The 114,454-nt window shown below is 71.6% G+C and carries 94 protein-coding genes, 1 tRNA gene and 1 pseudogene (1 of these 96 cut by a window edge); 45 read left to right on the forward strand and 51 right to left on the reverse strand.

The genetic code is table 11. The annotated features are described in order from the left end of the window. Nucleotides 1-30 precede the first annotated feature (30 nt). Together G3I78_RS39100 and G3I78_RS39105 are read left to right on the forward strand one after the other, a co-directional pair. Nucleotides 31-1,293: pseudogene (locus G3I78_RS39100) on the forward strand (PQQ-binding-like beta-propeller repeat protein); the annotation flags it as partial. A 34-nt stretch (nucleotides 1,294-1,327) separates the two neighbouring features. Continuing rightward, nucleotides 1,328-1,819, forward strand: a complete 492-nt coding sequence (locus G3I78_RS39105) for a hypothetical protein (protein ID WP_164433773.1) — start codon at nucleotides 1,328-1,330, stop codon at nucleotides 1,817-1,819. A 3-nt stretch (nucleotides 1,820-1,822) separates the two neighbouring features. Here the strand turns inward: G3I78_RS39105 and G3I78_RS39110 are convergent, their stop codons facing one another. Genes G3I78_RS39110 through G3I78_RS39125 form a run of 4 tightly spaced genes read right to left on the reverse strand, consistent with a single transcriptional unit; the run spans nucleotide 1,823 to nucleotide 5,167 of the window. After that, on the reverse strand, nucleotides 1,823-2,791 hold the full coding sequence (locus G3I78_RS39110) for an alpha/beta hydrolase (protein ID WP_164433775.1): 969 nt from the start codon (nucleotides 2,789-2,791) through the stop codon (nucleotides 1,823-1,825). 36 nt (nucleotides 2,792-2,827) lie between these two features. Further along, on the reverse strand, nucleotides 2,828-3,613 hold the full coding sequence (locus tag G3I78_RS39115; RefSeq protein WP_164433777.1) for an enoyl-CoA hydratase/isomerase family protein: 786 nt from the start codon (nucleotides 3,611-3,613) through the stop codon (nucleotides 2,828-2,830). Next, complete coding sequence (locus G3I78_RS39120; RefSeq protein WP_164433779.1) at nucleotides 3,598-4,005, reverse strand: OB-fold domain-containing protein; 408 nt, start codon at nucleotides 4,003-4,005, stop codon at nucleotides 3,598-3,600. Before G3I78_RS39120 ends, G3I78_RS39115 begins: the two co-directional genes overlap by 16 nt. A 1-nt stretch (nucleotide 4,006) precedes the next feature. Then, on the reverse strand, nucleotides 4,007-5,167 hold the full coding sequence (locus tag G3I78_RS39125; RefSeq protein WP_164433781.1) for a lipid-transfer protein: 1,161 nt from the start codon (nucleotides 5,165-5,167) through the stop codon (nucleotides 4,007-4,009). A gap of 105 nt (nucleotides 5,168-5,272) precedes the next feature. On the opposite strand from G3I78_RS39125, the gene G3I78_RS39130 reads away from it, so the two are divergent. Next, nucleotides 5,273-6,835 (forward strand): FadD3 family acyl-CoA ligase, encoded by a 1,563-nt coding sequence (locus tag G3I78_RS39130; protein ID WP_164433783.1) that lies wholly within the window; start codon nucleotides 5,273-5,275, stop codon nucleotides 6,833-6,835. A gap of 171 nt (nucleotides 6,836-7,006) precedes the next feature. Beyond that, nucleotides 7,007-7,633 carry a DUF6461 domain-containing protein gene (locus G3I78_RS39135; protein ID WP_239158325.1) on the forward strand — a complete coding sequence of 209 codons (627 nt, stop codon included), beginning with the start codon at nucleotides 7,007-7,009 and terminating at the stop codon, nucleotides 7,631-7,633. Between the two features lie 63 nt (nucleotides 7,634-7,696). Here the strand turns inward: G3I78_RS39135 and G3I78_RS53030 are convergent, their stop codons facing one another. Together G3I78_RS53030 and G3I78_RS39145 are read right to left on the reverse strand one after the other, a co-directional pair. Next, nucleotides 7,697-12,220 (reverse strand): Tat pathway signal protein, encoded by a 4,524-nt coding sequence (locus tag G3I78_RS53030; RefSeq protein WP_164433787.1) that lies wholly within the window; start codon nucleotides 12,218-12,220, stop codon nucleotides 7,697-7,699. Between the two features lie 97 nt (nucleotides 12,221-12,317). Continuing rightward, entirely contained in the window at nucleotides 12,318-12,530 is a 213-nt protein-coding gene (locus G3I78_RS39145) for a hypothetical protein (RefSeq protein WP_164433789.1), read from the reverse strand. An 807-nt stretch (nucleotides 12,531-13,337) separates the two neighbouring features. On the opposite strand from G3I78_RS39145, the gene G3I78_RS39150 reads away from it, so the two are divergent. Further along, nucleotides 13,338-13,910 (forward strand): SMI1/KNR4 family protein, encoded by a 573-nt coding sequence (locus G3I78_RS39150; RefSeq protein ID WP_239158326.1) that lies wholly within the window; start codon nucleotides 13,338-13,340, stop codon nucleotides 13,908-13,910. Here the strand turns inward: G3I78_RS39150 and G3I78_RS39155 are convergent. Genes G3I78_RS39155 through G3I78_RS39165 form a run of 3 tightly spaced genes read right to left on the reverse strand, consistent with a single transcriptional unit; the run spans nucleotide 13,877 to nucleotide 15,968 of the window. Further along, nucleotides 13,877-14,887: an aldo/keto reductase gene (locus tag G3I78_RS39155; RefSeq protein WP_164433793.1), complete on the reverse strand. Its 1,011-nt coding sequence runs from the start codon at nucleotides 14,885-14,887 to the stop codon at nucleotides 13,877-13,879. The two genes, G3I78_RS39150 and G3I78_RS39155, sit on opposite strands and share 34 nt — an antisense overlap. Before the next feature lie 45 nt (nucleotides 14,888-14,932). Next, complete coding sequence (locus G3I78_RS39160) at nucleotides 14,933-15,136, reverse strand: DUF397 domain-containing protein (RefSeq protein WP_164433795.1); 204 nt, start codon at nucleotides 15,134-15,136, stop codon at nucleotides 14,933-14,935. After that, nucleotides 15,093-15,968, reverse strand: a complete 876-nt coding sequence (locus G3I78_RS39165; RefSeq protein ID WP_164433797.1) for a helix-turn-helix transcriptional regulator — start codon at nucleotides 15,966-15,968, stop codon at nucleotides 15,093-15,095. Before G3I78_RS39165 ends, G3I78_RS39160 begins: the two co-directional genes overlap by 44 nt. Before the next feature lie 119 nt (nucleotides 15,969-16,087). Here G3I78_RS39165 and G3I78_RS39170 point away from each other — a divergent pair, with 119 nt between their 5' ends. Beyond that, nucleotides 16,088-16,732 (forward strand): ATP-binding protein, encoded by a 645-nt coding sequence (locus G3I78_RS39170; protein ID WP_164433799.1) that lies wholly within the window; start codon nucleotides 16,088-16,090, stop codon nucleotides 16,730-16,732. Nucleotides 16,733-16,795: 63 nt separating this feature from the next. Here the strand turns inward: G3I78_RS39170 and G3I78_RS39175 are convergent, their stop codons facing one another. Next, entirely contained in the window at nucleotides 16,796-16,984 is a 189-nt protein-coding gene (locus G3I78_RS39175; RefSeq protein WP_164433801.1) for a hypothetical protein, read from the reverse strand. A 277-nt stretch (nucleotides 16,985-17,261) separates the two neighbouring features. Next, nucleotides 17,262-20,312, reverse strand: a complete 3,051-nt coding sequence (locus G3I78_RS39180) for an AfsR/SARP family transcriptional regulator (protein ID WP_164433803.1) — start codon at nucleotides 20,310-20,312, stop codon at nucleotides 17,262-17,264. A 640-nt stretch (nucleotides 20,313-20,952) separates the two neighbouring features. On the opposite strand from G3I78_RS39180, the gene G3I78_RS39185 reads away from it, so the two are divergent. From G3I78_RS39185 to G3I78_RS39195, 3 genes are all read left to right on the forward strand, one after another. Continuing rightward, the gene (locus G3I78_RS39185; protein WP_164433805.1) at nucleotides 20,953-22,191 is read left to right on the forward strand and encodes an amidohydrolase family protein; all 1,239 of its coding nucleotides are present in this window, start codon (nucleotides 20,953-20,955) and stop codon (nucleotides 22,189-22,191) included. Next, entirely contained in the window at nucleotides 22,188-23,108 is a 921-nt protein-coding gene (locus G3I78_RS39190; protein ID WP_164433807.1) for an LLM class F420-dependent oxidoreductase, read from the forward strand. The genes G3I78_RS39185 and G3I78_RS39190 overlap by 4 nt, the downstream gene beginning before the upstream one ends. Before the next feature lie 67 nt (nucleotides 23,109-23,175). After that, nucleotides 23,176-23,856, forward strand: coding sequence for a response regulator transcription factor (locus tag G3I78_RS39195; RefSeq protein ID WP_164433809.1), 681 nt, complete (start codon nucleotides 23,176-23,178; stop codon nucleotides 23,854-23,856). A gap of 7 nt (nucleotides 23,857-23,863) precedes the next feature. Here G3I78_RS39195 and G3I78_RS39200 read toward each other — a convergent pair whose 3' ends face one another. Beyond that, nucleotides 23,864-24,655, reverse strand: coding sequence for a hypothetical protein (locus G3I78_RS39200; protein WP_164433811.1), 792 nt, complete (start codon nucleotides 24,653-24,655; stop codon nucleotides 23,864-23,866). A 32-nt stretch (nucleotides 24,656-24,687) separates the two neighbouring features. Beyond that, complete coding sequence (locus G3I78_RS39205) at nucleotides 24,688-25,431, reverse strand: hypothetical protein (RefSeq protein WP_343243963.1); 744 nt, start codon at nucleotides 25,429-25,431, stop codon at nucleotides 24,688-24,690. 168 nt (nucleotides 25,432-25,599) lie between these two features. Between G3I78_RS39205 and G3I78_RS39210 the strand changes: the two genes are divergently transcribed. From G3I78_RS39210 to G3I78_RS39235, 6 genes are all read left to right on the forward strand, one after another. Continuing rightward, nucleotides 25,600-26,370, forward strand: a complete 771-nt coding sequence (locus G3I78_RS39210; protein ID WP_164433813.1) for an SDR family NAD(P)-dependent oxidoreductase — start codon at nucleotides 25,600-25,602, stop codon at nucleotides 26,368-26,370. Between the two features lie 102 nt (nucleotides 26,371-26,472). Then, nucleotides 26,473-27,591 carry an LLM class flavin-dependent oxidoreductase gene (locus tag G3I78_RS39215; protein WP_164433815.1) on the forward strand — a complete coding sequence of 373 codons (1,119 nt, stop codon included), beginning with the start codon at nucleotides 26,473-26,475 and terminating at the stop codon, nucleotides 27,589-27,591. A gap of 89 nt (nucleotides 27,592-27,680) precedes the next feature. Beyond that, nucleotides 27,681-29,411: a D-aminoacylase gene (locus G3I78_RS39220; RefSeq protein ID WP_164433817.1), complete on the forward strand. Its 1,731-nt coding sequence runs from the start codon at nucleotides 27,681-27,683 to the stop codon at nucleotides 29,409-29,411. Between the two features lie 56 nt (nucleotides 29,412-29,467). Next, nucleotides 29,468-30,901: an aldehyde dehydrogenase family protein gene (locus G3I78_RS39225; protein ID WP_203616132.1), complete on the forward strand. Its 1,434-nt coding sequence runs from the start codon at nucleotides 29,468-29,470 to the stop codon at nucleotides 30,899-30,901. A gap of 136 nt (nucleotides 30,902-31,037) precedes the next feature. Further along, complete coding sequence (locus tag G3I78_RS39230; RefSeq protein ID WP_164433821.1) at nucleotides 31,038-31,574, forward strand: DUF3455 domain-containing protein; 537 nt, start codon at nucleotides 31,038-31,040, stop codon at nucleotides 31,572-31,574. A gap of 96 nt (nucleotides 31,575-31,670) precedes the next feature. Then, nucleotides 31,671-32,450 (forward strand): alpha/beta fold hydrolase, encoded by a 780-nt coding sequence (locus G3I78_RS39235; RefSeq protein ID WP_164433823.1) that lies wholly within the window; start codon nucleotides 31,671-31,673, stop codon nucleotides 32,448-32,450. Here G3I78_RS39235 and G3I78_RS39240 read toward each other — a convergent pair. Then, a complete protein-coding gene (locus G3I78_RS39240) occupies nucleotides 32,440-32,832 on the reverse strand; it encodes a nitroreductase family deazaflavin-dependent oxidoreductase (RefSeq protein WP_164433825.1) in 393 nt (130 codons plus the stop codon). The two genes, G3I78_RS39235 and G3I78_RS39240, sit on opposite strands and share 11 nt — an antisense overlap. A 93-nt stretch (nucleotides 32,833-32,925) precedes the next feature. Between G3I78_RS39240 and G3I78_RS39245 the strand changes: the two genes are divergently transcribed. Beyond that, the gene (locus G3I78_RS39245; protein WP_203616117.1) at nucleotides 32,926-33,744 is read left to right on the forward strand and encodes an endonuclease/exonuclease/phosphatase family protein; all 819 of its coding nucleotides are present in this window, start codon (nucleotides 32,926-32,928) and stop codon (nucleotides 33,742-33,744) included. 102 nt (nucleotides 33,745-33,846) lie between these two features. On the opposite strand, the gene G3I78_RS39250 is transcribed toward G3I78_RS39245, so the two are convergent. Further along, a complete protein-coding gene (locus G3I78_RS39250) occupies nucleotides 33,847-34,185 on the reverse strand; it encodes a hypothetical protein (RefSeq protein ID WP_164433829.1) in 339 nt (112 codons plus the stop codon). Nucleotides 34,186-34,531: 346 nt separating this feature from the next. Between G3I78_RS39250 and murJ the strand changes: the two genes are divergently transcribed. After that, nucleotides 34,532-36,151: a murein biosynthesis integral membrane protein MurJ gene (gene murJ, locus G3I78_RS39255; protein ID WP_164433831.1), complete on the forward strand. Its 1,620-nt coding sequence runs from the start codon at nucleotides 34,532-34,534 to the stop codon at nucleotides 36,149-36,151. A 38-nt stretch (nucleotides 36,152-36,189) separates the two neighbouring features. Here the strand turns inward: murJ and G3I78_RS39260 are convergent, their stop codons facing one another. Continuing rightward, entirely contained in the window at nucleotides 36,190-37,323 is a 1,134-nt protein-coding gene (locus G3I78_RS39260; protein WP_164433834.1) for an NAD(P)/FAD-dependent oxidoreductase, read from the reverse strand. A 234-nt stretch (nucleotides 37,324-37,557) separates the two neighbouring features. Here G3I78_RS39260 and G3I78_RS39265 point away from each other — a divergent pair, with 234 nt between their 5' ends. From G3I78_RS39265 to G3I78_RS39275, 3 genes are all read left to right on the forward strand, one after another. Continuing rightward, nucleotides 37,558-38,379, forward strand: coding sequence for an LLM class F420-dependent oxidoreductase (locus tag G3I78_RS39265; RefSeq protein WP_164433836.1), 822 nt, complete (start codon nucleotides 37,558-37,560; stop codon nucleotides 38,377-38,379). Nucleotides 38,380-38,518: 139 nt separating this feature from the next. Then, the gene (locus tag G3I78_RS39270) at nucleotides 38,519-41,131 is read left to right on the forward strand and encodes a bifunctional FO biosynthesis protein CofGH (protein WP_164433838.1); all 2,613 of its coding nucleotides are present in this window, start codon (nucleotides 38,519-38,521) and stop codon (nucleotides 41,129-41,131) included. A gap of 80 nt (nucleotides 41,132-41,211) precedes the next feature. Next, a complete protein-coding gene (locus G3I78_RS39275) occupies nucleotides 41,212-41,772 on the forward strand; it encodes a hypothetical protein (protein WP_164433840.1) in 561 nt (186 codons plus the stop codon). A gap of 8 nt (nucleotides 41,773-41,780) precedes the next feature. Here G3I78_RS39275 and G3I78_RS39280 read toward each other — a convergent pair whose 3' ends face one another. Further along, entirely contained in the window at nucleotides 41,781-42,308 is a 528-nt protein-coding gene (locus G3I78_RS39280) for a DUF2165 domain-containing protein (protein ID WP_164433842.1), read from the reverse strand. Nucleotides 42,309-42,411: 103 nt separating this feature from the next. On the opposite strand from G3I78_RS39280, the gene G3I78_RS39285 reads away from it, so the two are divergent. Further along, complete coding sequence (locus G3I78_RS39285; RefSeq protein WP_164433844.1) at nucleotides 42,412-45,708, forward strand: tetratricopeptide repeat protein; 3,297 nt, start codon at nucleotides 42,412-42,414, stop codon at nucleotides 45,706-45,708. A 9-nt stretch (nucleotides 45,709-45,717) separates the two neighbouring features. On the opposite strand, the gene G3I78_RS39290 is transcribed toward G3I78_RS39285, so the two are convergent. Further along, nucleotides 45,718-46,194: a hypothetical protein gene (locus tag G3I78_RS39290; RefSeq protein WP_164433846.1), complete on the reverse strand. Its 477-nt coding sequence runs from the start codon at nucleotides 46,192-46,194 to the stop codon at nucleotides 45,718-45,720. Between the two features lie 140 nt (nucleotides 46,195-46,334). On the opposite strand from G3I78_RS39290, the gene G3I78_RS39295 reads away from it, so the two are divergent. Then, nucleotides 46,335-47,450, forward strand: a complete 1,116-nt coding sequence (locus G3I78_RS39295; protein WP_164433848.1) for an ADP-ribosylglycohydrolase family protein — start codon at nucleotides 46,335-46,337, stop codon at nucleotides 47,448-47,450. 63 nt (nucleotides 47,451-47,513) lie between these two features. Here the strand turns inward: G3I78_RS39295 and G3I78_RS39300 are convergent, their stop codons facing one another. After that, nucleotides 47,514-49,094, reverse strand: a complete 1,581-nt coding sequence (locus G3I78_RS39300) for a sodium:solute symporter family protein (protein WP_164433850.1) — start codon at nucleotides 49,092-49,094, stop codon at nucleotides 47,514-47,516. Nucleotides 49,095-49,220: 126 nt separating this feature from the next. Beyond that, nucleotides 49,221-50,009: an SDR family oxidoreductase gene (locus G3I78_RS39305; RefSeq protein WP_164433852.1), complete on the reverse strand. Its 789-nt coding sequence runs from the start codon at nucleotides 50,007-50,009 to the stop codon at nucleotides 49,221-49,223. Nucleotides 50,010-50,130: 121 nt separating this feature from the next. Here G3I78_RS39305 and G3I78_RS39310 point away from each other — a divergent pair, with 121 nt between their 5' ends. Further along, complete coding sequence (locus tag G3I78_RS39310) at nucleotides 50,131-50,994, forward strand: DUF1839 family protein (protein ID WP_164433966.1); 864 nt, start codon at nucleotides 50,131-50,133, stop codon at nucleotides 50,992-50,994. Here G3I78_RS39310 and G3I78_RS39315 read toward each other — a convergent pair whose 3' ends face one another. Next, complete coding sequence (locus G3I78_RS39315) at nucleotides 50,995-52,839, reverse strand: MFS transporter (protein WP_164433854.1); 1,845 nt, start codon at nucleotides 52,837-52,839, stop codon at nucleotides 50,995-50,997. Between the two features lie 152 nt (nucleotides 52,840-52,991). After that, nucleotides 52,992-55,124: a D-alanyl-D-alanine carboxypeptidase gene (locus G3I78_RS39320; RefSeq protein ID WP_164433856.1), complete on the reverse strand. Its 2,133-nt coding sequence runs from the start codon at nucleotides 55,122-55,124 to the stop codon at nucleotides 52,992-52,994. A 248-nt stretch (nucleotides 55,125-55,372) separates the two neighbouring features. On the opposite strand from G3I78_RS39320, the gene G3I78_RS39325 reads away from it, so the two are divergent. The 3 genes from G3I78_RS39325 (at nucleotide 55,373) to G3I78_RS39335 (ending at nucleotide 57,702) form a co-directional block, all read left to right on the forward strand. Beyond that, entirely contained in the window at nucleotides 55,373-56,128 is a 756-nt protein-coding gene (locus G3I78_RS39325) for a GPP34 family phosphoprotein (RefSeq protein WP_164433858.1), read from the forward strand. A gap of 313 nt (nucleotides 56,129-56,441) precedes the next feature. Next, nucleotides 56,442-57,311 carry a helix-turn-helix transcriptional regulator gene (locus tag G3I78_RS39330; RefSeq protein WP_164433860.1) on the forward strand — a complete coding sequence of 290 codons (870 nt, stop codon included), beginning with the start codon at nucleotides 56,442-56,444 and terminating at the stop codon, nucleotides 57,309-57,311. A gap of 199 nt (nucleotides 57,312-57,510) precedes the next feature. Further along, a complete protein-coding gene (locus tag G3I78_RS39335) occupies nucleotides 57,511-57,702 on the forward strand; it encodes a DUF397 domain-containing protein (protein ID WP_164433862.1) in 192 nt (63 codons plus the stop codon). A gap of 477 nt (nucleotides 57,703-58,179) precedes the next feature. On the opposite strand, the gene G3I78_RS39340 is transcribed toward G3I78_RS39335, so the two are convergent. Together G3I78_RS39340 and G3I78_RS39345 are read right to left on the reverse strand one after the other, a co-directional pair. Then, nucleotides 58,180-58,674 (reverse strand): glutathione peroxidase, encoded by a 495-nt coding sequence (locus G3I78_RS39340; protein ID WP_164433865.1) that lies wholly within the window; start codon nucleotides 58,672-58,674, stop codon nucleotides 58,180-58,182. A gap of 19 nt (nucleotides 58,675-58,693) precedes the next feature. Then, a complete protein-coding gene (locus G3I78_RS39345) occupies nucleotides 58,694-59,695 on the reverse strand; it encodes a winged helix-turn-helix domain-containing protein (protein WP_164433867.1) in 1,002 nt (333 codons plus the stop codon). Nucleotides 59,696-59,769: 74 nt separating this feature from the next. On the opposite strand from G3I78_RS39345, the gene G3I78_RS39350 reads away from it, so the two are divergent. Continuing rightward, nucleotides 59,770-60,993, forward strand: coding sequence for an MFS transporter (locus G3I78_RS39350; protein ID WP_164433869.1), 1,224 nt, complete (start codon nucleotides 59,770-59,772; stop codon nucleotides 60,991-60,993). Between the two features lie 84 nt (nucleotides 60,994-61,077). Here G3I78_RS39350 and G3I78_RS39355 read toward each other — a convergent pair whose 3' ends face one another. The 4 genes from G3I78_RS39355 to G3I78_RS39370 all read right to left on the reverse strand — a co-directional run bounded on the left by G3I78_RS39355 (nucleotide 61,078) and on the right by G3I78_RS39370 (nucleotide 64,717). Then, on the reverse strand, nucleotides 61,078-62,175 hold the full coding sequence (locus G3I78_RS39355) for a DUF2235 domain-containing protein (protein ID WP_164433871.1): 1,098 nt from the start codon (nucleotides 62,173-62,175) through the stop codon (nucleotides 61,078-61,080). Between the two features lie 74 nt (nucleotides 62,176-62,249). Continuing rightward, on the reverse strand, nucleotides 62,250-63,164 hold the full coding sequence (locus G3I78_RS39360) for an N-acetylmuramoyl-L-alanine amidase (RefSeq protein WP_164433873.1): 915 nt from the start codon (nucleotides 63,162-63,164) through the stop codon (nucleotides 62,250-62,252). Between the two features lie 171 nt (nucleotides 63,165-63,335). Next, nucleotides 63,336-64,010, reverse strand: coding sequence for a polysaccharide deacetylase family protein (locus G3I78_RS39365; protein WP_164433875.1), 675 nt, complete (start codon nucleotides 64,008-64,010; stop codon nucleotides 63,336-63,338). After that, a complete protein-coding gene (locus tag G3I78_RS39370) occupies nucleotides 64,010-64,717 on the reverse strand; it encodes a glycoside hydrolase family 11 protein (protein ID WP_164433884.1) in 708 nt (235 codons plus the stop codon). Before G3I78_RS39370 ends, G3I78_RS39365 begins: the two co-directional genes overlap by 1 nt. A 306-nt stretch (nucleotides 64,718-65,023) precedes the next feature. Between G3I78_RS39370 and G3I78_RS39375 the strand changes: the two genes are divergently transcribed. Further along, entirely contained in the window at nucleotides 65,024-66,265 is a 1,242-nt protein-coding gene (locus G3I78_RS39375) for a glycosyltransferase (RefSeq protein WP_164433886.1), read from the forward strand. 170 nt (nucleotides 66,266-66,435) lie between these two features. Further along, nucleotides 66,436-68,589, forward strand: a complete 2,154-nt coding sequence (helR, locus tag G3I78_RS39380; RefSeq protein WP_164433888.1) for an RNA polymerase recycling motor ATPase HelR — start codon at nucleotides 66,436-66,438, stop codon at nucleotides 68,587-68,589. A gap of 81 nt (nucleotides 68,590-68,670) precedes the next feature. On the opposite strand, the gene G3I78_RS39385 is transcribed toward helR, so the two are convergent. The 3 genes from G3I78_RS39385 to G3I78_RS39395 form a co-directional block, all read right to left on the reverse strand. Continuing rightward, the gene (locus G3I78_RS39385; protein WP_164433890.1) at nucleotides 68,671-69,237 is read right to left on the reverse strand and encodes a Uma2 family endonuclease; all 567 of its coding nucleotides are present in this window, start codon (nucleotides 69,235-69,237) and stop codon (nucleotides 68,671-68,673) included. A 312-nt stretch (nucleotides 69,238-69,549) separates the two neighbouring features. Continuing rightward, entirely contained in the window at nucleotides 69,550-70,503 is a 954-nt protein-coding gene (locus G3I78_RS39390; protein ID WP_164433892.1) for a hypothetical protein, read from the reverse strand. A 383-nt stretch (nucleotides 70,504-70,886) separates the two neighbouring features. After that, nucleotides 70,887-70,959 (reverse strand) — tRNA-Arg (locus tag G3I78_RS39395). Between the two features lie 119 nt (nucleotides 70,960-71,078). Between G3I78_RS39395 and G3I78_RS39400 the strand changes: the two genes are divergently transcribed. Continuing rightward, complete coding sequence (locus tag G3I78_RS39400; protein ID WP_239158327.1) at nucleotides 71,079-73,121, forward strand: regulator; 2,043 nt, start codon at nucleotides 71,079-71,081, stop codon at nucleotides 73,119-73,121. Between the two features lie 33 nt (nucleotides 73,122-73,154). Here the strand turns inward: G3I78_RS39400 and G3I78_RS39405 are convergent, their stop codons facing one another. From G3I78_RS39405 to G3I78_RS39435, 7 genes are all read right to left on the reverse strand, one after another. Further along, nucleotides 73,155-74,054, reverse strand: coding sequence for a YihY/virulence factor BrkB family protein (locus G3I78_RS39405; RefSeq protein ID WP_164433894.1), 900 nt, complete (start codon nucleotides 74,052-74,054; stop codon nucleotides 73,155-73,157). Further along, nucleotides 74,044-74,631, reverse strand: coding sequence for a hypothetical protein (locus G3I78_RS39410; protein ID WP_164433896.1), 588 nt, complete (start codon nucleotides 74,629-74,631; stop codon nucleotides 74,044-74,046). The genes G3I78_RS39405 and G3I78_RS39410 overlap by 11 nt, the downstream gene beginning before the upstream one ends. Beyond that, complete coding sequence (locus G3I78_RS39415) at nucleotides 74,628-75,587, reverse strand: DUF6286 domain-containing protein (protein ID WP_164433898.1); 960 nt, start codon at nucleotides 75,585-75,587, stop codon at nucleotides 74,628-74,630. The genes G3I78_RS39410 and G3I78_RS39415 overlap by 4 nt, the downstream gene beginning before the upstream one ends. Beyond that, the gene (locus tag G3I78_RS39420; RefSeq protein ID WP_164433769.1) at nucleotides 75,584-75,769 is read right to left on the reverse strand and encodes a hypothetical protein; all 186 of its coding nucleotides are present in this window, start codon (nucleotides 75,767-75,769) and stop codon (nucleotides 75,584-75,586) included. Before G3I78_RS39420 ends, G3I78_RS39415 begins: the two co-directional genes overlap by 4 nt. A gap of 55 nt (nucleotides 75,770-75,824) precedes the next feature. After that, complete coding sequence (locus tag G3I78_RS39425) at nucleotides 75,825-76,334, reverse strand: Asp23/Gls24 family envelope stress response protein (protein WP_164433900.1); 510 nt, start codon at nucleotides 76,332-76,334, stop codon at nucleotides 75,825-75,827. A 124-nt stretch (nucleotides 76,335-76,458) separates the two neighbouring features. Further along, nucleotides 76,459-77,112, reverse strand: a complete 654-nt coding sequence (locus G3I78_RS39430; RefSeq protein ID WP_164433902.1) for a fasciclin domain-containing protein — start codon at nucleotides 77,110-77,112, stop codon at nucleotides 76,459-76,461. Nucleotides 77,113-77,198: 86 nt separating this feature from the next. Further along, complete coding sequence (locus G3I78_RS39435) at nucleotides 77,199-78,797, reverse strand: molybdopterin-dependent oxidoreductase (RefSeq protein ID WP_164433904.1); 1,599 nt, start codon at nucleotides 78,795-78,797, stop codon at nucleotides 77,199-77,201. 192 nt (nucleotides 78,798-78,989) lie between these two features. On the opposite strand from G3I78_RS39435, the gene G3I78_RS39440 reads away from it, so the two are divergent. From G3I78_RS39440 to G3I78_RS39450, 3 genes are read left to right on the forward strand one after another with little or no spacing between them, the layout of a single operon-like run. Next, complete coding sequence (locus tag G3I78_RS39440) at nucleotides 78,990-79,574, forward strand: sigma-70 family RNA polymerase sigma factor (protein WP_164433906.1); 585 nt, start codon at nucleotides 78,990-78,992, stop codon at nucleotides 79,572-79,574. Continuing rightward, nucleotides 79,571-80,206, forward strand: a complete 636-nt coding sequence (locus G3I78_RS39445; protein WP_164433907.1) for an Asp23/Gls24 family envelope stress response protein — start codon at nucleotides 79,571-79,573, stop codon at nucleotides 80,204-80,206. The genes G3I78_RS39440 and G3I78_RS39445 overlap by 4 nt, the downstream gene beginning before the upstream one ends. Beyond that, on the forward strand, nucleotides 80,203-80,556 hold the full coding sequence (locus tag G3I78_RS39450; protein ID WP_164433909.1) for a hypothetical protein: 354 nt from the start codon (nucleotides 80,203-80,205) through the stop codon (nucleotides 80,554-80,556). Before G3I78_RS39445 ends, G3I78_RS39450 begins: the two co-directional genes overlap by 4 nt. Before the next feature lie 57 nt (nucleotides 80,557-80,613). Here the strand turns inward: G3I78_RS39450 and G3I78_RS52410 are convergent, their stop codons facing one another. From G3I78_RS52410 to G3I78_RS39485, 7 genes are all read right to left on the reverse strand, one after another. After that, entirely contained in the window at nucleotides 80,614-81,171 is a 558-nt protein-coding gene (locus tag G3I78_RS52410) for a helix-turn-helix domain-containing protein (RefSeq protein WP_239158328.1), read from the reverse strand. An 83-nt stretch (nucleotides 81,172-81,254) separates the two neighbouring features. Further along, complete coding sequence (locus G3I78_RS39460; protein WP_164433910.1) at nucleotides 81,255-82,007, reverse strand: anti-sigma factor; 753 nt, start codon at nucleotides 82,005-82,007, stop codon at nucleotides 81,255-81,257. Next, nucleotides 82,004-82,588: an ECF RNA polymerase sigma factor SigK gene (gene sigK / locus G3I78_RS39465; protein ID WP_164433911.1), complete on the reverse strand. Its 585-nt coding sequence runs from the start codon at nucleotides 82,586-82,588 to the stop codon at nucleotides 82,004-82,006. The genes G3I78_RS39460 and sigK overlap by 4 nt, the downstream gene beginning before the upstream one ends. A gap of 139 nt (nucleotides 82,589-82,727) precedes the next feature. Continuing rightward, a complete protein-coding gene (locus tag G3I78_RS39470) occupies nucleotides 82,728-84,737 on the reverse strand; it encodes a ricin-type beta-trefoil lectin domain protein (RefSeq protein ID WP_164433912.1) in 2,010 nt (669 codons plus the stop codon). Between the two features lie 241 nt (nucleotides 84,738-84,978). Next, entirely contained in the window at nucleotides 84,979-88,158 is a 3,180-nt protein-coding gene (locus tag G3I78_RS39475) for a family 78 glycoside hydrolase catalytic domain (RefSeq protein ID WP_164433914.1), read from the reverse strand. Nucleotides 88,159-88,293: 135 nt separating this feature from the next. Next, complete coding sequence (locus G3I78_RS39480; protein WP_164433915.1) at nucleotides 88,294-89,718, reverse strand: polysaccharide deacetylase family protein; 1,425 nt, start codon at nucleotides 89,716-89,718, stop codon at nucleotides 88,294-88,296. 118 nt (nucleotides 89,719-89,836) lie between these two features. Further along, nucleotides 89,837-93,544, reverse strand: coding sequence for a hypothetical protein (locus G3I78_RS39485; RefSeq protein WP_164433917.1), 3,708 nt, complete (start codon nucleotides 93,542-93,544; stop codon nucleotides 89,837-89,839). Nucleotides 93,545-93,738: 194 nt separating this feature from the next. On the opposite strand from G3I78_RS39485, the gene G3I78_RS39490 reads away from it, so the two are divergent. The 3 genes from G3I78_RS39490 (at nucleotide 93,739) to G3I78_RS39500 (ending at nucleotide 96,808) form a co-directional block, all read left to right on the forward strand. After that, nucleotides 93,739-94,947, forward strand: a complete 1,209-nt coding sequence (locus G3I78_RS39490) for a sensor histidine kinase (RefSeq protein WP_164433919.1) — start codon at nucleotides 93,739-93,741, stop codon at nucleotides 94,945-94,947. Between the two features lie 361 nt (nucleotides 94,948-95,308). Then, a complete protein-coding gene (locus G3I78_RS39495; protein ID WP_164433925.1) occupies nucleotides 95,309-95,989 on the forward strand; it encodes a response regulator transcription factor in 681 nt (226 codons plus the stop codon). A gap of 120 nt (nucleotides 95,990-96,109) precedes the next feature. Then, nucleotides 96,110-96,808, forward strand: a complete 699-nt coding sequence (locus G3I78_RS39500; RefSeq protein WP_164433928.1) for a class I SAM-dependent methyltransferase — start codon at nucleotides 96,110-96,112, stop codon at nucleotides 96,806-96,808. A 62-nt stretch (nucleotides 96,809-96,870) separates the two neighbouring features. Here G3I78_RS39500 and G3I78_RS39505 read toward each other — a convergent pair whose 3' ends face one another. Further along, nucleotides 96,871-98,457: a helix-turn-helix domain-containing protein gene (locus G3I78_RS39505; protein WP_164433930.1), complete on the reverse strand. Its 1,587-nt coding sequence runs from the start codon at nucleotides 98,455-98,457 to the stop codon at nucleotides 96,871-96,873. Between the two features lie 159 nt (nucleotides 98,458-98,616). Beyond that, entirely contained in the window at nucleotides 98,617-99,897 is a 1,281-nt protein-coding gene (locus G3I78_RS39510) for a M6 family metalloprotease domain-containing protein (RefSeq protein WP_164433932.1), read from the reverse strand. 252 nt (nucleotides 99,898-100,149) lie between these two features. On the opposite strand from G3I78_RS39510, the gene G3I78_RS39515 reads away from it, so the two are divergent. Both G3I78_RS39515 and G3I78_RS39520 read left to right on the forward strand, forming a co-directional pair. Continuing rightward, complete coding sequence (locus tag G3I78_RS39515; RefSeq protein WP_343243964.1) at nucleotides 100,150-100,794, forward strand: TetR/AcrR family transcriptional regulator; 645 nt, start codon at nucleotides 100,150-100,152, stop codon at nucleotides 100,792-100,794. A gap of 86 nt (nucleotides 100,795-100,880) precedes the next feature. Beyond that, complete coding sequence (locus tag G3I78_RS39520; protein ID WP_164433936.1) at nucleotides 100,881-102,422, forward strand: MFS transporter; 1,542 nt, start codon at nucleotides 100,881-100,883, stop codon at nucleotides 102,420-102,422. A 106-nt stretch (nucleotides 102,423-102,528) separates the two neighbouring features. Here the strand turns inward: G3I78_RS39520 and G3I78_RS39525 are convergent, their stop codons facing one another. Further along, nucleotides 102,529-103,038 carry a MarR family transcriptional regulator gene (locus G3I78_RS39525; RefSeq protein WP_164433939.1) on the reverse strand — a complete coding sequence of 170 codons (510 nt, stop codon included), beginning with the start codon at nucleotides 103,036-103,038 and terminating at the stop codon, nucleotides 102,529-102,531. 117 nt (nucleotides 103,039-103,155) lie between these two features. Between G3I78_RS39525 and G3I78_RS39530 the strand changes: the two genes are divergently transcribed. Then, nucleotides 103,156-103,947 (forward strand): class III extradiol ring-cleavage dioxygenase, encoded by a 792-nt coding sequence (locus G3I78_RS39530; protein WP_164433941.1) that lies wholly within the window; start codon nucleotides 103,156-103,158, stop codon nucleotides 103,945-103,947. A gap of 21 nt (nucleotides 103,948-103,968) precedes the next feature. On the opposite strand, the gene G3I78_RS39535 is transcribed toward G3I78_RS39530, so the two are convergent. Next, nucleotides 103,969-104,487, reverse strand: a complete 519-nt coding sequence (locus G3I78_RS39535; protein WP_164433943.1) for a GNAT family N-acetyltransferase — start codon at nucleotides 104,485-104,487, stop codon at nucleotides 103,969-103,971. Between the two features lie 192 nt (nucleotides 104,488-104,679). Between G3I78_RS39535 and G3I78_RS39540 the strand changes: the two genes are divergently transcribed. Then, entirely contained in the window at nucleotides 104,680-105,678 is a 999-nt protein-coding gene (locus G3I78_RS39540) for a sigma-70 family RNA polymerase sigma factor (protein WP_164433945.1), read from the forward strand. A gap of 407 nt (nucleotides 105,679-106,085) precedes the next feature. Continuing rightward, complete coding sequence (locus tag G3I78_RS39545) at nucleotides 106,086-106,634, forward strand: TetR family transcriptional regulator (protein ID WP_164433972.1); 549 nt, start codon at nucleotides 106,086-106,088, stop codon at nucleotides 106,632-106,634. Between the two features lie 404 nt (nucleotides 106,635-107,038). Here the strand turns inward: G3I78_RS39545 and G3I78_RS39550 are convergent, their stop codons facing one another. Further along, nucleotides 107,039-108,007 (reverse strand): YafY family protein, encoded by a 969-nt coding sequence (locus tag G3I78_RS39550; RefSeq protein WP_164433946.1) that lies wholly within the window; start codon nucleotides 108,005-108,007, stop codon nucleotides 107,039-107,041. A 62-nt stretch (nucleotides 108,008-108,069) separates the two neighbouring features. On the opposite strand from G3I78_RS39550, the gene G3I78_RS39555 reads away from it, so the two are divergent. Next, a complete protein-coding gene (locus G3I78_RS39555) occupies nucleotides 108,070-109,614 on the forward strand; it encodes an MFS transporter (RefSeq protein WP_164433948.1) in 1,545 nt (514 codons plus the stop codon). Nucleotides 109,615-109,665: 51 nt separating this feature from the next. Here G3I78_RS39555 and G3I78_RS39560 read toward each other — a convergent pair whose 3' ends face one another. Beyond that, the gene (locus G3I78_RS39560; protein ID WP_203616123.1) at nucleotides 109,666-110,538 is read right to left on the reverse strand and encodes a toll/interleukin-1 receptor domain-containing protein; all 873 of its coding nucleotides are present in this window, start codon (nucleotides 110,536-110,538) and stop codon (nucleotides 109,666-109,668) included. A gap of 193 nt (nucleotides 110,539-110,731) precedes the next feature. Between G3I78_RS39560 and G3I78_RS39565 the strand changes: the two genes are divergently transcribed. The 3 genes from G3I78_RS39565 to G3I78_RS39575 form a co-directional block, all read left to right on the forward strand. Next, nucleotides 110,732-111,493: a DeoR/GlpR family DNA-binding transcription regulator gene (locus G3I78_RS39565; protein ID WP_164433950.1), complete on the forward strand. Its 762-nt coding sequence runs from the start codon at nucleotides 110,732-110,734 to the stop codon at nucleotides 111,491-111,493. After that, nucleotides 111,490-112,437, forward strand: coding sequence for a 1-phosphofructokinase (gene pfkB / locus G3I78_RS39570; RefSeq protein WP_164433952.1), 948 nt, complete (start codon nucleotides 111,490-111,492; stop codon nucleotides 112,435-112,437). The genes G3I78_RS39565 and pfkB overlap by 4 nt, the downstream gene beginning before the upstream one ends. Before the next feature lie 163 nt (nucleotides 112,438-112,600). After that, nucleotides 112,601-114,454: the 5' portion of a fructose-specific PTS transporter subunit EIIC gene (locus G3I78_RS39575; protein WP_164433954.1), read on the forward strand. It continues 228 nt past the right edge of the window; only the first 1,854 of its 2,082 coding nucleotides appear in the window; it begins with the start codon at nucleotides 112,601-112,603; its stop codon lies beyond the right edge, outside the window.

The raw sequence follows: 114,454 nt of genomic DNA on the forward strand, positions 1-114,454 counted from the left end.
GCGGCGTAGGCCTCTCGGCCCACGTTGGTGGCCGTGAAGGCGCCGCCGCCGGAGGCCGGGCTGGTCGCCTCCTGGTCCCGGCCGCGCCCCGGCGTCAACGGCACGGAACCCGCCGTCGGCCCCGCCGTACCGGCGCCGCAGCCCGTGCCCGCGGAGACCGCGGCGGGCTGGCGCCCCTGGCGTTTCCGCATGTCGAACGATGTGTGGGGCACCCCGTCCGTCGCCGGTGACCTCGTCTACGTCACCTCCTTCGAGGTGCACGCCCTCGACGTCGGCACCGGCCGCCGCCGCTTCAAGACCCGGGACGTGGCCTGGTCGATGGCGGTCGCGGACGGCCGTATCCACGCCTCCGACGGCCCCACCCTCTTCGCCCTGGACGCCCGCGAGGGCGCCGACCAGTGGCGGCTGAACACCGACGCCTGGGTGTACTCCCTCAAGGCCGAGCGGGGCACGGTCGTCACCGGCACCCGCGGCGGCGGCGTCCAGGGCTGGGAGGCCGCCAACGGCCAGAAGCTCTGGGAGATCGCCGGCTGCCAGACCGACTTCGAGTCCCCGGAGGCGGGCCCCGCGCTCCACGAGGGCACGGTGTACGTCTGGCAGGAGGGCCGGCTGCGGGCCCTGGACGCCCGTACCGGCGACGAGCGCTGGGCGTTCCCCATCGGCGACGCGGCCTCCTGCGGCGGGGTGCCGGTCCGGGTGGCCCAGGCCAACGACGGGTTCGTGTACCTCTCGGCCGGCACCCGGGTCATGGCCCTCGACGTGGCGACCGGGCGGGTGCGCTGGCACTTCGAGGCGCCCGCGGTCTTCCTGTGCCCGCCCACCTTCGTGCCGGGCGCCGCGGTCACGGGCGGCGGGGTCTACCTCGCCGACTACCTCGGCACGGTGTACGCCCTCGACGCGGCGGACGGCCGCGACCGCTGGCGGATCGCGACCGAGGCCCGTGCCTCGGTGGAGCCGGTCCTGGTCGCCGGGGGCCATGTGCACGTGGGCAGCGGCAAGGGCCTCTACACCCTGGACGCCGTCACCGGCACGCCCAAGTGGCGCTTCCAGGCCGGCGGCGACATTGTGGGGGCGCCCGCGGTGGCCGAGGGCCGGATCCACTTCGGCTCGACCGACCACCTCCTCTACACCCTGAAGGCCGACGACGGCCGCCTGCGCTGGAAGCTGGCCACCGGCGGGGAGATCACGGGTTCGCCGGTGGTGCGCGACGGAGTGGTGTACGCGTGCAGCAAGGACCGGTGCGTGTACGCGCTGGACGCGGAGAAGGGGACGGGGACGGCCCGGACCAACTGAGGGCGCTGTCAGCGGCCCCCGTTAGAGTGATCACATGCATTCACGGGGGCGTGTTCTCAGGCTTACGACGGTCATGGCGGTGGTGCTGCTCGCGCTGACCGGGTTCTCCACCGGCCACAAGAGCAGCGGGCGGCACAAGAGCAGTCACCGCGACGGTGACAGCGGCGGGGGGTGCAGCAGCTCCCGCCAGGACCACGACAGCTACAGCACCAGCGGGGGAAGCGGCGGCGGCAGTTCGTCCAGCCGGACCAAGGTGCTGAAGGACGGTTCGGTGCGGCTCGTGAGCTGTGCCACGAAGAGCGACCCGTACTCGACGGCCGAGGTCACCAACCCGAACAGCCGCCAGGGCACCTTCAAGGTCTCCTTCTCCTTCGACGACAAGGACGGGCACCTGCTCTCGGTCGAGTACCCGGAGGTCACGGTGGACGCGAAGGGCACGGAGACCGTCCGTGTGATGGCGAGCGCCGCCCTCCTCAAGCACCTCGACCACTGCCAGGTCGAACCGGAAGCCGACCGGGTGAACTGACCGTCAGTCCCGCAGCCCCGTCAGGAACTCCAGCAGCGCCGCGTTCACCTCGTCCGGCCGCTCCTGCTGGGTCCAGTGGCCGCAGCCCGGGAGCACCAGGGGCTCGCGGACCAGGTTCGGCATCAGCTGCGGAAGCTTCTCGATCAGCTCCGGGGTGCCGGGGAACGCCGGGACGAGGTCCCGGTCGCCGTACACATAGAGGGCTGGCGGGGTGACCCTGGCGCCGTGCCACGGGGCCGTCAGGTGCCAGTTGCGGTCCAGGTTGCGGTACCAGTTGAGGGCGCCGGTGAAGCCGTCGGTGTAGCTCGCGGCGAGTTCGTCGAGGTCCTGCTCGGTGAGCCAGGCGGGGAGTTCGACGGGGTCGGGCATGTCCGCGAGCCAGCCGCGGTCCGGGTCGCTCACCAGGGCCTGCTCGTAGCGGCCGGCGCCGGGGGCGTCGCCCGAGGCGCCGTAGAGCAGCCTGCGCAGGGCCGCGCGCGGGTCCTTGCCGAACTCGGCGTCGGCCACCCCCGGCCGGTTGAAGTAGTTCCAGTAGAAGCGGCCCTCGAACCGCTCCTGCATGGTCACGAGCGGCGGCCGCTCGCCCCGGAACGGCGGCGGCACGCTCAGCCCCGCCACCCCGCGCACCACGTCGGGCCGGAACAGCGCGGTGTGCCAGGCCACCGGCGCCCCCCAGTCGTGCCCGACGACGTACGCCGACTCCTCGCCCAGCGCGTGGATCAGCCCGACCACGTCACCGACCAGGTCGAGGATGCTGTACGCCGACACGTCCCGCGGATGGTCGCTCGTGCCGTATCCGCGCTGGTCGGGCGCGACCGCCCGGAACCCGGCCGCGGCCAGCGGGCCGAACTGGTGGCGCCAGGAGTGCCAGGACTCGGGGAAGCCGTGCAGGAGCACGACGAGCGGTCCCTCGCCCTCCTCCGCGATGTGCAGCCGTATGCCGTTCACGTCGATCGTGCGATGTTCAACCATGAGGTGAGCATACGCCTGTATGGGGCACCGAGATTGCTAACGCAATCGGAACCCGGGCTGTCGCGAACGGAACAGTCCGGCCTGCCGTTCCAGGGGCAGGTTCCCGAGCGAGACGAGGTGCGGCGCCTGCGCGAAGCCCTGCCGTACGGCGGACTCCTTGGCGGCCCAGAGTGCGCGGACCGTGCCCTGCACCCCCTCCGCCGGGTACCCGGCGATGACCTCCGCGGCGGCGGTCGCGGCAGCCAACACCCCACCCGGCTCGGTGAGTTCGGTGACCAGTCCGATGGTGTGGGCGCGCTCCGCGGAGAGCCGTTCCGCCGTCCCCATCAGCGCCGTCCGGGCGGCCTCCCCGTGCGGCATGACCTGCGCCATGAGCACCGACTCGTAGGCGCTGACCATGCCGTACGTGGTGTGCGGGTCGAAGAAGGTGGCGGCCGGGTCGGCGATCAGGAAGTCGCTCTCGCCGAGGAGGTAGAAGGCGCCCCCGCAGGCCATCCCGTTCACGGCGGCGACGACCGGCTTCCAGAGGTCGTTGGACTTCGGCCCCACGTGCAGGAGCGGATCGTCCGCCATGTACGGGGAGTCGGGCTGCGGCACCTCCGCGTCCCGGTCGAGGCCGGTGCAGAAGGCCCGCTCCCCGGCACCGGTCAGCACGACGGCCCGTACGGTGTCGTCGAACCGCAACTCCCGCCACGCATCGACGAGTTCGTCCCGCATCCCGAGATCGATGGCGTTGAGCCGGTCCGGCCGGTCGAGGGTGACGACCGCGACGCCGGTCTCCTTGTCGGCGGCGACCCGCAGGCCGGTCACGACAGCACCCACTGCGGAAGTCCGTCCGAGAACACCACGTGCACCCGGGCGCCGATCCGGATCCGGTGCGGGTCGAGGGAGCCGATCGGCGCCCCGGCCACGCTGACCAGGTTCCCGACCAGCCGGATCCGCGGGGCCTCCTCCAGCTCCACCACGATCACGTTGTACGGCGCCTGCGCCGCGTAGTCCGGCAGGAGCGGCGGGTGCGGGACGACGTAGGACCAGATCCGGCCGCGCCCGGAGACGGGGCGCCACTCGGTCCCGAACGACCGGCAGTGCGGGCAGCAGGGGCGGGGCGGGAAACGGAGTTCGCCGCAGTCGGCGCAGGCCTGGACGCGGAGTTCGCCCCGGCCCGCGTACTCCCAGAAGGGGGCGCCCGTGGCGTCCTTCACCGGTTCGAGCATGTCAGCTCCCGTCGGTCCTGTTGGTCAGCAGCAGAGCGGAGGTGGGGACGCCCTCGCCGGCGGTGACGAGGCAGGTGGCGGCGTCCGGCACCTGGGCGGTACTGGTGCCGCGCAGCTGCCGTACGCCCTCGTCGATGAGGTTGAAGCCGTGCACGTACGCCTCGGACAGCCCGCCGCCCCCGGTGTTGATCGGCAGCCGGCCGCCGATCTCCAGGGCCCCGCCCTCGGTGAAGGCGCCGCCCTCGCCGCGCCCGCAGAAGCCGTAGCCCTCCAGGGAGAGCGGCACGAGGGCGGTGAACGCGTCGTAGATCTGGGCGACATCGACGTCCTGCGGGGTGAAGTCGGCGTGCTTCCACAGGTGTCGGGCCGCGGTCCAGGCGGGTCCGGTGAGCGGGTCGTCGTTCCAGTAGTTGACCATGCCGTGGTGCTGGGCGGGCAGGCCCTGGGCGGCGGAGTGGACGTAGACCGGGGTGTTCGGGCAGTCCCGGGCGCGCTCCCTGCTGACCAGGACGCAGGCCAACGCCCCGTCGGTCTCCAGGCAGTTGTCGAAGAGGCAGAGGGGCTCGCTGATCCAGCGGGAGGTCATGTACATCTCGCGGGTCAGGGGGCGGTCGTACATGATCGCGGCGGGGTTCTGGTTGGCGCGGTTGCGGCAGGCGAGGGCGACGTTGAAGAGGTGGTCGCGGGTGGCGCCGTACTCGTGCATGTAGCGGCGGGTGAGCATGGCGATCTCGTCGGCGGGCCGGAGCAGGCCGAAGGGTCTCGTCCACTGGGCGGGGGTGGGGAGTTGGACGGTGGTGTTGGTCCAGGGGCGGGGCCCGGACCCGCGCTTGCGCGAGCGCCAGGCGACCCCGACGCTCGCCTGGCCGCTCGCTATCGCCGCCGCGAGATGGGCGACCGTGGCACACGAACCGCCGCCGCCGTAGCCGACCTTGCTGAAGAAGGTGAGGTCACCGAAGCCGACGGACTTGGCCAGCTCGACCTCGTCGGTCTCCTCCATGGTGTACGAGGCCAGGGCGTCGACCTCGCCGGGGTCGATACCGGCGTCGTCGAGGGCGGCGAGCACGGCCCGGCAGGCGAGCGTCCTCTCGTCCTCGGCGAGGTTCCTGGCAAAGGGAGTTCGTCCGATACCCACGATCGCCGTGGCGTCCTTGAGGGTCACGCCGTACGCACCTCCGCACACTGTGAGGGCTGCTGACAGCCCGTCAGGCTACAGCTAATCTGACGGGTAGTCAGCTAACGCGTTTCCGCTTTCGGGGAGGCCGATGTGGAGTGGCGCAGCATCCCGGAACTGGTCCGGCGGGCGGCGGAGCGGTACGGCTCCGCGGAGGCCGTGGTGGAGGGCCGTCAGCGGGTCTCGTACGGCGAGTTGGGCGCCCGCGTGGAGCGAGCGGCGGCGGCCTGCATCGCCAACGACGTGCGGCCCGGCGACCGGGTGGCCGTCTGGGCCCCCAACTCCCTTGACTGGATGGTCTCGGCGCTGGGCGCGGTGTCGGCGGGCGCGGTCCTGGTGCCGCTCAACACCCGCTTCAAGGGCACGGAGGCGGCGGACGTCCTGCGCCGCAGCGGGACCCGGCTGCTCTTCATCACCGGCACCTTCCTCGGCACCTCGTACGTGGCGTCCCTGCGCCGGGCGGTGGCGGAGGGGCCCGGTCTTCCGGACCTGGAGCAGGTCGTGGTGCTCTCGGACGACGCGCCCGCCGACTACCGCACCTGGAAGGACTTCCTGGCGAGCGGGGACGGCGTGGGGGAGGCGGAGGTGCGGGCGCGTGCCTCGGCCGTCGAGGGGGACTGGCCCTCGGACATCGTCTTCACCTCCGGCACCACGGGCCGCCCCAAGGGTGCGGTGATCACCCACGAGCAGACGCTGCGGGCGTACGAAGTCTGGTGCGAGCTGGCCGGGTTGAGACAGGGCGACCGCTATCTGATCGTCAACCCCTTCTTCCACACCTTCGGTTACAAGGCCGGGGTGATCGCCTGTCTGATGCGCGGGGCGACGATGATCCCGCAGCCGGTCTTCAACGTCGACACCGTGCTCGCGAACATCGCCGCGGAACGCGTCTCGGTGCTCCCGGGCCCGCCCACCCTCCACCAGTCCCTCCTCGACCACCCGGCCCGCTCCTCCCACGACCTGTCCGCCCTGCGCCTGGTGGTGACCGGCGCCGCGGTCGTCCCCCTCCGACTGGTCGAGCAACTGCACGGCGAACTCGGCGTGGAGACGGTCCTGACCGCGTACGGCCTCTCCGAGGCGAGCGGCATCGTCACGATGTGCCGGCGCGGTGACCCGCTGCCGGTGATCGCGTCGACGTCCGGGCGGGCGATCCCCGGCACGGAGGTGCGAGTCGAGGCACCGGACGGACAGCCCGGCGAGATCCTGGTCCGCGGCTTCAACGTGATGCGCGGCTACTACGAGGACGCGGCGGCCACCGCGGAGGCCGTGACCCCGGACGGCTGGCTGCGCACCGGCGACATCGGCGTCCTGGACCCGGCGGGCAACCTGCGGATCACCGACCGCCTGAAGGACATGTTCATCGTCGGCGGCTTCAACGCGTACCCGGCGGAGATCGAGCAACTCCTCGGCCTGCACCCGGGGGTGGCCGACGTGGCGGTGATCGGGGTGCCGGACGCCCGGCTCGGCGAGGTCGGCAAGGCGTATGTGGTGCGCCGTCCGGGTGCTGTCCTGACCGCCGACGATCTGATCGCGTGGGCTCGGCGGGAGATGGCGAACTACAAGGTGCCGAGGGTGGTGGAGTTCGTGGTGGGGCTGCCTCGGAACGCGAGTGGGAAGGTGGTGAAGGGGGAGTTGCGGGGGGCAGGGGTCGTGGAGTGATCTCGCGGGCCGGGCCGGCTGTGTCGGGCAGCACCACGAACCCTGTCGTGTCGTCGGTGCGCTTGGCGATCTCCAGGGGCACGGCGAGTCGTCCCGGCACCCTCGACGAGGCCGACGGTGCCGTACGGCGATATGGCAGGGTGTGGACACCAGTCGGTGTGTGGAGGATGCATGGATGGGATTCGGTGGGTGGCCGGCGAATGGCGGTCGCGTGGGTACTGTCTGTCGTTCGCTCGCGGCATCGATTCCCGGGAGCTGGCGGTCCGTCTCGGTGCAGACCCCGGCGAACCTCCCGCAGAGATGACCGAGGCGCAGGCCCTCGGGATGCTCGACTACGAGAGCTGCTACACGGTGGCACGTTTCGGTGAACTCGGGGGATGGTCTTTCGCCGTTGAGTCAGGGGCCGGTTCCAACGCGTTGCTCGAAAGCGACAGGATATCGAGCGGTGGGGTCGAGCTGGTGCACTTCAATCCGCAGCCCGATCACCCGCCGTCCCTTTTCTCCTACGCGAAGGACGGGCACTCCGTGTGCTTCTTTCCCTTCTTGTCGGAGCGCGTGGAGAACGGCGGCTCGCAGCCGGATCTCCTCGTTCCCGCGATGAAGGAGTTCGGTGTCCTCGATGGCGAAGGACGACGTGTTCCGTGGGGCGACGGCCAGAGCCAGTCCGCCGCTGAGGCGATGGCGTGTACCTTCGCGGCGATCGAAGCGCACTTCGGCCTGTCACTCCCGAGGGACGCGGTGGTCGACGGCCGTCTGCCCACGTCGGTCACGGTGAGGGACGAGCCGCGCTTCTGGTGACCTGCGGACCCACGAGTGGGGGATGTCCCGACGGGACACCCCCCACTCGGCCTTCAGACGGTTCTACGGGGCCATCGTGCAGACGACCGGCAGAGAGGCCGCCGAGCACGACGAGAAGCCGGGAGTCTCGATGAAGTACTCATCGGTGTCCATGAGGCGGTACTTGTCGACGAATCCCTTGGGGAAGCGCGCCATGGAACCGGAGTTGACCCATCCCGACATGGAGGACCGTCCGCACACCTCGTTCCATTTGGGGAAGTCGTAGCGGTCGTCGTCGTACAGCTTGTACTGTCCGCTGTCGGACCGGGTGGCCACGGTCTGCACACACTTGTCACCGGTGGAAGGGTTGGTTCCTCCCATGGCGGCGGGCATGCCCGCGCTCTGGTAGGTGGCGGCGAAGGGGAATTCGTCGCAACTCGGTCTGTCATTGGGGTTGTTGGTCAGGAACAGGGTGGATTGCGGGCTCCTGACATAGGAGTCCGGGCACACTACCTGGCGGTTGTCCTCCGGGTCCCGCTCGTAGAGGTTCTTGTCCGCCTGCGGCAGGTAGAAGAGCGGCGAGTCGTGGGACTTGCTGCCCGGGTGGCCGGGAAGCCCTTCACTGATCAGCCAGGCGTGCGCTGCCGCAGCCGGATACTTCGCGGAGTTGAACACGTAGGTGGGCACGTACTTCTCGAAGACGCATCCGGGGCTGGTGGTCGTCCCGGCCGTCCGGTCGCATCGGACGTCGAAGTCGGGCGTGGACGTTCCGAGATCGGCCGGGGTGAGCATGACCGGCGTGGTCCCGCTCGCGACCTGGCCCTGAACCTCCCATGAGAGCTTGAGCTCCTTGTCGTCCTCCTGCCCCGTCCACTCGTTGGTGTAGGTGGCGTAGGCGGAGTGCAGGTCCGTGCCGTTGGTCTGCCAGGTGTTGCTTCCCTCCCAGACCGCCGCGCTGGTGGAGCACTCCGGTGCGCAGCCGAAGGACGGCGTCATGGTGAGCGGGCCGAAACCCTCGGTCGCGGGAGCGGGGCCGCCGGCGGACGGCTCGGTGAACTCGACCGGGATGAAGGAGATCTTCTGCTGGAAGGTCGGTGCGGCAGCCTGCAGCTTGATCTGGACGGATGACGCGAACTTCGCCCCACCGCTCCAGTACGGATCCCCGTTGATCTCCACGTAGTAGTCGAACGAGATGGGGGTGATCTTCTTCAGACAGGCTTCGTACCGTTTGAACCAGTCGTTGCCCACCGAGACACCCGTGTCGCCGCACCAGGTGACGAGATCGTAGGTGCTGTCGGTGGCGAGTGCGCTGCTGACCTTGGCCTTCTCCTTGCTCGTCAGGTCTCCCGGCTTGCCGACCGACATGCATACGGTCCGGCCGCCACCGATGCTCTTGCACGTGCTCGACGCGGTCCCCTCCGTCTTCGGCGTGGCGCGAAGCGCTGTCGTGGCGGGGATGTCCCGGCTGCCTGTCCTCGGCTCCTGGTAGTCGTCGAGAACTGGATTGGGCGCGGTGGCGTCGGGTTCCGGCAGGCTGATGTCGATCAGATGCTCGTCGACCGGTACGAAGGCGACGGCGTCCCAGGCGACGTCCTTGTCTCCGGTGCCGGTGTCAGTGCTGTTGGAGAGACTGATCTGGGGTGTCGTGCCGTTGAAACGGTAGGCGCCGATGTCGACCCACTTGTTGGAGTCGTTGGCGCTCTGATCGAGCCGGGTGACGGTGGTGCCGACGGCGGTGGGGATCGAGTACTCGACGTCCGTCGCCTGCGCACCGGTGTCCGGGACGTGGACGTAGATCCTGGCGCCCTTCTTGGGGAGCGGGCCGTTGAGTTTCCATGTGCCCAGCACGGTCATGCGCCCGGCGTCGCCGCCGAGGTGTGCCGCGTCACGGGTGTGCGCGTACCAGAAGTGGCCCTGATAGCCGCCGCCGATCTGGTGCAGGTCGGCCTTGGCGTCGTACTGGCCCATGCCGGGACCCGTGGCGTTCGGGTCGGGATAGAACGTGAACTGGAAGGACCCGTCGGATGTCGTCGTTCCGCAGTCACTCCAGGTCGGGGTGGCTGCGGGTACCGAGTCGACGACGTAGGAGCCCGCAGGCGCCCCGCTGCACACGGGCGTGCCGTACTGGAGCCGGGAGCCGCGCCCAGGCTCGCTGACCAGGGTCTGGTACTTGATGTTCTCGAAGCCGCAGGTCGAGGCGCAGGTGGACTTCCAGGTGGCGTTGGACGCGTTCCACCAGTACTGGGTGTAGCAGGCGGCGTCCGGGCAGTCGGGCGGGTTGGCGGTGTCGCAGTTGTTCTGGGAGTTGCAGAACGTGTCGAGCGGCGGTGAGACGTGGGCCCGGTTGTAGGTCGCGGCGCCGGGGACCGTGTAGGCGGCGGACGTGCCGTTCCAGTAGGCGGGCCGGAAGCCGGCGGAGGAGAAGCCGGACTCGCCGGGCCAGTCCTGGCGGCCGGAGGTGGCGTAGGAGTGGCCGGTGTCGATGGACCAGGCGGCCCAGCCCATCACCTTCTCCTCGTAGGGCCAGTTCTGCGGGTGGGCGGCGTCCTTGGCGGCGAGGGGGTCCATGTCGGTGTTCATGAAGCTCAGCCGGGAGGCGGGATAGACCGGGTTGGCGGGGTTGTTGTACCAGCCCAGACCCCAGTTGCCGTTGGTGCCCTCGTCCGCCTTCTTGTTGAAGCCGAGGTTGTAGTTCCAGACGGCGGCGAACCAGTTCTCGGGCTTGGCCGGGTCGTCGTTGTTCACGGTGATCGTCTGGCCGGACTCGTGCACCTCGTTCCACTTGTCGGCGAGGATGTGCAGCGAGGCGGCGATGTTGGTGGCGTAGTCGAGGGCGACCGCGCGCTGTGTGCTGACCGGGAGGGACGTCTCGCCCTCCTTCTCGTATCCGGCCTTGCGCATCCCGTCGGTGACCTGCCCGACGCCGTAGCCGCAGTCGGACTTGTCCCAGTTGATCGTCCAGTAGTCGGCGAGCGTGCCGCCGCTCTGGTGTCCGTAATAGCCGTCGACGGCCGCGAGCGGACTGCCCATCTGGCCCGGGATGGCGCCGGATTCGGCCTGCCACAGGTTGGACTCCTGGGCGAGGATGCCGAGTTCGACCTGCGCGGGGATACGGCCGCTGGTGCCGTTCAGCGTGGGGACCGGGAACATGCCCTGCGGGTCGATGGTGGAGATCCCGGTCTGGGAGCGCCAGCCGCCCTGGGTGAGGTAGCCGGAGCGCAGATCGCCGCGGACGGCCATGTCCACGGCCCACTCGACCTGGTTCGGGGTGGGCTGGAGGGCCTGGGTGGCGGTGTCGTTGCGGGGCACGGAGCACCAGGCGTCGGTGTCGACCGGATCGTGGGCCCGGGAGTCGTCGTCGGCCGCGGTCAGCGTGCTCATCGTCGACAGCTGCGGCTTCGCCGAACCGGTCAGTGCCGGTGACGGCCTGCTGCCCGCGGTGCTGCCGGGCGCCGGGGCCGCCTGCCTGGTGTGCCTGCCGGTGCCGGCGGCGGTGCCGGTGATGGTCAGGGTGTGGCTGACGTGACCCGGTGTCGTCCCGGCTGCGGGTTCCTCGGTCGTGGTCCTGGTGAAGCCCTGGCCGGCGTTCTTGATGTTGTCGACGCCCGCGAGGACGGCAGGGGAGAGGACGGGGTCGACGGCCAGGCGGCCGCGGGTGGAGACCTCCGCGTCGGGTGCGACGTCCAGGGCTTTGATGCCGCTGGCCGCGAAGCCCTTGCCGCGGGTGGCCTTTCCGGTCAGGTAGACCTTGCCGTCCGTGCCCTGGCGCAGGTTCATCGCGGTGAGCCGGCCGCTCGCGACGGTCGACTTCCTGCCGTGCGCGAAGGTCTGTACGTCGGCATCGGTGTCGCCGGTGCGGTCGAGATAGCCGACCGTGCCGTCGGCGGCCACCCGGATGCCGTACGGGGCGTGCCGGGTGGCGGTGAGCGCGGTGGTCCTGCCCTTGCGGTCCACGTGGACGAGCCGGTTCCCGGCGGCCGCGATCACGCCGTCCCCGGTGGGCACGGCCGAGGTGATCTCGCCCTTCGCCGTGGTGTCGGCGACGGTGGCGCCCTTGGTGTCCACCGTGACCAGACGCGTCTTCGTGTCGCGCAGCGCGGTGAAGGCGGCGGTGTGCGTGGCCGGGTTGCAGGTCGGGTCGAAGTAGGCCAGGGACGCGGTGAACGGCAGCTTGGTGACGCCGCCGTCGTCGAGGTTCACGACCGCGGTGAACGCGCCGCCCATCATCAGGTCCGGCTTGTTGGTGAAGGTGCGGGGGGCGTAGACGACGGCCGCGTGGTGGTCGTCCATGACACAGCTGTTGCCGATCCACGTGTCGGCCGGAAGCTGAGGCTCACTCAGCACCGTGACCGTCTTCCACGCGTACGCGTCCTTGCTGTCCGCGACGAGCAGGTGCAGTCCGTCGCTGTCGGCGGCGCTGGTCACGGCCCGGTCGGAGGAGGTCTTCCAGCCCTTGCCCAGGGTGGTGTCCGGCGTCTTGACGGCCCCCTTCGGAGCGGTGGGCGCCGGCTGCGACGAGGGAGTGGGCTCGGGGGAGGTGGGTTTCGCGGCGGCGGGCTGGATCTGTATCAGCCCGGTCAGGGCCGCGGTGACGGCGAGGACCGTCACCGCGGGTCTTCTACGGCCGGATATCAACTGGTTTCCTCATCTCTTCTCGGCAAGGGAGATACGGACGTTGACCGGTACCTGTGCGGCGATCCGGGTCTCAGCCGGCGATGGGAGTGAACTGATCGACGTAGATCTTCGGAACCTGCGGAACCGGGCCCATGTCCTTCGAGCCGATGACCGCCTCGTCGCGGCCGGTTCTGCCCGGAGGGACATCCTGAAGCCAGTAGCGGTTGTACGCGGTCCAGCCCTTGCCGTCCGCGATGCTGATCTGGACCGAGTACGTGGTGTCCCGCCCGGAGGTGTTGGTCACCTCGATCTCGGTACGGACACCGCTGCTTTCCGGTGTGGCACGAACGACCAGGTCTCCGTACACCAGGACACGTGTACGGCCTTCGGAGTGAACCGAGGGCACAGGCGAGGGAGTTACTCGCGGACTGCTCTGTCCAGCGCTCGGAGTCGCCGGCCGCCGGGACGCGGCGGGCTTGTCGGCCACGGCGTCCGTGCACCCGGCGGCCAGCACACACACCGCCATCAGGCACAGCGCCCGGAGCGTTCTCGATCCGGGCACCGCAGCGTCGACGTTCACCGGGCGAAGGCCGCCGCAGCCAGCTTGGCGCGGGCAGACTTGACCCTCATGTTCCCCCTCCCCCTACCGGCGCCGGGCGGAGCCGGTGACACAGCGTCAATTACGGTCCCTGCGCGCTCAGTTGCTCAACGCAAGATCCGCAGACGGGCGAGAACCTATCACCGGCCTGTGCAAAGGGGCGTACAAATCTTCTATTGCCGATGAACCCGGGAGCGGATCAAGTCATCAGGCCGCGCCCTGTTCGCCGGACGCAGAAGTAAAAGGCATCCATTGAATAGGCCGAAGAAAATCCAAACACAAGCAAAGGAAATTCAAAGTCGGTCCCTCGGTGACGCGACGAAAGCGGTCCAGGTCGCGGCCGGGCAGAGCAGTGCGTGGAGGAACCGCGGGACGGAGATCCGCCTGCCCGGCTATGCCGATTCACCACGTGGTACAGAGGTGCTCATGGCTACAGGAGTACCTGGTCTTACCGAGTTGTGGCGACGCTTCGACAATTGGCTGGCCGAGCATGCCCCTGGAGACCATGGGTCCTTGCGGCCGGGTTGTCCGGACGGCGAGTTCAAGCGTCTGGAAGACGGCCTCGGCTTCTCCCTCCATGGGGATGTGACGACAACCCTCGGACTGCACAACGGCGTCACCACGCGGAGGGCCAGTACGGAGGCGGGAGCCTTCCTCCTCGGCTACAGCCTCTTGGACGTCGACGGAATACTGGAAGCTCATCGAGATCTCGTCTCGATGGTGGAGGATGCCCGCGAGGAGGGCGAGGAGGATTTGGTCGTCGGCCGCATCGCCGACAGACAATGGGTTCCCCTCGCCCGGAACATCTCCGGCGATCTGCTGTTCGTGGACCACCGGCGTCGTCACTCCGGAGAAATCGGGGAGATGTCGTTCGGTGATCCCGAGTACCGCGTGCTGTGGCCGCGCATGGATCTCATGCTCGTGGATCTGTGCGACTCGGTGGAGAACGGCACTCCGGTGACCTCAGTGCCGCGAGTTCCCGTTGTGTATGAGGGGCGGATGATCGAGTGGCACGTCCGGCGGTTGTTCGGGTGCCCAGGGGCACGTTCCGCTTACCGGGAGCCCGCCGCAGGGCGGGACTTGTAGAAGGACTCCTCCAGGTAGACGGACGGGTGCGGTTGGTAGGGGGCTTCCAGGTAGGCGGCCTCGTCCTCGTCGAGTTCGACGTCCACCGCCGTGATCGCTTCGGTGAGTTGGGGCGGCTTGGTGACGCCGACGATGGGGGAGGTCACCGTTGGGTTGCGCATGACCCAGGCCAGGGCGATCTGGGCCGGGGACAGGCCCCGCTTGCGCGCGATCTCGTGGACGCGGTCGGCCACCGCCTGGTCCTCGTCTCGGTAGAGGATCTTGTCGCCCTCGTCGGTCGCGGCGCGCGTCGTGGCGGTGTCCCGGGCCCGTGTCAGCCTGCCCCGGGCCAGTGGGCTCCACGGGATCACGCCGATGCCCTGGTCGGCGCAGAGGGGGAGCATCTCCCGCTCCGCCTCCCGGTGGATGAGGTTGTAGTGGTCCTGCATCGACACGAACCGGGTCCAGCCGTTCAGGTCGGCGAGGTACAGGGCCTTGGTGAACTGCCAGGCGTACATGGAAGAGGCGCCGAGGTAGCGGACCTTCCCGGACCTGACCGTGTCGTGCAGTGCCTCCAGGGTTTCCTCGATCGGGGTGTCGTAGTCCCAGCGGTGGATCTGGTAGAGGTCGATGTAGTCGGTTCCCAGGCGCTTCAGGGAGGCGTCGAGTTCGGCGAAGATCGCCTTGCGGGACAGCCCGGCGCCGTTCGGGCCCGGGCGCATCCGCATCCACACCTTCGTGGAGAGAACGACCTCCTCGCGCCGGGCGAAGTCCCTGACCGCCTGGCCGACGATCTCCTCACTGCTTCCGGCGCTGTACCCGTTGGCCGTGTCCAGGAAGTTGACGCCGGCCTCAAAGGCCTGCCTGATGATGTCCCGACTGGCGTCCGCGCCAAGGGACCAGGGCTCGCCGCCCCGGTCCGGCTCGCCGAAGCTCATGCAGCCCAGGGCGATGGCGGAGACTTCCAGTCCGGTCTTTCCGAGCTTGATGTATCGCATGCGGCCGAACCTAGGAGCTGAAGTGCGCTCCAACGCAAGCGGCGGTCAGTTCCTCAGCGAGGTGACGAAAGCGGTCCAGGTTGCGGATGGGAGGAACAGTACGGGGCCGTCGTGGGCCTGCTTCGAGTCCCGGACGGGGATGACGCCGGGGAAGCCCTGGGCTACCTCGACGCAGTCGCCTCCGGTGCCGTTGCTGTAGCTGCTCTTACTCCAGCGGGCGGTGCTCAGGTCGATCTCGGTGCTTGCCATTACGGTAGTCCTCCGCCGTTGCCTGGATCAGTGCGAGGGACGCCTCGGTCGAGAGTGCGGCGGCCCTGAGCAGATCGTACTGCTCGCGGTACTGCTTCACGAGCGCCGGATAGTCGATGAGTTGGCTGCTGTGCAGGCCCTCCAGGTAGACCAGCGGTGGTGCCTCCCGGAAGGTCATGACCTTCGTCATGCCCATCATGAACGGGTGGGCGAGGGACGTTTCCGGCATGACCTGCAAAATGGAGCGGGTGGCGTCCACCACCCCCAGGATGTGCTCCAGCAGTTCGGCCATCTCCTGGTCCGGCACGAGGCTGCGGCGGATCAGGGACTCGTCGAGGATCGCCCAGAAGGCGGGAGGCCGCTCGGCGTCGAAGAGTTCGGCCCGCCGCATACGGGCCTCGACCTTCGCCTCGACCTCCTGGGCCGTGGCCCGCGGCATCGCTGCTCGCACGACCGCCCGCGTGTAAGGGGCGGTTTGCAGCAGGCCAGGCACCAGCATCGGCGCCCACTCTTCGATCGTCTCCGCGTGCTGCTCCATCTCCGCCACGTCAGCGAAGTACTCCGCGTGCCCCGACTGCCTTGCCTTGCGGGCGTCTTCACAGCGGCGCTCGAAAAAGCCGTCCGTCTTCAGGACCTTGTCCACATGCCGGGCCAGATCCACCGGCATCCGTCGCTCACCCCGCTCGATCTGGCTCAGGAAAGGGATGCCCCGGAAGCTTCCCTCCGCCAACTGCTCCAGGGTCAGCCCCGCCTGCTCCCTTCGAAAGCGCAACTCGGCGCCGTAGAAGGAGGGGACGTTCGCCGACGCGTCGGGGTCCTTGCGTGAGGGCACAGCTCATCACCGCCGTTTGCCAGTTGCGCTTGCGCAGCCGAAATCCCTTCTACGGTACGGGACTTCCCGTCAGTGTGTGATCGGATCGTCACAGAACGCACTGGAAGGTGTAAGCGACCGTGCCCCCACAACCGCCTCACGGCATCTTCGACACGACCCTTTGCGTGGAGGAACTGCGGGACGCCCTCGCCGTCCACGGCATCACGCTGCCCTCACTGCGGCCGTCCGGCCTCGTCGTCCTCGGCAGTTGTACCGTCCCGACGGCGCGGATACTGGCCGCTGCGCTGCGGGGAGACCGCCGCGCATCCACTCCGGCCGCTCTCGACGTTCGCGTCCTCGCCGTCCCCGAGGTCGTCGCCGACCTGCGTCGATCCGTACGGCGGTACCTGGGGTCCGCTTGCGGCGAAGTCCAGCTGTGTGTCACGGAGTTGGTCGCCAATGTCGTACGGCATGTGGGGGAGGGGACCCCAATCCAGGTGCGGGTGGCGTGCGTGGCCTGTGACCGGGTCCGTGTCGAGGTCACCGATCCCGACGCGCGGGCCCTGCCGGTGCTGCTGCGTGCCGCCGTTGACGAGGAGGCCGGGCGCGGGCTCGCGCTGCTGGACGCCGTGGCGCTGCGGTGGGGTGTGGAGCAGCGGGCTCAGGACAAGACGGTGTGGTGTGAGCTGCCCTGGCCGGAGTCGGAGTCGGAGTCGGAGTCGAGGTCGGGGGCGGAGGGACTCACGCGCCCCGTGTCTCCCGCATACCGGCGAGCCACGACATGACTCGGCCGCGACGGCTCCCCCTCCGCGCCGCCGCGGCCGCTCCCCGTGCGTGGAAAGTCGTAGTCAGGCCTTCTCGTCCGTGGCGTGGTTGTCCAGCGGCTTGACCGTGCCGTCCGTCGCGGCGGCGGCCAGGGTGACGACCTTCTCGGCGCCCGTGGCGTGGTTGTCGAGCGTGGTGACCTCGTCCTCGGTCCCCGTGGCGTGGTTGTCCAGCGGCTTGACGGTGCCGTCCTGCTTCTCGGATTCACTCATGGGTGGTGACTCTCCCGATTCTGTGATGGGCGATGCCCGCCCGGCGACTCCCCCGAGGGCCGCCGGGCGGGCATGTCAGGGTCGGTAACCCTAGCGATGGAGACCACCGCTGACCCGTCTGCCCCCCGACGCGACGGATCGACACGCAGAGCATGTCGTGCGGCGATAAACGAACGATGAACGTCCGCACGCGTGTACGGCCGCGGGTCCGGCACCGGTACCTGCACCGGTACCTGCACCGACACCGGCAGGCGGTCGGTGGGAGGGTTTGCCCTGATCAGGGCCGCCCCACCGGCCGTCCCCGCTCCTGCGCGGCGCCCGACGGGCCCAGCAGAAGCCGTACGTCGGCCGCCTCCGGTGAGCCCAGTTGCTCGAAGATGCCGAGGGCCTCCTGCCAGCAGGCCTCCGCCCGGCCGGGCTGTCCGAGTCCGCTGAGGGCGCGGCCGAGGACCGTCAGGACGTTGCCGCGCCGCCACTCGCCGCCGATGCCCCGCAGCACCGCGAGGGCCTGCTCGGTCAGTGCGGCGGTCTGCGCGGGTCGGTGGCCGACGAGGTGGGCCTCGGCGAGCCGGAAGAGGGTCATGCCCTCCCAGAGCCGCTGGCGGCTGTCCCGGAACACCTCCAGGGCCTCCGTCAGCCGGTCCACGGCCGTGTCCAGCCGCCCCTGCCCGGTGAGCGCGAGGCCGAGCGCGTACCGGCCGTTCGCGCCGCGCAGGGTGTGGCCGAGACGGTCGTAGATGACGATGCCCTGCTGGGCCAGTTCCACGGCGCTGGTGCTCTGCCCCATGGCCAGGTGGATCCGGGAGAGGTTGCACAGCGCGCTGGCCTCGCCCGCGAGGTTTCGGTCGAGCCGGAAGCTCTCGATGGCCTCCTTGAGGCACGCCTCGCCCTCGGCGTGCCGCCCCTGGTAGAGGGCGATGATGCCCCGGTCGTTGGCGGCCCAGCAGCCGGCCACCAGGTCGTCGGCCGCGCGGGCGAGGTCCATGGCCAGCTGGGCTTCCGCGTCGGCGTGCTCGAAGCGGCCGGCGACGAGATGGACGTTGGTGAGGGTGGTGAGCGCACGCGCGCGTGTGCGCGGTTCGTCCGCCGCGTCGGCCGCGTCCCGCAGGGCGAGGGCGGCCACCTCGTACTGCTTGGAGTTGGCGCCGGACTCGGCCAGGTCCTTCGCCACCCACAGCAGGTCCACCGCGCGCCGCAGCAGGGCCCCCTTCGCGCACTGCTGGACGAAGGCGAGCAGGGCGTTGGCCTCCGCGTACAGCCAGTCCTGTGCGGTGTGGCGGTCCGCGAACGACAGCCCGGGGTGGCGGATCTCCTCCAGGTGCTCCACCAGCCGGTCGCCGGGCCGCTCGATGGCGTACACGGCCGCCGCGCTCGCGAGGTAGAAGTCCAGCAGCCGCGACAGCGCGGCCTCACGCTCGCTGGGCGGCCACTCGTCGCGTTCGGCGCACGCACGCGCGTAGAGGCGTACGAGATCGTGGAACCGGTAGCGGCCGGGCGCCGCCGACTCCAGGAGTGAGGTGTCGACCAGGGCCTCCAGGAGGTCCTCGGTGTCCTCGGTGGGCAGGTCGAGTACGGCGGCCGCGGCGGCCAGCGAGATGTCGGGGCCGTCGGCGAGGCCGAGGAGGCGGAAGGCGCGGGCCTGGGCCGGTTCCAGGGCGCCGTAGCCGAGTTCGAAGGTGGCCTTGACGGCGAGGTCGCCGGCCTGGAGCTCGTCGAGGCGGCGGCGTTCGTCGGCGAGTTTCGCGGCGAGGACGGAGACGGTCCAGGTGCGGCGGGCGGCGAGGCGGGAGGCGGCGATGCGGATGGCCAGCGGGAGGAAGCCGCAGGCGGCGACCACGTCGAGGGCGGCCTCGCGCTCGGCGGCGACCCGCTCCGCGCCGACGATCTTCGTGAACAGCTGGAGCGCCTCGTCGGGGGACATGACGTCGAGGTCGACGAGGACGCCGTCGGCGAGGCCGACCATGCGGACGCGGGAGGTGACCAGGGCCGCGCAGCCCTCGGTGCCGGGCAGCAGGGGGCGTACCTGGGCCGCGTCGCGGGCGTTGTCGAGCAGCACGAGGATCCGGCGGCCGTCGAGGACCGAGCGGTAGAGGGCGGACCGCTCCTGGAGGGAGTCCGGTATCGCGGAGTCGGGGGTGCCGAGGGCTCTGAGGAAGGCGCCGAGGACGGTCTCCGGTTCGGCGGCGAGAGAGCCTGCGCCCTGGAGGTCGACGTACAACTGCCCGTCGGGGAAGGCGGATCGGGCCTGGTGGGCCACGTGCACGGCCAGCGTGGTCTTGCCGACGCCGCCGATGCCGGCCAGCGCGGAGACCGCCATCACCCGGCCCTCGGAGCCGGAGGCGAGGACCTCGCTGAGTTCGGTGACGAAGGAGGCGCGGCCGGTGAAGTCCGGGACGGTCGCCGGGAGTTGGGCGGGGCGGACCGGGGCGGCGACGGGTTCGGGCTGCGGGGAGGAGGGCTCGGCGAGGCCGGGGTCGGCCTGGAGGATGCGCTGCTGGAGTTCGCGCAGGCCGGGGCGGGGGTCGACGCCGAGTTCGTCGGCGAGCAGGCGGCGGGTGTCGGCGTAGACCGCGAGGGCCTCGGCCTGGCGCCCTGAGCGGTACAGGGCCAGCATGAGGAGTTCCCTGAGCCGCTCGCGCAGGGGGTGTTCGGCGGTCAGCGCGGTCAACTCCGAGACGGCCTCGGCGTGACAGCCCTGCTCCAGGTCCATGTCGAGGCGGGTTTCGAGGAGTTGCAGCCGCCACTCCTCAAGGCGCACGCGTTGTGCCTCGGCGTACGGCCCGGGTACGCCGGCCAGCACCTCGCCGTCCCACAGGGCCAGCGCGCGGCCGAGCACGTCCCGGGCGTGGCACAGGTCCCCGGCGTTCTTGGCCCTCTCCGCCTCGGTGGCCAGCTCCTGGGCGGCGGCGAGATCCAGCGCGTCCTCGCGCAGTCCCCGGATCGCGTACCCGCCGGACTCGCTCACCAGGACCCCGGGGTCGAGGACCTTCCGCAGCCGCGAGGCGTACGTCCGCAGCGCGGCCAGCGCCTGCGACGGGGACTCCTCGCCCCACAGGGCGTCGATCAGCTCACTCGCGGTCGCCGTCCGCCCGGCGCGCAGCAGAAGAGCGGCGAGCAGGGCGCGCTGCTGAGGCGACCCGGTGTTCAGCAACTCCCCGCCCCGCCAGGCCCGCACGGGCCCGAGCACACAGAAGCGGAGGAGGGCGGCCTCCTGGCCCTCGGGTCGGCTGTCTCCGGCGCTCACGGGGGTACCCGAGTGCGCCGTGTCCCCGGCCCCCGCCGGGGAGCCGGGTCGCCTCTGCTCCGGTACCCGCGGTACACCGTCCATCGCCGTCCCCCTAGGGCCTGTTTACAACCCAGTCAGTTTGCCTTGTCCGCGGCGGATGCGTCAGCTGTGGAGAGCGTGATCACAGGTGGGCACGCGGGAAATCACAAGGCCCTCACCCGGTCTCCGCACGCTTTCGCACGGGGGGCGGCCGGGGCGGGGGGCGTGTGCGGAGTCGTCGGGGGTCGTGCGTGGAGCTGTCCGGGGGCGTGTGCGGAGTCGTCGGGGGTCGTGCGTGGAGCTGTCCGGGGGCGTGTGCGGAGTCATCGGGGGTCGTGCGTGGAGCTGTCCGGGGGCGTGTGCGGAGTCATCGGGGGTCGTGCGTGGAGCTGTCCGGGGGCGTGTGCGGAGTCATCGGGGGTCGTGCGTGGAGCTGTCCGGGGGCTGTGCGCGGAGTCATCGGGAGCCGCGCGCGGAGCTGTCGGGGGCCGTGCGCGGAGTCATCGGGAGCCGCACGCGGAGCTGTCCGGGGCCGTGCGCGGAGTCATCGGGAGCCGCACGCGGAGCTGCCGGGGTTCGCGCGCGGAGTCAGCGAGAGCCGTACACGGCGTCATCGGCGGCCGTGCGCGGAGTCAGCGGGAGCCGTACGCGAAGCCATCGGGGACCGTACACGGAGCTGACGGGTCGTCAGATCGGCGCTACCGTGAGCGGCATGGAGACCACGACGGCACTTCCGAAGATCATCTCCGTCGACGACCACACGGTGGAGCCCGCCGATGTCTGGCAGAGCCGGCTCCCGAAGAAGTACCTCGACACCGGGCCCCGGATAGTCCGCGCGCCGCTGAAGGAGATCAGCTTCCTCGGCGGCCGGTTCCGGCCCGTGATGGGCGCCCCCGGCGACGAGGGCCCGCTCGGCGACTGGTGGCTCTACGAGGACCTCCGCCGCCCCCTCACCCGCCTCGACACCGCCGTCGGCTACAGCAGGGACGAGATCAAGCTGGAGGTCATCACCTACCAGCAGATGCGCCCCGGCTCCTTCGACGTCCCCGCCCGCCTCGCCGACATGGACGTCAACCACGTCCAGTCCGCGGTCTGCTTCCCCACCTTCCCGCGCTTCTGCGGCCAGACCTTCACCGAGGCCAAGGACCACGACCTCGGGCTGCTGTGCGTCCAGGCCTACAACGACTGGATGGTGGAGGAGTGGTGCGGCCCGCAGGCGCAGGGACGGCTCATCCCGCTCACCCTCATCCCGCTGTGGGACGCCGAGTTGGCCGCCGCCGAGGTACGGCGCAACGCGGCCCGCGGGGTCCGGGCCGTCGCCTTCTCCGAGATACCCCCGCACCTGGGCCTGCCCTCCGTCCACTCCGACGACTGGGACCCCTTCCTCGCCGCCTGCGACGAGACCGGCACCGTCGTCGCGATGCACATCGGCTCCAGCAGCCGTATGCCGTCCACGTCCAAGGACGCGCCGCCCGCGGTCGGTTCGACGATCACCTTCGCCAACTGCTGCTTCTCCATGGTCGACTGGCTGATGAGCGGCAAGTTCGAGCGCTTCCCCAACCTCAAGGTGATGTACGCCGAGGGCCAGATCGGCTGGATCCCCTACATCCTGGAGCGCGCCGACGTCGTCTGGGAGGAGAACCGCGGCTGGGGCGGCGTCGCCGACAGGGTCCACCGCCCGCCGTCCGAGCTGTTCGCCGAGCACGTCTACGGCTGCTTCTTCGACGACGCCTTCGGGCTCAGGAACCTCGACTCGATCGGCGTCGGCAACGTCCTCTACGAGACCGACTACCCCCACTCCGACTCCACCTGGCCCAAGTCCCGCGAGGTCGGCGAGGCCCAGATGGGCCACCTGGACCCCGAGGTGGTCGAGCGGATCGTCCGCGGCAACGCGATCGACCTGCTCGGGCTCACCCCCGAGGGGCTGTGGAGCCGTCCATGAGGTACGGCATCCAGCTGCCCGTCCAGTCCCAGAGCACGATCTACGCCGAGCCCTGGGAGGCCGGTGCCGGTCCGGCGGACCTCGTGGCGATCGCCCGGGCCGCCGACCGCGCCGGGTTCGCGTACGTCGCCGCCTGCGACCACGTGGCGATCCCGCGCCGCCTCGCGCCCGCGATGAGCACGGTCTGGTACGACCCGGTCGCCACCCTCGCCCATCTGGCGGGGGTGACCGAACGGGTGCGGCTGCTCAGCCATGTGGCCGTCGTGGGGCTACGGCACCCCCTGCTCACCGCCAAGCAGTACGCCACCCTCGACCACCTGAGCGGCGGCCGGCTGATCCTCGGCGTCGGCGCGGGGCACGTCCAGGAGGAGTTCGAGGCGCTCGGCGTCGACTTCACCGCGCGCGGGGCCGTACTGGACGAGTCGATCGACGCCCTGAGGAGCGCTCTCGGCCCCGACGAGTTCCCCGAACACCACGGCAAGCTCTACGACTTCGAGGGACTCGGGCAGCGTCCGCGCCCCGCGCAGGCCCACGTCCCGCTGTGGGTCGGCGGCTCCTCCCCGGCCGCCGTCCGCCGGGCCGCCCTCAAGGGCGACGGCTGGCTGCCCCAGGGCGATCCCCGGGACCGGCTGCCCGAACAGATCGACCGGATACGGCGACTGCGGGACGAGGCGGGCCTGGACGGGCCGTTCGCCATCGGGGCCATCGCCGAGCCGCTGTACGTCGGCACGCCCGCGTGGGACGTGGGCCGCCGCACGCTCACCGGGACGCCGGCGGCCCTCGCCGAGTCGCTGCGGGCCTACCGCGCGATGGGCGTGGACCAGATCCAGGTGCGGTTCCGCAGCCGGGCGGTGTCCGAACTCCTCGACCAGATCGAGCGGTTCGGCGCCGAGGTCGGTCTGTTATTGAAAGCTTGAACAAGCTCCCGCCGGGCCGCGTATGTACGAACGTACGGACGTGACGGCCCCGGCGGAAGGACCGTAAGTGCGCACCTCCGGCAACTCCCCCCACGCTTCGACCCACTCTTCCCCTCACCCTTCCTCCCACCGCCTCTCCGTCGCCCTGGCCTGCGTGGACGGCGACTGGCCGCACGAGGACTGGCCGGCCGCGGACGACCCGTACGTGGGTCGGGTCGTCCGTCTGGCACGGCCCTTCCGGGTCCCGGCCGCCGTCGACGTGGTCATCCTGCGCTGCGACGAACCACTCGACGCGCTCGGCGAGTTGACCGGCTCCGGTGCCCCCGTGATCGTGGTCAGCGGGCACCGGGACACGGAGACCGTCGTCGAGGTCTTCCGGCGCGGCGCGGGCTATCTCGTCGAGGGCGACCACTGCACCTGCATGCTCTCCTCGGCCGTGGTCGGCGCCACCGTGGGACACACCTATCTCTCGCCGTCCGCCTGCGCCGCCCTGCGCGAGGGCGCCCGGCACACACCGGTCGCGGGCGAGGCCATCGAGCGGCTGCGCGCACTGCTCTCGCCGCGCGAACGCGAGGTGATGGAGCTGCTGTCGACCGGGCTCGGCGCCCAGGAGATCGGGCTGCGGCTGAGGCTGAGCGAGAAGACCGTCCGCAACAACCTCAGCAACATCTACGCCAAACTCCACGCCCGCGGCAGCACGGACGCGGTCCTGCGCTGGCTGGGGGCCAAGCCCATGGTTCGCACCTGAGAACCCGTCAGAGCGCCGGGACCTCCGAGAGGGGTATTTCCAGATCCGTGACGTTCTCGCCGCCCTCACCGAATCCGGGTTCCGAACGCAGCGCCAGCGTGGAGTTCTTCAGTCCGGACGCCTCGGGGGTTCCGCATTTCACATTGCGGAGCCACAGCCGCCCGTCCGGAGTTCCGTTGTTCAGGATCTGCGGATAGAAGACGTGGATACTGGTGGCGCCCTCGCTCGGTGAGAAGAACACCGTCTGCCCGTCCTGCGGTTCCTTGTACGTGGCCTTGATGAACCCGCTCACGTCGGTACGCTTGTGCGACCACATGAAGAAGCCGATGCTGTCCGCCTGCACGGTGTCGGACCGCTCGAAGGCCAGCGTGGTCTTCTTGTCGTCCCGGGTGATGTTGACTTCCTTGGTCTGGAACTTCGCGCCGATCTCGAAGAAGGAATTCCCGAGCTTGATACCGCTGTCGGCGACGAATCCCTCCTCCAGCTGAATCGTCCGCGTCACCGAGGCGCTCACGCTGAAACTCTTCGTCGTGGTCGAGGCGTTCCCGCAGTTGTCCGAGACGGGCGAGACCCGTTCGTTCGGGCCGAGGCTGTCCCGCTTGAACTGGACGTCGACGAACCGGCAGTCCGTCAGCTTGTCGGAGTCGGCGCGGCAGTCGGCCGTGACCTCCGAAGGGGTGGCGGCACCGGCCGGGTTCAGCAGGGTGACACCGGCGGCGACGGCGACCGCGGGCGCGGCGACCATGAGCGCCAGGCGCTTCCTGCGACTGCGCCGACCGTGGACTCTGGAGCGGGACATGAGGGTTTCTCCTGGTGAGAGGGGGATCGGGGTCAGCAGTCTTCGAGTACGGTCTTGGCGGTGCCGTCCACCACTCCGGGGGCGCCGGCCGCGCCGGGCAGCATGCTGGGGCCCTCGACGACGTCCTCCAGGACGAAGTTCTTCTCGGGCGTCGGGTTGTTGGCGAAGTCACCGGGGAAGGCGTCGATGCGCACCCGCCATTCGCCGGTCATACGCTGCATCTTCGGCGTGAACAGAATGTGCGCGACCTTTCCGACCGGCACCTCGACGGTGTCCTTGCTGCCCGCCTTCACGGTGTTCGTCGTCATGTCGAGCGAGCTCTTGTGGACCGACCAGGTGCCGCTCAGAACACCGAAAAGGCCGCCGGAACCGCCCTGCACCGTGGCGATCTGCTTGCCCTTTCCCTGGGCCACCTCGGACTCCCAGGCGATGGACACCTTGGCCGGATCGGTGGCGTTCGGCTCGCAGTTGGGGAAGTCGATCGACGCCTTCTCGGTGGGGCCGTCGAAGGTCTCGAAGTTGGTCTCGACGAAATCGCAGTTGTCGGATCCGAAGCTCGGTCCCGCGATGGGGTGCCCGCCGAAGTCGTCGATGGACTGCTGTTTTCCGTCGAGCACTTTCGCCCTCTTGCACAGGTCCATGATCTGCGCCGGGGTCTTCTCCTCGGCCGCGTTCGCCGACGGCAGCAGAACGGTGACCACGGCACCGCCGGTGGCCAGGGCCGCGCCGATCGCCACGTACCGGACCTTCTTGTTCCTGAGTCTCCTTCTGGCCACGCCAGTCTCCGTTCTTGGGGGTGGCTTTGCCTTGCCGTGACGGATTATTGGTGGACCCTGTGAGGCGTGCACAGAGGCAAATGTCCCTACCCGTAGGTCACTTGCTATCTGACGTTCCGTCAGATTCGGCGCTACGATGCGGACCTCACCGATGCGAAGGGGTTCGCCATGGGCAAGCTCGACGGCCGCGTCGTCCTCGTTACCGGCGCGGCGCGCGGACAGGGGGAGCAGGAGGCCCGGCTGTTCCGTGCGGAGGGTGCCGAGGTCGTCGTGGCGGACGTGCTCGACGAACAGGGAGAGGCGCTCGCCGAGGAGATCGGCGCCCGCTACGTCCACCTCGACGTGAGCCGGGAGGACGAGTGGCGCTCCGCGGTCGAGACGGTCGCCGAGGCGCACGGCCGGATCGACGGGCTGGTCAACAACGCCGGCATCCTGCGCTTCAACGCCCTCCTCGACACCCCGCTCGACGAGTTCATGCGGATCGTCGAGGTCAACCAGGTCGGCTGCTTCCTGGGCGTCAAGACGGTCGCCCCGCGGATGTCCGACGGCGGCACCATCGTCAACACCGCCTCCTACACCGGCGTGACCGGCATGGCCGCGGTCGGCGCCTACGCGGCCAGCAAGCACGCGATCCTCGGGCTCACCCGGGTCGCCGCGCTGGAACTCGCCCCGCGCGGCATCCGCGTCAACGCGATGTGCCCGGGCGCGATCGACACCGCCATGTCCAACCCGGCCGCCCTGGACCCCTCGATGGACGGCGAGGAGGCGGCCCGTGGACTCGACCGGTTCTACCGCAAGATCGTGCCGCTCGGGCGGATCGGGCAGCCGCAGGAGGTGGCCCGGCTCGCGCTCTTCCTCAGCTGCGAGGACTCCTCCTACATCACAGGCCAGCCCTTCGTGATCGACGGCGGCTGGCTCGCCGGAGTCTCGCTCGGCTGACGGGCCGTCATGTCTTGACCATCCAGGCGCCCGGTGCCACAGTCGGCGGCAGATCGGGAATCTGACGGAGTGTCAGAAACAGACTGGGGACGGTGAACCTCCTTGGAATTCGGGCTCTTTGTACAGGGATACGTGGGAAAGCGCGCCGAGACCGACCCGCTGGCCGAGCACAAGGCGCTGATGGAGGAGACCGAGTACGTCATCCAGGCGGACAAGTCCGGGTTCAAGTACGCCTGGGCGTCCGAGCACCACTTCCTGGAGGAGTACTCGCACCTCTCCGCCAACGACGTGTTCCTCGGCTACCTCGCGCACGCCACCGAGCGCATCCACCTCGGCTCCGGGATCTTCAATCCGCTCGCCCAGGTCAACCACCCCGTGAAGGTCGCCGAGAAGGTGGCCATGCTCGACCATCTCACCGAGAACCGCTTCGAGTTCGGCAGCGGACGCGGGGCCGGGTCCCACGAGATCCTCGGGTTCATACCGGGCGTCACCGATATGAACTACACCAAGGAGATCTGGGAAGAGACCATCGCCGAGTTCCCCAAGATGTGGCTCCAGGACGAGTACGTCGGCTTCCAGGGCAAGCACTGGCAGCTGCCGCCGCGCAAGATCCTGCCCAAGCCGTACGGGAAGTCGCACCCCGCGATGTGGTACGCCGCCGGGTCGCCGCCGTCGTACGCGATGGCCGCCCGCAAGGGGCTCGGGGTGCTCGGGTTCAGCGTGCAGAAGGTCTCCGACATGGAGTGGGTGCTGGAGCAGTACAAGACCGCTGTCGTGGACGCCGAGCCCATCGGGGACTTCGTCAACGACAACGTGATGGTGACGACGACGGCGATCTGTGCGCCGACGCATGACGAGGCGATCCAGATCGCGGTAAACGGCGGGCTGCACTATCTGCCCTCGCTGGTGTTCCGGTACCACGACACCTTCCCGCGGCCCGAGGGGTTCCCTGTGTGGCCGGAGACGCTGCCCGAGTACACCGCGGAGTTCGTCGAAGTCCTCATCGAGGAGGAGCTGTTGATCTGCGGGGACCCCGATGAGGTGGTCCGGCAGTGCAAGCGGTGGGAGCAGGCGGGGGCGGATCAGTTGAGCTTCGGGTTGCCGGTGGGGGTTCCGAAGGAGGAGACGTTGCAGACGATTCGGTTGATCGGGGAGCACGTGATTCCGAAGATCGATACGGATCCTGTGCATCGGACTACGCGGTTCCGGAGGGGTGTCTGAGCTTCGAGGGCGGCTGCGGGTGTGTGGGGGCTGGTCGCGCAGTTCCCCGCGCCCCTGAATGCGCAAGGTAGGCCGAGGAGGCAACGTTCATGCTCGATCACGTCATCAAAGGGGCGACCGTTGTCGACGGGACCGGCGCCCCCGCCCGCACCGCCGACGTCGGCATCAGGAACGGTCGTATAGCTGTCATCGGAGACATCGGTGAGGACGCCCGCACCACCGAGGACGCCACCGGGCTCGTCCTCGCCCCCGGGTTCGTCGACCCCCACACCCACTACGACGCCCAGTTGTTCTGGGACCCGTACGCGACCCCGTCCCTCAACCACGGAGTCACCACCGTCGCCGCCGGGAACTGCGGGTTCACGCTCGCGCCGCTCAACCCCGCGCGCCCCGAGGACGCCGACTACACGCGCCGCATGATGTCCAAGGTCGAGGGGATGTCGTTGGTGGCCCTGGAGGAGGGGGCGCCCTGGAGTTGGCAGTCCTTCGGGGATTATCTGGACGCACTCGAAGGGCGGATCGCCGTTAACGCGGGGTTCATGGTGGGGCATTGCGCGCTGCGGCGGTACGTCATGGGGGCGGATGCCGTCGGCGGGCAGCCGTCCGAGGAGCAACTGGCTGAGATGCTGCGGCTGTTCCATGAGGCCATGGACGCCGGGGCCTGGGGGTTCTCCACCACCCAGTCGTCCACGCACTCCGACGGGGACGGCAAGCCCGTCGCGTCCCGGCACGCCCTGCCCGCCGAACTCCTCGCGCTGTCCAAGGCAGTCGGGGAGCACGAGGGGACGCAGATCGAGGCGATCGTCGCCGGGTGTCTCGATCAGTTCAGTGATGCCGAGATCGAGCTGTTCGTGGAGATGAGCGCGGCGGCGGGGCGGCCGCTCAACTGGAACGTGCTGACCATCGACTCGGCCGTACCGGAGCGGGTGCCGAGGCAGCTGTTCGCGAGCGAGCAGGCGAGGAAGGCGGGCGGCCGGGTCGTCGCGCTGACCATGCCGATCCTCACTCCGATGAACATGTCCCTGGGCACCTTCTGCGCCCTCAACCTCATCCCCGGGTGGGGGCCGGTCCTCTCGCTGCCCGTCCCCGAGCGGATCGAGAGACTGCGCGACCCGGACGTACAGGCCGAGTTGGTGCGGCACTCCCAGGCCAAGGAGGCCGGCGTCTTCCGGCGGCTGACCAACTTCGGGCGGTACGTCATCGGGGACACGTACAGCGAGGCGAACCGTGGGCTCAGCGGGCGGGTCGTGGAGGACATCGCGGCCGAGCGCGGGCAGACGCCGTTCGGCGCGCTCGTCGAGATCTGCGCGGCCGACGACCTGCGTACGGTCCTGTGGCCCATGCCGACCGACAACGACCCGGCGTCCTGGGCGATGCGTGCCGAGGCCTGGCAGCACGAGGACGTGATGCTGGGCGGGTCCGACGCCGGGGCGCATCTGGACCGGATGTGCGGGGCGCCGTACACGACCCGTTTCCTCGGGGACTGTCTGCGCGGGCGGAAGCTGACCACGCTGGAGCAGGCCGTGAAGATGCTCACCGACGATCCCGCCCGGCTGTTCGGGCTGCGGGAGCGCGGGCGGATCGAGGAGGGCTTCCATGCGGACCTCGTGCTCTTCGACCCGGAGCGGATCGACGCGGGCACGGCCACCCTGGTGCACGACCTGCCGGGTGACAGTCCGCGGCTGGACTCCCGGGCGATCGGGATACGGGCCGTGTGGGTCAACGGAGTCGAGGCGATCCGGGACGACGTGGTGAGCGGGGCCGTACCGGGCCGGGTGCTGCGCTCGGGGCGGGACACCCGGACGGTGAGCACCAAGTGAGCTCCACAGGCGCTTCTGCGGACGGTTCGTCGCACAACTCCCCTGACGAACAGCGGCTGTTCGTCGGTGGCGAGTGGGTGACGCCCGACGGCGGGCACTACGCGGTGGCCGACCCCGCCACCGAGGAGACCGTCGGGTGGGCTCCGGAGGCCTCGCGGGATCAGGTGCACGCGGCCTGTGCCGCGGCTCGTGAGGCCTTCGGGCCGTGGTCGCGCACGGCGCCGGGAGAGCGGGCGGCGATCCTCGCCCGGGCCTCCGACATCGTGCGCTCCCGGCTCGTGCCGTACGCCGGACTCGCCCAGGCCGAGACCGGGGCGACCACCGGGACGGCCCGGGCCATGCAGGTCGGCGTGGCCGTCGCCCGCTTCCGGCGGTACGCGCAGGTCGAGCCCGCCGAGTGGGCGATCCCGCCGCAGATCAACGAGGCCGGGCCGATGGGGAAGGCCGCCGTGATGGGCGCCCTGGCCGTCCGGCAGCCCGTCGGGGTCGTCACCTGCATCACCTCGTACAACAACCCCTGGGCGAACCCGGCCGGGAAGATCGCCCCCGCCCTCGCCATGGGCAACACCGTCGTCGTGAAGCCCGCCCCGCAGGACCCCCTGTCCGTGTACCGCATGGCGGAGGCGCTGGAGGCCGCCGGGGTGCCGCGCGGGGTCGTGAACGTGGTGAACGGCCGTTCCGTCGAGGTCGGCGAGGCCGCCGTCGACTCACCGGACGTCGACATGGTCAGCTTCACCGGCTCCACGGCGGTCGGGCAGCGCATCGGCGAGGTGTGCGGGCGGTCCATGAAACGGCAGTTGATGGAGCTGGGCGGCAAGGGCGCCGCGGTCGTCCTCGACGACGCGGACCTCGGCGCGGCGGTGGCCGGCATCGGCACCACCTTCTCCTTCTACAGCGGACAGATCTGCACGGCGCCCACCCGGGTGCTGGCACAGCGCGGGATCTACGACCGTCTCGTCGAGCAACTGGCCGCCTACGCGGGGCGGTTGACGGTGGGCGACCCTCGCGAGGCCGGGACGGTCGTCGGACCGGTGATCTCGGCCGCGCACCGGGAGCGGGTGGAGTCGTACATCGAACTCGGCCGCAAGGAAGGTGCCGTGGTGGTCGCCGGCGGCGAACGGCCCGATCTGGACCGGGGTTTCTATGTCGCGCCGACCCTGCTCGCGGACTGCGGGCCCGGGACACGGGTGGTCCGGGAGGAGATCTTCGGGCCGGTCGTGACCGTGACGCCCTTCGACGACGAGGAGGAGGGGATCGCCCTCGCCAACGACAGCGACTACGGCCTGATCGACTACGTCTGGTCGGCGGACGTGGCCCGTGCCTTCCGGGTGGCGCGGCGGCTGCGGGCCGGGGGAGTCGGGGTCAACACGGTCGGCCGCAACATGGAGGCGCCGTTCGGCGGCTTCCGCAGGAGCGGGGTCGGGCGGGACTGCGGCTCGTACGCGCTGCACGCCTACAGCGAGGTGCAGTCGATCGTCTGGCCGGGGTGAGACGTGCCGCGGACACGCCCGTGCCCTCAACTCCCTCTGGAATACACATAGATGGCCTAGAGTCCCGGAGCGGTGGGGTGGCGACATCGATGTCGGCGCCCTGAAAAGCAGTCAAAAACCGTTCCGGAGAACTGACTTGAAGCTCACCAAGCGTCTCGCCATGACCACCGCGGCCCTCGCCGCCGCGACCGCCTTCCTGGGGACGACCACCGGCAACGCCGCCCCCGCGGACGCCGCGCCCCGGCCCGTGAAGGCCCCCGCCGCGCTCAAGGTGCCCGCCGGCAACAAGCTCACCGGCGTGTACCCCGCCCGGGGCGTGCAGACCTACACCTGCACCGACGGTGCCTGGAAGCTCCTGGAGCCCGCCGCCACCCTGTCCGACCGCAGAGGACGCACGGTCGCCCTGCACTCCCGCGGCCCCGTCTGGGTCTCCACGGTGGACGGCAGCGCGGTGAACGCCGCGGCCGTCGCCACCTCCCCCAAGACCGGCACCATCCCCGAACTCCTGCTCCAGGCCACGGCCACTCGGGGCTCCGGCGTCTTCGGCGGGGTCTCCTACATACAGCGCCTGAACACCACGGGCGGCGTCGCCCCGGCCACCGCGTGCACCGGCACGGACCAGGTGAGCGTGGCGTACACGGCGACGTACGCGTTCTACAAGCCGGCGAAGTGACGTGACAGGGGGATCGGCGGCACCGGTCACCGGTCCCCCTCCGGCACGACGGACCCCGGCGAGTACTCGGGCCCCGGCACGGGAACAGTGGCGGGTATGGGACACATGGTGCAGGTCAGGGGTGGCGAGGTCTGGGCCGAGGACACCGGGACGGACACCGGCGGGGCACCGCCCCTGGTGCTGCTGCACCCGGGTGTCGGCGACTCCCGGGCCTGGGACCCCGTGCTGCCCGCCCTGACCGCACGGCACCGCGTGATCCGGTACGACGCCCGCGGCTACGGCGGATCACCGGCGCCGACCGTGTCGTACACCCTCGTCGAGGACCTCTGGAGCGTCCTGGACCACTTCTCCGTCGAGCGCGCGGTCCTGGTCGGCAGCAGCATGGGCGGTACGACCGCGCTGGACGCGGCGCTGGCCGAGCCCGACCGGGTGGCCGCCCTGGCGCTCCTGGTCCCCGGCGTCAGCGGCTACCCGGACCTGGAGGTCCCCGAGGTGACCGCCCGGATCGGCGAACTCGCCACCGCAGGCGACAAGGACGGCCTGGTGGAGCTGTTCCTGACCATCTGGGGCAGGGCCGGCACACCCCCCGACCGCGACGCCGAGCGGCTGCTGCGGGCGGCGCTCCCGGCCTGGTTCACCACGTACGGCCACCAGACCGAGTCCGCCCCGGCCTTCGACCGCCTCGGCGAACTGGACCTCCCCTGCGCCCTCCTGCTCGGCGAGGACGACCAGCCCGAGGTGGTCCGCTGCAACGAGGCGATGGCGGCCCGCATCCCCGGCTGCCTGCTGGTCCGCGCCCCGGCCTGCGACCACTTCCCGACGCTCCGGGTGCCGGGGACGGTCGTAGAACTGGTCTCGGGTCTCCTCAGCCGCTGAGATCCACCCGCACGGTCAACTGCCCTGCCCCTATGGCCCGCACGGCCGCGCTGTTCATCACGGGCAGCGAGCGCAGGCGTACGGCGGTGTCGTCGTCCGGCAGCAGATGCGCCGTCCCCGGGTGCCACCGCCCGCGGATCCGCACCCGCACCCGCGGGTCGGCCTTGATGTTGCGGACGTACTGCGACCGTTCCCCGAACTCGGAGACCAGCCAGAAGGAGTCCCCGACTCGCTTGCCGCCCACGGGAGTTCGGCGGGGCAGGCCCGAGGTGCGGCCGGTGGTCTCCAGGACGGTCTGGAGCGGCAGGCGGCGCATGATCGGGTTGAGGCGGCGCTGGAAGGCCGTGGCGGCGCGGTACTTGCGCTCGGCGTTGGGGGACATGGTCTCGGGGCTCCCGTCGCTCGTCTTCCGTATTCTGACCGGCGGCCTCGATGATCTCAGGGTGGCCGCCGGGCGGACGAAGGGGTGTCGGCGATGCGCGTGGTGACCTGGAACCTGTGGTGGCGCTTCGGCCCGTGGGCGGAACGCCAGAAGGCGATCCTGGCGGTGCTGCGGGAGCTGCGGCCGGACGTCGTCGGCCTCCAGGAGGTGTGGTCGGCGGGCACGGAGAACCTCGCGCGGTGGCTGGCGTCCGAACTCGGCCTGCACTGGGCGTGGGCGCCCTCACCGGCCTCCGAGCGCTGGCAGCGGCGGATCGGCGACCCCGGGGTGGAGGTCGGCAACGCGGTGCTCAGCCGCTGGCCGGTCATCGAGGAGGCCGTCCTGCGACTGCCCGCCCCCGAGGACCTGGACGACGGCCGCCTCGCCTTCCACACCCGGCTCGCGGGACCGTCGTACGACATCCCCTTCTTCACCACCCACCTCACCTCGGCCCCGGACGCGTCGGCGCTCCGCTGCCAACAGGTCACCGCACTCGCGGAGTTCGTCGCCGCCCACCGCGGCACCGGCGCCTTCCCGCCCGTCGTCACCGGCGACTTCAACGCCTGGCCCGACTCCGACGAGATCCGCCTCTTCGGCGGCTACAAAACGGCCCCGGCCGCCCCCGGCCAACTCTTCCTCGACGCCTGGGAGTACGCGCCCCCGACAGCCCCCTCCGCGACCTGGGACCCGGCGAACCCGTACGTCCACCACTCCCCACCGGCCCGCATCGACTACATCCACGTGGGCCTGCCGGGGGCGGGAGGCCTGGGCCACGTCCGCGGCGTCCGGCGCGCGGGGGACGGGCCGGTGGAGGGGGTGTGGCCGTCGGATCATGCGGCGGTGGTGGCGGAGTTGGCGGACGGGGCAGTGTGACTTCAGGTGGTCGAGCAGGGCGAAACGGCCCGCCGGTCGGAATGGCGGGCCGTTTCGAATTCCGGGTGAAGCGTTCCGTGATTGTCAGCGGCTAATGCCTTCTCAGCATCCTTCGGTGATGCTGGTCACCCCGGCGTCGAAGACCGAACTGCCCTTTCCTGCGGGGGTGAGCCAGCACTGGCTTCCCGCGGCGACGTGCACTCTGACGTATATCCCGCTGGAACAGTGGTTGTTGTAGTAGATCGTGGTGGACGTGATTCCGTCGCTGAACGAGTAATTGGCGTAGTTACCCTGCGGCAGCGTGCATGCGAAGCTGTAGCTGGCCCTGGGGCTCACGACGTCCGGGTGGGTGGCGTCGGTCTGCGTCGCCGCCGAGCTGACACCGGTTCCGAGCGCGATCAGGAACCCCGTCGCCGCGACTGTCGCCACTGTTCGGCGCATTCGTTTTCCTCTCGTGAAGAGACAGTTCGCTGTGCCTGATTTCACGTGCGGTCGCCAACTATCCATGAGGTATCTCGCAGTTGCCAGGGATCGTTTTCGGTCGACGTGGACAGGGAATGGCGAGAACTGATCCTTCCAGCCCCTCAATTCGCCCGAATTTATCGCGCTTTGAGCTGCCGTCGACGATGAAAGGTAAGTCCGCTGCCGGGCAGAGTAAGAATTCGGCTCGCATTGGCATTCGCCCACGTCGGGCCTGTAGCTTGGGCGCGTGGCCGCCCGCGACTTCGATACGCTCCAGTTCCGCCGAGTTCCCGTTTCCGCCCCGGTCAATGAGTCCTCCGGTCTCATGAAGTCCAGCGCTCTCATGGCGGCCGGCACTCTGGTCTCACGTCTGACCGGATTTCTGCGCACCCTGGTCATGGGAGCCGCGCTGGGGGTGGGAACACTCAACGACACCTATCAGGTGGCCAATACGCTCCCCACCATGATCTACGTCCTGGTCGGCGGAGGTGCCCTCAACGCGGTCTTCATTCCGCAGTTGGTCCGGTCGATGAAAGAGGACTCCGACGGGGGCGCCGCGTACGCCAACCGTCTCATGACCCTGGTCGTCACATTCCTCGGATCGACCACCCTGATATGTGTCGTCGCGGCACCGGAGTTCATCCGGGTCATGGCGCCCTCGATGGCCGACCGTCCCGACCAGATGAGCGTCGCGGTCACCTTCGCCCGTTACTGCCTGCCCACCATGTTCTTCATGGGGATTCACGTGGTGATGGGGCAGATCCTCAATGCGCGCGGGCGGTTCGGCGCCATGATGTGGACGCCGGTTCTCAACAACATCCTGATCATCGTCGCTTTCGGATCGTTCGTCTGGGTCTTCGGCACGGCCGCGCATTCGGGAATGTCGGCGGCGTCGATCACACCGCAGGGAGTGCGCCTGCTCGGGGTCGGCACCCTGCTGGGGCTGACGGTCCAGGCGCTGGCGATGATCCCCTACCTGCGCGACTCGGGATTCCGGATCCGCCTTCGCTTCGACTGGCGAGGCCACGGCCTCGGGAAGGCTCTCGGCCTCGCCAAGTGGACCTTCCTGTTCGTGCTCGTCAACCAGGCCGGCATGGTCGTGGTGACGCGTCTCGCCACCGCCGCCGGCGCCGCCGCGGAGACGGCCGGACACCCCGGCACCGGCATCACCGCCTACAACTACGCGCTCCTGCTGTGGCAGATGCCGCAGGCCATCGTCACCGTCTCCGTGATGACGGCCGTCCTTCCCCGCATCGCCCGCGCGGCCGCCGACGGCGATCACCGAGCGGTACGGGACGACATCTCACAGGGGCTGCGCACGTCGGCGGTCGCCATCGTCCCCTGCGCCTTCGCGTTCCTCGCCCTCGGCGTCCCGCTGATCCAGCTGCTCTACGCCGGAGCCGGCGAGCAGGGCGCCCGCAACATCGGCTTCGTCCTGATGGCCTTCGCCCTGGGACTGATCCCTTACTCGGTGCAGTACGTGGTGCTGCGCGGCTTCTACGCGTACGAGGACACCCGGACCCCCTTCTTCAACACCCTCATCGTCGCGCTGGTGAACGCGGTCGGCTCCTTCGCCGCCTATCTCCTGCTCCCCGCGCAGTGGGCCGTGACCGGCATGGCCTTCGCGTACGGCCTGGCCTACGTCATCGGTGTCGGCGTCGCCTGGAGACGGCTCCGCGGCCGGCTCGGCGGCGACCTCGACGGCCGCAGGGTCGCCCGCACCTACCTGCGCCTGATCGGGGCGAGCCTCCCCGCGGCCCTGGCGGCCGGATCGACCGCCGCCTGGCTGATGACGGCGATCCACCCTCCCGTCGTCGCCGCGCTCACCGCGCTCGCGGCCGGGGCGACGGTGCTGATCGCCCTGTTCCTCCCCCTCGCACGCGTGATGCGCGTCAGCGAGGTCGACGCCATGGTGGGCATGGTCCGCACCCGCCTCGGCCGCTGACGGAACGCGACGGCCCGCCCGCCGACCGGCCGGGCCGCTCAGGCGTCCTGCCCCGCCCCGGTGAACATCTCGATCAGGCCGTGGGGTGTGTCGTCGCCGAACATCAGCCCGTACAGGTCGGTGCCCTCCGTGGCGGATTCGGTGCTGCGTGGGAACATGGCCCGCTCGTGCGCGGTGAGCGCCGTCTCGATGTCGTCGGGGTGGGCCGCGAGGAACTGGGCGAGTTCGGCGCCGTCCAGCATGGCGAGGTTGGCGCCCTCGCCGTTGGGGGCCGCGACATGGGCGGCGTCGCCGATCAGGGTCACTCCGGGGACCCGGGCCCAACTGTGGCCGACCGGGAGGGCGTTGAAGGGGCGCAGGACCGGGGCGGAGTCGCCGTCGGTGATCAGGGCGGTGAGTTCGGGCGCCCAGCCCTCGAACTCCGCCGCGATCCGTGCCCTGGCCGCCGCCGGGTCCGTGAAGTCGACGTCCTCGAACCAGTCCGTCGGCCGGGCGAGCATCACGTACGTGTGCAGGGTGCCGCCCTTCTCCCGGTGGACCACGAACCCCTTGCCCGGCGCCAGCACGAACAGCGCCCCGTCGCCCACCGCCTTCGCCGCGGCCGGGTGCCGGGTGTCGGCGTCGTAGAGGTAGGTCTCGACCGACGACATGCCCGTGTACTCGGGTGTCACGCCGGTCAGCAGCGGCCGTACCCGCGACCACGCGCCGTCCGCGCCGACCAGCAGGTCCGTCGTGACCGTCGTACCGTCGGCGAACGTCACCTCGTGGCGGCCCCCGCCGAGGGACCGGGTGCCGCTGACCTTGTGGCCCCAGCGGACCGTGCCCGGCGGCAGCGAGTCGAGCAGCAGCTGCCGCAACTCGCCGCGCTGCACCTCCGGGCGCTCGCCGGTGCCGTCGTCGGCCTTGTCGAACAACAGCGTGCCGTCCCGGTCGAGCAGACGGGTGGCCTCCCGGCCCTCCAGGACCAGACCGCGGAACTCCTCCGTCAGACCGGCCGCTTCGAGGGCGAGCCGGCCGTTGTAGTCGTGGATGTCGAGCATCCCGTCCTGCGAGCGGGACGTCGGCGACGGCTCCGCCTCGTAGACGGTGGACGTCATGCCGTGGACGTGCAGGACACGGGCGAGGGTGAGGCCGCCGAGTCCGGCGCCGATGATGGTTGCGTGGGTGGTCATGGTGGCTCCTGATGTGTTGGGAGGGGGCCGGGTGCTGGTGCCGGCGGGGCCCTGGTGACCTCGCGGCCCCGGGATCTACGGCTAGCCTCCGCGCCCCCGTCGACAGGCCGCCGACATCGCACCGACAGCCCCGACATACGGCCGACAGACGCCCGACAGTCCCGCATCCCCCCTCGCACAGATGCCGACCAGTCGGTATGGACATGTGCCGCCAGGACCGGTAGAGATGCACCCATGCGTATCTCCGTGACGATCTTCCTCACCGACGAGACCATCACCCCGACCCGGCTCGCCCGTGAGCTGGAGGCGCGCGGGTTCGCCGGGCTGTATCTCCCCGAGCACACCCACATCCCCGTCGAGCGGGCGACCCCGTACCCGGCCGGTGGCGAGCTGCCGCGCGAGTACGGCCGTACCCTCGACCCCTTCGTCGCGCTCGGCCAGGCCGCCGCCGTCACCGAGCGCCTCGGGCTCGGCACCGGCATCACGCTCGTCGCCCAGCACGACCCGATCGACCTGGCCAAGCAGATCGCGACCCTGGACCACCTCAGCGGCGGCCGGTTCACGCTCGGGCTCGGGTTCGGGTGGAACGTGGAGGAGGCCGCCGACCACGGTGTCGAGTGGCGTACCCGGCGGGAGCTGGCGCGGGACCGGATGCGGCTCATGCAGGCGCTGTGGGCGGACGAACCGACCGCCTACGAAGGGGAGTTCGGGAGTGTCCGGGCCAGCCACGCCCACCCCAAGCCCATCCAGAGGCGGACCCTGGTGGGCGGTGCCGCCGGGCCCAAGCTGTTCTCCCACATCTGCGACTACGCCGACGGCTGGCTCCCCATCGGCGGACGCGGTCTCACCGAGTCCGTCCCGGTCCTCCGCGCCGCCTGGACCGACGCGGGCCGCGACCCGGCCGCCCTCCAGGTCGTCCCGTACGCCGTCCTGCCCACCCCCGGCAAGCTCGCCCACTACGCCGAACTCGGCATCGAGGAGGTCGTGCTCCAGCTGCCGCCGGCGGGGGAGGGGGAGGTGCTGAAGGTGCTCGACGAGTACGCCGCGTACTTGTAACCCAGGGCCAGGCGGCCAACCAGGGGCGCGGGGAACTGCGCGACCAGCCACGACGAGCCCGCACCCGGCATCACACCGCGTCCCCCACCACCACCCCCGTCCCCGCTGAACCGGCGGAGCCCCTCCGTATGCTCGAAGGATGACGACTTCCGCGACCTCCGGAACCGGCCCCACCGACCGCCCCGGCGGTACCGGCCCCACCGAGAACTCCATGCGTCGCGCCCTGAAACGCGCCCGGGACGGCGTCGCCCTGGACGTGGCGGAAGCGGCGGTGCTGCTGCAGGCGCGCGGTGAGGCGCTCGTCGATCTCACCGCGTCCGCCGCCCGGATCAGGGACGCGGGTCTGGCGCAGGCGGGCCGCCCCGGCGTCATCACGTACTCGAAGAGCGTCTTCGTCCCGCTGACCCGGCTGTGCCGGGACAAGTGCCACTACTGCACCTTCGTGACCGTGCCCGGCAAGCTCCGCCGGGCCGGGCACGGCATGTTCATGTCCCCCGACGAAGTCCTCGACGTGGCCCGCAAGGGCGCCGCGCTCGGCTGCAAGGAAGCCCTGATCACGCTCGGCGACAAGCCCGAGGACCGCTGGCCGGAGGCCAGGGAGTGGCTGGACGCGCACGGCTACGACGACACCATCGCCTACGTCCGCGCGATCTCCGTCCGCATCCTGGAGGAGACCGGACTGCTGCCCCACCTCAACCCCGGCGTGCTCTCCTGGACCGACTTCCAGCGGCTCAAGCCCGTCGCCCCGAGCATGGGCATGATGCTGGAGACGACGGCCACGAGGCTCTGGTCCGAGCCCGGCGGCCCCCACCACGGCTCCCCGGACAAGGAACCCGCCGTACGCCTGCGGGTCCTGGAGGACGCCGGCCGTTCCTCCGTGCCCTTCACCTCCGGCATCCTCATCGGGATCGGGGAGACGTACGAGGAGCGCGCCGAGTCCCTGTTCGCGCTGAGGCGCACGGCACGGGCGTACCACAGCGTCCAGGAGCTGATCATCCAGAACTTCCGCGCCAAGCCGGACACCGCGATGCGCGGCATGCCGGACGCGGAGCTGGACGAACTCGTCGCCGCGGTGGCCGTCGCCCGCCTGATCATGGGCCCGGCCGCCAACATCCAGGCCCCGCCGAACCTCGTCGACAGCGAGTACGAGCGGCTGATCGGCGCGGGCATCGACGACTGGGGCGGGGTCAGCCCGCTGACCATCGACCACGTCAACCCCGAGCGCCCCTGGCCGCAGATCGAGGAGCTGACCGAGCGCTCCCGCGCCGCCGGTTTCGAGCTGCGGGAACGGCTGTGCGTGTACCCCGAGTTCGTGCGGCGCGGCGAGCCCTGGCTGGACCCGCGGCTACGGCCGCACGTGGCGGCCCTCGCCGACCCGGAGACCGGCCTCGCGCGCCCCGACGCCCTTCCGCGGGGGCTGCCGTGGCAGGAGCCGGAGGAGGTCTTCGTCCCCTCCGGCCGCACCGATCTGCACGCCACGATCGACACCGAGGGCCGTACGTCCGACCGTCGCGACGACTTCGACGAGGTCTACGGCGACTGGGGCGCCCTGCGCGAGGCGGCCGCCCCCGGCATGGTGCCGGAGCGCATCGACACGGACGTACGGCAGGCCCTGCGCACGGCCGCCGACGACCCGACCAGGCTGACCGACGACGAAGCCCTCGCGCTGCTGCACGCGGACGGCCCCGCCCTCGACGCGCTGACCCGGATCGCCGACGACGTGCGCCGATCGGCGGTCGGCGACGACGTCACGTACATCGTCACGCGGAACATCAACTTCACCAACGTCTGCTACACGGGCTGCCGTTTCTGCGCCTTCGCCCAGCGGCGCACCGACGCCGACGCCTACACGCTCTCCCTCGACCAGGTCGCCGACCGCGCCCAACAGGCCTGGGAGGTCGGCGCGGTGGAGGTCTGCATGCAGGGCGGCATCCATCCGGACCTGCCCGGGACGGCGTACTTCGACATCGCGCGCGCGGTGAAGGAGCGCGTGCCCGGCATGCACGTGCACGCCTTCTCGCCGATGGAGGTCGTCAACGGCGCGACCCGCACCGGGATGTCGATCCGCGAGTGGCTGACCGCCGCCAAGGAGGCCGGCCTCGACTCCATACCCGGCACCGCCGCCGAGATCCTCGACGACGAGGTCCGCTGGGTCCTCACCAAGGGCAAGCTGCCGACGGCCACCTGGATCGAGGTGATCGAGACCGCCCACGAGGTCGGCCTCAGGTCCTCCTCGACGATGATGTACGGCCATGTCGACCAGCCCCGCCACTGGCTGGGCCACCTGCGCACCCTGGCCGGCATCCAGCAACGCACCGGCGGCTTCACGGAGTTCGTGACGCTCCCCTTCATCCACACCAACGCCCCGGTCTACCTGGCCGGCATCGCGCGCCCCGGCCCCACCATGCGGGACAACCGGGCGGTCACCGCGATGGCCCGCCTGCTGCTGCACCCCTGGGTGCCGAACATCCAGACCAGCTGGGTCAAGCTCGGCACCGAGGGCGCGGCCGAGATGCTGCGCTCCGGCGCGAACGACGTCGGCGGCACCCTGATGGAGGAGACGATCTCGCGGATGGCGGGTTCGTCGTACGGCTCCTACAAGTCGGTGAAGGACCTGGTCGCCGTGGCCGAGGCGGCGGGCCGTCCGGCGCGTCCGCGCACCACGCTCTACGGCGAGGTGACGCGGGAGCGGCAGAACGCGGCGGCCGTGTCGGACGGGCACCTTCCGCGGTTGTTGCCGGTGCTGGACTGAGCGTCGGCCGGGACGGGTGTCGAGGCGGAGGCCGGTACGATGATCCGACCCCCGTTCGACGGGGATCCTTAGCCGAGGAGATGCGTGCCGTGCCAGCCCCGAAGGTCTGGGTGACGGGTCTGACCGTGGGGGCGATCGCCGCTGTCGTCGCCCTGGCCGTACAGGCCGACAAGGGAACGAAGCCAGCCGTGGCCGTCACCGCACGGCCGAGCGCGGCGGCCTCCCCGAGCCCGTCGGCGAAGCCCCGGCCGGCCTCGACCGCCGTCCCGGACAGCTCCGGCACCGGCCGCCGGATCGTCTACTCGCTCGCGCTGAAGCGGGTGTGGCTGATCGACGCGAGCGAGGCCGCGCGGCGCACGTTCGCGGTGTGGCCGGGGACCGTGGACCCGGCCCCCGGCAAGTACTCCGTCTCCCTGCGCCGGGGCGACCCGACGACCGGGTCCGACGGCGTGCGGATCGAGCACATCGTGTACTTCACCGCCGTCGACGGCGTGAACGTCGCCTTCTCCAACGCGGTGGACGGCTCCTCGCCCCCGCCCGCCGACGGCGCCCGAACCGGCGGCATCCGCATGAGCGCGGCGGACGGGTCGGCGCTGTGGACGTTCGGCGAGACGGGGACGACGGTCGTGGTGGTCGGCTAGCGGAGCCGTCAGCTGTCGGCTGAGACCTGCTTCCGGTCGGTGAGGCTCACCACCAGCAGCACGACCCCGCTGAGCAGGAACACCCGCAGCGCGGCGTCGAGCCCGTTCCAGGTCTTCGACTGCCACATCGAGAACCACTCCCCGCCGATCGCGATGAACCCGGCGCCGAAGAGCAGCATCAGCATGAGCAGCCCGTACGTCGAGAACCGCCGGGCGGCCGCGTCGTCACGCCGGACCCACAGCCAGGTGCCGTATATCAGCACGAGCGCCGCCAGCGTCTCCCAGACGATGATCGCGACATACGCCGTGTTCTGAAGTCCCTTGCTGGTGACGGCTCTCCACATCAGATCGTCGTCCTTGAACGTCGTATCCATCGCGAGCACATGCTGCACGAACGCCTGATTGGTCCCGAAGTCCGTGATGTTCCCGAAGGCCACCAGGGCGATGTAGAGCGCGACCGTCGCGGTGAGCAGGGTGGCCGCGAGGTGGAGTGCGCTGCGTGAGGTGTGTGAGGTGCGTGGGGGTGTCGATGCCATGGGGGCCATCCTTCCCTGTGCGGGGCGGTGTGTTCCAGATCGACCGGGCCGGACTGGGCCAGAATGGTCGTGGACGGTCCGGGACGAGGGAGCGGGCGGACGCATGGCACAGGCGCAACCGTCGTTGCAGGAGCTCATCCGGCAGCGCACCAGGGCCGGATTCGTGGGCCGCGAGGCCGAACGCGCCGCGTTCCTGGGCAACTTCGACCTCCCGCCCGGTGACGCCCGGCACCGCTTCCGCTTCCATGTGCACGGCAGCGCGGGCGTCGGAAAGACCTTCCTGGTCCAGGAGTTGACCCACCTCGCCCGCGAACGCGGGGCGCTCACGGCGTACGTCGACGAGAGCGCCGCCGGGGTACCGGAGGCCCTGGAGATGATGTGCCGTCAGGTCGCCGAGCAGGGACGGCGGTTCAAGGATCTGGAGCGCCGGCTCGCCACCTACCGGGAGCGGCGGCACGAGGCGGAGGCCGCCGCGCTCGCCGCGCTTGCCCCGGACCCCGCACCGGAGACGCCCTCGGCGGGCAGCCGGGCCGCGGTGGAACTGGGCCTCGGCGTCCTGGAGGCCACCCTGCCCGGCGCCGGTCTCGTCACCCGCGCCCTGCCCGCGGACCGCCTCGCCCAGAGCGCCGACCGGCTGCGGGCCGGCCTCGGCGCCCGCTTCCGCAACCCCGAGGACGCCGACCTCGTACTCGCCCCGGAGCGGGCCCTCACCCCGGTCCTGCTCACCGAACTGCGCGCCGCCGCCACCGCCGTACCGTGGATCGTCCTGTTCCTCGACACGTACGAACGCACCGGCCCCTTCCTCGACCCCTGGCTCCACGACGTCCTCACCAGGCCCGAGGAGTACGGCGGTCTGCCCGCCGCCCTCGTCGTCGTCAGCGCCGGACAGCGCCCCCTGGACACCGCCCGCTGGGGCGGCCTGGACCAAGTGGCGGACGTACCGCTCGCGCCGTTCACCGAGACCGAGGCGCGCAGCCTGCTCGCCACCCGGGGCGTGGTGGCCGAGCCGGTCGTCGAGGAGGTGCTGCGCCTGACCGGGGGCCTGCCGGTCCTGGTGTCCACGCTCGCGGCCCGGCGGCCCGGCGCCCCCGACGAGGTGGCCGACCCGAGCGCGGGCGCGGTGGAGCGGTTCCTGAAGCCGGAGCCGGAGGTCCGCCGACGGGTCGCCACGGTCTGCGCGCTGCCCAGACGCCTCGACGCGGACGTGTTCCGGGTACTGGTCGCCCGGCCCGGCACCTCCTCCGAGGACGAACTGGACGCGCTGTACACGTGGTTGACCGCGCTGCCGTTCGTCGGCCGGCGCGCGGGACGGCTCCAGTACCACGAGGTCGTCCGCACCCAGATGCTGCGCCTGGAGCGGCGCCGGTCCCGGACGGAGTGGGCGGCCCGGCACCGGAGGCTCGCGGAGGCGTTCGCCGAGTGGCGCGAGGACGCCGGATTCGGGCGCGGGGAGAAGGAGTTGTGGGCGGACCGGGAGTGGCGGGAGCTGCGCCTGGAGGAGATGTACCACCTGCTGTGCGCCCGGCCGCCGGCCGCGCTCGCCGCCGCCCTGCGCGAACTCGTCGTGGCCTGCCGCACGGACGAGGTCGTCGGCCGCCGCTGGGCGCGGATGCTGGAGGAGACCGGCGAGGCGACCGACCACCCGGCCCTGCGCGAACTGGGCCGCGCGCTGGGCGAGGCGCTCGCCGACGAGGACACCGGGGTGCGCCGGGCGATGGACCTCCTCCTGGCCCGGCCCGGACTCGACCCCGGCGGCCGGGCGCAGGCGCACACGCTGCGCGCCAGGGAGCTGCGCAACCGCCAGGAGTACGGGCCGGCCGTCGAGGAGTACGACCGCGCGCTCGAACTCGATCCGCAGCAGCCCCTGGCCCACTACGGCCGGGGCGTCACCCACCAGTTGACGGGCGACTACCCGGCCGCCCTGGCCGACCTCGACCAGGCCGACCGACTCGCCCCCGGCACCGGGGAGATCATCGCCGAGCGTGCGGAGACCTACCGGCTCGCCGGGCGTCTGGAGGAGGCCGCCGCCGACTTCGGCCGCGCCTTCGCCCTCGACCCCACCGACGGGGTCGCCCTGACCGGGCGGGCGGTGTGCCGGCACGGACTCGGCCGGCTCGACGAGGCGCTCGCCGACTTCAACCGCGCGCTCGGCATCGACCCGGAGCACCGCTGGGCGCTGGTGCGCAGATCCCGGCTGCACCTGGCGCGCGGAGACCTGGACCGGGCCTTCGCCGACCTCGACCGGGCGGCCGAACTCGCCCCCGACTCGGCCTGGGTGGCCTCGGAGCGCGGGGACGCGTACCGGCGTGCCGGGCGCCACGAGGAGGCGGTGGCCGAACTGGGCCGAGCGGTCCGCCTGGAGCCGGGCCACGCGTCGGCGCTGGCGGGCCGGGGCCGGGCCCTGCACGAACTGGGCCGCCCCACCGAGGCGTTGACCGACTTCGACCGGGCGATCGAGCTGGCGCCCGACTACGCCTGGGCGTTGGTGATGCGCTCCCGGCTCCGCCGCCAACTCGACGACGGGGAAGGCGCCTTGGCGGACCTGCTCCGCGCGACCGAGGCGGAACCGGACGCGGCCTGGATCACGGCGGAACTGGCCCTGTCCCACCAGCTGGCCCACCGCTTCACGGAGGCGGAGACGGCGTACCGGTACGCCCTGTCACTGTTCCCGGACCACAAGATCTCATTGACGGGCCTGGGCACGCTCTGCCACCGCAACGGCTCCTACGAGGAGGCGCTCCACCACCTGGACCGTGCGGTGGCGGTCGACCCGGAGTTCGTGTCGGCCTACAGTTGCCGAGCCGACGTGCACCTGGCCATGGGCCGTACGGACCAGGCCCTGTCCGACCTGGACCGATGCGTGGAACTGGCTCCCGGTTCGACACGGGAACGCGCCGCGGCCGTAAGGCTGTTGCTGTGGTGCGGGCGACTGGCGGAGGCGGAGGCACGCGTGCTTCTGAGCGAGGACCCGGCCCTGGACGACGTACGGGCCACACTCCACCGCCACCAGGGCAACTGGCCCGAGGCCCACCGCACCGCCACCCGCCTCCACGAGAACGACCCGGCCACCGGCGCCTACCACCTGGCGATGACGACTCACCGATCCGAGGGCGCGACCGCGGCGTCCCCTCTGTGGCACACCTGGTCCCGCCTGCATCCGGAGACCCCCACCCTGACCCACACGATCCTGTCCTGCGCCCGGCCCGACGGACAGCAGGCAGAACAGGCCCTGCTCGCATTCCTCGCCCTGAACCCGGAATGGCACGAACTGGCCCAATTGACCCAGACCCTGGAGGAACTCCTGACCTCCCCGGACCGGGCCCCCCACCCCACCCTCACCAACTGCCTGGCATCGGCGACGGAGGCACGGGACGCGGTGCGGGCGCGGTTCGCGGAGTGAGCGACGAACTCACGGGCTGCCGGGCCTCGGAACCTCAGGATCCAGGCCCAGCCTGGCTCTGATGAGTCTGCGATTGACGGCAAGAAGCTTGACGCCGACCTCGCTGTCCCGCTCCACGGCTTCCTCCACCTCACCCAAACGCTGGTACACGAAGGCGAGTTGTCGCTCCAGGGGATCCGCGTTCCCGGCATCCGGTTCCGTTCCGTCGAGGAGGCTCGCCCAGACCTTGGGAAGCATGACGGGATCCCCGCCGCGCGGAGCGATCCCGACGTACCACTGAAGCTTCTCCCTCCCCACGATCACCTCGCAGGCCGCACCCTTGAACTCGATCAGAACATCGCCGAAGGGCCCGTCGAGTTCCTTGTCCACTTGCTCGAACCCGGCACTCACGAGCCAGTTCGAGAGCTTCTCCACCCACTCTTCCGCCACCTCGCACCCCTCCCGGCCGACGCCCAGCGTAGGAGCCGGATCGACGCGCTGGAGCATAGCGATTCCAGCGGATAACGGCGTATTCCTCACGAACCAGTGCGCACCGCGCATCCCCTCACGCCCCCTGAACCCCGACCCGCCCGTCGATTACAGTGCTGGTCGTCGTACATACGGACGGTTGCCACGGGGAGGTCTTGGTGGGTGCGACAGCCGGGGCCGTCTGGGGGCGGGCCGAGCAGCAGGACTTTCGGAGTCGGGTGCGGGGGACGCTCCTCGGGGTGGCCGTGGGGGACGCGCTCGGGGCGCCGGTCGACGGGCTCGGGCTGGACGAGATCCGGGAGGCGTACGGCGCGGAGGGGCTGGTCGATCTCGCGTTCGGGTACGGCAGGCGCGGTGCCGTCAGTCATCTCACGCAGCTCACGCTGTTCACCGTGGACGGGCTCATACGGGCCCAGGTGCGCCGGGACACCGGGGCCTGGCATCCGCCCACCGATCTGCACCGGGCCTATCTGCGCTGGGCCGCCACCCAGCGGGACTGGGGGCCCGACGAGCGGCGCAAGGACGACGGGTGGCTGGCGCGCGAGGAGTGGCTGTACGCCCGTCGCGACCCCACCCGCTCCCTGCTCATCGGGTTCGGCGACGAGACCATGGGCACGCTGGAGTCACCCAAGAACCCCGCCGAGCTGGGGCCCGAGGCCACCGCCCGGTCCGCGCCCTTCGGGCTGCTCGTCGGATGGGAGCCGCAGCTCGTCGTACAGCTGGCGGTGGAGTGCGCCGCGCAGACCCACGGGCACCCGATCGCCCATCTGTCGGCGGGCGCGTACGCGGTGATCGTGCATGCGCTGGCCCTCGGCGAGAGCCTGGACGGGGCGGTGCAGCGGGCGCTCGCGCTGATCGCCGCGCGGCCCGGGCACGAACCCGTGACGGACGCGCTCCAGCACGCGCTGGGTGCCGTACGGCAGGGGATGCCCACCCCGGCGCGGGTCGAGGAACTCGCCGCCGACGGCTCGGCGGACGGGCTGCTGTCCGCCGCCGTGTACTGCGCCCTGGTCGGGGAGGACGTACGGCACGGTCTGTGCCTCGCCGTGAACCACGACGGCCCCTCCGCCGCCGCCGGCGCCCTCACCGGCGGCCTCCTCGGCGCCCTGCACGGCGAGACGGCCCTCCCCCCGGCCTGGCTGGCCGAGCTGGAGGGCCGCCCCACCCTGCTGGAACTGGCCGACGACTTCGCGATGGAGATGACCCAGGGCCCCGCGCTGCACGGCCCGGCCGGGGCGTCGGCGGGGTGGCTGGCTCGGTACCCGAGGGCGTAGGACGGCCACACCCTTGTTACCCGAGGGCGTAGGCCGACCACACCGGCGGACCCGGACCCGGGGTCAGTCCTTCACCCGCGCCCCGATCACGTCGTCCACCCCCTCCGCCGGCACCGGCACCGCCGCCGCGGCCGTGTCGTCGCCGTCGCCGTCCGTGTTGATCTTCTCGATGATCGCGAGGCGTTCCGGGGTGTCCTCGGGCTTGATGAAGCCGACGAGGATGTAGAGGACCAGGGAGACGGCGAGCGGGATCGAGACCTGGTACTGGAGGGGGACGCCGCCCTCGACGTTCCAGCTGATCGGGTAGTTGACCAGCCAGAAGGCGAGCAGGCCCATCGACCAGCTGGTGAGCGCGGCGGTCGGGCCGGAGCGGCGGAACGGGCGGAGCAGGCCGAGCATCATCGGGATCGCCATCGGGCCCATCAGACCGGCGACCCAGCGGATGACCACCGTGATGATGTCCTTGAACGTGGGGGAGTTGACCTGGGTGGCCGCCGCCATCGACAGGCCGAGGAAGACGACCGTCGTGATGCGGGCTACCCGCAGGCCCTGCCCCTGGCTCCAGCTGCGCGCCCTGCGCCACAGCACCGGCGCGCAGTCACGGGTGAAGACGGCCGCGATGGCGTTGGCGTCGGAGGAGCACATGGCCATGGTGTGCGAGAAGAAGCCGACGATGACCAGGCCCAACAGGCCGTGCGGCAGCAGCTGTTCGGTCATCAGGCCGTAGGAGTCGGAGCCGTCCGGCTTCTGCGACTCGACCAGCAGCGGTGACATCCACATCGGGAAGAACAGCACGACCGGCCAGACCAGCCACAGGATCGCCGACAGCCGCGCCGAGCGCTCGGCCTGGTGCGCGTTGGCCGTGGCCATGTAGCGCTGGGCCTGGTTGAGCATGCCGCCGTTGTACTCGAAGAGCTTGATGAAGAGGAACGCCAGCAGGAAGACCGTGCCGTACGGCCCCACCAGCGGCTCCCCGTGGCCCTGGAGCTCCGGCTCGTCCCAGGCGCCGAAGAAGCCGATGCCCTTGTCGTTGAGTTTCAGTACGACGGCCACGAACATCGCGATGCCCGCGAGGAGTTGGATGACGAACTGTCCCAACTCGGTGAGCGCGTCGGCCCACAGGCCGCCGATCGTGCAGTAGATCGCCGTGATGCCGCCGGTGATGAGGATGCCCTGGTTGAGCGAGATGCCGGTGAAGACGGACAACAGGGTGGCGATCGCGGCCCACTTGGCGCCCACGTCCACGATCTTCAGCAGCATGCCGGACCAGGCCAGCGCCTGCTGGGTCTTCAGGTCGTAGCGGTTCTTCAGGTACTCCAGCGGGGAAGCCACATGGAGGCGGGAGCGCAGCCGGTTGATGCGCGGCGCGAACAGCTTGGAGCCGATCGCGATGCCGAGGGCGATGGGGAAGGACCAGGTGACGAAGGACGTGACGCCGTAGGTGTAGGCGATGCCCGCGTACCCGGTGAACATCACCGCGCTGTAGCCCGACATGTGGTGCGAGATGCCCGACAGCCACCAGGGCATCTTGCCGCCGGCGGTGAAGAAGTCGCTGACGTCGTCCACCCGTTTGTGGGACCAGACGCCGATCGCCACCATCACGCCGAAATAGCCGATGAGCACGGCCCAGTCGAGACCGTTCATATGCGCCCTCCCAGGGATCAGCCCGGCGCTCATCGTGGGCGCCACTGCGTGGACACGACAAGCTGGCGTCGGGTCAAAGGGAGGTAAAGATATTCGTGATGATGGCCTGCGTTCACCTACATGAACTCACCGCATGAGCTCCCCGGCGTTGACCAGCAACGACTGTCCGGTGATGGCCCGGGCCCGGTCCGAGGCCAGGAACGCCGTCGCGTCCGCCACGTCCCCGTCGGTCGCGAGGTCGGGCAGCGCCATCCGCCCCGTGAGCCGCTCCAGCACCTCCGCCTCCGGCACCCCCTCCGTCTGCGCGGTGAACTGTACGTAGGCCCGCACCGGCGGCCCCCACATCCAGCCCGGCAGCACGGTGTTGACCCGGATCCGGTACGGCCCGAGCTCCCGCGCCAGCGAGTACATCGCGCTGGTCAGCGCCCCCTTGGAGGCGGCGTACGCGGCCTGCCGGACCTGTGAGGGGGCGGCGACGGCCGACTGCGTCCCGACGAACACCACCGACCCGCCGCCCGCCGCCTTCAGCCCCGCGAGACAGGCCCGCGTCATCCGCAGCGACCCCAGCAGGTTCACGTCGATGACCGACTGCCAGGTCGTGAAGTCCGCGTCCTCCAGACCGCCGAAGTAGCTGTCCCAGGCGGCCACATGGACCACCGCGTCCAGCCGGCCGAACCGCTCCGCCGCCAACTCCGCGAGCGCCGCGCACTGTTGCTCGTCGGTGATGTCGGTCGCCCGGTACGCGGTGTGCGCCCCGTCCGGATCGATCTCGGCGGCACTCTTCACGAGGTTCGCCTCGGTCCGCGCGCCCAGCACGGCGTTCCCGCCGTCCCGCACGACGGCCGCGGCGACCTGGTGACCGAGCCCGGCGCCGACTCCGGACACGACGACGGTCTTCCCGGAGAGAAGTGACATACCCGCGACCTCCCTGATTCCTGCCTGGTTCCCGACCCTGGCGCATTATCTGACGGGGCGTCAGAGTATGGGCGAGCGCTGGAGGAGGGAAGGTCCCATGTCAGAAGAGACCCGCAGCGAGATGCACAGCGAGACCCGCAGCCAGACCCACAGTGAGCCACGCAACGACACCCACAGCGAGACATACGCCGAACTGGCCGCCACCGGACCCTACGGAGTCCACCCCGGCCACGCGCTGATCACCATGGTCGAACCGCACCCGGGCCACGAGTACGCCTACAACCGCTGGTACGAGGACGACCACTACTACGCCGGCGCGATGGCCATGCCCTGGATGTACGCGGGCCGCCGCTGGGTCGCCACCCGGGACCTCCAACTCCTGCGCGTGCCCGAGAAGTCGGCGGTCGCCCAGCCGGTCACGGCCGGTTGCTACCTCTCCACCTACTGGGTCACCGAGGGCCGCTACGACGACCACATGAAGTGGACCGTCGCCATCAACAAACGCCTCAACCGGGACGCCCGCGTCTACCGCGACCGCACCCACGTCTTCACGGCCTTCCAGGACCACGAGTCCACGGTCTACCGCGACGGCGCGGCGGGCCCCAGGGACTTCCACGCCCTGGACCACCCGTACGCGGGCCTGGTGCTGGAGGTCCTCGACGCCGAATCCCCGGAGAAACGGCCCGAGTTGCTGGAGTGGCTGCTCGCCCGCCACCTCCCGAAGCGCCTGGCGGGCTCACCGGCGGCCATGGTGACCGTGTTCCGCCCGACCCCCCTCCCCGGCGACCGCATGACGTACGTGAAGCAGGTGGAGGGAGTCGACACCCGCCTGACCCTGCTGTGGTTCCTGGAGGCGGACCCGAGGGAGTGCTGGGACCCGTACTTCACGGACCTTCAGGAGCCGGGAGCGGGCCGGCGCGAGCTGCTGGCACCGTTCGTCCCGACGATTCCGGGCACCGACACCTACGTGGACCGGCTGAGGTGACTACTTCAGCTCGTCCGGACAGGGCGTCCCGCGCGGCAGCGTGTACGGCGCCGCCAGCCGGTACGTCCCCGCCTCCGGCGCGATCAGCATCGTCCACTTGTCGCCGTCCGCGTCCTCGGGCGTCTCCATCAGGCACCCGTTGACGTTGTCGAAGGTCTTCGGCTCCCCGTCGGACCGGTTCTTCGACGCGTCCGTCTCCTGCGGAGCCTTCAGCTTCTTGCCGTCCGCGTCGACGATCGACAGCCACGGCGAGTACGGGATGCGGATGAGGATCCGCCCGGCCTTCTTGACCCGCATGGTCATCTCGCCCTGCGCCGCCCGGTCGACCACCGTGTTCGGCGAGGCCAGCGGCGCCGGGTCGGTGACCTGGAACAGCTGCCAGTTCGCGTCGCCCCAGATCTGCTTCAGATACGGCATCCCGCGCTGGACGAGTTCCCGCTCCCGCTCGCCCCCGTCCCCGTCCGGCTCGTCCTTGGGCACGACCACGAAGTGCACGGCCCAGCGCTGGAGCCACTCGTGGTAGTTCGCGGAGTTCAGGGTGTCGTCGTAGAAGAGCGGATTGCGCTCCATGTCGGCCTGCCGGTTCCAGCCCCGGGCGAGGTTGACGTACGGCGCCAGCGCGGACGCCTCGCGGTGGGAGGCGGCCGGTACGACCTCGACGCGGCCCTTCTCGGCGCCGACCTCCTGGAGTTCGTTGACGAGGGGGGCCAGCTCGCGCGCCCAGGACGCGGTGGGCGTCGTATGGACGACGTCGTCGACCGACTTGAAGCCGATCCAGGTGTTGAAGCCGACGAAGACGACGACGAGGACGTACCACTTGCGGGTGCGCGGCACCGTGAACGGCAGCGCGGCCGCCAGGGCCACCCCCGCGAACAGCATCGGCAGCCGCGAGATGTTGGAGCCGATCTGGGAGCTCACCAGCCAGACCAGCACCACCGAGAGGCTGTACACCCCGGCCGTGATCCGGACCGTCTTCCACTCGTGCGGGACGAGGAAGAAGACGAGGAGGCCGTACGCCAGCGGCAACAGCACCGAGGAGATCTTCATCGGCTGGGTGCCGGCGAACGGGAAGAGCCACGCGGACAGCGCGACGACGGCCGAGGGAGCGAGGCCCAGCGCCCAGGCGCCCGGACGGCGTTTCTGGAGGAACAGCGCGACCGCGACCAGGCCCACGAACAGGCCGGCGACCGGGGACGCCATGGTCGCCAGGGCGGCCAGGGGAGCCGCGCAGGCGGCCTTCGCCCAGCGTTTGTAGCGCCAGCGGTGCGGCCAGCAGAAGACGACGGCGACCGCGCCGAGCGCGAACATCGTGCCGAGGCCGAAGGTGACCCGGCCCGAGGCCGCGTTGCACAGGAAGGCGTACACCCCCGCGAGCGAGGCCCACAGCGGGTTCCTCACCGAGCGGCTGCGGATCAGGATCAGCGTCAGCAGCCCGGCCGAGACGGTCCCGGCCAGCATCATCGTCGTACGGACGCCGAGGACCGACATCAGATACGGCGAGACGACGCTGTACGACACCGGGTGCATACCGCCGTACCAGGCCAGGTTGTACGCGGAGTCCGGGTGCCGGCCGACGAACTCGGCCCACGCGTCCTGCGCCGCGAGGTCCCCGCCGCTGTTCGCGAACGTGAAGAACCAGGCGATGTGGAGCAGTCCGGAGAGGACGGTGAGGGAGAGCACGGGATGCCGCAGCAGGCGCTCGCGCAGGGCGTGGAACGCGGCCCGGGACCTACCGCGCGGGCCCCCGTCGCCGGGTGTCTCGGACTGCGCGGGCACGCGTATTCGCGGGCCGGTACCCGGGCCCGGGTCGGTGTCGTCGGCGCGTGTCGGCTCCGCAGTGGCCACCTGAAGGCACTCCCCGTGGTGTCCCGTCTTCATTTCTCGGCCGCGTCCCAGCGGCGACCTGCCCCGTTCGCGACGCTAGCACGCGGCCCGCCGGCCGGAACCCGGGCGGGGTCCGGCCGACGGGCCGCGACAGCGGTTCGTCCCGCCGGGGATCAGCCGATGCGGGTCAGCTTGTCGCTGAAGCCCGGCTCGGCCAGATCCTTCTGGAGGGTGACCGGGACCTCGACCGCGCCGCCCTTGGAGTCACCGACGGTGAGCGTGCCGACCTTGGTGCCGGCCTTCGCGGTGTGCGGTACGTCGTCCGCGGCGAAGGACAGCTTCACCTTCAGGCCGGGCCAGCCGACGGCGCTGACGTCCTTGGTCAGCACGACCGGGGTGTGCCCGCCGAGCCCGTCGTCGACGTACCCGACGACGTCCCCCTTCTTGAGGATCTTCGCGGACGTCAGGACGCCCTGCGCCGCCCGGATCAGCTGGTCGCCCCCGGCCAGCGCACCGCCGAGGATCGTGTTGTCCGAGCCGCCCGCGGGCTGGCGCACCACGGCGCCGATGATCCGGACGGTCTCACCGTCGACGTCCTTCTTCGCGGCGAAGACGAGGTTGCCGAGGGCCGAGGTGGTGGTGCCGGTCTTGATGCCGACGACGTCGTTGTGGCCGACCAGGCGGTTCCAGTTCCGCCACTTGGTGCCCTTGTAGTCGAAGTACTCCATCATGGCGGCGACCTCGCGGAAGGCGGGCTGCTCCATCGCCTGCTTGGCCAGCTTCACCTGGTCCACGGCCGTGCTCACCGTGGTGTCGTTCAGGCCCGAGGGGTCCGTGTACGTGGTGTTGGTCATGCCGAGTTGCTTGGCGGTGGCGTTCATCTTCGCCACGAACGCCTTCTCGGACCCCGCGTCCCAGCGGGCGAGCAGTCGCGCCACGTTGTTCGCGGACGCGATCAGGATGTCCTCCAGAGCCTCGCGCTGGGAGATGCTGTCGCCCGCGGTCACGAGGACCGTGGACTCCTGGCCGGCCTTCGACTGGCTCTGGGCGAGCTGGTCGATCTTGATCTTCGGGCCCTCGGCGCCGCTCTTGAGCGGGTGGTCGCGCAGGATGATGTACGCGGTCATGACCTTCGCGACACTGGCGATCGGCAGGGGCTTCTCGGCACCGGACGAGCCGAAGGTGCCCACACCCTGCACGTCCAGCGCCGCCTGTCCGTCGGCGGGCCACGGGATGTCGACCTTGCCGCCTTCGAAGGTGTACGTCTGCTCGGCGGTGAGCTTCAGGGTGGGCGTGGGCAGCGGGCGCAGGGACTGCGCGATCGCGAACGCGACCACCAGGAGCAGGACGAGCGGCGTCCAGATCTTGAGCCTGCGGGTGAGGGTGCGCAGGGGGCTGGGCGGGGGCGGGGGTGTGTTGGTCAGCTCGGCCAGGAGGTCGAGCGGGGGCTTGGGCGGGAGGGGCTGCTGAGTGGTCCGCTCCGGGCCGACCTGGGGGACGGCCGCGGTGACGTCCGACTTCGGCCGCGTCTCCCGGGGTTCGTCGAGCGGCTTCAGCGCGACGAACTTGCTGGTGCGCTCGGCTTCGGCCTCCGGCTTCTTCTCGGGGGCCGCCTTCGCTGTCTCCGGCGCCTTTGCCGTTTCCGCCGCCTTGCCGAGTTTCAGCATGGTGGTGGGCTGGTCGACGGAGCGGGTGGGGCGGGGGGCCTTGAAGACGGCGGTGGGTTGGTCCACCTGGGGCTTGTCGTCTTCGGGGGCCTTGTCGTCCTCGGAGGCGGTGTCTTCGGGGGTCTTCTCGTCGTCCTTGTCCGACTCTTCAGGTTCGTCCTCTTCCGGGACTTCCTCCGATACGGCTGTCTCGGCGTCCTCGGCCTCGGTCTCGGAGTCGGCCTCCGTCTCCTCGGCCTCCTCCTTGTCGTCGCCCTTGGACACCCAGGCCGCCACTGCCTCCCTGAGGCGGTCGTCGGAGGGCTCAGGGCTCTCCTCCGGGGCTGAATCCTCCGGCTCGGCGTCCTCGACGTCCTCGGTGTCCCCGGTGCCGGAATCGGCCGTGTGGGCCTCTGCGGGGCTCTCGTCGGACTCCTCCGGGTCCTTGGACTCCTCCGGCTCCTCCGACTTCTCGGGCTCCTCCGCGTCCTTCGACAGCTCCCGTACCGAGAAGATCCTCGTCGCCGTGTCCACTCCGCCCTGCGAGAGGGACTCCCGTGCCACCGCCAAGCGGGGATCGGGAACCGTACTCGCGCTCCCCGACGTCGGTTCTGCCGACGACTCGCGCTGTTTCGACCTGTCGGGGGACTCGCCCGCCACCGATGCCTCCTCATGTGCCGCACGTGATCGGTATCGTCATCGTGCGTCCGCCGAACCGTTGAATCGCCGCCCGGGCAACCGCCACACCACGCTGTCCGAACCATGTACCAGTGTCCTGTGTGTGGGCCTGCCCACGGCGGTAGACGAGAACGACATACCTACCGGTTCCACTACAAACAGGTCACGCACCCTCGACAGACCGATGTGAGAGGGGTCACCCTGTCGTACATCCACGCGGGGAGGCATGGATGGGCAGGAGCCGCAGAACACTTCCGGAGGAGCTTCTGCTGCTGGCGCTGGACCCGGCCACGGGTACCACCGCACAGCCGCAGTCGCTCGACCTCGGTCTGGCCGGAGCACAGCTAGTGGAGCTGGCGCTGGCCGGACGGATAGCCCCAGACGGGGATCGTATCGCCGTGGTAGCCCCACGGCCGACTGGAGATCCGACTTTGGACTGCGCGTTGGAGTTGCTGCGAAGGCGTGGCGCTCCCGTGCGGGCAGTGAACTGGATCGGCGGGCCACGCCTTGGGCTCCGCCAGACCTACCTCTCGCATCTGGAGCGGTGCGGCATGGTGCATGCCGTGGCGGGACAGATGTGCGGAGTGCTGCCGACGACCCGCTACCAGGCGACGGACAACGAGATCAGCCGGGAGATCAGGTCCCGACTGGACTCGGCGATCCGCACCGGCGTACCGCCGGACCCGCGGACCGCGGCGCTCGCCGCCCTGGCACACGCGGTCGGCCTCGGCAAGCACCTGTATCCGGGCAACGAGGGCCGTTCCTCGCGCTCCCGGCTGCGGGACCTCATCAGGCACGACCCGATGGGCGGACTCGTCGCGCACGCCGTGATGGACGTCCAGAACGGCGTGGGGGCACAGCCACGCCGTAGCCCGGCACCCGCCGGCCGTCCGGCCGCCCCGGGAGCCAGGCCCGCGCCGGAACCCGCTCGTGGTGTTCCGATGCAGCCGCGCCGAGGACCGATGGCGCGCGCCGTGGCCCACTGAGCCGCAGTTCCACGGCACGCACCACAACAGCACACCGCACCACGCACCACTCAGCGCCGTACCGTCGCCCCAAGACCGGTTCGGGAGCCGCTGGTCCGCGCGGGGCGACGGAACCGTATGTCCGGACGACGACGGGTTCCGCCGCCCCGCGCGGCCGCATTTTCGGGCCCGGTCGGCCCGAGAAGCCTTCAACTGATGCGTACGCAGCGCATATACACCGTTTCCCAGCGGTAATAAGCACCTTGGTGGCAGTCTGCTCAACAGCAGATACGCAAAGTCAAGAACGAGGCACGCAGCCGGAGGTGCACGTCCCGTGGCGTCCAATGTCAATCCCACCGTCAGGCGGCGCCGGCTGGGCCAGGAGCTGCGCAGGCTCCGTGAGCTCAAGGGCATGACGGCCGAAGAGGTGGCGGAACGGCTGCTGGTGTCGCAGTCGAAGATCAGCCGGCTGGAGAACGGCCGGCGCAGCATCAGCCAGCGCGACGTCCGCGACCTGTGCGGGGTGTACGAGGTCGAGGACCAGCGCATCGTCGACTCCCTGATGCAGATGGCCAAGGACTCGCGCCAGCAGGGCTGGTGGCACGCGTTCGGGGACATCCCGTACAGCGTCTACATCGGTCTGGAGACCGACGCCGAGTCGCTCAGGGTGTACGAACCCCAGATCATCACCGGCCTGTTGCAGACCCGGCCGTACGCCGAGGCCATCGTGCGCGGCGGTGCGCCCGAGGCGACGGAGACGGAGAACGACAAGCGGGTCGAGGTCCGGCTGCGCCGGCAGAGCAGGGTCGCCGCCGAACGGGACCCGCTGCGGCTGTGGGTGGTCCTGGACGAGGCCTGTCTGCGCCGGGTCGTCGGCGGGCGGCAGATCATGCGCGAGCAGCTGGAGTACCTCGTCGAGATGTCCCAGCAGCCCCATATCACCGTGCAGGTGCTGCCGTTCGACGTCGGCGCCCACCCCGGGCTCAGCGGCCAGTACTCCATCCTGGAGTTCTCCGACGCGGCCGACTCCAGCGTCGTGTACATCGAGGGCGTCACCAGCGACCTGTACCTGGAGAAGGCGCACGACGTGCAGAAGTACACCGTGATGTACGAGCACTTGAGGGCCCAGGCGCTCAACGTCGACCAGTCGCGTCAGCTGATCGAGGACCTCGCCAAGGAGTACGCCCGGGAGTACGCCTCCTGAGCCTCCTGAGACCCTTCCGGACAGGGCGGGCCGGATAGTACACCCCGGCCACGCCCGCCTGGAAGACTCCCCTGGAATATGCCACCAGAAGAGTGAATGACTGCTCCGAAAGATGAAGTCGGCGAGTAGCGTCGATCACGCCAACGATCAGTAAAGGTTGGCGCAATCCGAACACTGCACACCTGGCTACGGAGCGAAAATGGCAATTCGTCTGGGCAACCTGGACACATGGACGACCTCCACCTACACCAACGCCAACGGGGCGTGCCTGATGGTGCGGTCGACCACCGAGGAATCACTCGAACTCGGCGACACCAAGATCCCCGAGGGCCCCAAGGTGGCCTTCCCCGCCGAGGCGTGGAGTGCCTTCGTGGCCTCGGTCAAGGTGTGAGGGGCGGATCGGTCTGATCCCCGTCCCGTTCACCGACAACTGCACAACACAACTGCTAACGACAACAGCACAAGCACGACCAGAGCCCTCTCGACCAGCCCGCCGTCCTTGCCGAGGGGGCTCGGCGTTTGCCTTGCGGCGCTTGGAGCTTGGGGTTGTGCGTCGGGTGCGGGCCGGTTGGGGCCGTGGAGAGAGGGCCGACCGCAGTGGTTCGGGTGCGGGCCGGTGGGGGCTTGTCGCGCAGTTCCCCGCGCCCCTAAAAGCGGTGGGTACGGCTCGACATGCGTTCACCGCACCCAGTCAGGGGCGCGGGGAACTGCGCGACCAGCCACGACGCACCCGCACCCGACACACGACCTCACTTCACCGGTGAGCAGTTCCTTCTCGTCCACCCCGGCATCCTCCGTCACCGGACGGCTCTTTCCGCCCGGCGACGGAGACGCTCCGCCCTGCCCCAGGGGCAAGGTCAAGCGGGGCTCAGGCGAGCGCGCTCTCGACCGCTGTGACGACGGCGTCCGACTCCGGTTCGGTCTGCGGGGAGAACCGGGCCACGACCGTGCCGTCGCGGCCGATCAGGAACTTCTCGAAGTTCCAGCGGATGTCGCCGGTGTGGCCCTCGCCGTCGGCGAAGTCCACCAGGCGCTCGTACAGCGCGTGCCGGTCCTCGCCGTTCACCTCGACCTTCTCGGTCAGCGGGAAGGTGACGCCGTACGTCGCCGAGCAGAACTCCGCGATCTCCTCGGCGCTGCCGGGCTCCTGCCCGAGGAACTGGTTGCAGGGCACGCCGAGGACGGTGAAGCCCCGCTCCGCGTACCGCTCCTGGAGCTTCTCCAGGCCGTTGTACTGCGGGGTGAGCCCGCACTTGGAAGCCACGTTGACGATGAGGACGGCCTTGCCCGCGTACTGGGAGAGGTCCGCGGAGCCGCCCGTGAGGGCACCGATCTCGACGTTCAGAGGAGAGGAAGTAGTCATAAGCGGATGCTAACTCCGCTTAGTGGATCTCCGGCTCCGGCTCCCGTTCACCGGCGCCCGCCCCCGAGGCCGCCACCAGCGCCTCCCCGGCCGCCGTCCGCGCGTACAGCACCGACCGCCCGGCCCGCCGCCGCTCCACGAGCCCCGCGTCCAGCAGCACCCGCAGATGGCGCCCCACCGACCCGAGCCCCTGCCCGGTCACGGCGACCAGCTGGCTGGTGCTCAGCGGCGAGCCGAGCAGCACGAGCACCCTGGCCCGCGCCGCGCCGAGCAGCGCGCCCAGGCTCGCGGGCACGCTCCGGGCGCCCGGGTCGGCGAGGGCGCCGGCACAGCCGTAGACGACGGCGTACCGCCGGGGCTCCTCCCAGGTCGCCCAGCCGCGCCCCGGGGTGACCGGGACGAAGACGAGTTCGGCGCCGCGGATGTCGCGGGGCGGGCGCTCGTGCCGGTTCACCTGGAGCCGGTTGTCGCCGAGCCAGCGGGTCTGCCCCGGCAGCAGGGAGTCGATGACCGCCGCCCAGCCGCCCCGGCTGACCTGCGCGGTCCTCGCGACCACGTCCGCCTCCAGGATGCGCCGCCGACGGTCCCAGTACGGCCGTACGGTCGCCGTCCAGACGTAGGCGAGGAGCGCCGCCGCCCGCTCCGGGAGGTCGTCGCACTCCAGGGCGGCGGGCAGCGGGCCGCGCAGGGAGACCCGGACGTTCGCGCGGGCCTCGGCCGGGTCGGTCGCCCGGATGCGGGCCAGGGTGTCCTCCAGCGGGGTCCCGTCGCGCGGCAGGGGCGCCAGGAAGTCGGCGATCCACGACGTGCCCATCCCGGACCGCACGAGCAGCGCGGTCACCGGATCGGCCGCGAGACGCGCGCGGTAGCCGGGCAGATGGAGGCGGAGCCAGGCCTCCTCGCCGGGGTGCGCGGCGACACCGGTGTGCAGCAGCCGCAGGGTCGCGAAGGTCTCGGTGAAGGGGCACACCAGGAAACGGCTGCGGGCGAGGGTGTCGGCGTTCACCTGCCACCAGCCCATCAGCACCCCCCGGAGGTTTCGCGGACGCGCGAAACAGTAACCCTCCCGCGCCGACCGCTCGGAGACTCCCCCGCATGCGCAGCTACCGAACCCTGTTCCGCACCCCGGAGTTCACCCCGTTCCTGCTCTCCTTCGCCGCCTCCGCCGCGGCCGAGACGATCGGCGGACTGGCCCTCGCCACGCTGGTCTACCGGGCCACCGGCTCGCCCCTGCTCACGGCGCTGAGCATGTTCGGACCCCAACTGGCCCAGCTCCTGGGCGGCATGTTCCTGCTCTCCGGCGCCGACCGGCTGCCCCCGCGCGCGATCCTCACCGTCATCTCCCTCGCCTTCGCGGCGGGCACAGCGGTTCTGGCGCTGCCCGGACTGCCGGTGTGGGCGGTGTTCGCCGTACTGCTGCTGAAGGGTCTCGTGGCATCCCTGGGCGGGGGAGTGCGCGGGGGGCTGATGAACGACATCCTCACCAAGGACGGCTATGTGCTGGGCCGTTCGGTCTACAACATGCTCTGGGGCCTGATGCAGATGGCCGGCTTCGCGACCGGCGGTGTGCTGCTGACCGTCCTGACCCCGCGCACCTGTCTGCTCCTCGCGGCGGCCCTGTTCGTGACGGCCGCGGTCGTCAACCACCTGGGCCTCACGCCCCGTTCGCCGCGCGCCGCGGGCCGCCCGTCCCTCGCCGCGACCTGGCGCACCAACGCCCTCCTGTGGTCCTCCCGCTCCCGCCGCCTGACGTACCTGGGCCTGTGGGTCCCCAACGGCCTTGTCGTGGGCGGCGATTCGCTCTACGTCTCCTACGCCCCCGCGGCCGCCGGCACCATGTACGCGTGCGGGGCGCTCGGCATGTTCGCCGGTGACCTGGCGGTGGGCCGCCTGGTGCCGCCCGCGCTGCGCCCCCGCCTCGCGACCCCGCTGCGTCTGCTGCTGGCCGCGCCCTATCTGTTCTTCGTCCTACGGCCCTCCGCGGTGCTGTCGGCCACCGCCGCCGCCGTGGCCTCCGTGGGCTTCGCCGCGAGCCTGGTCCTCCAGGAACGCCTGATGTCCCTGACCCCCGACGACCTCACGGGCCAGGCCCTCGGCCTGCACGCCACGGGCATGGTCGCCTTCCAGGGCATCGGCGCGCTCGTGGCCGGCACCCTGGCCCAACTGACCGCCCCCGCAACGGCGATGACCCTGATGGCGGCCGGGTCGATCACGGTGACGCTGGTGCTGTCGGTGCTGGGGCGGCGTGAGAAGCGGGGCGCGGGGGAGGGCACGGCTGCGGGGGTGGCCGGGGTCGCGGAGGGCGAGGGCGCGGGGTGAGGCGGCACTGGCCGTACTCACCTCCTGCGACCCTCGCCGGGCGGTGACGCTGGTGCTGTCGGTGCTGGGGCGGCCCGCGCAGCTCTACGCCGCCTGCCCCAACTCCGGGGACGGGCCCGGGATCCGTTCGATGTGGACGTCCTCCGGTTTGCTCAGGTACTTCGCCAGTTGGGGTGGGTCGTAGGGCGGCGGGGTGGTGGTGAAGCGGAGTTCGGTGGTGTCGGCCAGGAGTTCGTGGCCGTCCAGGGGGCCGTCGGGCTTGAGGCGGGCCTGGCCGATGGGGCGGTGCAGGGGGCGGGTGAGGCGGTAGAGGCCGGTGCGGGAGTCGTGGAGGCCGCCCAGCGGGGTGAACGGGCCCGCGCCCAGGGCCGCGTCGTCGAACTCCAGGCCGTACCGGGTGGCGTTGGCCACCATCCACCGCAGGGACAGGTCGGACTGGGAGGTGTCCCGGTGACCGCCCCCGACGTCGACGTGCGACCCGCTGAACCAGACCTGCTTCAGCTCCTGGCCGACCGCGTCGGACTGCTGGTGCCACAGCGTCGGCTCGAACGCCCTGCGCTCCTCGTCCACCGCCAGCGCGTGGAACGCCCCGTCGACCCAGCTGCTCAACTCGGTGTCGTGGAAGGCCCAGAAGTGGTTGACGAAGGACGCCAGCGGCCGCAGCACACGCGGGCCCGGCACCGGGATGCCGAGCGCGCCGACCGTGTCCCAGACACCGACGAAGCGGATCCTCGTCGTATGGGAGTAGTCCGCGCGGAACTCCTCGGACACCCGGTCGCCCGGCTTCTTGCCCCGGTCCCGGTACAGGGCCCACGCCTCGTCGAGCCGGTTCTCGTGCTCCAGCCGCAGGACGCCGGAGTTGCGCACGAGCCCGGCCAGGCTGCGCGCGGTGAAGGCGCCCCGGCTGAAGCCGAACAGATACAGCTCGTCACCGGGCTCGAAGTTCTCCACGAGGAAGCGGTACGCGTCCCGCACCTTCTCCGACAGGCCCCAGCCGAACGCCCCGCCCCGCAGCCGCTCGGACGCCTTGGTGCCGACCCCGTCCAGGCAGCGCACCCGCTGTTCCGTCCCCGTCGTGGTCACCGGGACCACGGCTCGCGCGACCTTGGCCGCGTTGGTCCGGTACCGCTGGGTCGACACGTTCCACGTTCCGTCGCAGCAGACCACCAGATGTTTGGCCATGGCATCCCACCTCCAGGGAAGTCCCCCGACCCCTGTGGGCAAGAGCCCGCAACCACCCGGCAGATACACCCCGCTCAGGCCACGACGGTGAACAGCCCCGTCGCGTCGCCGAGTTTGGCGAGGGACACCTTGCCCGGGACGCCGTTCGCGTCGGCGCCGGTGTAGCCCAGGTGGTGCTGCCACCTGGCGTACGCGGCGACCGTCGTGGTCCCGAAGGAGCCGTCCCCGGCGTGGTTCTCGGAGAGGTAGCCGAGGTCGACCAGGGCGGCCTCGGTGAGATTGGTGCCGGTCAGATAGGTGATGTGGCCCTGCCCGGCGCCGGGGTCGGTCCGCGCGGCCTGCACCAGACGGGACAGGTCGACCCGGGGCCGGGTCGCCGGACGGGTCGGGTGCGCGGACTCCGCGTCGGCCAGCCGCCGCTTCACGTCGGCCCGGAAGTCGTCCATGTCGAAGCTCGGGTCGATCTTCCCGGGCTGCACCTCCTTGTGCCCGGCGACCGACCGCTCGCTCCAGCCGTGCGCCCGGCAGATCGCCGCCGCCCACAGCACGGCCTGCCGGTACTGCGCGTCCGGGTAGGGGTCCCCGCCCTTGCCCCGGTTCTCGATCTCCAGGCCGTACAGACAGTCGTTGCCGTCGGCCTTCGCCACGTCGTCGTGCGGGAGCGGCCGTTCGTCGCGCAGCGCGTGCAGGACGTCGATGTCGGCGTAACCTGCGTGGTTCGTACGGCCGTTGCCGATCATCCACAGCCCCGCGGTCTTGCCGAGCCAGGAGTGGCACAGCGGCCCGGGGAGGTCGGGCCGGCCCTTGAAGCAGAGCTCCTTGTCGCCGTGCCCGCCGGTGTGGTGGATCAGTACGCCGACGACGGGACCGAAGGACTTCCCGGTCGCCGCTTCACGGTTGTGGGTCTTCCAGCCGGCGTGCTCGTGCACGGTGAGGCCCTCGGCCTTCAGTGCGGCGAGCATCTTCGCGGCGGACAAGGGGGTGGCCATGGCTGCGGTTCCCTCCGGGGGTGGTGCGGCGGAGCACGCCAAGTAGGCGTCAGAACTGGGGAGTTGACGTGCATGAACAGTGGGCGGGGCCGGATCGCCCCACCTGCCGCTCATGATTGCGACAACTCCGCGCCCCGCGGAGGGAATCGCGGCATTCACCCCCAAAAGGAGTCAGCCCGGCGCCACCGCGCGCCCGGACTGGGGCGAGATCATGCCGGAGCACAGGCCCTTGGCGGCCAGGGTCTGGGCGATGCGCGGGATCGCCGCGCGGGTGTTGGCGGGCCAGTCGTGCATGAGGATGACCTGCCCGTTGGTGAGCCGCCCGACGGCCGCGACGATCGCGTCGGTGCTCGCGTTGTTCCAGTCCTGCGAGTCGACCTGCCACAGGACCTCGGTCAGCCCGTACTTCGCCTCCACGGCCTTCACCGTCGCGTTGGTCTCGCCGTACGGCGGCCGGAACAGCCTCGGAGTGCCGCCCCCGGCGTTCGTGATCGCCTGCTGGGTGCGGGAGATCTCCGAGTCGATCGTGGCCTGGCTCTGCTGGGTCAGATGCGGATGCGTGTAGCTGTGGTTGCCGACCCACATCCCGGCGCTGACCTGGGCCCTGACGAGGGCCGGGTTGGCGGCGGCGTACTGGCCCTGGTTGAACATGGTGGCCCTGAGGCCGTACTGCTTCAGGGAGTTGAGCAGGGCGGTGGTGCCGCTGCCCGGGCCGTCGTCGAAGGTGAGGCCGACGTATCCGGAGCAGGCGGCGGGCAGTGCGGCGGCGCTGGTGGGGACGGTGAGGGTGCCGACGGCGGTCAGCGCGGCGGCGGCCAGTGACGGAACGTACGTCCGGGCCCTCATCAGGCCACCGTGATGTTCGAGCTGCCGCTGCTCTGGTAACCCTCGGTCGCGAGGATCATGTAGTACTTGAAGCTGCCCATCGGCATCCCGGCCCTGGCCCACGCGTCGAAGTGGTTGCCGGTGGTGATGGAGCCGCCGGTCCGCTTGGACTGCCGCACGCTCCAGTACTGGTCGAAGGTCTTGGTGCCCTCCACGGACGGGGCGTTGTAGCGGGTGGTCCGGTAGATGTCGTAGGTCCCGCCGTCGCTGCTCACGGTGCCCTTGTACGTGCCGGTGGGCCGGTAGGTGCCCCAGTTGTCGACGACGTAGTACTCGACGAGCGGGTTCGAGGTCCAGCCGTAGAGGGCCAGGTAGGCGTTGCCGGACGGGCTGAAGCTGCCTGAGTAGTTCACGGTCCTGCGGGAGCCGTTGCTCCAGCCCTTGCCGGCCACGAAGTTGCCGGTGTTGCGCCACGAAGTGCTGTAGTTGCCGCCGGAGTTGAGGGTCATGGAGACCGTGCCCTGAGCGTCCGTCCAGAACGAGTAGTAGTACCCGTTGTTGGTCCCGGTCTGGTTGGTCGTGATGACCGTGGCCGCCTCGGCGGTGCCGCCCGGCAGGGCCACGGCGGCTCCGGTCGCCAGCAGCAGTGTGCAGACGCTGCGGCGCGTGGGGTGTGCGGGGGGTGTGGGGTGTGCCGGGTGTGTGGGGTGTGCGGGTGTGTGAGTCATGCCCACAGTTTTGGCCTGCCCCTGTCAAGCGTCAACACTTTCGACACATGATTCGAAAGGTTCGGACCGCTGTGAGCTGGCACTATCTGATCAAGTGGCGAAGAGGCCGTCCGGGATGATCGATCTCCTTCTTCGAATGTTTCGAAGACCTTCCGGATGTCCCCGGGCAAAAGAAAAGGCAGGGAGGGAACCACCTCCTTGCCACTATCAACCTATAGCGCACCCGGGGGCTTGCGGCAAGGCCCCCGTCCTGTCGCACACTTACCCGCCTGGGCCGGAGACTGCCGAAAACGGGGGATTCGATAGATGCGGGTTGTTCTGTCCACGTACGGGTCGCGCGGGGACGTCGAACCGATGGCGGGAGTGGCGGTGGCACTGCGGGCGCTGGGCGCCGAGGCGCGGGTGTGCGCGCCACCGGACGAGGAGTTCGCCGAGCGGCTGGCCGGGCTCGGCGTCGAGCTGGTGCCGGTCGGGCCGTCGGTCCGCGCGCAGATGGCCGGGGGACCGCCCTCGGCGTCGGGCCTGGCCGAGCGCGCTGCCGCGCTGGCCGCCGCGCAGTTCGAGGCGGTCGCCGCGGCGGCCGAGGACGCCGACGCGGTGGTGGCGACCGGCCTGTTCCCGGCCGCGGCCGGCGCGAGCTCGGCGGCCGAGAAACTGGGGCTGCCCTACGCCTTCGCGGCCTTCTTCCCCTCCCTGCTGCCCTCGCCCCACTTCCCGCCGTTCGCCCGCCCGGGCCAGAACCTGCCGGCGGGCGAGACCGACAACCGGGTGCTGAACGACCTGGACGCCCGCTTCCTGAACGAGGTCTTCGGCACCGGCCTCAACGCCCACCGCGCGCGCGTCGGCATGCCCCCGGTGACCGACGTCCGCGACCACGTCGTCACCGGCCGGCCCTGGCTGGCGGCGGACCCGGTGCTGGGTCCGTGGCCGGAGCCGGCCGACCTCGACGTCGTACAGACCGGGGCGTGGCTCCTGCCCGACGAACGCCCGCTCCCGGCCGGCCTGGAGGAGTTCCTGGCGGCCGGGGAGCCACCGGTGTACGTCGGTTTCGGCAGCATGCCGCTGCACGGCTCGGGTGACGCGTCACAGGTCGCCGTCGACGCGGTCCGCGCCCAGGGCCGCCGGGTCCTCGTCGCGCGGGGCTGGGCCGGACTGGCCCCGGCCGACGGGGCCGACGACTGCTTCGTGGTCGGCGAGGCCAACCACCGGGCGCTGTTCCGCCGGGTCGCCGCCGTCGTCCACCACGGGGGCGCGGGCACCACCACCATGGCCGCCCTCGCCGGGGCGCCCCAGGTGATCGTCCCCCAGATGGTGGACCAGCCGTACTGGGCCCGGCGGGTCGCCGAACTGGGCATCGGCGCGGCGCACGACGGCCCGGTGCCGACACGCGCGTCCCTGTCGGCCGCGCTCGCGACGGCGCTGGCCGACCGGACCCGGGTGCGGGCCGCCGAGGTGGCCGCCATGATCCGTACGGACGGGGCCGAGGTGGCGGCCGGGCTGCTCCTCGACCTGGTCGCCGAGCGGGAGGCGCCGCTCGGGTCCGGGTGATCCCGCTGGGCCGGGCGGGGCGGGGCCGAGGGGCGCCGTCCGGACATCCCGCCCCCCACGGTCGTAGAAGAAGTGGTCGTGGAAGAAGCGGTCGTAGAAGAAACGACCGTAGAAGAAACGACCGTAGAAGAAACGACCGTAGAAGAAGACGTGACATCGGAGCTGTTGCCTTGAATACCCTGCCCACCAGCGTGTTCGACCTTCCCGAGCGGCTCGCCGCCAAGGCCGACCCGGCGCTGACCGCCGCCGACGAGCGGCACTTCGCGGCCATCGCGGCGTGCCTGGAGCAGACGATCGCCGAACTGACCGCCACCCTCGACGCCACCCGCCGGGCCCCCGGCGGCATCGGCCAGGAGGCGATGGACCGGGACACCGAGGTCCACCGCCTGACCGCCCGGCTGCGCACCCTGCGCCGCTTCGGCCTCGACCTGTGCCTCGGGCACATGGTCGGCGCGGACGACCCCGAGCCGGTGTACGTCGGACGGCTCGGCCTCACCGACAGCGACGGGCGCCGGCTGCTGGTCGACTGGCGCTCGCCCGCCGCCGAACCGTTCTTCGGCGCCACCCACGCCAACCCGATGGGCCTGGCCAGCCGCCGCAGGTACCGCTGGACCAACGGCCGGATCGGCGACTACTGGGACGAGGTGTTCGCCGCCGACGGCTTCGCCGGGCACCACGCCTCGCTCGACGACCAGTCCGCGTTCGTCGCCAGCCTCGGCAGCGACCGTTCGGAACGGATGCGGGACGTCCTCGGCACCATCCAGGCCGACCAGGACGCCATCATCCGCGCGGGCTCGCGGGGCGCGCTCGTAGTGGACGGCGGCCCAGGCACCGGCAAGACCGTCGTCGCCCTGCACCGCTCCGCCTACCTCCTGCACTCCGACCCGCGCCTCGGGCACCGCCGCGGCGGAGTGCTGTTCGTCGGCCCGCACCGGCCCTACCTGGCCTACGTCTCGGACGTGCTGCCGAGCCTCGGTGAGGAGGGTGTGCAGACCTGTGTGCTGCGGGACTTCGTGGCCGAGGGCGCCACGGCGGGCGTCGAGGCCGACCCGGAGGCGGCCCGCCTGAAGTCCTCCGCGGACCTGGTGAAGGCGATCGAGAAGGCCGTCCGCTTCTACGAGGAGCCGCCCACCGAGGGCATGACCGTCACCACCCACTGGTCCGACATCCGGCTCACCGCCACCGACTGGGCCGAGGCGTTCGCGGCGGCGGAGGGCGCCCCGCACAACGACGCCCGCGACCAGGTCTGGAACGAACTGCTGACCATCCTGGTCGACAAGCACGAGGGCGACGCCCCGGAGGCGCTGCTCCGCAAGTCCCTGCGCCAGAACAGGGAGTTGCTCACCGCCTTCAACCGGGCGTGGCCGCTGCTGGAGGCGGCCGACCTGGTCGGGGACCTGTGGACGGTCCCGGCGTATCTGCGGATGTGCGCCCCTTGGCTCGACCGCGACGAGGTCCGTGCTCTGCAACGCGCGGACGCCCAGGCCTGGACGGTGTCCGACCTGCCGCTCCTGGACGCGGCCCGCCAGCGCCTCGGCGACCCGGAGGTCTCCCGGCGCAGGCGCCGGCAGGAGGCCGCGGTCGCCGCCGAACGCGAGCGGATGAGCACGGTCGTGGACAACCTCATCGCGGTCGCCGACGACGAGTACGGCTCCGGTCTGGTGACGATGCTGCGCGGCGAGGACTTCCACCACGCGCTGGTCGACGAGAGCGTCGTGGAGCGGCCCGACCCGGACCGCCTGGCCGGGCCCTTCGCCCATGTCGTGGTCGACGAGGCGCAGGAACTGACCGACGCGGAGTGGCAGATGCTCCTGCTGCGCTGCCCGTCCCGCAGCTTCACGATCGTCGGCGACCGCGCCCAGGCGCGGCACGGCTTCACGGAGTCCTGGCGGGAGCGGCTCGGCCGGGTGGGCCTCGACCGGGTCGAGATGGCCGCCCTCAGCATCAACTACCGCACCCCGGAAGAGATCATGAAGGAGGCCGAACCGGTCATCCGCACGGCCCTCCCCGACGCCAACGTCCCCACGTCGATCCGCAGCACGGGCGTCCCGGTGACGTACGGCTCGGTCCCGGACCTGACCGCCGTACTGGACACCTGGCTCACCTCCCACCCCGAGGGCATCGCCTGCGTCATCGGCGCCCCCGACCTCCGGCCGACCCCCCGGGTCCGCTCCCTGCCCCCGGAGCTGTCGAAGGGCCTCGAATTCGACCTGGTGGTCCTCGTCGACCCGCAGAACTTCGGGGAGGGGATCGAGGGGGCGGTGGACCGGTATGTGGCGATGACGCGGGCGACTCAGCGGTTGGTGGTGCTGACGAGTTCCTGAGGCGGGTGGCGGGACGTACGGTGGCGGCGGCGAGGGGGCTCGGTACCTCGCCGCTCCCGCAGCTCGCCGAGAGTGTCTGGGTCAGACCTGGCCGAGGTCGATCTCCACCGGGAAAGGGGCCGCCGCCTTGAGCACGCCGGTGAAGACGTCTCCGTCCCGGTAGGCCTTCGTCGCGGGGTCGAGAACGTAGGTGTACACGAGAGGAACGCCTGTCGCGGCTTGCTCGATCCGCCAGTAGAAGGCGATGCCCGCCTTGGCGTACTGGTCGACCTTCACGATGCGGTCAGTGGTCTCCGAGCCCGGCGACACCACCTCCGCGACCAGCAGCACGTGCTCAGGACGGGTGGGGGTGATGTCGATCGTGTCCGCGCGGTACACGACGACGTCCGGGCGGCGATTGGTGAGCGGGACGTCCTGAAGCCGGACGTCGAAGCCAGTGTCGGCGTTCCACTCCGGGCCCGCGGCGGCATCCAGGGCGTTGGCCACAATCCGGGCCAGCCGGTTGTGCCGCTTGGACGCGCTCGGGCTCACGACGACCATCCCGTCCACGATCTCGATCCCGGCGCACTGCTCCTCGGACCAGGACTCGTACTCCTCCGCCGTGATCTGCTCATGCATCCATGCCGGGGCCACCATCTCGGCTGTCATGAAGCACCTCCCGGACGCTGCGCCGCGGGCTCGATCCCGCTGGATTCAACGTACTGTCTGCCGTCCTTCCGGCACGCTGATCTCGCTCACGCCGCCCTTTGGAGAAGCGTGGTGAGAGAGTGCCCGCGCAGGCAAGGCACCTTGAGCGAGACCTGGAACACCGCCGCGACATTCTCGCGAGTCCGGCCCGCCGCCAACGCGGCCACCGCCCGCAGTCGAAGAGCCTCCTGCGCCGAAGACGACAACTGCCGTGCGTCCCCCACCAGTTCACTCACGCAGGGAACAACGACCCAGAACATCTACCGTTTCGGATCAATAAGAGGCTCGGTTTTGGGCAAGCTCCGGGTTCTGGGTGGGGGTGTCGGTCGGGGCCGGGACGTCCTTCCCGGCGCTCTCCGGCGCGCCGAACCAGGCCACCGCGACCGCGCCCGAGACCGCCAGGACGAAGCCGGTCACCGCCAGCCAGGCGAAGCCGGGGCGTGAGGAGTCCCCCAGCCACCAGACGCCGATCATGCCGGGCAGCACGGTCTCGCCGACCACCAGCGCCGCCGTCGCCCCGTTCACCGAGCCGAGCTGCAGCGCGACGGTGTGCAGGTACATGCCGCCGATTCCGGCGACGAGAATGGCGTACAGGGCCGGGTCGGTGAGCAGCGTGCCCAGGTCGAACGGATCGATCCCGTTCAGTACCCGCACGCCCACGCCGAGCGCGCCGAAGCCGAGACCGGAGAGCAGACCGGCCAGGATCGCGGCCCGGGCGCCGACCAGCCGGACCAGGACCGTGCCGCCCGCCATCATCAGCAGTGAGATCGTGAGGAGCCACCAGTGGGTGGTGATCGGCGTGTGCCCGCTGCCCTCAGGGCCCGCCGCGCTCGCGAGGAGCACCAGTGCCGAGCAGACGACTGCGATCGAGGTCCACTCCGCCCGGGTCAGCCGGATGCCGAGCAGCTTGACGCTCAGGACGGCCGTGATGATGAGGTTGGCGCTGATGACCGTCTGGGAGAGGAACAGCGGCAGCAGACGGGCGGCGAGCGCGCCGAGCCCGAAGCCGACGAAGTCCAGGACCGTGCCGACGACGAACTCCCAGGTCATCGCGGCCTGGGCGGTGGAGGAGAGACTGGGGCCGCCATGGGTGGTGACCTGTCCGGTGGTGTGTCCGGCGGCGGCCGCCTCGCGGCGGGCCGACTTGCGGGAGCCGACGGCCTGGAGGACGGAGCCCGTGCCGTAACAGATCGAGGCCGCAACTGCGGTCAGGAGTCCTATGAGCACCGAGCACTCCGTTCAGGGGGTGGTTCCTGGCTGTTCTCACTGCCAGACGTGGGATTGACCGCCCGCGTTGCGTGAACCGGGTCTGCGTCGAGATGGACGTGAAGAAGGCCGTCCGGTATCCCGCAGGGGACGCGCGATCAAGCGGAGATGCCCGCTGCGTGTTCGGTCGCAGCAGGCCACGGGCTGCGACCGCCAGCAGCGGAGACACCACCACTGCGGCCGAACAGGGCCATCGGCTGGTGCCGCCCTTGAACGCCGGATCCGTTGGATGCGGACTCTCCGAACGGGCTTGAGGTTGGTGTTCGCCGTGCTGATGGCCAATGCCACGGCTACGACGAACAGCGCGCCCACCCGAGAGAGGTGAACGCGCTGGTCAGACACTGTGCCCCCGGCAGGATTCGAACCTGCGACACCCGCTTTAGGAGAGCGGTGCTCTATCCCCTGAGCTACGAAGGCAAGGGTGGCGACCGCCACCGACGGCGGTCCCTGACAGGTTAGCCGATCGGACCGGGGTGGTGGGGCCGAGGGCGATGCCTGAGCTCGATTCATGATCGGGGGTACGGGAGGATGGCGTCATGGCGATGACGGTTCCGGAGGAAGAGAACTCCTTCATCGGCCGCTCGGAGGAGCTCGACCTCGTCGCGGCGGCGCTGACGCGGGACCGGCTGGTCACGCTGACCGGGGTGGGAGGGGTGGGCAAGACCCGTCTCGCCCAACGGGCCGTCACGCAGGGGCCGTTGGCCGCGCAGGACGGCGTCGCGTGGGCGGATCTGGCTCCGTTGCGCAACGCGGCACTGCTGGCCGCCACCGTCGCGGACGCGCTCGACCTGTCCGACCACACCCCGCGGATGCCTCTCGACGCGATCTGCGCGTGGATCGGGGACCGCGGGCTCCTGCTGGTCCTGGACTCCTGCGAGCACCTGGTCGGCGCGTGCCGCGACCTGGTCGGTGACCTTCTGATGGCCTGTCCCCGGCTGCGGATCGTGGCGACCAGCCGCCAACCGCTGGGCGTGCGCGGCGAAGCGGTCGTCGCGGTCGAGCCGCCGGCCTCCCTGGACGAAGCGGTCGCCCTCTTCGCCGACCGGGCCGCGACCGCCGGGAGCCCCCTGAAGGACGACGCCGACGGCCGACTCGCCGCGACCCTGTGCGAGCGGCTGGAGCGGCTGCCGCTGGCGCTGGAACTCGCCGCCGCCCAGCTGCGGTCCGTGCCGCTGGCGGAACTCTGCGTGGCCCCGCGCCCGGCCGTGGACCTCCCGCTCGCGCCGCAGCACCGGGCGCCGTTGCGGCACGGCGCCCTGCGGACCACGATCGGCTGGAGCCACGAGCTGTGCACACCGCCGGAACGGCTGCTGTGGGCACGGCTGTCCGTCCTGCCCGGTCCGTTCGACGAGACCACGGCCCGGCAGGTGGCCGGCGCGGCACCGCTGTCCCCCCGCGAGGCGGGCCGGGCCCTCGCCGCCCTGTGCGACAAGTCGGTGGTCGTCAGGCGGGGCGGCACCTACCGGATGCTGGACGCGGTCCGCGAGTACGGCCGGATGTGGCTGGCCGAGATCGGTGCCGAGGAGGCGATGGCGGACCGCCACGCCGCGTACGTCCTGAGCCGGACGAGACAGGCCCATGCCGAGTGGTTCGGCCCGGCTCAGGCCGGGTGGTACCGGCGGATCGGGTTCCTCCACGCCGACATCAGGCTCGCCGCCGACCACTTCCTGCTGACCGACCCGGCCGCCGCGCTGGAGCTGATCGGCCACGTCACGTTCTACTGGGTCTGCTCCGGCTATCTGTACGAGGCCCGGCAGTACCTGGAGCGGGTGATGCGGCAGCTGCCCGAGGAGGACGCGGGCGGGGCACGGGTGCAGGGGCTGTGGAGCCTCGGCGTCGCCCTCACGCTCCAGGGCGAGCATGACGCCGCCCGCCGGACCGCCGTCGCCTGCCGGAACGCGGCGGTGGCGGCCCGGGATCCCGAGGGCCGGGCGAGAGCCGCCTACCTGGACGGACTGCTGCACCTGCTGGACGGCCGGCCGCTGGCCGCGGGTACCGGCGTCGAGGCGTCGGGGACCGTGGCCGGTGTCCCGCGCCCCGACCGGCTGACCGCCGCGAGCGCCCTGTGCCGCCTCGTCCACGTCTTCGCCCTGACCGGCTCGGGCCGGCTGGAGGAGTCCCGCGAGGAGGCGCTCGCGCTCCGCAGAGTCTGCGAGTCGCTGGACGAGTACTGGACTCGGTCGTACCTCGACCACCAGCTCGCCCTCGTCGCCGTCATGGAGCGGAGAGCGGGGGACGCCGTAGGCCATGCCCGCGCGGCGCTCGGTGCCAAACGGCACATCGGGGACGCCTTCGGGATCGCCATGGTGATGGACGTCCTGGCGATCTCCCTGACGGACCTGGGGGAGACGCGCTCCGCCGCCTACGCCTTCGGGGCGGCCCGGCGCTTCTGGGAGACGGTCGGTCATCCGCAGCGCGGCACCCCGGAGATGGCACCGCTGCGCGACCAGTGCGAGGAACGGCTCGTGCGGCTGCTCGGCGACGCGGAGTACGGGCGGGTCCAGGACCGGGCGGCGGCGAGCGACCCCCGCACCCTCGTGTCCTGGGGGGCCGAGGGAGGTCCGCTGCCGGAGAGCTGATCCGTGCCGGTAGCCCTGGACCGGCCCGCGCGGTCAGGGCTGTACGGCGGACGGCCTGCGGGTGCCGGAGAGTTCGGCCGCGAACTGGGCGCCGGTCAGCAGCGCCAGGTTCGACAGCCACAGCCACACGAGGAAGACCACGACGCCGGCCAGCGAGCCGTACAGCCGGTTGTAGGCGCCGAGCGTCGAGGCGTACAGGGAGAAGCCCGCCGAGACGGTCAGCCACAGCACCGCGGCCAGCCCTCCGCCGAGCAGGCTGTGGGCGCGGCGCCGGGCCGCCGCCGGGCCGGTGTGGAAGACCACCACGACCAGCAGGGCGACCAGACACAGCAGCAGGGGCCAGCGCAGCAGGCTCCATACCCAGGCCGCGGTGGCGCCCACCCCGAACGGGCGGCCGACGGCCTCGGCGAGCGGGCCGCTCAGCAGCAGGGTCAGCGAACCGACCACGAGCAGCGTGAGCAGGACGAGCGCCGTCAGCACGATCCGGTGCGCGCGGCGCCAGGGCGAACGGTGGTCCTCGACGCGGTGCATCCGGTGCAGGGCCCGGCGGAAGACCGCCAGATAGCTGGAGGCCGACCACAGCGCGCTGGCCGTGCCCGCCACGATCAGGGGCCAGGCCGCGCCGTCCGCACTCAGGGCGCGGGCCAGCACGGCGTGCAGCTCCGGACCGGACTGGGCCGGTGCGTACGCGGTGACGTGGGCGGCGAACTCCTCCGCCGTACCCGGGCTGATCATGGCGAACGCGAGGACGGTGGCGGGCAGCGCGGGCAGCACGGCCAGGATCGAGTAGTACGTCAGCGCCGCCGCGTAGTCCGAGATGTCGTCGTTCCACAGGGACACCGGGGTGCGCCGCAGCGCCGGCCACCACGGCACACGCCGCGTCCGGGTGGCCACGGCGGACTGTGCCTCAGCGGACTGCGCCTCAGCGGACATGGGGCACCCGGTGGGAGTCGGCGTCCAGCCGGATCTGGGTGCGGGTCGCGCCGGGCGCCACGGACCGCTCCGCCTGCTCCGCGAGGGCTCGCAGGCCGGGCAGTACGGCGTCGGGCCCGGTGCCCGTCGCCAGCCGGACCCGCAGGACGAGTTCCAGCCTGCCCCCGGTGCGGGGCAGCACGCGGGTGCGGCAGCGGACCACGCCGGGCAGGGCCGCCGCCCGGAGCGACAGGGCGTCTGCCAGCGCCCGGGGGCGCACCGTCCCGCCCGGCAGGGGCAGGGCGAGCCGACGGGCCGGTCCGGTACCTGTCTGAGCCAGCGCCCACCAGGCGAACAGCACCGTCAGGACGGCCGCCGCGGCGATGGCCGTGGGTGTCCACCACCCCTGGTCCCGCAGCCGCGCGAGCCCGGCCCGGTCGAGCAGGACGGCACCGGGGGCCGCGGTGGGCCACCAGGACGGCAGCCGGGGCGTGACAGCGCGGTCCGTGGCGGCCAGCAGTCCGCCGGCGAGCAGGAGACCCAGTCCGACAACGGCGAGGACGGCCCGGTTGGCGACCGTACGAAGGCGGCGCGTCACAGGTCACCTCCCACCACGGCATCCGGCACGGCCACCGGCGTGGCCGGTTCGGTCGCCGGTCGCCACAGCGGTTCCGGGGTCACCGTCACGCGCAGTCGCAGGTCGCGGCGGAGCCGGCACGCGGCCAGCGCGTCGCGTGCGGCGGCCGTCACCGCGGTGTGCGCCGCGGCCCGGTCGCCGAAGGCGAGGGCGGCCCGGACCGCGACCCGGCGGCCCCGCACCCGCGTCCGGACCCCGGTGACCCCGTCGACGCCCGTCACCGCGTCGCGGATCAGGACGGCCACCGTCGAACGTTCGACGACCGTGTCGATCCGGGGCCCCGGTCCGCGCACCGTGTACTGGCGGCGGTGGCCGGGGGTGAGGGCGAGCACGACCATCCACAGGCCCGCCAGGGCGGTCAGGCCGCCCGCGGCGACCACCGCGGGGTCGCCGGGCCCGTGTCCCGACAGCCAGTGCACGGCCCAGGTGCGCCAGACGCCGGGCGTACGGTCCGCGAAGTGCACCCGGGCCAGATCCAGGACGAGGGCACCGCACCCGACGGCGGCGGCCCAGGTGACGAGGGCGACCGGCACGCGGCGCCGGGACCACAGGCGTCGCGGCGTACGGAGCCCGGGGACATCCTCGACCCCCTCGCCCGCCTCGGGCACACGGACGGGGACCGGGGGTGCGAACGCGGTGACGGCGACGCGGGCCACCGACACCTCCAGCCCCGACAGCCGTCGGGTGCGCTCGCTCACGTGCTGGTGGACGTTGCGCACGGAGTCGGCCAGCGGCGCCGGAAAGGGCAGCGTGACCCCGAGGGACACCTCGGCCCTCGTGCCGCGTACGGACGCCGCCGCTCCGGCCGCGCGGACCCCGCCTTCGTTCGGCAGGGCCTCGGTGGCCGCCCGTTCGGCGATGCGGCGCACGGCCCGTTCCGAGACGGTGGTGGTGCCCCGCTGGGCGGCGGCGGTCATCGGCGGCTCCGCTCGAACGCGTCCCGGACGTCCTGGACGGTGCCGCCGCCCTCGATCCACCGGCCCAGCGCCCAGCCCAGGCCGCCGAGCGCGGCCACGAGCAGGAACGCGCCGAAGCCGCCGAAGTAGCCGGCGAACGCCAGCGCCATGCCCGCGATCATCCCCACGAACGGGGTGCTCATACCGATCCGCCTCTCACCCTGATCCGCTCCTGTCGGCCCTCGTGCCCGGGCTCCGCTATTCCACGCGGGCCTCGGCCGTGGTGGCGGGCTCGTCCTCTTCGGGCAGCCGGACGTCGTTGACCGTGACGTTCACCTCGACGACCTCCAGTCCGGTGATGCGCTCCACGGCGGAGATGACGTTCTCGCGCACGTCGCGGGCCACGTCCATGACGGGCACTCCGTACTCGACGACCAGGTCCAGGTCGATGGCGGTCTGTCGCTCGCCGACCTCGACCTTCACCCCGCGTCCCACGTTGGGCCGGCCACCGGGCACGCGGTCGCGCACGGCGCCGATGGTGCGGGAGAGGCCTCCGCCCATGTCGTACACACCCGGGATCTCGCGGGCCGCGATGCCCGCGACCTTCACGACGACCACGTCGGCGATCGACGTCCGGCCACGGTCAGGGGCGGGTTGACCGGCCCCGGTCACACCGCCGGAGACGGCGGTCGTGCTCGGCTGCGCCGTGCTCGTGCGGGGTGTGGAGGTGGAGACGGTCTTGGCGGTGGGTGCGGTCTGTGTGGTCACGGCACATCCCTCTTCGTCGTCGCGTGAGTTGCTCTCCCTTCCTTGGACCCGCACCGCCGGCTTCTGTGACGCGGACCGCCGGGAAAGGCCGGGCACCAGGAGGTGGTGCCCGGCGGACGGGGGGTCAGCTGGTGGGCATGAGGACGCTGTCGATGATGTAGACGGTGGCGTTGGCCGTCTTCACGTTGCCGCACACGACCTTGGCGGAGCCGTTGACGGTGTAGGACTCCCCGGAGCCCGACGTGGTGAGCTTCGACTTCTCCAAGGTGTCGAAGGAGCCCTTCGCCAGGTCGGCCGGGGCGAGCTTCTGGCCTACGACGTGGTAGGTGAGGATCTTCGTCAGCTGGGCCTTGTCGTTGAGGACCTTGTCCAGGGTGGCCTTGGGGATCTTGGCGAAGGCATCGTTGGTCGGCGCGAACACGGTGATGTTCTGGGCGTTGTTGAGGGTGTCGACCAGGCCGGCCTTCTTCACCGCGGCGACCAGCGTGGACAGGGCGGGGTTGTTGGAGGCGGCGGTGGCGACCGGGTCCTTGGCCATGCCGTCGAAGGAACCGGCGCCGCTCGTGGGCACCCCGGAACAGGCGGCGCCGAACGGCTGGTCCGCGGAGGTGGTGCTGCCGGAGCCGGTCATGCCGTCGTCCGACGCGGAGGCCGACGCCTTGGGGGAGGAGTCCGACTTGGCGGAGTCGCCGCTGCTGTCGGAGCAGGCGCTCAGGGCCAGCGGCAGGACGGCCGCGGCGGCGAGGGTCACAGCGGTACGGCGGATACGGGTGTTCACGATGTGTCTCCTGTGGATCACGGCAGCCGGGTGCTGCCTTCTTAGGGGGAAAGGTGGTCTGGTCAGGGGAAAGGTGGTCCTGGGATTCAGTCGACGGTCACGACCACGGAGTGCCATCCGCTCGCGCCGTCGGGGATGGTCCGGGTGCGTCTGTCGGTCTGGGTCCGGCCGGTGCGGTCGGTGGCCCGGACGGTGAGGGTGTGGCCGCCCCGGGTCGCCTGCCAGGGGAAGGACCACTGGCGCCAGGTGTCGGCCGTGTCCTCGGCGGCGAGCCGGGCCTCCTGCCAGGGCCCGTCGTCGACGCGGACCTCGACCTTGTCGATGCCGCGGTGCTGGGCCCAGGCGACCCCGGCGACCATCACCGCGCCCGCTTTCGGCCGGGCGAACGGCTTCGGGGTGTCGATCCGCGACTGCGTCTTGATCGGCGCCCGGCGCGCCCAGCCGCGCTTGACCCAGTACGGGTCGTAGGCGTCGAACGTGGTCAGCTCCAACTCCTCGATCCACTTGCAGGCGGACACGAACCCGTACAGGCCGGGCACCACCATGCGGACCGGGAAGCCGTGGGCGAAGGGCAGGGGTTCGCCGTTCATGCCGACGGCGAGCAGGGCGTCGCGGCCGTCCATCAGGTCCTCGACCGGGCTGCCGATGGTCATGCCGTCCACCGAGCGGGCCACCAGCTGGTCGGCCGGCCCGCCCTTCGACGGGGGCCGCACCCCGCACTCCGCCAGCAGATCCGCCAGTCGTACGCCGATCCAGCGGGCGTTGCCCGCGTAGGGGCCGCCGACCTCGTTGGAGACGCAGGTGAGGGTGATGTCGCGCTCGACCAGGTCACGGCGCAGCAGATCGTCGTAGGAGAGGACGACCGGGCGGGCGACGCCCTTTCCGTGGATCCGCAGCTTCCAGGTCGCCGCGTTCACCTTGGGCACCACCAGCGCGGTGTCGACCCGGTAGAAGTCACCGTTCGGTGTGGTGAAGGGGCTGATCTCCGGGATGCGCAGCCCGGCGCCCTTCGGTACGGGGCCGGCCGGTGAGGCCGGTACCGGCAGCACCGCGTTCCGGCGGGAGGCGACCGCGTCCCGGGCCCGGGAGCCGCCCAGGGACCGGCCGAGCACGCCCGCCCCGACCGACGCGGCGGCGGCCGCCGTGGCCGTGACCACGAACCCGCGCCGGTCCCAGCCGGCACCGGAGCGCGATGGGCCCGGCACGGCCGTGTGGGGCACCCGCAGAGCGAGGCGGCCGGCGAGGACGTGGAGGAGACCCGCGCCGGCGAGGGCGCCCACCGCCGAGGGCAGCGCGTCGAGCGGACCCGTCGAGTCGGGCCTGCTCATCGCCGCGGCCGCGCCGACGGCACCGAACACCATGACTCCGGCCGTTCCTGCGCGCCGGAAACGGAGAACGACAATTCCGAGCAGCAGCGCGAAAATCGTGAGGACGGCGAGAATTCCGAGTTGGAGAACCAGTTTGTCGTCGGTGCCGAAATGCCGGATCGCCCAGTCCTTGACGGCGGCCGGAGTCCGGTCGATCGCGGCGCCCCCGACCGCGACGACCGGTCCCGCCTGGGGCCGGACCACGCCGGCCACCAGCTCGGCGACCGACAGCGCGGCGAAACCGGCCAGGGCGCCGCTGAGGGCTCCCAGGGCCGACAGGCCGGGCCGGATTCGGTGTTCCTTCTGCTTCTCGGTCACGTGGGGAATCCGGTCCCGGAGTCCTGGCGGATTGGTTCTTCCCACGTTCGAATGAATTCTTTTTCGGGACCAATCCGGAAGCGCTCCGGCTACGGATCACCAGGAATTCGCACCGCCCTCCCGGCCGACCGCGTCACAGCGGCGGCCCGGCGGTGTCCAACCTTCAGAGGACCGGACGAGAGGAGCCGCCCAGTGGCGGGGGCCCGCACACCGAGCGCACCACCGGACAGCAGGCACGAGACGGACGACGGGCTGCTCGCGGTGCGTGCCGCGGAGGGCGACGAGGACGCCTTCGCCGTCCTCGTCCAGCGGCACGCACCGTCGCTGATCCGGCTCGCCACGAGCCTGCTCGGCACCCCGACCGAGGCGGAGGACGCCGTGCAGGACGCCTTCATCAACGCCTGGCGGCGGCTGCCGGAGTTCCAGGGGCGCTCCTCCTTCGCCACCTGGATGTACCGGATCGTCACCAACCGCTGTCTCAACGTGCTGCGGGCCCGCAGACCGGTGGCACCGCTGGAGGAGGCGGGCGACGTGGCCGCGGCCGAGCACAGCACGTCCCCGGCGCGGATCGCCGAGGGCCGGGACGCGGTCCGGGAACTGCGCGAGGCCCTCGACCTGCTGTCGCCCGAGCAGCGCGCCTGCTGGGTGCTGCGGGAACTGGACGGCCTTCCCTACGAGTTCGTCGCGGACGCGGTCGGCATCAGCCAGGAGGCCGTACGCGCCCGTGTCTTCCGCGCACGCCGTTGTCTGACACAAGCACTGGGGGCCTGGCGATGACCGCCCACACCGACCCGCCGAACCGCCCCTTCGACCACGGGGACGACGAACTCCTGCCGTGCGGACGGCCGTTGTCGCAGACCTGGGACGCCTGGGAGCGCCGGGACGAGGACCCCCATCTGCGGTCCTGCCCGCACTGCCGGGACGCCGTGCACGGACTCGACGAACTGGAGTCGGCGGCCCGCCGTCTGCACCGGCGGACCGCGGACGGCTCCACCCACGACATCGAGTCGCTGACCCGGCGCGTCATGGACGTGGTCCGCCTGGAACTGCGTCCCGGCCGTCCCCTGCCCCTGGGGGAACCCACCGAGGACCTGTGGATCATGGAGGCGGTCGCGGCCCGCGCGGTGCGTGCGGCGGCCGAGACCGTCCCCGGGGTACGGGCGGGCTCCTGCCGGCTGCTGTCCGCCGGTGCCGACGCTGCCGACGGTGCCGATGGGCCCGTCGGGGTGCGACTGGACATCCACGCCCCCGCCGGCGTGCCCCTGCCGGACATCGCCGCACAGGTGAGGGAACGGGTGTGGGCGGTCGCCGACCGGGAACTGGGCATGGCCATAGCGGTCGTGGACATCCGTGTCACCGACGTCGTGTCCGCCCCGGCCGACGATGAGCAGGAAGGCCGTACGCCATGACCGCCCACCACACGAACACCGCGCACACGACGCTCGTCGAGGAGGTCGCCGGCGTGGTGGAGAACGTGCCCGGGGTGGCCTTCCTCAGACCGGCCCTGGCCGACCGCATGCGCTCCGCGCTCGCCCGGCAGGCCCCGCGGACCGGCCGGGACCGGTCGGCGGGGGTGCGGATGGTCCGGCCGGACGGCCGTGAGTCCTGGCACGTCGAGATCCATGTCGTCGTGGACCGGCGGATCCGGGCACTGGACGTGGCCCGCGCCGTCCGAGCCGACGTCGTGGGCCACCTGTCCGCCCTCGCGCCCGAGCAGCCCGCGGCCCAGGTCACCGTGACGGTCACCGGGCGGGTGTGAGGACCCTGCGCCGCGGATTCCGCACGGTGGACCCCGCGCGGCGGATTCCGCACGGCGTCACAGATGGGTGGGAGGCGCGGTGGCCATCAGGTGTCCCACGGCGATCCACAGCCCTGTCGCGGCGCACACCAGCCGGAACCTGCGCAGCCGGGCGGGCGCGACCGGGTCGGGTCCGGCGCCCACCGGCAGCCCCCTCGCCACCGCAGCCCGCCCCGGCAGCACCGGCGCTGCCCGGTGCACCGCCCGGTCGCCAGGTCCGGTGACGGGCAGCGGGCGGACGGCGGGAGCCGCCGAGGGCCGCCGCGGACGCCGGGACGGGCGGGTGTCGGCCGCGGGCGTTGCCGTGTCCGCCGGAGCGGGCAGCAGGCCGTGGGACAGACCGCTGAGGAACGCGGCGTACGCGGCCCGGCGCGCCCCGGCCGGGGAGGTGCGGCCCCGCTCCCAGGACCGCACCGTCGCCGCCGACACACCGAACGCCTGGGCCAGCTGTTCCTCGCTGAGCCGCCAGGACTGCCGGAGCCGCACCCGCTCGTCGGGGCCCGGCAGCGGAGCCTTCCCGTCGCGGCGGCGCGGGTGGGACGGCATGGGCTGCGGAGCCGGAAGATCGATCGTCATGACCGTAGGACAATCCCCGGCCGCTCATGTGACGAGATGCGCGGAATCGGACACGTATGGCGGTACCGGGTGCCCGCCCCGCTTCACCCCGGCAGGCTCATCAGGGCGATCGGCGAGGACGTGGGCCGCTCGGAACCACCGCTGGGCTCGACCGTGACGCCCATGCCGGACGCCCCGTCGACGGCGCCCTCCAGCAACACGGTCTGCCGACCGCGCCCCCGGTCCATCAGACCGGCCGAGCGCATGGTGCCGTGGTCGTCGAACCACAGCTGGTAGACCTTGCCGCTCGGCGCGTCGGCCATCCCGGAAACGGCGAACACCGCTCGGTCCCGGCTGCGGGAGACCGTGACGGTACCGGTGGCGCCGCCGCCCAGTGCGGCAGCCCGGGTCCGGGCGTCCGGCGCGGCCAGCACGCCGGCGATCTCGTCCGAGACCCGCACGGCGCGGTCCGCCCGGGCGCGGGCGTCCCGGGCCTGCTCGTGCTGCCACACGGTCGTCGCGCCCAGCGCCGCCACGGCCGCCAGACAGGCCGCGAGCGCCCATCGGGACAGCGTGCCCGCCCGCGGACCGGCCCGCAGGGGAAGCACCGGAACGGACGGGCGGGGCCGCTGCTGACGGACCGCGCCGATGCTGCGCAGCACCCGCGCACGCAGCTCGGGGGCGGGCGGGGCGGCCATGGCCAGTCCCAGCCGGGCGGCGGTCTCCCGCAGCTCCGCCGTCTCCTGAGCGCAGGCCTCGCACCCGGCGAGGTGCCGCTCGAACGCCTCGCTCTCGCCGTCGGACAGGGCGTGCAGGGCGTAGGCACCCGTCAGCTGGTGCGGATCGGTCGCCGTCACGCGGTCACCCCCAGGCAGTCGCGCAGCCGGATCAGTCCGTCCCGCAGCCGGGTCTTGACCGTGCCCAGCGGAAGGGCGAGCGCCTGGGCCACCTCGCGGTAGGTCAGTCCGCGGTAGTAGGCCAGGGTGACGGCCTGGCGCTGGAGTTCGGTCAGCGTGCGCAGACAGCGCCGTACCTGCTCGCGTTCCAGCCGGGCCTCGACGTGCTCGGCGACCTCGTCGTACTCGGGCAGCCGGTCCAGCAGCGCGGCCTTGTGGTCGCGGGCCGCGGCGGCGTCCGCCGAGCGCACCCGGTCCACGGCCCGGCGGTGCGCCAGGGTGAGGATCCAGTTGACGGCCGTCCCGTAATCGGGCCGGTAGCGCGGAGCGGTCCGCCACACCTCCACCAGCACCTCCTGCGTCACCTCCTCCGACTGCGCCCGGTCCCGCAGCACGGCCCGCACGACCCCCAGCACCGACCCCGCCACCGCGTCGTACACGCCGGCGAACGCCTCCTCGTCCCCGAGCGCCACCCGCCCCACCAGCTCCTCCAGATCGGGCTGGGCCGACGGATGTCTGCCGATATGTACTGCTTCCTTCACCAAGAGCCTCCGTGGTCAGGACACGTCCAGGCGTAATCCGTTCCTGTCCGGACCGCGGATTGGTCCCGATGGCGACGAATATCCGCCGCCTGGGTGGCCGACGGGGGCGGGCGGGGGTCTTCCCGGTCGGGGTCGTGGGTCAGGTGGTGGTCCACTTCTGGTTGGGCTGGGCGTTGCAGGTCCACAGGATCAGCTTGGTGGCGTTGGCCGTCCCCGACTCCGAGGCGTCCAGGCACAGGCCCGAGAGGTTGTTGGTGATCGTGCCGTCGGTGTTGAGGGTCCACTTCTGGTTGGTGCCGTTGGTGCAGTCCCAGATGATGACCTTGGTGCCGTTGGCGGTGCCGGCGCCCTCGGCGTCGAGGCACTTGTTGCCGTAGACCACGAGTTCGCCGCGCGAGGTGCTCGTGAAGGTCTGGTTGCGGCCGCCCGTGCAGTCCCACAGCTGGGCCTGCGTCGCGTCGGTGATCGTGTTCCTGTCGATGTCCACGCAGCGCCCGGACGCGGTGCCGACCAGGGCGGTGCCGTCCGTGCCCGGGATGCCCTGGACGCGGATGGCGTCCACGTCGGGAGCCGTGCTCCCGGAGACCGCGGCGAAGCGGACCGTGTTCGTGCCCTTGGCCAGGTGGGCGAGGACCGAGACCGTGCGGTAGGTGGTCGCGGAGCCGGTGGGCGGGAAGGCGACGACGGAGGCGTACTGGCCGTTGACCTGGACGGTCGCCTTACGGGCCGTGGTGCCGCCGTTGGCGTAGCTGATGTCCACCAGCTTGGTGCCCGCGGCCGACGCGGTCACCCCGCTGAAGGCCGGGGTGGTGGCCGTGGTCGTGTCCTCGTAGGTCGTGCCGGTGGCCTCGGTGCCGGAGACCGTGAGCAGGACGGCGTCGCCCGCGGGGACCGTGGTCGTGTACCCGGTGCCGAAGGAGCCCGCGTCGGCCCGCGTCCACACGTTGCGCACGGACGCGCCGGCCGTCGTCAGGCCGAGGTCGGCCCAGCGGACCGTCATCGACGCCGCGGCCGAGGTGCGGTTGAGCAGGAGCACCGCCCGCTTGCCCGTGCCGGACAGCACCTTCCCGTACACCTGGAGGTTCCTGGTGTCCTCGGCGACCTTGACGCCCTGGAGCCCGCGCGGGTCCTGGTCGACGGCGATCATCTCGGGGTTGGTGAGGACGTCCCGGGTGGCCGTGGTCATCGTGGCGAGGTTGTTGCCCGCCAGGAGAGGGGCGCCGGAGATCGCCCACAGGCCCATGTGGAGGCGGTTCTGGGCCGTGGTCAGGCCGCTCATGCCGGTCATCAGCATGTCGGGGTCGTTGTAGTAGCCGGTGTGCTGGGCGGCCGGGTGCAGGCCCCGGTCGAAGTTGGTCAGCATCATGGCCGTGGTGGGGGTCTGGCCCCAGAGGATGACGTCGGTGCTGGTGCGCCACAGGTCGCCGTAGCCGGTCGCCCAGTTCCAGGGCAGCCCGCTGCCCCACTCGCAGAAGGACAGCACCAGGTCGTGGCCGGTCACCGCGGTCGCGGCGGTGTTCGCGGCGGCGATCTCCCGGTACGTCGTCTGCTGGTCCAGGCCCTCCACCCGGCCCCCGCACCAGTCGATCTTGACGTAGTCGAAGCCCCACTCCTGGAAGGTCTGAAGGTCCTGCTGGTAGTGGCCCTCCATGCCGGTGTTCGGGGCGGCCGGACGGGTGGTGGGGTAGTAGTAGCCGCAGCCGTTCTTGCCCGCGTCGGTGTAGATGCCCGCCTTGAGGCCCTTGCTGTGGATGCGGTCGGCGACGGCCTTCATGCCGCCCGGCCACAGGTCCGCGTCCACGGCGATGGTGCCGTCGGCGTTCCGGTCGCCCTGCCACCAGCCGTCGTCGAGGTTGACGTACCGGTACCCGGCGGCGGCCATCCCGGAGGAGACCAGGGCGTCCGTCTGCTGCTCGATGACGTCGGAGTCGATGCTGCTGGCGAAGCTGTTCCAGGAAGCCCAGCCCATCGGCGGGGGTGTCACACCGATCTGGGTGGTGCTGACGGCGGCCGGTTCGGCGGCGAGCGTCGATGCTGACGGTGACGGCGACTGTCCCGCCAGGGCCGCCCAGCCGGACAGCCCGAGGGCGACGGCCAGGAGACGTGCGGTCAGTCTTCGGGTGAGGGTGGACGTGGCGGCGTACGGCATGCGGATCTCCTGTCGAGGGCGTGGTGAGGCACGTGCTCAGGAGTGCGGAGGCGCGGGACAGCGGGGGAGCGGGACAGCGGGGGAGCAGCGGGGCGGCGGGCGGAGTCGTCCCGTCTCCCGCGTCGTCGCCCGCACCGTCGCCTGCTCGATATGTCGAACGGCGTTCGTGGTACCGGAGGGGACCGTAGGAGCCAGGCGAGACGACCGTCAATACCTGTGCTCCCACGGGCCCCTGTGAATATCAGGACCGCGTGCGCTCCACCTTCGTCGTGCCGGACCCCACGGGCCCGATCCGCAGCACCGTGCCGGTGAGGTCCGTGACCGCCTTGACCGGCACCGGGCCGCCCGGCCCCGTCGCCCGGTACCGGGAAGCGGCGGCGCTGCCGATCTCCACCTCAAGCACCGCACGGGAGTTGGGCGGCACCGTGACCTGCGTGGTGTGGACGTCCCCCGAGCGCTGTACGGCGACCTTCACCGGGCCGCGCATCGACGGCACCGTCCCCGCCACCTCGGTCAGCGCGCCGGTCCTGGGCCGGACCAGGAACTCCGCCGCGCCCGGGGAGCTGACCTGGACGCCGAGCACGTACCGGGGGATCGCGTTGGCCGGGGCGGAGGCCCAGGCGTGGGAGAACGTCGTGTTGGACTTCAGCGCCGGGTCCCAGGCCTCCATGACGATGGTGGCCTTCAGTGAATCCAGCATGTGCAGCCACGAGTTGGTGGCCGTCGAGGTGAGCAGCGCGAGTGCCGCGTCGGAGCGGCCGAGCCGGAAGAGCGCGTCCAGCAGGAACTGCGCCCCGTAGACGCTGACCCGCATCCCGCCCGCCGCCAGGGTCTCCCCGAGCCGCTTGCGCACGTCGGCGGCGAGCGGGTCGGCGACGCCGAGGGCGACCGGGAAGGCGGTGGCGTGCTGGGCGCTGTGGGTGGTGCCCTCGCCGTCGAGGAAACGGCCGCCCGCGCCGTCCAGCAGGGTGGTGCGCATGGCGGCGGCGAGGGTGTCGGCGCGGCCCCGCAGGGTCTTCGCGTCGGCTGCCCTGCCCAGCGCCTGGGCGCACTTGGCGAGCGCGTCGAAGGCCGCGAACTGGAAGGCGTTGACGACGGTGTTGACGTTGGTGAAGACGTACCCGTCACGGCTGGCGACCGGCCAGTCCACGAGGTCGCCCAGGTCCTGGCTGCTGCTGCCGGGCGCCTTGCTGACCAACCCCCGTGAGTCCAGGTACGGGATGAGGTTCTTCGCGGCCAACAGGTCGTAGTCCTTGGCGAGTTGGCGGTCGTCGCCGGTGGCGAGGTAGTCCTCCCACGCGGACAGCGCGCACATCAGCCGGTACTCGGTGGGCCAGGTGCCCTTGCGGACCAGGTAGTCGTTGGACCAGCGGGCCAGCGCGTAGGAGCGCTGGACGCCGTACTCGGAGAGCTGGTTGATCAGCGCGTCGCCCTCGTAGGGGCCGCGCTCCCGGGTCGGGGTGTCGGCGTAGAGGTCGCCGCGGGTGGCCTCGATGGAGTAGCGGCACAGCTCCCAGACCCGGTCGAGCGCGGGGTCGGAGCTGCGGAAGGAGACCTCGTCCGCGTCCCAGTCGAGCTTCCAGGCACGGCCGGTGACGACCGCCCCGGACAGGTCCAGCGAGGTCCGCAGCTCCGCCCAGCGGAAACCCCGGTACCCCCAGTGCTCGAACCGCTGCTTCCCGTCCCGCAGGGTCCACACCTCGCGGTAGGTGTTCGTGGCCCGCAGCTGGTACCTGACCGTGCCGTCGGTGTTCAGCTCCTCGCCCAGGCGCACCTCGACGGTGTCGCCCGCGGTGCCGGTGACCTCCAGGGCCAGCCCGCCGACGATCTCCCGGCCGAGGTCGACCAGCCAGCGCCCGTCGGCGACCTTCGTGACGGCGGCCGGGGTGACGTCGTGCAGCCGTACGGGCTCGATCGCGGCGGGCACGAGCGGGCTGATCGCCGGACGCACGACCGGGGTCAGCCAGCCGCTGTCGTCGAAGCCGGGCCGGGTCCAGCCGACCGGCTCCTGGCGCAGGTCCCAGTACTCCTGCGGGACGGTGTAGTAGCTGCTGCCCGCGCTCCCCCTGGCCGGCAGCAGCCCGGCCTGGCGGCGCGCCTTCCAGTGGTCGCCGGAGGAGACGGTCGTACGGCTGCCGTCGGTGTACGTGATCTCCAGCTGGGCCAGGAACGCCTGGCCCGCGGTGGTCCAGCACAGGGCGGCCAGCGCGTTGGACTTCCCGAGCGTGGAGGTGACGTCGAACGCCTGGTACGCCGTCCCGGTGCCCGAGCGCACCGACGCGTGCCCGACCACCGAGCCGTTGGACCACACCTTGGCCACGTACTGGCGGCCCGGGTCGGGGGAGCCCGCGGCGACGTACAGGACCGCCGCGGCCACCTTCTTCCTCGGGTCGGTGGCGTACTCGTGGCGCAGCAGCGCCCAGGTGTCGTCGGCTCCGTAGGAGGAGAGCGAGGTGGCGCCGGTGGGGAAGGCGAGCGTGCCGCCGGAGACCGTGCCCGCGGCGAAGGTGCCCTTGTCGGAGGCGAAGTCGTCGTCGAGGAGCATGGTGCCGTCGGCGGCCGTGAAGGTCACCCGGTCGTATACCTGGGACTCGGTCAGGCCGTTGCGCAGGCCGATGTTGCCGGAGGCGTACCGGGAGTCGGTGGTGGTGTCGACGACCGTGCCGCCCACGGAGGTGGTGAAGGTGGCGCCGGTCATGGTGACCGAGAGGTCCAGCCACTCGCCGGCGGTGACGGCGGACGGCAGCCTGACCTCGCCGAGGACGGTGTAGGCGCCGTTCACGCAGACGTGCTTGCGCAGCACACCGGGGCTGCCGGCGCGCAGCTGCCACATGTAGTTGTTGGACGTGTTCGCGGCCCGGAACCACAGCCCGGCGGCCACCGCCGTGATCTTCACGCGGACGGTGAGGGTCCCGTCGGTCATCACCGGCCCGGCCGGCACCCAGACCGGCTCGGCCTCCCACTGGTCCTCGACCGAGGTGGCCAGCAGGGTCGGCGCCGACCAGGCGGACCGTTGCTCGCCCCAGCTCGACACCCGCCACCAGTAGGCGGTACGGGGCTTCAGCGCCGGCCCTTCGTACGGTACGGCGACGGAGGCGCCGGAGGTCCGCCGCCCCGAGTCCCAGACCAGCTTGCCGCCGTCGAAGCCGCCCGGGGTGGCCGCCACCTGGAGCTGGTAGGAGCGCTGCACGGTCCCGGCGCCGAAGTCCGGCACCTGCCAGCTGAACCGGGGCCGCTGTCCGGCGGTGGTGTTGAGCGCCTGCGGCAGCAGGTCGGTCAGCGTCCCGGTGGGCGCGGGCGGCTTGCCGGGGGCGCCGGGGACGCTCGGGGCGGCGAGGGCGCGGGGGCCGGTCAGCACGACCGAGGCGGCCGTGGCACCACCGAGTTGGAGAAGTCTTCGACGTGACAGGTCCCAGGGCATGGCGCGGCCTCGGCTCGTGAAAGGTTTCAACAGGGTTGCCCGGAGGTTAGGGTTCCGCCTCATCGTGGTCAATGTCCGTGCCGAAAATTTGATCCGAGGGCGACCGTGAAACGTTTTAGAAAGGTCCGGACCAGATCACATCGTCGAGCGCAGGTGGCTGACCGTCACGAAGTGGTAGCCCCGGGCGGACAGGGTGCGCAGGATCTCCGGCACGGCCGCCACCGACGTGGGGTGGATGTCGTGCATGAGGACGACGTCGTCGCGCTCGACCTTCGAGACGACCGACGCGGCGACCTTCGCGGCGTTCGGGTACTTCCAGTCCTCGGTGTCCAGGGTCCACAGCACCGGGGAGAGCCGGGTGGCCTGCCGGACCGTGCTGTTGATCGCGCCGTACGGCGGGCGGAACAGGGTGGGTGCCGTGCCGGTGGCGGCCTTGATGGCAGCGCTCGTCCGGTTGAGCTGGTAGGCGACCTGCTCGGCGCCGAGCTTGGTGAGGTCGGGGTGGCTCCAGGAGTGGTTGCCCACCTCGTGGCCCGCGCGGGCCTCGGCGCGCACCAGCTCGGGGTGGGCGGCGACGTTCTGGCCGACCGTGAAGAAGGTGGCCCGGGCGTGGTACTGCGCGAGATACGTCAGCAGCGTCCCGGTGTACGCGGCGGACGGGCCGTCGTCGAAGGTCAGGGCGACGCACCGGACCTTCTTGCAGTCGGTGTCGTCGTCGCCGGACGCAGTGTGGGTCGGCACCGCCGGCGTCGGCGTGGCGGCCGCCCCGAGGCTGAGTGATCCGGACGGGCTGACGCTCTGCCGCTGAGCGCGCTTCCCGAACGCGGAGAGCCAGGGCGTGACCGTCCCTTTGGGGACCGTCACGACGTAGGAGCCGGCGGGAACGGCGCCGACCGTGCCCGGCGCGAAGGTCACCCGCAGGTCGCCGCCCGCGGTGAACGCCATGTCGTCGAGCACCGACACGTCGTCCAGGCCCTCGGCCACCGAGTTCGCGTCCGTGCCGTCCCGGCCCTTGAGCCGGCTCTTCAGGGCGGCGAACAAGGCGTTCCGGGAGCCGTCGGCGACGAGGCTCGGGGTGGGCCGGTACGCGCCCGCGGCACCGTCGTACCAGTAGGTGCGCTGCGCCAGCCCGCTGCCGGGTCCATCACCGCCCAGGGTGGTGAGCCGGACGCCGAGGACGTCCCCGGAGGCGACCAGGAACTGGTAGGTGATGTTGAGCTCGCTGCCGGTGGCCGCGCCGCCGGAGCAGGCCGAGCGGAAGGACGCCAGGCGGCCCTGGACGTCCTTCTTCATCGCGTCGGTCATCGCGGTCGCGCCGGGCACGTCCGGGTAGCTGGTCGCCCACGCGCACGAGGTGTTCTCGCTGTTGTCGCTGACGATCTGGAGGCCCTTGATCTGCGCCGGGTCGACGGTCCGGACCGGCGAGGCCGAGGCGGACGCCCCGGGCCGCGCGGCGGCGGTCGGGCCGTCCGCGGTCCCGGCGGAGCCGGACGAGCAGGCGGACGTCAGCGCCAGGGAGCCGAGCAGGAGGACGGAAGGGACGAGGAGGTGTGTGCGCATGGGATCAGAACCTGGGGTCGAGGGGGTCTTCCGGATTCCGATCCTGCAGATCAGCGCCGTTTTTCAGCGACCCTCCCGGTCGCCCTGAACAAAAAACCCCGGCCGGGGAACGAGGCCCTCAGCACACCTGCCGGTACGACGCGTCGGGCACGTACGTCCGCCACTGCGCCCGGCTGAGCCCGCCGCCGGACCGCTCGCACAGGACGCGGGCCACGTCGGCCGGGGCGATCGGATGGCGCTGGAGCAGGACGTCCGGACCGCTCGCGTACAGCGCCGAGCCGTCGTGGGTGAAGGCGAGCGCGGCGATGTCGTCCCGGCTCGGCAGATCCGTGCCGAGGAGCTGCTGCCCGGCGGTGTCCCACAGGCGCAGGGTGCCGTACCGGCCGCCCACGGCGAGGGTCGCGCCGTCGGCGGAGAAGGCGAGCGCGCTCACGGCCTCGGCCTCGCCCGCGGTGACGGTGTCGGAGGTGCCGGTCAGGATGCCCGTACGGGCACGAAGGTCACCGTCCCAGAGGGTGATGTGCCCGGTGACGTCGCCGACGGCGAAGCGGCTGCCGTCGGGGCTGAAGGCCAGCGCGGTGACCTGCCGTCCGTCCGCCAGGGAACGCCCGCGCAGCCGGCCGGCGGGCAGCTCGGCGTACTGGTCGGCGGAGTCGGCGAGCAGCCGGCCGTCCGGCCGCAGGGCGAGGTCGCCCGAGCCGAGGGAGCCCTTGAGGGTGGCCGTACGGCGGTGGGTGCGGGTGTCCCAGACCTCGGCCGTGCCGACGCCGCTCAGGGTGTCCCGCCCGGCCAGCAGGGTGCGGCCGCCCGGACCGAGGGCCAGCGCCTCGACCGCGCGGTCCACCGCGCCGGAGGTCTCGAACGAGGTGCGGACCCGGTGGGCGCGGACGTCCCAGACGGTGAAGCGCTGGCGCAGCGAGCCGTGCGCGGAGACCGTGTCGGCGACCGCGAGGGCGGTGCCGTCCGGGCTGAAGGCCAGCCGCGGGGGCCCGCCGTCGGTGTCGCCCGGCAGCGGGCCGAGCGTGGCGTGCGCGAGGACCGCGCCGGTACCGGTGGCCCGCAGGTCGAGGCGGTAGGTGTGGCCGGTGCGGGTGGCGGTGGCCAGGGCGGAGCCGTCCGGGCTGAGCGCGGACGCCTCCGCCGGGGTGCGGTGCCAGCGGGCGTCGAGGTAGTCGCCCAGGTCGTAACTGCGGACGGTGGCGCCGTCGACGTAGCGCAGGGTCCGGCTGTGTTGCGCCGGGTCCCAGGTCAGGTCCTGCACCTCGGCGCCCGCCAGGGAGGTGTGGAAGACCTGGCCGCCGCCGTTCGCCAGCTGCCACACGGCGATCTCCGCGCTGTCGGCCGTGGCCAGGAACTCCCCGTCCGCGGAGAGCACCGCGTCGCTGAAACCGGTGTCCCCGTCGCCCGCGAAGTCGGCCACGGTCCGTCCGCCGGAGACGTCCCAGACGGTGGCCGTGTTCCCCGACACGGCGGCCAGGCGCCGGCCGTCCGCGCTGAACCGCAGCAGCCGTGAGCCGCCGTCCGCGCCCGAGCCGGTCCCGCAGAAGGTGCCGTCCCTCTTCTGCCAGGCGCCCGGCAGCTTCCGGTCGTGGACGGTGTCCCACACCTGGGGTGCGCCGCCCGCCGGGCACAGCGCGAGGAGCCGGCCGCCCGGGCCGAGCGCCGCGGTGGTCCAGCCCCGCGCCACGTCCGTGCCGAACAGCACCTCGCCGTCGGCGGTCCGGTGCACCCGCACCGGACCGGAGCCGGCCACCGGACCGGTGACGTAGGCGCTCCCGTCGGGCGCCGCCCAGTAGGCCGCGTCACCCAGCTCGGCGGCGGGCCGGCCGGCCGCGAGGTCCCACAGCTCGTCGCCGTTCTGCCCCGTGACGACGAGGGTGCGGCCGTCCGGACCCGCCCCGGAGACCTCGGTGCCGGACGGCAGCCGGTAGCCGGCGGTGATCTTGTGGTCGGCCACGTTCCGGACGGTCACCTCGGTGCCCGCGACGGTCACCAGGGTCCGGCCCCGGCCGGTGAGGAAACGCCGGACGCTCTCGCCCGTGCGCGGGTCGGTGAAGGCGTCCCGCTCCGGCCGGGCCAGGGCCGTCAGCAGGGCCGAGCGGGACTCGGTCAGCGGGGAGAGCCGCCAGGCCGCGACCGCGAGCAGCGCGGCCGTACGGGGATCGGCGGAGCGCAGGCTGTCCGACACCGTGGCCAGCCGGCGGGCCGCCGCCTTCGCCGCCTCCTCCTCGCCCGCCCGGTCCCGCTGCCAGGCCAGCAGCCCCGCGGCCAGCGCGAGCACCAGGAACGCGGCCAGCCCCACGGTGAGCCCGCGGGTACGGCAGGCGGCCCGCGCACCGGCCGCCCGCTCGGCGTCACGGGCGGCCCGGGAGGCGGTGAGGAAGGCGCGCTCCGGCCCGGCCAGCTCGTCCCGCCGCCGCCCGCCGAACAACTCCTCCGCCTGCGCCAGCCGCGCCCCCCGGTACAGCGCGCCCGCGTCCCGGTCCAGCTCCTCCCAGGCGCGGGCCGACTCCCCGAGGTGCCGCTGGGCGCGCAGCTGCTCCCGGCTCTCCTCGATCCAGCCGGACAGCCGGGGCCAGCCGGTGATCAGCACCTCGTGGGCCAGCTCGACGGTGTCGCCGTCCAGGGTGACCAGACGGGCCGCGGCGAGCCGCTCCAGGACCTCACCCGCGCCGGGCTCCAGCTCCGCCCGGGACGCCGGGCGGCGGGTGTCGGCGGCGCCGTCGCCGGGGGCGATCAGACGGAGCAGGACGCGACGGGCGGTACGGGCCTGCTCCGGGTCGAGAGCGCCGTAGACCTGCTCGGCGCTCGCGGCGATCGCACCGCGGACCCCGCCGGCCTCCTCGTAAGCGGCCAGGGTGAGGGTGCGGCCGCGGCGGCGGCGCCAGGTCTCCAAGAGGGCGTGCGAGAGCATCGGCAGGGCGCCGGGGCGCTCGGCGACCTCGTCGACGACCCGCGAGGTCAGCACCCGCTCCACGTTCAGGCCCTCGGCGGTCGCGGGTCCGGTGATCGCCTCCCGCAGCTCGTCCCGGCTCATCGGGCCGACCAGCAGGTTCGCCCGGCTCACCGCCTCCGCGAGCCCGGGGTGGGCGCCGCAGTGGCCGTAGAAGTCACCGCGCACGGCGATCGCCACCCGCAGCCGGCTCGACGGGTCGCGGGAGCGCAGCAGCAGGTCGAGGAAGCGGTCGCGCTCGGCGGGGTCGTGGCAGAGGGTGAACAGCTCCTCGAACTGGTCGACGATCACCCAGGTGTCCAGCTCGCCCTCGCGCGGGACGAGCGCGCTCTCGTGCGTGCGCGCGGGCCGCTCGCCGGGCGTGAGCACCCGCACCACCGCCGGGCGGTCCGCGCCCCGCTCGTGCCGCAGCGCCGGGATCAGCCCGGCCCGCAGCAGGGACGACTTGCCGCTGCCTGAGGCGCCGAACACGGCCGCGAACCGGTGCCCGCGCACCAGCCCCAGCAACGCGCCGACCTGCTGGTCCCGGCCGAAGAACAGCTCGCTGTCATCCGGTTCGAAACGGGCCAGGCCCCGGTAGGGCGCGCGCTCCTCGGCCGAGGCGGCGCGGACCTCCGCGTCCGCCTCCCGCCAGCGCTCCTCCCACTCCCGCGGGTCGGCGCCGAGCGCCTCGGCGTACGCCCGCACCACCGCGAGCGAGGGCAGCTGGTCGCCGGCCGCCGCCTGGGAGAGCGCGGTCGTCGAGTAACCGGCCGTCCCGGCCATCTCGCGGTACGGCGGCTTCCCCGCCTTCTCCCGCAGCAGGCGCAGCTCGTGGGCCAGCCGCTGCACGGGACCGGCATCGGGGTCCACCGGCTTCTCGCGTCGTCCCACCGGGCGTACCTCTCGGCCCTTGCACAGCATCGAACGGGCGCCCACCGTACGTTTCTCCTCCGATCCGCGGCAATTCGGGCCCATGGGACGGACAGGGTCCTGGCCGATCAGCCGATGGACGCGGCCGTGAGCCGGGCAGGACACGGCCGTTCGGCCGATCCGGGCGGGGCGGGCCGGGGCTAGGGTCCCGTCCCGTGGACCTCCTGAACCCCGCGCGTGCCGTCGGCGCACCGCCCGCCCGTGCTCGCGGGCCGCGTCTGCTCAAGGTGCTGGGCGCCGTCCTGCTGCTGGTGGCGACCGTCCCCGACCTGCTGGTGACGTGGGACGCCGACCTGGTGGCCTGGCCCCAGTGGACCGTCCTGCCGGTCGGACTCGCCGCCGTCCTGTGGCCCGTCTCCCGGCGTCCGGCGTGGCTCACCCCTGCCGTGCGCACGGCCGTGCCCGCGGTCGTCTCCGGTGCGGCGAGCGCGGCGGTCCTGCTGGCCGGCCGTCAGGCGGCCTACAGCCTCGGCGAGATGGGCATCCTGCTGTGCCTCCTCGTGATCGCCGTGCGCGACTGCTCCACGCGAGGGGCGGTGGTGTGCGGGGTCCTGAACGGGGCGGCGCTGTGCGCGCTGGCCTACCGGGACGCCGTCGGCTCCGACCTCGCGTCGGTCAACCCCTTCCTGGAGCTGTTCCTGGCCGGCGGGGCCGCCGGGCTCGGCGGCTATCTGCGCACCCAGGAGCACCGGCGGAGCGCCGCCGTCACCGACATCCGCCGGGCCGAGCGCCTCGCCATGGCCGCCGACCTGCACGACTTCGTGGCCCACCACGTCACCGGGATCCTGGTGCAGGCGCAGGTGGCGCAGCTCCTCGCGACGACGGAGCCCGCGCGGCTGGACGGCACCCTGAAGGACATCGAGCGGGCCGCGGTGGAGGCGCTGGACTCCATGCGCCGTACGGTCGGGCTGTTGCGCGAGGTCCCGGAGGGCCGGAACAACGGCGGCCGTGCGACGGGCGACCTGGCCGCGCTGCCGGAGCTGGTGGCGGGCTTCCGTGGAGCCGTCGGCCCCGAGGCCGAGCTGTGCCGCGACCCGTCGGTGCCGGACGGACTGCCCCACGAGGTGCAGGCCGCGGCCTACCGGGTCGTCCAGGAGGCCCTCACCAACGTACGGCGGCACGCGGCCGACGCCACCGGGGTGACCGTCCGTCTCACCCACGACGGCCGCGCGCTGGAGGTGACGGTCCGCGACGACGGCCACGGCACCACCACCCGACTGCCCCCCGCGGCCCGCGGCGGCGGCTTCGGCCTGGTCGGCCTCACCGAACGGGTCACCACCCTCGGCGGCACCCTGCACACGGGCCCACGCACCGACGGACACGGCTGGGAGGTCACGGCCCTGCTGCCGACTTCGACCCGCTGACGGGCGGCGCTCCCGGCCGACCGGGCCGCTTGTCCCGGCCCCCGCGCCTGCTCCGGTGCTGGTCCCGGGCTCACCGTGTCTGCGTGCCCTGGTGTTTGTCCCGGCCCCCGTGCCCTGCCCGCCCCTCCCGACCCACCGTGCCCACAGCACCCCGCCCCGGCCCGGCGACCGGTATCCCCGACCCACCCCTTCCCCGGGGCCTCCACCATTCGGCCGAGCCCCCGCCCGCCCCCTCTGGCCGTTCGACCGAGGCGGCCCTCGTGGTTGTGACGGGAGAGTGGGGCGCGGTCGCCGCCCGGCCGTCCTGCTCGTGCCCGTGGTGGCCGGGCCGTGCCAGGTGGTCGGGACAGGAGGACTGAGGGTGACTATCCGGGTGGTCGTCGTGGACGACCAGGACATGGTGCGTTCGGGGTTCGCGGCGCTGCTGGCGGCGCAGAGCGACATCGACGTCGTGGGGGAGGCCCCGAACGGCCGCCTCGGCGTCGAGGTGAGCCGCCGTACGCACGCCGACGTGGTCCTCATGGACGTACGGATGCCGGAGATGGACGGCCTGGAGGCCGCCCGCCGGCTCCTCGACCCGCCGCCCGGGGTGACGCACCGGCCCAGGGTGCTCATGCTGACCACCTTCGACATCGACGACTACGTCTACGAAGCCCTCCGCGCCGGAGTCAGCGGCTTCCTGCTCAAGAACGCACCGGTGGCCGAACTGCTCCAGGCGGTACGGGTGATCGCCGCCGGGGACGCGCTGCTCGCCCCGTCCGTGACCCGCCGGCTCATCGAGGACGTCGCCCGGCGCCGCGGCACACCCGGCCAGTCCGCCCGGCTGCGCCTGAACGGCCTCACGGCCAGGGAGAGGGACGTCCTGCTGCTGGTCGCGCGGGGCCTGTCGAACACGGAGGTCGCCGCCGAGCTGGTGGTCGCCGAACAGACCGTCAAGACCCACATGACCCGGCTGCTCGCCAAGCTCGGCGCCCGCGACCGGGCCCAACTCGTCGTCGCCGCCTACGAGTCGGGGCTGATCGTCCCGGGCAAGTCCGGCTGAGCCACCCCCTACCCAGGGGGGACACCGCGGTTGGCACCCCGGTGTGACGTGCCGGCCCGACCTCACGCTCCAGCATTCCCGCGTCCAGACCGACCAGGACCGGAACCGCACGGAGCACACATGCGCCAGACCATCGACCTCGACCACGTCGTCCAGCTCTACCGGAGCTACGCCACCGACCTCGACCGGGTCCGCGAGAAGCAGCGGGCACTGCTGGCGCCGCCGCTCTCCATGAAGGCCCAGCTCGACGACCTGGAGGCGGAGATCACCTACCTCCTGCTGCGCGAGGCCCGGCCGGAGACGGTGGTCGAGATCGGCACCTTCCACGGCTGGTCCACCACCTGGATCCTCCAGGCCCTCAAGGACAACGGCACCGGCCACCTGTACTCGTACGACATCGTGGACCATGTCGTGCGCAACGTCCCCGAGAGCCTCTCGGCCGGCCGCTGGACCTTCACGCAAGGGGACGCGAAGGAGAACCTGGAGAAGATCCCGGACACCGCGGACCTGCTGTTCATCGACGCGGCGCACTCGGCGAGCTTCGCCCGCTGGTACCTCCGGCACCTGATGCCGCGGATGCGGCCGGGCATACCGGTGTGCGTCCACGACGTCTTCCACGGCCGCCGGCCGCTGCCGTTCACCGAGGGCGCGGTACTGCTGCGCTGGCTCGCCGAGCGGGGCACCGCCTTCTTCACCGCCTCCCGCGCGCACGCACCGGAGAACCACCGCCGCCTGAACGACGTCAAGCACTCCCTCGCGCTGGGCCTGCCGCTGAAGGAGAGCAAGGACAACCCGATGGTCTTCTTCACGCTGCGCTGACCGCGCCGGTGACCGCGCCGCTGAGCGCGTCGGCGGGACGGACCGCGGGCCCGACCGCGACCTCAGAGCAGCGGGATCCTCGTGAACCGCCCCGCCGCCCGCAGCTCCGCCTCGATGCGCTCCGCCGTGACCCGCAGCTCGGGAAGGATCTCCTCGACGCACTCCCGCTCCGTGCGGCCCGCCGCGTGCAGGGCGACGTTCACGGCGGCGACCACCCGGCCCGTGCGGTCGTGGAGGGGCACGGCGACGGTGCGCAGGCCGTCCTCCCAGTCCTCGTCGAGCAGGGCGTGGCCCGGGGCGTCCGCGAGCAGCACCCGGCCCAGGGAGGTCGCCGAGGCGGGCAGCCGGGTGCCGACCCGGATGTCCACGCCCATGATCCGGGGCGAGACGGCCCGTGCCGTGTACTGGATCTCCGCGGCGGCCGGGCCGGCGTCCGACGGCACCAGGATCGCCAGTGCCGTCGACTCGCCCACCCGCGCGGAGAGGTCCGCCAGGTGGGGGGCCGCGATGCGGGGGAGGGACGTACGGGACAGGGGCGGGAAGCCCAGGGACAGCACCCGGGGGGTGAGGGAGAAGGTCCGGGACTCCGGCTGCTGGCGGACCAGGCCGAGGTGTTCGTAGGTGATCAGCGCCCGGCGGGCCGTCGCCCGGGCCAGGCCGGTCGCCTGGGCCACGTCCGTCAGCGTCAGGGCCGCCCGGCCCGCGCCGAACGCCGTCAGGACCGTGAGGCCGCGCGCGAGGGACTCGACGAAGTCCCGGCCCAGTTCGTGCTTGGAGGCGCCGGTCCAGGAGGCCAGGCCCGAGGGCGGCGGGCCGGGCACCGGCTCCGGGGCGGTCGCCAGCTCGCGTTCCATCTCGGCCACGGTCGCCCGCAGCCGAGGCAGCAGGGTGTCGCGCAGCCCGGTCGCGGTGTGGCGGCTGGTGTGGCTCACGACGCTGGCCACACAGGCGGTCCGGCCCGTGCGCGGGTCCCGTACCGGGACGGAGACCGCCACCAGACCCGGCTCGATCAACTGGTCGTCCAGCGCCCAGCCGTCCCGGCCCGCCTGCTCGGCGGTGCGCTCGAACTCCGCGTTGTCGCAGGGCAGTTCACGAGGCGGTACGGCGGGGAAGCCGCGGTCCGCCGGGTCCGCCGCCCGGCGCTCCCGCCAGGCCCGCCAGTCGGCGTCCGTCCACTCCGCCGCGAACAGGGGCCCCGGCGCGGTGCGTTCGGCCGGGAGCAGGTCGCCGATGCGGAAGCTGAGGGACATCGCGCGGCGGCGGGTGGCCTGGTGGATGAAGCGGATGCCGTCCCGGTCGGCGACGGCGAGCGACACCGACTCGTCCAGCTCGTCGGCGAGGGCGTCGGCCCGCCCGGACAGCAGCGCGGGCAGTCGCAGGGCGGCGAGATAGGCGTTGCCGAGCTCCATGAGCCGGGGGGTGAGCACCGCGTCCCGGCCGTCGAGACGGACGTACCCCATGCGGGCCAGCGTCGAGGTGATCCGGTCGACCGTCGAACGCGCCAGCCCCGTCGCCCGCTCAAGCCCGCTCAGGCTCAGCGTGCCGCCCGCCCCGGTCAGCTCCCGGAGCACCCGGACCCCCCGGACCAGCGGGGCGACCGCCTCGTCCGGCACGACGGCGGACAGCGGCGCGGTGGTCTCAGCGGGCATCGTTTCTCCGGTACGGCGATCGCGGCACGCCTACGGTAATCCGCCCCACGGCCCCGGACACCGCCAGCCCCCGGCGACCGGGCCCCTACCCGAGCCGCCCTCCCACGCGCCCGGCCCGCCCCAGGGCCCGCGACGCCGGACTGATCCAAACGACAGGCCCTACCCCCGCGTCACCCAGACCCGGTAGTTCCCGTCCGCGTCCGCGCTCATCACCCGCACCCGGACTCCCTTGCGCAGGTCCCGGAACTCCTCGCCGGTGGTGAACGGGGCGTCCGAGAGCTCGGCGTGGACGTTGGGGCTGCGGGTGCAGCCGCCGCTGTTGCGGCGGGAGTCGTAGACCTGGACCGGTCCCTGTCCGGTGTCCACGTTGGCGTCGACCTTGTAGATCAGCACCCCGGGCCGGCAGACCGTCTCGTCGTTGCCCTCGCGGGTGCGCAGCTCGACCGCGTATCCGGTGCGGCGGGAGAGGGGGACGAACAGCAGCTTGGTGCCGGTGCCCGGGCGGGCCAGCGGGGTCAGGGTGTATTCCGAGGTGCCGCGTTCGCTCACGCAGTTGACCTGCGTCGGGTCCAGCCAGCCCAGCTTCCACTTGTGCCAGCCGAGGAGGTCGTTGTCGGCCCCCCAGTCCTCGCTCATGATGTCCCAGTGGCCGACCGCGCCCCCGCCCTCGGAGGTGTAGAGGTCGGGCAGGCCGAAGACATGGCCGTTCTCGTGGGGCAGCACCCGGTAGCCGGTCTGCGCGTAGGAGCCGGAGCCGTCGTCCTGGCGGGAGTACACGAAGGAGGCGTTGGCGACCGGCACCCCGTCGGCGACCGGCGCGTCGACGTTGCCGGCGAAGGTCACCGACAGGACGGTGTCCAGCGCGGAGGGACCGGCGTTCGGGGTCACCAGCACGTTCAGGAAGTCGTACGACCGGAAGTCCACCCGGGGATCGGCGGCGGTCACGATGTCCTGGACCAGCCGGCGGTAGCCGGGGTCGAAGGGGGCGCCGCGCTCTATGCCGTAGGCCCGGAACGGCTTCGGCATCCGCAGCCAGTCGGCGATCGGGGCCTCGGGCCGGTAGTCGAGACGGCCGTAGGAACTGGTGCGGAACCAGTCCTGGGTCTGCGGGAAGAACTCCCGGAAGCGGTTCTGCGCGGTGCCCGAGCCCGGTGCGTCGGAGAAGTCGATCATCAGGGTCAGGGCGCGGACGGTGCCGGTGGAGCGCGAGTAGCCGCGGGGGGTGGGCAGGCCCTCGGACATCTGGACGGTGGGGCCGGAGCTGATCAGACAGGGGCCCTGGGCGGAGCCGCGGGCCAGGGCGATCGGTCCGGCCGCGGTCGGGGTCCCCGGAGCGAGGTGCCCGCTGCCGGCCGCGGTGCTGAGCGCGAGGGTCAGCGCGGTCACGGAGGCGAGGGCGGCGACCCGGCGCGGGCGTATCCGACGTCTGGTCGACAGCATGCGGGCACCCTTCGCAGCGCGGCAGCCGCTGGTCGGAAGGCTGCACCTGTTCGATCACCCTCTGCCGGGGGCGGGTCGGGCGCGCGCTGGAGGAGACCGAACGTGGGTATCCCGGGGCGTGTGACTCAGGTCACACCACATCTTCTCCTCAACCTGAAATAACCGGGGAGCGTCTCCCCGTTTAGACCTGTGTCCGAGCGAAACGGGGACCACTTCCCCGGATCGCGAAACCAGCCCCGAGGGGAGCACACCGTGACCGCCACGACGACCGCGCAGCGCAAGGTGCCCCGGCCCCGAGCCGACGCCCAGCGCAACCGTGAGCGGATCGTCACCGCCGCCCGCGAGATGTTCACCGAGTTCGGCCCCGACGTGCCGCTCGACGACATCGCCCGCCGGGCCGGCGTCGGCAACGCCACGGTGTACCGCAACTTCCCCGACCGCGACGCGCTGGTCCGCGAGGTCGTCTGCTCCGTCATGGACCGGACGTCCGAGGCGGCCGAACTCGCGCTCGCGGAGACCGGGGACGCCTTCGAGGCGCTGGAGCGCTTCGTGCACGCGTCCGCCGACGAGCGGATCACCGCTCTGTGCCCGATGGTCCAGAGCACCTTCGACCAGTACCACCCCGACCTGGTGGCGTCCCGCGAACGGATCGAGCAGCTCGTCGAGCAGCTCATGGACCGGGCAAGGGCGGCCGGTCAGCTCCGCGGGGACGTGAGCGTCGGCGACCTGATGGTCGCCGTGGCCCAGCTGTCCCGGCCCCCGGCCGGCACCGGCTGCATGGTCCTCGACGGGTTCGTACACCGCACTCTTCAGGTGTTCCTGGACGGACTGCGGGCCCCGGCCCGGTCCGTGCTCCCGGGGACGGCCGTGACGATGGAGGGCCTCCGCCAGTCCTGACCGATTAGTTCAGAGCAGCTCCGCAGTCTCCATCAGCAGTTCTTCGTTCCCTTTTTCCGTACCGAAGTCCCGAAGTGGGTACCCCCATGTCTGAAACAGCCGCAAAGGCTTCCGGCGCACCGGCCGCGTCCGGTGACGCCAACCGCTGGAAAGCGCTGGTCTTCATCGCGCTCGCCCAGCTGATGGTCGTGCTCGACGCGACCATCGTGAACATCGCCCTCCCGTCGGCCCAGACCGACCTGGGCATCTCCGACGGCAACCGGCAGTGGGTCGTCACGGCCTACGCCCTCGCCTTCGGCGGACTCCTGCTCTTCGGCGGCCGCATAGCCGACCTGTGGGGCCGCAAGAACGCCTTCGTCGTCGGCCTGATCGGCTTCGCCGGCGCCTCCGCGCTCGGCGGCGCGGCCACCAACGAGGCCATGATGTTCGGCGCCCGCGCCCTCCAGGGCGTCTTCGGCGCACTGCTCGCGCCCGCCGCGCTCTCCCTGCTCGCCGTGATGTTCACGGACGCCAAGGAGCGTGCCAAGGCGTTCGGCATCTACGGCGCCATCGCCGGTGGTGGCGGTGCGGTGGGCTTCATCCTCGGCGGTGTGCTGACCGAGTACATGGACTGGCGCTGGACCTTCTTCGTGAACATCCCGTTCGCGATCGTCGCCGCGCTCGGCGCGTACTTCGTCATCCGTGAGCCCGAGGGCGGCCGCAACCGCAACCCGCTCGACATCCCCGGCGTCCTGCTGTCCACCCTGGGCCTGGTCGCGCTGGTCTACGGCTTCACCCGCGCCGAGTCCGACGGCTGGGGGGACTCCGTGACCGTCGGCATGTTCGTCGCGTCGGCCGTCCTGCTGATCGCCTTCGTCGTCACCGAGGCCAGGGTCAAGGCCCCGCTGCTGCCGCTGCGCGTGATCACCGACCGCAACCGCGGCGGTATCTACCTCTCGCTCGGCATCGCGATCATCGCGATGTTCGGCACCTTCCTGTTCCTCACCTACTACCTCCAGATCGTGAAGGGCTACACGCCGATCAAGACCGGCTTCGCCTTCATGCCGATGATCGTCGGCATGATGGTCGGCTCGACCCAGATCGGCACCCGTCTGATGACCCGCCTGCCGGCCCGCCTGCTGATGGGCCCCGGCTTCCTGGTCGCCGCGGTCGGCATGCTGCTGATGACGCAGCTGGAGATCGGGTCGTCGTACGCCTCGACGATCCTGCCCGCCATGCTGCTGCTCGGCCTCGGCATGGGTACGGCCTTCATGCCGGCCATGTCCCTGGCCACCCTGGGCGTCGAGCCGCGTGACGCGGGTGTCGCCTCCGCGATGGTCAACACCTCGCAGCAGGTGGGCGGCGCGATCGGTACGGCCCTGCTGAACACGATCGCCGCGTCGGCCACGACCTCGTACATCAAGGACCACATCGGCTCCGCGACCTCCAAGTCCCAGCAGCAGCTGGTGGCCCTGGAGGGCCAGGTGCACGGCTACACCAACGCCATCTGGTTCGCCGTCGGCATGCTGGTGCTGGCCGCGGCGATCGTCGTGACCCTGGTGAACGCCGGCCGTCCGGACACGACCACCGTGGCCGGGTCCGGAGAGGGCGCCGAGGAGGAGCTGGCGGTGCCGGTCGTCGCCCACTGACGGCGACCGTCCGGTCGTACCCCTTCGAGAACCTCGTACGTACGGGGATGGGGACGCTCCGTACGTACGACCCCAGGAACTGCCCTGGTCCCGCTGGGTGAGCGGCTCAGCGGAGCCAGGGCAGGTCCGCACCCGCTTCGTTCGGCTGGAGTCCCTCGGCGACGATCTGCATGATCTCGCCGAGGGACTTCTGCTGCTCCGGGGAGAGCCGGTCGAAGACGGCGTTGCGCACGGCCCGCACATGGCCCGGCGCGGCGCCCTGGAGCATCTCCAGGCCCGGGTCGGTCAGGACGGCGAACTGCCCGCGCTTGTCGTCCGTGCAGTCCTCCCGGCGCACCCAGCCGTTGCGCTCAAGGCGCGCGATGGCGTGCGAGAGCCGGGACCGGGTGATCTTCGCCTTCATGGCCAGCTCGGTCATCCGCAGCCGCCGCCGCGGGGCCTCGGCGAGGCCCACCAGCAGTCCGTAGTAGATGTGCGGCATGCCCGCGTCCCGCTGGAGCTGGCGGTCGAGGTGATCCTCCAGCAGGGTCGTGGCGTGCACGTAGGAACGCCAGACGCGCTGCTCTTCTTCGTCGAGCCACCGGGGCTCCTCATCGGGGACGGATGCCGTGTTCATGTATCCCACTCTACGAGCTCTCTCCTTGAAGCTTAAACAAATGAGGCGTACAGTCATGTGAGTAGAAGCTTTAAATTTGAAGCACTCGACATCGGAAGTTCCGGAGGAGTCACCGCCATGGCCGCCGACACGCAGGAGCGCATGCCCGCCCTCTATCTGAGCCACGGCGCCCCGCCGCTCGCCGACGACCCCATCTGGCCCGGCGAACTGGCCGCCTGGTCCGCGGACCTGCCCCGCCCCAAGGCGATCCTCATGGTCTCCGCCCACTGGGAGGAGGCTCCCCTCGCGATCGGCGCGGTGACGCCCGTCCCGCTCGTCTACGACTTCTGGGGCTTCCCCGAGCACTACTACCGGGTGACCTACGACGCTCCCGGCGCCCCCGAACTCGCCGAGTCCGTACGCAAGTTGCTGCGCGCCCCCGGAATCCCCGTGCAGGACGTCCCGGACCGCGGCCTGGACCACGGCGCGTACGTCCCCCTCGTCGAGATGTTCCCCGAGGCCGACATCCCAGTCCTCCAGATCTCCATGCCGACCCTCGACCCGGTCCGGCTGATGGAGATCGGCCGCAAGCTCGCCCCGCTGCGCGACGAGGGCGTCCTGATCGTCGGCTCCGGCTTCTTCACCCACAACCTCGCCGCCCTGCGCCACACCGGCTCCGGAGTGCCCACCTGGTCCTCGGAGTTCGACGACTGGGGCCGGCGGGCGCTGGAGGCGCGGGACGTGGACTCCCTGCTCGACTTCCTCGACAAGGCCCCGGCCGGGCGCTACGCCCACCCCCGCACCGAGCACTTCGCCCCTCTCTTCGTCACCATGGGCGCGGCCGACGTGACCGGCGAACTGGACGCGCAGCGGTCCGTCATCGACGGGTTCTGGATGGGGATGGCCAAGCGGTCGGTGCAGTTCGGCTGAGCCGCGGGGCCTCGGTGGGGGCTACAGGTCCTTCTCGTACCAGGCCACGTCCCAGTAGCGGCCGAACTTGCGGCCCACTTCCCGGTAGGTGCCGACGTACCGGAACCCGAAGCGTTCATGCAGCCGCGTGGACGCTTCGTTGGGCTGCGCGATGCCGGCGTAGGCGCGGTGCAGATCCTCGGTCGACAGTGCCTCGAAGAGGGCCTTGTAGAGAAGTGTGCCGATCCCGCGGCCACCCGCCTGGGGGGCGAGGTAGGCGGTCACCTCCACGGAGGTGGCGTAGGCCTGCTTGGTGCGGAACGGGCTTGATGTGACGTAGCCCAGAATCTCCTGTGTGTCCACGTCTGTGGCAACCATCAGACGGTACGGGCCGTCTTCAGGGTGGGAGAGCAGCCAAGGGCGGCGCTCCTCCGGAGAGAAGACGGCGGTGTCGAACGTGATGGGCGTCTCACGTACGTAGTGGTTGTAGATGTCGGTGAGAGCGGCGAGGTCAGCCTCGACTCCCGGCCTGACCTGCACCTCTGTAGGTTCCGACGACATCACGCCTCCTCGTGTGGCGGCACAGGGTACTGCAAGATCAGAAAAATAGGGGGACGGGTTGGGAATTCTGTCCGGTTTCCAGTCGTTGTTTCCATCGGATGCAGGGCACCCGAGAAGAGTCCGGAAGCAGCCGGAGCCGGGGACCAGCGTCCGAAGGACCACCCGCTGACCCACCATCGCAAGGGAGCACGCATGGCAACCCGTGCCGTCGCCCGTCGTAAGTCCGCCACCGGCGGTTCTGCCGACGCGGCCCGCAGTGTTCGCGTCCATGGCGGCGAGATCGCCGACCGCGACCTGGTCGGCATGTACCTCGACGAGATCGCGCGTACACCGCTGCTCGACGCCGCCAAGGAGGTCGAGCTGTCCCAGATCATCGAGGCGGGAGTGTTCGCCCGCCAGGTCCTCGACGGGTTCGAGGAAGCCAAGGCGGACGCCACCCGCGAGGAGCTTGAGGCCCTGGTCGAGGAGAGCGAGCGCGCCAAGGACGTGTTCATCCGCTCCAACCTCCGCCTGGTCGTCGCCGTGGCCCGCCGCTACCCCCGCAGCGGTCTGCCGCTCCTCGACCTGATCCAGGAGGGGAACGCCGGCCTGGTGCGCGCGGTCGAGAAGTTCGACTACCGCAAGGGCTTCAAGTTCTCGACGTACGCGACCTGGTGGATCCGTCAGGCCATCACCCGCTCCATCGCCGACCAGTCCCGCACCATCCGGCTCCCCGTCCACCTCGTGGAGGAGCTGGGCCGCATCCGCCGCGTGCAGCGCGAGTTCAACCGCGAGCACGGCCGCGACCCGGAGCCCGCGGAGATCGCCGCCGAGCTGGGCTCCAACGCCGAGCGCGTGACGGACGTCCTGGACTGGGCCCGCGACCCGGTCTCGCTGAACATGTCGGTGGACGACGACGGCGACACGCAGTTCGGTGACCTCCTGGAGGACACCTCGGCGGTCTCCCCCGAGCAGTCCGTCCTGACCCTGCTGCGCAGCGAGGAGCTGGACGACCTGATCGGCCGCCTCGACCAGCGCACCGCGTCCATCATCAAGATGCGGTACGGCATCGAGGACGGGCGCGAGCGGACGCTGACCGAGGTCGGCAAGGAGCACGGGCTCACCCGTGAGCGGATCCGGCAGATCGAGAAGCACGCCCTGCTGGAGCTGAAGAAGCTGGCGCGGGATACCGGGTTCGACGCGGCGGCGTAGGCGGGGTGTGCCCGCGTACGCCGGGTGGCTAAAGACCGCGTGAACATGGCTGTACTCGATCGCTTCAACCCACCGGACCCTGGGAACAAGACTTCAGGGTCCAGGTGTTCGGGTCCCGGAGGCCTCGCCTCCAGGCCCGCCTGAACCAAGTCCCGACGCACACCCCCCCCGGCGCCGGGACTCTCCCGAGCCGGACTTCGGCGCCCTCCCCCCCCTGGGTGCCGGGGTCCGGCTCTTTCTCTGCCCAGGTGTACGGCAACGGTGGGTCACCCCGTACCTGAACCACGGGGTGACCCACCGGATGGCAGATTCTGTCACATCGGCATAGCGTGCCGGGCATGAGCAGCGCGTTCCCTGATCCCACGGCGGCCGTCTCCCTCACCGAGCGGCGCAAGGCGGCCACCCGGATGGAGATCGCCCGGGCGGCGGGGGAGCTGTTCGTGAAACACGGGCTGCGGGGGACGCGGGCGGAGGACATCGCGGTGGCGGCGGGGGTGGCTCCGCGGACGTTCTACCGCTACTTCGCGACGAAGGAGGAGGCGGTGGCGCCGCTGTACTCGGCGGGCGCGCGGCTCTGGGCGGAGGCGGTCCTCTCCGCCCCACCGAACCTCTCGGTCCCCGACGCCCTCGCCCACGGCGTCCGCCACACGTTCACGCCGGGGGCGGGCGTCTCGACGGCGTCGTGGTCGTGGGTCCGTACGTTGATCCGGCTGGCCGATTCGGATGCGGGGCTGCGGCGGGTGTGGGCGGAGGTGTGCCATTCGTCCGAGCGGCGGTTGGGGGAGGTGCTGGCGGTGCGGGTGGGGGGTGCGGCGGATGTGCGTCTGGTGGCGGCGGTGGCGAGTGCGGCGGTGCGGAGTGCGGTGGAGGCGTGGGCGGCGGGGGAGGTGGAGGGGGAGGAGCCGGTGGGGTTGGCTTTGCGGAACTTGGGGGTGGTGGGTGGGGTGTTGGGGTGACCGGTTGTGCGTCTGCGGGTTCGGTGGGGGCGGGCGTTGTTGCGCAGTTCCCCGCGCCCCTGAGATGCCTGCGGCGGCCCGCTCGGCTCCGGTGGGGCTTGCTGTAGCGCGTCCTCGTGGTGGTGGGGTCGGGGCCGGGGTGGGGGGTATCCGTCCTCGGTCCGGCGGCTCGGTCTCTTGAGCAGTGCTCGGTTATGGACGCCGGCCGCTGCGGGCGGACACCCCCCACCCCGTCCCCTGCGCACCGTCGGCGGCCAACGGCCCGAGGGTGGCGCGCGTCGGGCACCGCAATCGAGGGGTCACGTATCGGCGCAGGGTGCCTGCAACTCCCCAGGGGCGCGGGGAACTGCGCGACAAGCCACGACGAACCCGCACCCACCACACAACCGAACCCGGCACCCCCCTCAGCCACCCCCCGCAGCCCGAACCAACCGCCCACCCAACTCCCGTACCGCAACCACCAGTTCCCCCGGCTCCTCCACCACGAACTCGACCCCGGTCATGGCCAGGCGAACGGCCAGCCACTCCACCGCGTCACCGACAGTCGCCCGCAGCCGACACCTCCCCGGCCCAAGAGACTCCGGCACCCCCATCCACCCCGGCACCCGAGCCGACACGACGGAGACGTCCGCGGCGAAGGTGACGACGGCCTCGTACGTCTCCTGGCGCCGGTACATCGACTGCCGCAGATACTCAGCCGCACTCCCCGTGGGCAGGGGCCGCGGCGCGAACCGGGCCCCCGTGGCGAACGGATCGCTCACCCGGTCCACCCGGAACGTTCGCCAGTCCGCGCGGTCGAGGTCGTACGCGACGAGGTACCAGCGGCGCCCGGTGGAGACGAGCCGGTACGGCTCCACCACGCGCCGCGACTCGGCGCCGTCGCCCGCGCGATAGGCGAAGCGGAGGCGTTCGTGGCCGGCGACCGTGGAGGCCATGACCGTGAGGGTCTCGGTGGGGATGGTCGCGCCGTCGCCGCTGGTGAGCGGGGTCGTGGCGGACTGGAGGGTGGAGACCCGGTGCCGCAGGCGGGAGGGGAGGACCTGTTCCAGCTTGGCGAGGGCGCGTACGGACGCCTCGTCGACGCCCTCGACCGCGTGTCCGGCGCCCGCGCGGAGGCCGACGGCGATGGCGACCGCCTCCTCGTCGTCGAGGACGAGCGGGGGCATGGCCTTGCCGGCGACGAGCCGGTAGCCGCCGTCGGAGCCCTTGGTGGCCTGGACGGGGTAGCCCAGTTCGCGCAAGCGGTCGACGTCCCGCCGGACCGTGCGGCGGGAGACGCCGAGACGGTCGGCGAGTTCGCCGCCGGGCCATTCGCGGGGCGTCTGGAGGAGGGACAGGAGCGTCAGGAGCCGTGCCGGGGTGTCCGTCGTCATGAGTTCGAGGATGCCGTAGAACTAGGACACGATTTGACCTAATGGGGTCGTAGCTTCAAGACATGACCTCCACCGAGACCACCCTTTCGGGAACCTCCGACGCACAGCCCGCCGCGGGCGACCGGCGTCGCTGGTTCGCCCTCGCCATCGTGATGACCGCGGCTTTCATGGACCTCGTCGACGTCACGATCGTCAACATCGCCATCCCGTCCATCCGGCAGGACGCGGGCGCCTCCGTCAGCCAGATCCAGTGGATCACCGCGGGATACGCGCTCGCCTTCGCCGCGGGGCTGATCACCGGTGGGCGGCTGGGTGACATCCACGGGCGCAAGCGGCTGTTCCTCGTCGGAATCGGCGGGTTCACCCTCGCGTCGGCGCTGTGCGGTTTCGCCGCGAACCCGGAGATGCTGGTCGCGGCCCGCATTCTGCAGGGCGGCATGGCGGCGATGATGGTGCCGCAGGTGCTGTCGATCGTGCACGCGACCTTCCCGGCGCACGAGCGGGGCAAGGTGTTCGGGCTGTTCGGCGCGGTCGTGGGGCTGGGCGCCGTGTCCGGTCCGCTGCTCGGGGCGCTGCTGACCGAGTGGAACCTGTTCGGGCTCGAATGGCGGCCGATCTTCCTCATCAACCTGCCGGTCGGGATCGCGGGCCTCGTTCTCGGCAGCCGTTTCATCACCGAGTCCAAGGCGCCGCGGGCGCTGAAGCTGGACCTGGTCGGCGTGGCCGTGGTCGTGCTCGGGCTGCTGATGCTGCTCTACCCGCTGACCCGCGGTGAGGAGCTGGGCTGGCCGGTGTGGGGGTACGTGTCGATGGCCGGCGCGCCCGTCGTGTTCGCCGCGCTGGTGGCGTACGAGAGGCGGAAGGCCGCGCGGGACGGGTCGCCGCTGGTGGAGCTGTCGCTGTTCCGGGTGAAGAGCTTCGCGGCGGGGATCGCCGTGCAGACCGTCTTCGGGGTCGGGCTCGGCATCTTCTTCCTGGTGTGGACGCTGTACATGCAGACCGGCCTGGGCTGGAGCCCGCTGCGGGCGGGGCTGACCGGGGTGCCGTTCTCGATCTCCGTGTCCGTGGCCGCGGGTCTGTCGGTGCAGCAGCTGGTCCCGCGCTTCGGGCGCAAGGTGCTCCAGGCCGGCGCGTTGCTGATGGCGGTGGGCGTGCTGCTCTACCTCTGGGAGGCCGAGCACTACGGCATGGCCATCACCTCCTGGCAGATGGCGCTGCCGCTGATCGTGATGGGTGTAGGCATGGGCCTGATCGTCGCCCCGCTGACGGACGCGGTGCTCTCCGAAGTACCGCGCGAGCACGCCGGTTCGGCCTCGGGTCTCATCAACACCGTGCAGCAGATGGGCAACGCGCTGGGCCTCGGCCTGGTCTCGGTGGTCTTCTTCGGGGTCGTCGGCGACAACCTCACCCCCGCCGAGATCGGCCCGTCCTTCGTCAACGCCTTCCAGCACGCGCTGGGTTGGGTGGCCGCGGTGATGACCGCCATCTTCCTCCTGATGTTCGCCCTGCCCCGCCGCCCGGCCCAGCACGTCGAGGGCGCCGAGGCTTCTGAGACCTCGGTGCCGGATCCGCGACTCGACAAGCCGGAGGCCCTGCTCACGCACTGAGACCCACTCAGACGCCCGTCCCCTTCCGAGGGGACGGGCGTCCTTGGTGCTTCAGCCCGGAAAGCCCGGCGGCGCAGCCGGTTTCGCCCTGCCGCTGTGGGCCCCGCCCACCCCGGAGAGCAGCCGGGCGCGGGCCTCCTCCGTGGGCAGGCCCACCAGGTCGACGTAGACCACCGCGTGCAGCAGGCCGGTCGGGGTGACCGGAGCGACCCGGACCGGGACGAGTCTGCGGGCCAGGCCTGCCGGGTCCTCGGCCTGGGCGACGTGGGCCTCCAGGCGGGCGTACACCGATTTCAGGTAGGCGGGGGTGAGGACGGCGATGATGCGGTCGCACTCGGTCAGGCCGCGGTCCATGGCGAACTGCCAGTTGGTGCCGGGCACGAAGTCCCAGTCCTGCATCAGCACGCTGAAGCCGGCTTCCTCCAGCTGCCAGGCGATCCAGGCCGCCCACTCGCGGTCGGCGGAGGTGTAGGAGACGAAGAAGTCCCGGCGGGCCGGGGTGCTGTCCGTCGGGGTGCCGTTCGCCCGGGTGCCGTCCGGTTCCGGTCGGGGCGGGGGCTGCGGGGTGGCGGCGGGGTGGTCTGTACGGGGTTCCGGCCGGTCCGGGGGCTCCGCTTCCGCCACCAGCCGCGTGAACGTCTCCGTCGCCCGGGTCCGCCCCTCCAGCAGCTCCAGCGCCGAGGCGAGCGCGGACAGCCCGCCCGGCAGGGACGCGCACAGGCGGACGATCTCGACCGCGTACAACTGCGCGTTGGGCTGCTCCCGTGGGAACACCCGCTGCCCCAGGACGTCCCCGATCAGCTCGATCAGCAGGGCCCGAGCCTGCCGGTCGACCACCGCCGTCGTGTCGAGCAGCGCGTCGACCATCAGGGTCTGCCGCCGCTGCCGCGCACCGGCGGACCCCCGTGAAGCGTCCCTGTCCACCACACCCCCGAGAAGCAGTGTCCTGAGTCACAGGATACGGAGGGGGTGAGGCCACGTCAGTGGCTCGGCGGGACCGCGGACGCGGATGCCCGTTTGTGTCCGCCATGCGCCCGAACCTGTTTACTTTCCGGAAATCCGGGCGTAGCCTCCGACTGAAACCACACGTTCGGGCATGAGTCGGAGGCGAGCGGACATGTACGCACCGGAGCGGCAGCAGGAGATCCTCCGGCTCGCGCGTGACGGCGGGCGGGTGGACGTCGTCTCGCTGGCCGAGGAGTTCCAGGTCACGGCCGAGACGATCCGCAGAGATCTCAAGGCCCTCGACCGCGCCGGACTGCTGCGCCGGGTGCACGGCGGGGCCCTCCCGGCCGGACGCCTCGACTTCGAGCCGGACCTCGCCGAGCGCGAGACCACGGCCGCCGACGAGAAGGACCACATCGCCAAGGCGGCCCTCGCGGAGCTGCCGACCGAGGGCACCCTGATCCTCGACGCCGGCACGACCGTCGCCCGCCTCGCCCTCGCCGTCCCGCTGGAGGCCGCGCTCACCGTCGTCACCCACAGCCTGCCGATCGCGGCCCGCCTCGCGGACCACCCCGGCATCCAGCTCCACCTCGTCGGGGGGCGCGTACGGCACCGTACGCGCGCCGCCGTCGACGCCTGGGCGCTGCGGGCGTACGGCGAGATCCGGGCCGATGTCCTCTTTGTGGCGGCCAACGGCTTCTCCGCCGATCATGGCCTCACCACCCCCGACCTCGCCGAGGCCGCGGTCAAGCGCGCGGCGATCGCCGCCGCCCGCCGCGTGGTCCTCCTCGCCGACTCCGCCAAGCACGGCCAGGAGCACTTCGCCCGCTTCGGCGACCTGGGCGACGTGGACCTGCTGATCACCGACAGCGGGCTGAGCCCCGAAGACGCCGCCGCGATCGAGCACGGCGGCACGGAAGTAGTGCGCGCATGATCCTCACCGTCACCCCGAACCCGTCCCTCGACCGCACCTACGAGGTCCCCGCCCTGGAGCGCGGCGAGGTCATCCGCGCCACCGGCGAACGCATGGACCCCGGCGGCAAGGGCGTCAACGTCTCGCGCGCCGTCGCAGCCGCCGGCCGGCGCACGGTCGCCGTCCTGCCGCTCGGCGGTGCGCCGGGCGCGCTCGTCGCGGACCTGCTCGACGCGCAGGGCATCGAGGTCGCGCCGGTGCCGGTCGCGGGCGCCACCCGTTCGAACATCGCCCTCGCGGAGACCGACGGGGTGCTCACGAAGATCAACGCGCCCGGCCCGGAGCTGTCGCCCGAGGAGCAGGAGCTGCTGCTGGAGACAGTCCGCGCGCAGTCGCGCGACGCCTCCTGGATCGCGTGCTGCGGAAGCCTGCCCCGGGGGCTCGCGCCCTCCTGGTACGCCGAGGTGGTCGCGCGGGCGCACGCCGGGGGCGCGCGGATCGCGCTGGACACCTCCGGGCGGGCGCTCCTGGAGGCGCTGCGCGAACGGCCCGACGTGGTGAAGCCGAACGCCGAGGAGCTCGCGGAGGCGGTCGGACGCCCGCTGGCGACGGTCGGTGACGCGCTCAAGGCGGCCGAGGAACTGCGGGAGATGGGCGCGCGTGCCGTCCTCGCCAGCCTGGGCGCCGACGGCCAGCTGCTCGTGGACGGCTCCGGCGCCTGGTTCGGCAGCGCGCGCGTGGCCGCCGTACGCAGCAATGTCGGCGCCGGCGACTCCTCCCTGGCCGGCTTCCTGATCGCCGGCGGCAACGGCCCGGACGCCCTCGCCTCCGCGGTCGCCCACGGAGCCGCCGCCGTCCAGCTGCCCGGCAGCGTGATGCCGACCCCGTCCGACCTGGACCCGACGGCCGTGACGGTGACGGCCGAGATGCCGGTGGACCGGGCGCTGACGGAGCCGGTGTCATGAGCGGCCCGGTCGGCACGGCCCTGATGGACGCCCCTACGGCCGTACCGGCGCTGTTACTCCTGGCCTCCACCCCCCTCCCCCCGAAGAACCCCCGCTGCACCCCCGTCCCCGCCCCTCCCGCCCACTCCACTCCCCGGGCGATACGCGTGCGAAGGAGCCCGCGATGAGCGACATGATCACCGCGGACCTGGTCGATCTCGACCTGTCCGCCGACACCAAGGAAGCGGCGGCACGTGCCCTCGCCGAGCGCATGGTGGCCCTGGGCCGGGTGACCGACCTGGAGGGCTTCCTCGCCGATGTGGCCGCCCGCGAGGCCCAGATGCCGACCGGACTCGACGGCGGCATCGGCATCCCGCACTGCCGCAGCGAGCACGTCACCGAGCCGACCCTCGCCTTCGGCCGCAGCGCCGAGGGCATCGACTTCGGCGCGCCGGACGGCCCGGCCGACCTGATCTTCCTGATCGCCGCACCGGCGGGGGCGGACGACGCCCACCTGACGATCCTGTCCTCGCTCGCCCGGCAACTGATGAACTCCGAGTTCACGGACGCGCTGCGGTCGGCCGGGGACGCGGCGGGCGCCGCCGCCCTGATCCGCGGCGACCAGGCGCCCAGGGCCGGGACCGCCTCCGAAGACTCCGTTGCGGCACCCACGGCCGGGACCGCCTCCGAAGACTCCGTTGCGGCATCGGCGGCGGCCTCCGCCGATGCCGCAACGGCCGACACCACTCCTCAGACCCCGGACGAGCCGGCCGCCCCCTTCCGGATCGTCGCCGTCACCTCCTGCCCCACCGGCATCGCCCACACCTACATGGCGGCCGAATCGCTGGAGAACGCGGGCCGTGAGGCCGGGGTCGAACTCGTCGTCGAGACGCAGGGCTCGGCCGGATTCGAGCGGCTCGACCCGGCCGTCATCGCGGCCGCGGACGGCGTGATCTTCGCCCACGACGTCCCCGTACGCGACAAGGACCGCTTCGCCGGGAAGCCGACTGTCGACGTCGGTGTGAAGGCGGGCATCAACCGCCCGGCCGAACTCATCACCGAGGTGCGCGGGAAGGCCGCGCGCGGTGAGGTGACGGCGGGCGCCACCGGGGGCGCAACGCCGGTCGAGCGGGCCGGTGACCCCGGTGACGGCTACGGCACCAAGCTCCGCAAGTGGCTGATGACCGGCGTGAGTTACATGGTCCCGTTCGTCGCGGCGGGCGGTCTGCTGATCGCCCTCGGGTTCGCGATCGGCGGCTACCAGATCAACGGCGCCAAGTCGGTCTCCGAGCACTTCGACTGGGGCCAGGTCGACAGCTGGGGCGCGCTGCTCTTCCAGATCGGCGGGGTCGCCTTCGGCTTCCTGATCCCCGTCCTCGCCGGATACATCGCCTTCGGCATGGCCGACCGGCCAGGGCTCGTGCCCGGCTTCGTCGGCGGCATGATCTCGGTCAACATCAACGCCGGCTTCCTCGGCGGCCTGGTCGCCGATCTGCTGGCCGGTGGCGTGGTCCTCGCCATCCAGCGGGTGAGGATCCCGCCGGTGCTGCGCGGCATCATGCCGGTGGTGGTGATCCCGCTGATCTCCTCGATCGTCGTCGGCTTCCTGATGTTCATCGTGATCGGCAAGCCGATCGCCGAGGCCCAGAAGGGCATGACGGACTGGCTCAACAGCCTCTCCGGCACCAACGCCGTCCTGCTCGGCATCCTCCTCGGCCTGATGATGTGCTTCGACCTCGGCGGCCCGGTCAACAAGGTCGCCTACGCCTTCGCCACCGCCGGGATCGCCGTACAGGACCCGAGCGACTCCGCGATGAAGGTCATGGCCGCCGTGATGGCCGCGGGCATGGTGCCCCCGCTGGGCATGGCGCTCGCGACCACCGTCCGCAAGAAGCTGTTCACCCCGGCCGAGCGCGAGAACGGCAAGGCGGCCTGGGTGCTCGGTGCCTCCTTCATCTCCGAGGGCGCGATCCCGTTCGCCGCGGCCGACCCGCTGCGCGTCATCCCCTCCTCCATGGTGGGCGGCGCGGTCACCGGC

This window comes from Streptomyces sp. SID13726, assembly GCF_010548375.1.
Classification (GTDB): Bacteria; Actinomycetota; Actinomycetes; order Streptomycetales; family Streptomycetaceae; genus Streptomyces.

Excerpts from the sequence above, each read along its gene's own strand:
- G3I78_RS39445 (WP_164433907.1), top strand. The coding sequence starts at position 79,571 with ATGACCGCCCACACCGACCCGCCGAACCGCCCCTTCGACCACGGGGAC.
- G3I78_RS39275 (WP_164433840.1), top strand. The coding sequence starts at position 41,212 with ATGCGTGCCGTGCCAGCCCCGAAGGTCTGGGTGACGGGTCTGACCGTG.
- G3I78_RS39370 (WP_164433884.1), bottom strand. The coding sequence starts at position 64,717 with ATGACTCACACACCCGCACACCCCACACACCCGGCACACCCCACACCC.
- G3I78_RS39530 (WP_164433941.1), top strand. The coding sequence starts at position 103,156 with ATGGCCGCCGACACGCAGGAGCGCATGCCCGCCCTCTATCTGAGCCAC.
- G3I78_RS39345 (WP_164433867.1), bottom strand. The coding sequence starts at position 59,695 with ATGGGCTGGTGGCAGGTGAACGCCGACACCCTCGCCCGCAGCCGTTTC.
- pfkB (WP_164433952.1), top strand. The coding sequence starts at position 111,490 with ATGATCCTCACCGTCACCCCGAACCCGTCCCTCGACCGCACCTACGAG.
- murJ (WP_164433831.1), top strand. The coding sequence starts at position 34,532 with ATGAAGTCCAGCGCTCTCATGGCGGCCGGCACTCTGGTCTCACGTCTG.
- G3I78_RS39405 (WP_164433894.1), bottom strand. The coding sequence starts at position 74,054 with ATGTCCGCTGAGGCGCAGTCCGCTGAGGCACAGTCCGCCGTGGCCACC.
- G3I78_RS39470 (WP_164433912.1), bottom strand. The coding sequence starts at position 84,737 with ATGCCGTACGCCGCCACGTCCACCCTCACCCGAAGACTGACCGCACGT.
- G3I78_RS39360 (WP_164433873.1), bottom strand. The coding sequence starts at position 63,164 with ATGGCCACCCCCTTGTCCGCCGCGAAGATGCTCGCCGCACTGAAGGCC.
- G3I78_RS39350 (WP_164433869.1), top strand. The coding sequence starts at position 59,770 with ATGCGCAGCTACCGAACCCTGTTCCGCACCCCGGAGTTCACCCCGTTC.
- G3I78_RS39285 (WP_164433844.1), top strand. The coding sequence starts at position 42,412 with ATGGCACAGGCGCAACCGTCGTTGCAGGAGCTCATCCGGCAGCGCACC.
- G3I78_RS39400 (WP_239158327.1), top strand. The coding sequence starts at position 71,079 with ATGGCGATGACGGTTCCGGAGGAAGAGAACTCCTTCATCGGCCGCTCG.
- G3I78_RS39525 (WP_164433939.1), bottom strand. The coding sequence starts at position 103,038 with ATGAACACGGCATCCGTCCCCGATGAGGAGCCCCGGTGGCTCGACGAA.
- G3I78_RS39270 (WP_164433838.1), top strand. The coding sequence starts at position 38,519 with ATGACGACTTCCGCGACCTCCGGAACCGGCCCCACCGACCGCCCCGGC.
- G3I78_RS39550 (WP_164433946.1), bottom strand. The coding sequence starts at position 108,007 with ATGACGACGGACACCCCGGCACGGCTCCTGACGCTCCTGTCCCTCCTC.
- G3I78_RS39420 (WP_164433769.1), bottom strand. The coding sequence starts at position 75,769 with ATGAGCACCCCGTTCGTGGGGATGATCGCGGGCATGGCGCTGGCGTTC.
- G3I78_RS39310 (WP_164433966.1), top strand. The coding sequence starts at position 50,131 with ATGCACAGCGAGACCCGCAGCCAGACCCACAGTGAGCCACGCAACGAC.
- G3I78_RS39365 (WP_164433875.1), bottom strand. The coding sequence starts at position 64,010 with ATGAGGGCCCGGACGTACGTTCCGTCACTGGCCGCCGCCGCGCTGACC.
- G3I78_RS39290 (WP_164433846.1), bottom strand. The coding sequence starts at position 46,194 with ATGCTCCAGCGCGTCGATCCGGCTCCTACGCTGGGCGTCGGCCGGGAG.
- G3I78_RS39545 (WP_164433972.1), top strand. The coding sequence starts at position 106,086 with ATGGAGATCGCCCGGGCGGCGGGGGAGCTGTTCGTGAAACACGGGCTG.
- G3I78_RS39355 (WP_164433871.1), bottom strand. The coding sequence starts at position 62,175 with ATGGCCAAACATCTGGTGGTCTGCTGCGACGGAACGTGGAACGTGTCG.
- G3I78_RS39235 (WP_164433823.1), top strand. The coding sequence starts at position 31,671 with ATGGGACACATGGTGCAGGTCAGGGGTGGCGAGGTCTGGGCCGAGGAC.
- G3I78_RS39300 (WP_164433850.1), bottom strand. The coding sequence starts at position 49,094 with ATGAACGGTCTCGACTGGGCCGTGCTCATCGGCTATTTCGGCGTGATG.
- G3I78_RS39160 (WP_164433795.1), bottom strand. The coding sequence starts at position 15,136 with ATGGCAAGCACCGAGATCGACCTGAGCACCGCCCGCTGGAGTAAGAGC.
- G3I78_RS39305 (WP_164433852.1), bottom strand. The coding sequence starts at position 50,009 with ATGTCACTTCTCTCCGGGAAGACCGTCGTCGTGTCCGGAGTCGGCGCC.
- G3I78_RS39245 (WP_203616117.1), top strand. The coding sequence starts at position 32,926 with ATGCGCGTGGTGACCTGGAACCTGTGGTGGCGCTTCGGCCCGTGGGCG.
- G3I78_RS39260 (WP_164433834.1), bottom strand. The coding sequence starts at position 37,323 with ATGACCACCCACGCAACCATCATCGGCGCCGGACTCGGCGGCCTCACC.
- G3I78_RS39385 (WP_164433890.1), bottom strand. The coding sequence starts at position 69,237 with ATGACAGCCGAGATGGTGGCCCCGGCATGGATGCATGAGCAGATCACG.
- G3I78_RS39475 (WP_164433914.1), bottom strand. The coding sequence starts at position 88,158 with ATGCCCTGGGACCTGTCACGTCGAAGACTTCTCCAACTCGGTGGTGCC.
- G3I78_RS39540 (WP_164433945.1), top strand. The coding sequence starts at position 104,680 with ATGGCAACCCGTGCCGTCGCCCGTCGTAAGTCCGCCACCGGCGGTTCT.
- G3I78_RS39110 (WP_164433775.1), bottom strand. The coding sequence starts at position 2,791 with ATGGTTGAACATCGCACGATCGACGTGAACGGCATACGGCTGCACATC.
- G3I78_RS39180 (WP_164433803.1), bottom strand. The coding sequence starts at position 20,312 with ATGGACGGTGTACCGCGGGTACCGGAGCAGAGGCGACCCGGCTCCCCG.
- G3I78_RS39520 (WP_164433936.1), top strand. The coding sequence starts at position 100,881 with ATGTCTGAAACAGCCGCAAAGGCTTCCGGCGCACCGGCCGCGTCCGGT.
- G3I78_RS39415 (WP_164433898.1), bottom strand. The coding sequence starts at position 75,587 with ATGACCGCCGCCGCCCAGCGGGGCACCACCACCGTCTCGGAACGGGCC.
- G3I78_RS39240 (WP_164433825.1), bottom strand. The coding sequence starts at position 32,832 with ATGTCCCCCAACGCCGAGCGCAAGTACCGCGCCGCCACGGCCTTCCAG.
- G3I78_RS39105 (WP_164433773.1), top strand. The coding sequence starts at position 1,328 with ATGCATTCACGGGGGCGTGTTCTCAGGCTTACGACGGTCATGGCGGTG.
- G3I78_RS39220 (WP_164433817.1), top strand. The coding sequence starts at position 27,681 with ATGCTCGATCACGTCATCAAAGGGGCGACCGTTGTCGACGGGACCGGC.
- G3I78_RS39505 (WP_164433930.1), bottom strand. The coding sequence starts at position 98,457 with ATGCCCGCTGAGACCACCGCGCCGCTGTCCGCCGTCGTGCCGGACGAG.
- G3I78_RS39175 (WP_164433801.1), bottom strand. The coding sequence starts at position 16,984 with ATGAGTGAATCCGAGAAGCAGGACGGCACCGTCAAGCCGCTGGACAAC.
- G3I78_RS39190 (WP_164433807.1), top strand. The coding sequence starts at position 22,188 with ATGAGGTACGGCATCCAGCTGCCCGTCCAGTCCCAGAGCACGATCTAC.
- G3I78_RS39325 (WP_164433858.1), top strand. The coding sequence starts at position 55,373 with ATGGGCAGGAGCCGCAGAACACTTCCGGAGGAGCTTCTGCTGCTGGCG.
- G3I78_RS39280 (WP_164433842.1), bottom strand. The coding sequence starts at position 42,308 with ATGGCATCGACACCCCCACGCACCTCACACACCTCACGCAGCGCACTC.
- G3I78_RS39200 (WP_164433811.1), bottom strand. The coding sequence starts at position 24,655 with ATGTCCCGCTCCAGAGTCCACGGTCGGCGCAGTCGCAGGAAGCGCCTG.
- G3I78_RS39555 (WP_164433948.1), top strand. The coding sequence starts at position 108,070 with ATGACCTCCACCGAGACCACCCTTTCGGGAACCTCCGACGCACAGCCC.
- G3I78_RS39500 (WP_164433928.1), top strand. The coding sequence starts at position 96,110 with ATGCGCCAGACCATCGACCTCGACCACGTCGTCCAGCTCTACCGGAGC.
- G3I78_RS39375 (WP_164433886.1), top strand. The coding sequence starts at position 65,024 with ATGCGGGTTGTTCTGTCCACGTACGGGTCGCGCGGGGACGTCGAACCG.
- G3I78_RS39210 (WP_164433813.1), top strand. The coding sequence starts at position 25,600 with ATGGGCAAGCTCGACGGCCGCGTCGTCCTCGTTACCGGCGCGGCGCGC.
- G3I78_RS39335 (WP_164433862.1), top strand. The coding sequence starts at position 57,511 with ATGGCAATTCGTCTGGGCAACCTGGACACATGGACGACCTCCACCTAC.
- G3I78_RS39155 (WP_164433793.1), bottom strand. The coding sequence starts at position 14,887 with ATGCGATACATCAAGCTCGGAAAGACCGGACTGGAAGTCTCCGCCATC.
- G3I78_RS39510 (WP_164433932.1), bottom strand. The coding sequence starts at position 99,897 with ATGCTGTCGACCAGACGTCGGATACGCCCGCGCCGGGTCGCCGCCCTC.
- G3I78_RS39265 (WP_164433836.1), top strand. The coding sequence starts at position 37,558 with ATGCGTATCTCCGTGACGATCTTCCTCACCGACGAGACCATCACCCCG.
- G3I78_RS39250 (WP_164433829.1), bottom strand. The coding sequence starts at position 34,185 with ATGCGCCGAACAGTGGCGACAGTCGCGGCGACGGGGTTCCTGATCGCG.
- G3I78_RS39340 (WP_164433865.1), bottom strand. The coding sequence starts at position 58,674 with ATGACTACTTCCTCTCCTCTGAACGTCGAGATCGGTGCCCTCACGGGC.
- G3I78_RS39450 (WP_164433909.1), top strand. The coding sequence starts at position 80,203 with ATGACCGCCCACCACACGAACACCGCGCACACGACGCTCGTCGAGGAG.
- G3I78_RS39480 (WP_164433915.1), bottom strand. The coding sequence starts at position 89,718 with ATGCGCACACACCTCCTCGTCCCTTCCGTCCTCCTGCTCGGCTCCCTG.
- G3I78_RS39120 (WP_164433779.1), bottom strand. The coding sequence starts at position 4,005 with ATGCTCGAACCGGTGAAGGACGCCACGGGCGCCCCCTTCTGGGAGTAC.
- G3I78_RS52410 (WP_239158328.1), bottom strand. The coding sequence starts at position 81,171 with ATGACGATCGATCTTCCGGCTCCGCAGCCCATGCCGTCCCACCCGCGC.
- G3I78_RS39135 (WP_239158325.1), top strand. The coding sequence starts at position 7,007 with ATGGATGGGATTCGGTGGGTGGCCGGCGAATGGCGGTCGCGTGGGTAC.
- G3I78_RS39565 (WP_164433950.1), top strand. The coding sequence starts at position 110,732 with ATGTACGCACCGGAGCGGCAGCAGGAGATCCTCCGGCTCGCGCGTGAC.
- G3I78_RS39535 (WP_164433943.1), bottom strand. The coding sequence starts at position 104,487 with ATGTCGTCGGAACCTACAGAGGTGCAGGTCAGGCCGGGAGTCGAGGCT.